Raw genomic sequence first — 115343 nt, forward strand, 5'->3', positions numbered from 1 at the left:
CGTGAGATCGCACGGTGGATCGGGCGGAGTCCGGCCACGATCTCGCGTGAGCTACGGCGCAACGCCGCAACCAGGAGCGGGAAGCTCGAGTATCGGGCGTTGGTGGCGCAGTGGAAAGCCCAGCAGGCCGCCAAGCGCCCGAAAACAGCGAAGCTCGTGGCCCACGTCGAGTTGCGGGAGTACGTACAGGACCGCCTGGCCGGCGTTGTCCGCCGTCCCGATGGCACGATCGCTGCGGGCCCCACGCCACCGCCATGGAAGGGGCTTAACAAACCGCACCGGGCCGACCGGCGGTGGTCGCTGGCGTGGAGTCCAGAGCAGATCTCCCAGCGTTTGAAGGTCGACTTCCCCGATGATGAATCCATGCGTATCAGTCACGAGGCGATCTACCAGTCCCTGTTCATCGAGGGCCGCGGCGCGCTCAAACGTGAGCTGGTCGCGTGCCTGCGCACCGGACGTGCACTGAGGGAGCCGCGGGCCCGCTCGCGCAACAAGCCGCAGGGTCACGTCACCTCCGATGTCGTGTTCAGTCAGCGCCCTGCCGAGGCCGAGGACCGTGCCGTCCCCGGGCACTGGGAGGGTGATCTGATTATCGGAACTGGGAGATCGGCGATCGGCACGATCGTTGAACGTCGTAGTCGTGCAACACTTCTGGTGCATCTGCCACGCCAGCAGGGCTGGGGTGAGCAGCCGCCTGTGAAGAACGGGCCCGCACTCGGTGGCTACGGTGCCATCGCGATGAATGCAGGACTGACAGCGTCGATCGCCGCGCTGCCGCAGCAGTTGCGCAAAACGTTGACGTGGGATCGCGGCAAGGAACTGTCCGCTCACGCCCAGTTCGCGATGGACACCGGAACGCAGGTGTTCTTCGCCGATCCGCACTCACCGTGGCAGCGACCATCCAACGAGAACACCAATGGTGTTCTGCGCCAATATTTTCCTAAGGGAACTGATCTGTCGCGGTGGTCAGCTGAGGACCTCGAGGCCATCGCCTACACCCTCAACAACCGTCCTAGAAAAGTCCTTGGATGGAAAACTCCCGCCGAAGTCTTTGGCGAACAACTACACTCGCTACAACAACCCAGTGTTGCATCGACCGATTGAACGCGCCCAGTACTCGCGAGTGGAGATCCCGTCCGTCGCCAACCTGTCGAGCAGGTCGGTACCCAGACCCATCAGCATCTCGACCTCGACAGACCCGACGGCGCCGACCGCCCCGAGGACGTGCGACAACAGCGTCTCGTCGTGCGTCGCAAGGGTGAGCGAGCCGCCGGCGTCGGCGATGCGGCGCGCCAGTCGTTCGTAGCGCTTCGGCAGCTCCGGGTCCTCCCGTGCCAGCGCGTCCGATTCGGCCTCCAGGAATGCACCTTTGACGAGCCTGATACGGCCGCCGGCAGCGAGCACTCTCTCCACGTCCTGCTCCGAGCGATGGAGCCTTGCCTGCAGGGTGATGCCGACGTTGTCGTGGCGGTGCGTCAGCCAGTCGTAGACGTCGAGAACCTGATCGGTCCGGTCCGACCCCTCGGCGGAGATCATGAACACGGAATCGACTGCGGCGCACGCCTCTGCCAGGCGGGCACTGTTGTCCCGCACCAGATCTTCGGAGACGAGAAGTCCGATGTGCGACAGATCGCCGGAGACCGTCGACGGCAGCCCGGTCCGACCGATGTGATCGGCGACGGAGACGAACACATCGGTGGCCGCACTGGCCTCGGCGGCGTCGCGGACGCTCTCACCCGTGAACTCGATGCTCACCCGATGTCCGCGCTCCACCGCGCGCCCTCCGGCGCGGATCGCGGATTCGACATCCTCTCCCGCCGTGTACCGATCGGCGACTCGTCGCGCACACTCGGCGAGCGCGGGATCGGCCATGACCCGGGACTTCAACTCTTCGTCGAGCGCCCACCGGCGGAGTGTGTCTGCCGCACTTGTTGTTTCCATGTCATACCGCCTCTGCTCACGCGCCTGCCGACCAGCACACACTACGCGGAACACGCCGAAAGTCGATGTACTGTACCGCCATGGAACGACACGCCTCGGAGGCGTTCGGATGCTCGAGCGATCCCGCCGATCGAGGAGAGGTGAGATGATCACCCTGCACGAGGACTTCACCGGCGACCGTTTCGACAGCCGGACGTGGATCGCCGACTACCTCCCGCACTGGACGAGACCGTCGAACTCCGCGGCTCGGTGGACCACGTCCGGGGGACGTTCGAGACTGTGCATCGACGACGACCAACCCGCATGGCGGCCGTCGGAGTCGACGATGCGCGTCTCGAGCCTGCAGACCGGACACCACGCCGGTGAGGTCGGCGGCGTGGTCGGTCAGCACGCGCACCGAGACGGGCTCACCGTGGCCACCCACCGTCCGTCGGAGATCCTGTTCGCGCAGCGGCACGGCCGCTTCGCAGTCACGATGAGTGCGATTCGCGACCCGGCGTCGATGGTGGCGTTCTGGCTCCTCGGAACGGAGCAGCGACCGGAGGAGTCGGGGGAGATCTGCGTCGCGGAGATCTTCGGCCCGGGGCCCGGCGAGCCCTGGAGGCTGGGTGTCGGCGTGCACCCGCACCGGGATACGCGCATCGTCGACGACTTCTCCGTCCTCGAGATGGCCGACGACCTCGCCGACCTCCACGAGTACGTCGTCGATTGGGGGCCCGACCGTCTCGTGTTCAGCATGGACGGACGCGTCGTCAAGGAGGTCCGGCAGTCCATCGACTACCCGATGCAGCTCATGCTGAGCATCTTCGACTTCCCCGACCGCGCGATCTCGGACTCTCCGCTCGCCTACCCCCGCATCCTGGATGCGGCGTATGTGCAGGTCAGCACACTCGACGGCGACTGAGTCCGGCCCCGCCGCCGGGTCTGCCGGCAGGCGAACCTTGCCGGACCCGCGTCCCTCGTTTTATTGTTTGTCATACAAACACTGTCGCAGGACATTGACGACGAGGATTCTCATGCCCACGACCGGACGCGCCACGAGAGAGGCCGGCAAGACCACGCGCAAGTCGCTGCTGCGCGCTGCCGCCGAGGTGTTCGCCGAGAACGGCGAGTCGGCGTCCGTGGCGCAGATCTGTCAGCGTGCCGACGCCTACCCGAACCAGGTCACGTACTACTTCGGCTCCAAGGAGCAGCTGTTCGTCGAAGTCGCCGGCGCCTGCGTGCTGCGTGCCGGGCGTCGCGCTGAGGAAGCCGCCGCCGGCGCCGAGACCGTCCGCGAGTACACGAACACCCTCGTCGGCACACTCCTCGGACCCTGCGCGCGGGACGTCGAACTCTTCGCGACGGCAATGCTTCTCGTAGCGCGTCGTACCGATCTGCGGCCACTCATCACGGAAACACTCACAGTGCTGCACGAGCGCGGTGAAGAAGCGTTGCTCTCCACGCTCGTCCGCACCGGCTGGCAGCTCCGCGCCGGGATCGACGTCGAGGCGCGGGCGTTCTGGTCGGCGATCTTCGGACTTGCGGTCCAGAAAGCCGCCACCGGAGCCGATTTCGGCTATCGACTCGAAGACGCGGTGGCCGTCGTCTTCACCAATCTCCAGATCCCCGACGAGGTGTTGGACAGTCCGCTCCGCCCGGTCGGCCCGCTCCGCCCGGTCGACACCGACACCGACACCGACACCGACACGCCATCACCCGCAGCACAGGAGGCATGATGACCCAGTCCGCGAGTTCCGTTCGACCGCAGCCGCATCTCACCCACGAGGTGTTCAACCAGTCGGCGCCGCGGGTCGACGTGAACGAGTACGAACTCGACACGGTGCTGCGGGAGTCCGTCAGCCGCCACGACGCGGGCTGGGGTGATGCCGAACTGCGCGAGATCGGCGCCCTCGTCGGCAGCGAATCCTTCAAGCACGACGCCCAACTGGCGAATACCGTCATCCCGACGCTGCGGACGTTCGACCGATGGGGCAATCGCATCGACGAGGTCGAGTACCACCCGGCCTATCACCGCATCATCTCCGCGTCGATCGCCCACGGGTCCCACACCCGGTGCTGGGCGGACCCGCAGCCCGGTTCTCATGTCGTGCGGGCCGCGGCGTTCATGCTCTTCGGCCAGATCGAGCCCGGTCACGCGTGTCCGGTGTCGATGACGCATGCGGTCATCCCGTCCCTCGAGCTGCAGCCCGACGTCGCGGCCCAGTGGGTACCGAAGGCACTGTCGCGCAACTACTCCCCCGACCTCTCCGCAGGCAAGGACTCGGCGATCTTCGGGATGTCGATGACCGAGAAGCAGGGCGGCTCCGACGTACGCGCCAACACAACGGTCGCGGTTCCCGCCGGCGCCGGCGGCCCGGGCGCGGAGTACCTGCTGACGGGGCACAAGTGGTTCTGCTCGGCCCCGATGTCGGATGCCTTCCTCGTCCTCGCACAGGCCCAGGGCGCCGGGGGCGAGGGGCTCTCGTGTTTCCTGCTCCCGCGCATCCTGCCCGACGGCACCCGCAACGTCTTCCGCATCCAGCGGCTGAAGGACAAGCTGGGCAACAAGTCCAACGCATCGAGTGAGATCGAACTCGACGGGACCGTGGCGATCATGGTGGGTGAACCCGGCCGCGGCGTGCGCACCATCATCGAGATGGTCGCGCAGACCCGCCTCGACTGCGTTCTCGGTTCAGCTGCGGGCATGCGTCAGGCCGTGGCGGAGGCGGTCTGGCACGCCCGGCACCGCAGCGCCTTCGGCGCGACCCTGGCCGACCAGCCCGCGATGACCGCCGTATTGGCCGACCTCGCACTGGAATCCGAAGCCGCGACCACCACCGCCATCCGACTCGCACGCGCGCACGACGAGGACGCCGGCCCGCAGGAGCGGGCCTTCCGCCGGCTCGCGACGGCGGTCTCGAAGTACTGGATCTGCAAACGCGGCCCCCACCACGCCTATGAGGCCCTGGAATGCCTGGGCGGAAACGGCTACACCGAGGACTTCCCGCTCGCCATGCGCTACCGGGAGCAACCGGTGATGGCGGTGTGGGAGGGCTCGGGCAATGTCATCGCACTCGACGTCCTACGGGCCATGACCCGCGAACCCGAGTCGATCGCCGCGTTCGACGCCGAGGTCTCACTCGCCCGCGGAACCAGTCGCACCCTGGACATCCACCTCGACCACCTGCGCGACCGGCTCGGCGAGCTGTCCCGGCTCGACGCCGCCGATGCCCAGCGGCGGGCGCGGTCGACCGTCGAGGCCATGGCCCTCGCCCTCCAGGCGTCGCTGCTCGTCCGGCACAGTCCCACCGCGGTGGCCGATGCGTTCATCGCCGCGCGACTCGGCCCCGACCGCAGCCTCGAGTACGGCGCACTCCCGGCCGGCGCCGATCTACGCGCGATCCTCGAGCGGCACTGAACAGCGAATCACGTCAGAGCGAGTTCTCGGCAGCGGCGAGGATCTGGCGTCGCAGGGTCGAGGACGTGTTGGGCAGCCACATGGCGCGGACGGGCGCGAACGGCGGGTCGGTGAACTCGACGATCCGGATGCGATTGACGTAGATCCAGCCGGGTTCGTTGGTGACGAAGGCACACGCATCGGGATGCGCGATGACGGCGGTGTGCGGGGGCGTGCCCAGCAGGGTCGACAGGATGATCCGCGGTTCGAAGCCGGCGCGCCGGCACATGCCGACCAGGATGTCGGTGTACTCGTACTCGTGCTCGGGGCCCCACACGACGATCTCGTAGCCGGCGAGGTCGGCCATGTCGACCCGGTCGTGCGCCGCGAGCGGATGGTCGGCGCGCACTGCCAGGCGCAACTCGTGCTGTGTCGCGATGGTCGTGGCCATGTCCGGTGGCGCCGCCACACCACGACCGAGGGCCATGTCGATGGCGCCGGACAGCAACTCGTCGCGGATGAGTTCCGCGAAGACCGGCCGCACGGTGATCGGCACCGACGGATCGGCGAGGACCACCGGTTCGATGATGCGGAACACCTCGGAGGAGGCCAGGTCGGGGGCGTGGCCGATGACGAACGGGGCCGGCGACCCGGCGTCGACGCGCCGTACCTGGGTCGCGAGTTGCTCGCCACCGGCCAGCAACGGCACCGCCCCGCGGTAGAGCGCTTCGCCCGCGGGGGTCGGCGTGAGGCTTCGGCGTGACCGCGAGAAGAGCTCGACACCGAGGTGGCGCTCCAATTCGCGGATGGCCGAGGAGAGCGCCTGCTGGCTGATGAACAGGTCATCCGCGGCGACCCGAAGGCTCGGTGCCTCCATCACGACAACGAACATTCGTAGCCGCCGTAGGTCGATATCGCGTAGTCCGGGGTCCCCAGGACCATTCATCAACCATCTCCTGTCAGTTATCCCGATTGATGTGATTGTAGGTTGACCATCGAGACCATATGCTGAATTCTGCGAGGCCGGGTTCGCGCCGGCCAGATCGCATTCGGACTACCTGCTGGGGTCCCTCCCGCGGAGGGGACGGGAGGACCCCAGCAGGAAGCGGCTGATCGGGCCCGATTGGCACGACCGTCTCAGCACGCATCAGATCGACGGCGATTCTGCCGATTCTTACATCTTTCGCTCCGTCGGGTCATATCGCCGAATTCGGGACGAAACGATCTTTAATCGTCCTCTAAACTCCGTAATGTGCGTTCGACGATTTTCGCCGCCGCATGCGGGTGCGTGTCGCGCATCACGAGCGAGAAAAGAGGGCGTCGCCATCGGGTACCTGGAACGCGAGGGCAACGAGGCGCGGCCGACCGCACGTTTCCGGGCGCTTCGCCACGGGCCGATGTCCGACGAGACCTCCGGCCACCGCGACCTCTACGACGACGCCGATCATGTCCTCGAACAAGTGCGTATGCGCGAGTGGCATGTCCGCTTCACGATCGCCGTGCTGGTCGCGGTGTGCGGGGTACTCGGAACGATTGCACTCTTCACACCGAGCGGCACGCAGGGTTCCGTTCCTCGCTCGATCGCGCTCGGGATCGTCGTCGCCTCGACCATCCCGATGGCCTTCGTCGTCAGCCGGGTTCACCTCGGCGTGATCTGGTGGACCAAACAATCCTCGGTCCGGGGATTCAACACCGCATTCGTCCTGTGGGCCGACGCCGTCCTGACCGTCGCTCTCGTCGCCATCACCGATATCGTGCTGGCCCAGTTCTGCGCTGTCATCTTCGCGGTGATCGGTTCTTACGTCGCCCATTTCGTACGCAGTGTGGTCGCATACGCGCACATGATCTACTCGAGCATCACCGTGTGCGCTCTGGGAATTGTCTCCTGGTCCGACGGAACCCCGTTCATGAATGTGCTGTTCACCTCGCTCGCACTATTGGTCGCGACCAATGGCACGACGGCTCTCCATCGCAGTTACACATCCGATTTCCAGCGATCGCTGAAACATCAGCTCATCATGGCCAACACCGATTCACTCACCGGGTTGTTGAACCGTCGTGGCTTCATCTACGCGGCCACCACGATGCTCCGCCGCAACCCCGCCGTTCCGTTCGCGCTGATCGCCGCGGATGTCGATCGTTTCAAGGGCATCAACGACGAACACGGGCATGCGACCGGTGACGACGTCCTGCAGCGGGTCGCGGAGATCCTGCAGGGCGCGAAGGCCGAACACGCAGTCGTCGCGCGGCTCGGCGGCGACGAGTTCGCGATCGCGACACTCGCGGACGAGGGCTCGGTGCGCGCTCTCGCCGAACGCATCCGCACCCAACGCATCACGACTCGCGGCGGTGCAACGGCCTCCATCAGCCTCGGCATCGCCGTCGGTGTCACCCCCGGCGGCCACATGTCCTCCGACGACGCCGACGCGTTCATCAGGGGCGAGTTCGACGTCGCCGACGAGGCGCTCTTCGACGCCAAGGCCGCAGGGCGCGGCACCTACGTGGTGGCGGGCCGGTCGACCTCCGGACCGCCTACAGGAGCACGCCCGGATTCAGCAGACCGTCGGGGTCGAGAGCCCGCTTGATCCGTGCCGTCAGTTCCATGACGTCGGCCCCGACCTGATCGGGCAGCCAGCCCTTCTTCAGACGTCCCACCCCGTGCTCACCGGTGATGGTGCCGCCCAAACGGATCGCGAGATCCATGATCTGACCGAAAGCGACCTGCGCGCGTTCCGCCTCGTCGGGGTCGGCGGGGTCGAAGACGATCAACGGATGGGTGTTGCCGTCGCCGGCGTGGGCGATCACCGAGATCATGACCCGATTGCCGGCCGCGATCTCGGCGACCCCGTCGATGAGCTCGGGCAGGGACGGCAGCGGAACACCGACGTCCTCGAGCAACAACGATCCCAGCTTCTCCACGGCCGGGATCGCCGCGCGGCGGGCCGCGGTGAACGCCTCCCCCTCGGTGGGGTCGTCCGTCGCGAAGACCTCCCCCGCCCCATTGCTCTCGAACGCCTTCTGGATGAACTCGACCTCGGCCGCACCGGCGGCCCCCGGAGCGTCGGACTGGGCGACGAGGAGCGCACCGGCCTCCCGGTCGAGGCCCATCCGCATCAGGTCCTCGACAGCGTTGATGGCCACCGAATCCATGAACTCGAGCATCGCCGGCCGGATCTCGGCGGTCACCGCCAGAACGGCCCGGCTGGCCTCGTGCACCGAACCGAACACTCCGACGACGGTGCTGGCCGGCCCCTGCGGCGGCAGAAGTCGCAGCGTCACCTCGGTGATGATCCCGAGGAGTCCCTCGCTGCCGACGAACAATTTGGTGAGCGGCAGGCCCGCGGAATCCTTGAGCTGCTTGCCACCGACCCGGACCGCGCGGCCGTCGGCGAGCACCACCTCCAGACCCAGGACGTAGTCCGTGGTGACGCCGTACTTGACGCAGCACAGTCCGCCGGCGTTGGTGGCGACGTTCCCGCCGATCGAGCAGATCTCGAACGACGACGGGTCCGGCGGATACCAGAGCCCGTGAGCCGAGGCCGCCGCCTTGACCTCCGCGTTGAACAGGCCGGGCTGCACGACGGCGGTCCGCGTCGCCGGATCGACCTCGATGTCGCGCATCTTCTCGGTGGAGAGCATGATCGCGCCGTCCACCGCCGTCGATCCCCCGGACAGGCTCGTACCGGCGCCCCGCGTGATGATCGGGACGCCGTTCGCCGCGCACCAGCGCACGGTGTTCTGCACCTGCTCGGTGGTCGTCGGCCGCACCAGCGCGAGCGGAGTGCCCGCCGTCGGGTCGGCGGCGCGGTCCTGCCGGTAGCCGGCGAGGATGTCGGCGTCGGTGACCACCATGCCGTCGGGGAGGGAAGCGGCCAGCGAACTCGGGTCGGCACTCATCCGTTCAGAGTATTCGCCACGCCGACGACCACGGTTTCAGTTTGATACATGGCCGGACGCGACCCCTGCCGGGACAATGAGCGTCGTGAACGATTTCAATGCGACCGTCATCAACGAGTTCCGATCCAACAACGGACATGTCGAGACCGCCGGCTTCGGCAAGAATCTCGTGCTGCTGCACACGCTGGGCGCCAAGTCCGCCGAGCCGCGGATCAGTCCCCTCTTCGCGCTTCCCGACGGCGGCAGCTGGCTGATCATCGGGTCCTTCGCAGGGTCACCGAAAGCCCCCGCCTGGGTGCACAATCTCCGTGCCCACCCCGATTCGGTCGCTGTGGAGGCACCGTCGGAGGACGGCGTCGAGCGCCTCGACACCGCGGTGAGCGAAGTCGAGGGCGACGACTGGGAACCGGCGTGGCAGAAGTTCATCGAGGCGTCCGAGCAGTTCCTGAAGTACACCGAGACCGCACAGGGTCGCCGATTCCCGATCTTCCGCCTGACCCCGACTCGCTGACACCGACTCGCTGACACCGGCTCGCTGACACCGGACTTCCCGTCGCACGAGGATCGGCACAACTACCCTGTCAGGGGTGTTCGAGGTTGGTGAGAACGTCGCCGGCTTCACCATCGACGACTTCCTCGGTGGCGGGGCGAGCGCGGATGTGTTCCGGGTTCGGGATCTGCAGGATCGGTGCGATGGGCCGATTGCCCTGAAGGTCCTGCACCCGAACGCGTCCGATCACGCACGAGTCCGTGAGCGCTTCGAACGCGAGTTCGGGATCGCATCACTGCTGGACCACGCGCACATCGTGCGCATGCTCGCGCACGGCGAGATCGCCTCACCGCGTGGGTCGCTCGGCCCACGACACCTGCCGTCGATGTGGCTGACCATGCAGTACATCGGCGGACCCGCCGCGACCGCACTCGTCCCGGAGCGTGGCGACGAACCGGACATGGGCACCATCCTGCGCGTGGCGACGCAGATCGCCGGGGCGCTCGACTACGCGCATGCCCAGGACATCCTGCACCGCGACGTCAAGCCCGCCAACATCCTGCTCTCCCGCGACCCCGACCCGCGATCGGGAGACGGCGCACCCCGCAGTGCCGATCCCCCCGATGCCTACCTCTCGGACTTCGGGATCGCCCAATTCCTCGACGACACGCGGCCGCTCGCCCGCAACGGACGCGTCCAGGGTTCGATCGGCTACGCCTCACCGGAACTCCTCCAGGCCCAGAAGCTCACGCCGGCAACCGATTTCTACGCGTTCGCCTGCACCCTCGTCGAACTCATCACCGGCACACCGCCGTATCCGCGCAACACCGCCTTCGCGATCACGTATGCGCACCTGAACGACGACCCGCCGAAACTCACCCGGCGCCGCCCCTGGTTGCCGTCGGCGACGAACTCGATCTTCGCCAAGGCGCTGGCGAAGAATCCCGAGGACCGGTACCCCTCGTGCACGGCGCTGGTGGAGATCCTGACCCGGCTCATGCGCGACGTGCCCGTACCGGAGCCGGCGCGGCGCTCGACGTGGTGGACTCGGACCCGCTGAGCGCTCAGCGCGTCGGACCGTCGATGGAATACACGCGGAACGCTGTGTCGCGGAAAACTTTTCGCAGGGCCTCCGAGCCCCACTGGGAGACGCAATCGACGAGCGCGCCCACGAGGACGTCGACCGCGGCGTTGGGCCGATCGATCGGGTAGTTGGACCCGAACATGATGCGGTCGGACCCGAAGTGGGTGATGACATGCTCGACGAAGGGACCGATCATCTCGGCGAGGGTGGCCTGGCCGCCGATGTTGCCCCAGCGTTCGTGACCGTAACCGAGGATCGGCATCGCCAGGCCGGACAGCTTGACCACCACGTTGCGATAGGTCGCCAGCGTCGTCATCCGCTCCCGCCACAACCGCCAGATGTCCGCGCGCGCAGCCGCTGTCGCACCGGTGCGCACCCCCACGGGACCGAAGACCCCGGCCGGTATGCCGAAGTGGTCGAGGATGATCGTCGTGTCCGGATACTCCCGGGCCAGCAGGATGACGTCGTAGAGCTGGTGTGAGTAGACCGACGCTTCGAAGACGAGATCGCGGCTCGCGAGTTCGGCGAACCCCTCCAGGAACGCCGTCGAGGACAGCAGGTTGTCGGTGTCCCCGCCGTCGCGCACGCGCGGATCGGGATGCCGCGATGCGACGATGCGGATGCCGCGGAACCGCGGGGACGCCGCGAACTGCTCGTCGAGCATGTCCGCGAACGTCCGGGTGCGCGGATCGCCGTGCGAGATGACGGCGCCGAGACGCGGCGTGCCGGCCTGACCGAACGGCAGACTCTCCAGATACCGCGTCTCCTCCACCGCGGTGCTGTCCACCGGGGGTTCGGTGGCGTCGGCGGCCTCGCGGCGCCAATGCGACTCGACGTGGACCACGGTGTCGATCGGCACCCCCACCACGGTCGGGACCAGCGCCGCGTCGGTGGCGTACTGCCGCGGCTCGTAGGCCCGGGCGACGGTGCGCGGGGTCAGGATGTACTCGCGGTCGGCGCGCGAGACCACCAGGGGGAACACCCGGTCGCCCAGGGTGGGGACGAATCCGTACAACCTCGACGCCCGCGTGGCCGCCCACGGGGTACGCCGCGGGTTCCAGTGCTGCACATGGGCATCAACGATGCCCGTGAGGACCCCTTCGAGGGACGTCATCCCCGTACCTTGCCACACCTCATCACTGCCCGACATGGGATGCCGGATCCTGAATTGTGCCGTGTCGAAGGACTAGTGTGGGTCTCTTGAACCGGGTGGGGACACGAGCCGCGACGGAGGTGTGATCTTTTCGATATGGCGACACATTCGCGCCATGCGCTGCATCAGCTGCGGACGGCTGTCAATCGGCACCCCGACCGGTTCGTCACCAACGTCTACACCCGGATGTTCGCGATCGACCCGGACCTGCGTGACCTGTTCGGTGTGTCGATGGCCGCCCAGCGGGTCGCCTTCCATCGCGTCATCGACCATGTCCTCGAAGCGATCCCGGCCGAGTCCGGGCATGCCGAACTCGTGGAGTTCCTCGCGCAACTCGGACGCGACCATCGCAAGTTCGGGGTGGAACCCGAGCACTACCACGTGATGTACGCGGCGCTGATGGGCGAGTTCGGCAGCCTCATGACCGGATACTGGGACGCCGAGACCGAGCAGACCATCTCGCAGGCGATGATGCTGGTGACCGGGGTGATGCGCGGCGCGGCCGAGAGTGCGACCCATCCCGCGCGCTGGACCGCCGAGGTCGTCGAGAAGTACCGGATCACCCGCGACCTGGCGGTCGTCCGGCTCCTCGCGCATTCGCCGCTGACCTTCAACGCGGGCCAATACCTCGAGGTGCACACCCCGCAGTGGCCGAAGCAGTGGCGCAATCTCTCGCCCGCCATCCCGCCCAACCCGGCGGGAGAGCTGGAGTTCCACGTCCGCGCGGTGCCCCGGGGAACGGTCAGCACCGCGATCGTGAGCGAGACCAGCATCGGCGACGTGTGGACGCTGGCCCAGGGCCACGGCACCTTGCATGTCGACCGCGACAGCAAGGTCCTGATGGTCGCCGGCGGCACCGGACTCGCGCCGCTGCGGGCACTGTTGATCGAGATGTCCTCGCGCGTGGATTCGCCGGAGACGCACATCTTCTACGGGATGCGCCACCCGGGCGAGCTGTACGACCTGACGGTGCTGCGACGCATCGCGTCGACCAATCCGTGGCTGCGCGTCACCGCCGTGTCCCAGGAGCGGACCGATCCGTGGTGGATCAACGCGGTGGCCACGCCCGCCGAACTCGGCGTCGACCACGAGATCGGCACACTGGCCGACGTGGTGGTCCGGGCAGGCAACTGGGAGAACCACCAGGTGCTGATCGCGGGGTCGCCACAGATGATCGAGAACACCCGGCGCACCCTCATCATCGCCGGTGTGCGGGCCAGCCGCATCCAGCACGACCCCGTGTTCTAGGACCGCTCAGGGGACCTCGAGGCTAGGCTCACCGGCGGCCGGGGACGTGACCGTCTCGGTTTCGGTCACGGTGTACGTCTCCGGAGCCGACTCGGTGACCGTCTCCGTCCGCGTGACGGGGCGGGGGGTGCGCGTGACGGTCGTCGTACGGACGCTGGTCTCGGTCTCGGTTTCGGTGACCGTCGCCTGCTCGGTCGAGGTGACCGCCGCGGGGGTCTCGGTCACCGTGACGGGGGCCGGTTCGGCGATGGTCGACTCGGCGGTGAGGATCAGCGTGATCCCGACGGCACCGAGGAAGACGGCGGCCCCGATCGCGGCACCGACGAACCACCATCGGCGACCGGTCGACGTCCGGGCGGCGACGGCAGTGGTTGCCGGCGCGATCACCGCGGCGTCGGCGGCGCCGAGTGCGGAGGCGAGCGACGGATTGTCCGCCACCGTCACCGGACGCTGTGACGCGTACTCGAACGCCGGCGCGATCCCGGGGAGCTGAGCACCGGGGCCGACCACGATCACCGAGGTGATGTCGCGACCGCGAGGCAGCCTGGTGACCGCCGTCGCGAGCTGTGACGCCGCCTCCGGGTCGGTCACCGAGGCGACCTGGCCCGGCGTGAAATCTGCGGTGCCGAGAACGGCGCCGGACGCGGAGTCGACGGTGGCGAGGGTGGTGCCGGCCGCGGGCGCGGCGTTGCGATCCAGATCGACGACGGCCACCACCCCGCCGCGGGTCGAGTGGGTACACGCGATCTCGGCGAGAGCGGCGGCGTATCCGGTGACGACGACCTTGCCCGACCAAGACGGCCCGGTGCCCGCGCCCGGCGCGAAGACGCGAGCCAGATGATCGCGAACGTCGGCGCGGGACGCCGAGATGCCGATCCGGTCGACCTCGACGGGCACGGAGTCGACGAGTTCGACGATCGCGGCTTCGGCACCGGCGGCCGACGCATCGGGGAGGTCGACCAGGTTGCTCGCCAGGATGTGCCCGTCGGCATCGCGGACCACCGAGCTGATCTGATCGTCGACGACGGAGATGCCCAGGACCACGAACCCCGGCATCGGACCGTTCCCCGGTACCTCGGACATGGTTCACCTCCCGTCGCCGACCTGCTGTGGCGTTCTGACCCGCAAGCCTAGCGGCTGGGGGCCGGACGCCGTGCACCCGGCTGTGCGAGGTGTACCGCTCAGATCGGCTCGGCGGGATGCTGGGTGTAGGCCGCGTCGCGGACCGCCTCGTCGGTTTCCAGGCCCGCGCCCAGCGCGCCGCCGACCGTCGCGAGTGAACAGGTCAGCCAGGCCACCTCCAGGTAGTCGGTGAAGCCGGCCGGGTGACCGAGCGTCGCACCGAAGACCTGCGGCACCACCAGGCAGAGTGCCCCGACCGCGGACAGCACGAACAACGCCGCGTAGAAGGCGGCGACGCCCAGCACCACCGTGATGACGGTGACGATGTTGAACAGCGCCACCTGTTCTCGCGTCTGACGCGAACTGCCGCGTTCCCAGAGGTCGGCACCGATGATGAGTGTCGCGGTGATGGCGATGATCGAGCCGAGTGCGACCCCGGTCAGCCGGATCGCGCCGAAAGTGTCTGCGAGCAACCAGATGTCGGCGGTCACCAGCGCGAAGACCCCGGCCGCGATGGCCCCGGTGAGCGCTCGGCTGAGACCGAGCGCGAGACGCCACGGACGATTGGCCCGCACCATGCCGGTGAGCAGGCGCAGGTTGCCCGTCAACACGCGTGCGGTGAACGCGGTGCCCTCGTCGTCGACGTCCGTACCGAGCTGACGCACACGGTGGCGCAGCGCCGACCGCGTCGGCGACTTCTGGTGCTCACGGAGGTCGTCGGCGTCGGCGCCGAGAAGTTGCCCGATCAGGCCGGCGATGATCCCGCGGGTCCGCTGCCGCACGCCGGTCGCGCCGAGCGCGGGCACCGAGAGGACCGCGACGCCGTGCACGGCGTTGGCATGCGCCACGACCGGGCGTTTGCCGACATGCAGCGGAAGGTCGGTCAGATAGACGACGAGATCCCATTCGCGTTCGATCAGAAGGTCTCTGGTGGCATCGACGATTTCGGCGTCGCCGGCCGGCGGCTGTACGAGACCGGCCTCGACCAGGTCGATCTGCCAACGCGCACCGGGGAACGTCGTCTCGACGTGTTCGGCCAGGCCGGCATCGACGAGCTTGCGCGCGAGACCGATGGCCTGCCCCGGCGCGGCGACGACGCCGAGGACGACGACGGGTTCATCCGGGGAATCCGGCCCGGGCGGCGGACAGGCGGAAGAGTCCATGGATGGTTCCGGATTCAGGCGAACCGGCCCGCGAGAGCGCGGAGGGTGCTCTCGATCCCCTTGCCGTTCTTCTTGTCGTAGCCCATGAGTTCGATGATCTTCGGCAGCCGGAGCGTCGAGTAGTCGAAGGTCTCGGTCACGGCGGTGGTGGTCGGTGAGGTGGACTCGAGCTCCCACCGCCAGCGGTGACCCATCGGATGCTGCCACTCGACGACCCGGCCGGGTTCGAAGTCGGTGACGGTGGAGGTGATCTTGTACGGCACGCCGTACTGCTTCATCCCGACGCTGAAACGCGCCCCGCGGGTCAGCGTCTCCGGCCCGCTCACGGGGGTGTCGCGCACCGTGCCCGAGCCGTCGAGCTCGGGATGCCTGTGCGGGTTGGACACGAGCGCGAACACATCGGCGGCCGGGGCGTTCACGACGACCCGACGCGAGACCTTGTGCGGCCCGGCGTCGACGGTGGTGACGGGTTCAGAAGCCATGCGGTCAACGTTACGCACCTCTGCGGGCCCGCGCCGAAACCGCGGCCGGGCACCAGGACGCCGGGCCCGGTGGGCGGTCAGTCGGTGGTGCGCTTGCGCCGCGGCTGCCACACGACGAGTGCGTTGGTGCGCGGTACGGGCACGAGTTCGCCACCACGCCGGGCCCGCGACGCCTGCACCTCGTCGGTGAGTTCGCGGACGCGGTGCTGGAGCGCCTCGACCTGATTGCTGAGGTCGATGATGCGCTTGATACCGGCGAGGTTGACGCCTTCCTCCTGCGAGAGACGCTGGATCTCTCGCAGGAGTTCGACATCGCGGGACGAGTAGCGGCGTCCGCCGCCACTCGTCCGCTGGGGGGTGACCAGACCCAGTCGGTCATAGGTGCGCAGGGTCTGCGCGTGCATACCGGCGAGTTCGGCGGCCACCGAGATCAGAAAGGTCGCGCCGTCGGCGTCGAAGTTCTTCTGGCCGGCCATCGCTCATCGCCCCCAGTCCGCCCGCGGATCGAAACCACTCGCCCGCTCGGCCTGGTCGTAGGCGCGCATCGCCTCGACCGCGGCCTCGTCCAGCTTGTTCGGGACCGCGACCTTCACGGTGACGAGCAGATCGCCTGCCCCGCCGGAGCGCTTGGGCACTCCGCGACCGCGCACGCGCAGCGTGCGTCCGTCGGTGGTGTTCGGCGGGATCTTCACCCCGACCGATCCCTCCAGGGTCGGCACCGAGACGGTCGCTCCGAGAACGAGTTCGGAGATCCGTACCGGCAGTTGCACCCGAAGGTCGTTGCCGCTGCGGGTGAACTGCTTGTGCGGGGTCACGTGCACGACGACGTAGAGGTCGCCCGATGGGGCGCCACGCCGGCCGGCCTCGCCCTGTCCGGCGAGCCGGATGCGTTGTCCGTCCTCGACGCCGGCGGGGATCCGCACGTTGATGGTGCGCGCGCGGACCTTCACCCCGCTGCCGTCGCAGTCGGTGCATGGATCGTCGATCCGCGAACCGGTGCCCTGGCAGTCCTGGCACGGCTCACTGAAACCGAATGCGCCCTGATTGCGGCTCACGAATCCGGAGCCGTTGCAGTTCGCGCACACCCGCGGACTCGTCCCGGGCTTGGCGCCCGAACCGTGGCAGGTGGTGCAGGGCGACGGGCTGGTCACCCTGAGTGGGACGGTCGTGCCGAGCGCGGCATCGGAGAACGAGAGCGTCGTCTCGGTCTCGAGATCCTTGCCGCGACGCGGGCGGCTCGCCGTCGAAGTACGTTGCGTTCCGCCGCCGCGGTTGAACAGTCCGTCGAAGATGTCGCCGAAACCGCCTCCGCCGCCACCGGTCTGCGCCCCGCCGAACAGGTCGCCGAGGTCGAAGTCGTTACCGCCGCCGGTGGTGTAGGTGTTTCCGCCGCCGGGGAAACCGCCCGGGAAGCCGTTGCCGCCGCCGCGGAATCGTCCGCCGGCGAACATGGCGCGCGTCTCGTCGTATTCCTTGCGCTTCTCGGCGTCGCCGAGCACGCTGTGGGCTTCGGACACCCGCTTGAAGCGCTCTTCGGCCGCGGTGTCACCCGGGTTGGCATCCGGGTGCAGCTCGCGCGCGAGCTTGCGATAGGCCTTCTTGATCTCTTCAGCCGAAGCGTCAGAAGCAACGCCCAGGTCCTTGTAGAAGTCGTGTTCTAACCACTCACGTTGTGGTGCCACCAGACGTCACCTCCTTTGAGTTCTGTTGTCTGGGTTGGTTTTTTCAGTTGGGGACACCCGCTCCCCGAGGTGCGAGCCGACCATCTGCTCCCTGAGGTGCGAGCGAAGCGAGCCACGAAGGGTTCGTCGCCCTTCGTGGCTCGTCGCTTGCGCTCCTCGCACCTCAGGGATCAGTGGTGAGTTCGCCCACTCAGGATCGAGCGACGGTCGCTCTATTGTGCACCGGGTGCGTCGCCCGCAGGGGCAGGATCGGTGACCGTCACCATCGCGGTGCGGATCACCTTCTCGCCCAGGCGGTAGCCGCATCGGTACACCGATCCGATCACCGGATGCGCCCCGGTGCCGTCGTGCTGCACGGCTTCGTGGAGTTCGGGGTCGAACTCGTCACCGGCCGCACCGAAGGCCACGAGACCTTCGGCGGCCAGCACCCCGGTCAGCTTGTCGGCGACGGAGCGCAGCGGACCGCTGTCGAGGTCGCCGTGCTCGCGGGCACGGTCGAGGTCGTCGATGATCGGGAGCAGCTTGTCGATCAGGATCTGCTTGCCGTAGGCGACCGAACCCTGCTTCTCCTCGGCGGCACGCCGCCGGAAGTTGGCGAATTGGGCTCGCTCGCGCTGCAGGTCGGCGGTCAGTTCGGCGACCCGGGCATCCGGTTCGCCCGCTGCCCCGTCCTCCTGCTGCTCGTCACTGGTCTGCTCGTCGACTACCGGTCCGGCGTCGGCCGGGCCGGGTCCGGCGGCCGGCTCGTCGCGCACCTCACCCGTTTCCGGGTCGATGCGACGACGGTCGGTCACCGTCACCGGCTCCTCGCCGGACCCATTCGCCGAATGGGCTCCTGCGGTCACTTGTTCTCCTTCGAGTCCGCGTCGTCGACGACCTCGGCGTCGACGACGTCCGGGTCACTGTCGGCCGCGGCGGCCTCACCGTTGGGGGACTCGGCAGCGGCGTTGGCGTAGATCGCCTGGCCGAGGGCCTGCGACTCCTCCGACAGCTTCTCGATCGCGGACTTGATCGCTGCGGTGTCGTTGCCCTTGAGCGCTTCCTGCGCTCCGGCGACGGCCGCTTCGACCTTCTCCTTCAGCTCCGCCGGGACCTTGTCCTCGTTCTCCTTGAGGAACTTCTCGGTCTGGTGGACCAGCGACTCCGCCTGGTTGCGGGTCTCGGCCTCCTCGCGGCGCTTGCGGTCCTCGTCGGCGTGAGCTTCCGCGTCCTTGATCATGCGGTCGATCTCGTCCTTGCTCAGGCCGGAACCGTCCTGGATGCGGATCGAGTTCTCCTTGCCGGTGCCCTTGTCCTTGGCGGTGACGTGCACGATGCCGTTGGCGTCGATGTCGAAGGTCACCTCGATCTGCGGGACACCCTGCGGTGCGGGGGCGATGCCACCGAGCTCGAAGCTGCCGAGCAGCTTGTTGTGCGACGCGATCTCGCGCTCACCCTGATAGACCTGGATCTGCACCGACGGCTGGTTGTCCTCGGCGGTCGTGTAGGTCTCCGACCGCTTGGTCGGGATGGTGGTGTTGCGCTCGATCAGCTTGTGCATCACGCCGCCCTTGGTCTCGATGCCGAGGGACAGCGGGGTGACGTCGAGCAGCAGCACGTCCTTGACCTCACCGCGGAGCACACCGGCCTGCAGTGCGGCGCCGACGGCGACGACCTCGTCCGGGTTGACGCCCTTGTTGGGCTCGCGGCCACCGGTCAGTTCCTTCACCAGATCGGTGACGGCCGGCATACGGGTCGAACCACCGACGAGCACGACGTGGTCGATGTCGCCGACGGAGATGCCCGCATCCTTGATGACGGCCTGGAACGGTGCGCGGGTGCGCTCCAGCAGATCAGAGGTGATCTTCTGGAACTCGCTGCGCGAGAGCTGCTCGTCGAGGAACAGCGGGTTCTTGTCGGCGTCGACGGTGATGTAGGGCAGGTTGATCGAGGTGCTCTGCGAGCTCGAGAGTTCGATCTTCGCCTTCTCGGCAGCCTCACGCAGACGCTGCAGGGCCATCTTGTCCTTGGTCAGGTCGATGCCCGAAGTGCTCTTGAACTTCTCGACGAGCCAGTCGACGACGCGCTGATCCCAGTCGTCACCACCGAGGTGGTTGTCACCGGAGGTCGCACGAACCTCGACCACGCCGTCGCCGATCTCGAGCAGCGAGACGTCGAAGGTACCGCCACCGAGGTCGAAGACCAGGATGGTCTGCTCCTTCTCGCCCTTGTCGAGGCCGTAGGCCAGGGCGGCCGCGGTCGGCTCGTTGACGATGCGGAGCACGTTGAGGCCGGCGATCTGACCGGCTTCCTTGGTGGCCTGACGCTGTGCGTCGTTGAAGTAGGCCGGGACGGTGATGACCGCGTCGGTCACGTCCTCACCCAGGTACGACTCGGCGTCGCGCTTGAGCTTCATGAGCGTGCGCGCGCTGATCTCCTGCGGGGTGTACTTCTTGTCGTCGATCTCGACGGTCCAGTCGCCTTCGCCCATGTGGCGCTTGACGGAGCGGATGGTGCGGTCGACGTTGGTGACCGCCTGGTTCTTTGCGGGCTGGCCGACCAGCACCTCGCCGTTACGCGCGAACGCGACCACCGACGGGGTGGTCCGTGCGCCTTCGGCGTTGGCGATGACGGCGGCTTCGCCGCCTTCGAGCACGGCCACCACCGAGTTGGTGGTACCGAGGTCGATTCCAACAGCACGAGACATGTTTGGCTTCCTCCTAGTTTGCGGGTGTGCACCCGAGTCCTTGTCCCGAGGTCTCGAGACCGCGGGGATGTCGTGGTGAAACTCTGCGGGACCGGACTTCAGTGCGTCCGACTCATGTCCTACTGAAAAAGCGGGTCCGAGTCAAACCTACTTGAGTCTGGATCACTCAGGTTTCTCGAAGTGTGTAACGGGCCCCCTCGCCGGATTGTTCCCGGATCGGCCAAAAAAGTTGAGCGGGGTTCGCTCACGTGCCTCGACCCTTGACACCCGGGGGTCGGCACGGCAGATTTCAACAGGAACCATGTGATTCAACTTGGAGCAGCCGTCAACGCGGCGCCCCACAAGACTCGAGGACGGCCGATGACGCCACGCCCGCCACTCCCCGACGCCGCTTCGCCCGAACGTCCTCTACGGATCGCCGTGTGGGGACCGGGTGAGGTCGGGGGCGCGATCATCCGCGCCGCCGTCGCCGATCCCGCCTTCGACATCGCGGGCGCACTCGTCCACAATCCGAAGAAGGACGGCCGCGACATCGGCGAGCTGGTGCGCATCGACCCCATCGGGGTTCCGGCCACCACCGACCGCGACGCGATCAAGGCACTCGACGTCGACTGTGTCGTGGTCACACCTGCGCCGGCCGCGGTGCTCAAGGGCCTCGACGACGACGTCGTCGACCTGCTCGCGTCGGGGAAGAACGTGGTCGCCACCGCGGCCTATCACAACGTGTCGATGCCGAACTGGATGAGCCCGTTCCGCAAGTCGCCGCAGCAGCTGCTCGAGGCATGCCAGAAGGGCGGTTCGACGCTGCACGGGACCGGCGTCCATCCCACGTTCATCGTCGAACGGCTGGCGATGACGATGGCCACGGCGATGTCGTCGGTCAGCCACGTCCGATCGGTGGAGGCGGTCGACTTCACCAGCGCGGGCTCGATGTGGGGCGGTCTCGGCGCACTGGGTTTCGGCGCCGACCTCGAGTCCCTGGGCCCGGATTCGCCGGTCGCCCGCGGGGGCGATCTCTACTACGGCGACCTCACCGGCAACGTCGCACATGCGCTCTACGGTTCGGACAGCTCCGAGGTCCGCGTCGAGACGTCGCTGCGGGCTCTTCCCGCCGCCGCCGACGCCCAGGTCGGCAAGACAACCATCAAGAAGGGAACCGCGGCTGCGCTGCACCTGACCCATCGCGGATACCTCGGCGATCACCACTTCTTCACCAACGAGGAATGCTGGTACCTTGCCGCCGCAGACGTCGTCTACCGCGGCGACGATCTCCCCTTCGGCGGGTTCACCAGTCCGATCGCCTATACGCTCGTCGTGAGCGGCGAGCCGGCCGAGATCCGCACCCAGATGGAGTTCGGTGTCGGTGCGGGCCACACGAATCCGATCACCACGGCATCCGTGCGAGCGGTGCTCGACTCGATTCCCGCGGTCGTGGCCGCCGAGCCGGGAGTGCTCATCGACGACATCGGCCCGCACTACAAGCACGACGACCGGGTCCGGCTCTCGTGAGCGACTCGACGCGACCCGAGGTCGAGGCGTGGAACGGTCTCGTCGATGCGCTCCGGACCGCGGGCGACAAGCTCGCCTCGGACACGGCCGGCCTCAGCCCGCTCGAACAGGCCGATGGTTATCGCGCCCTCATCCGCGGATTGTCGAATCAGTTGTCCCGCTTCGACGTCGACCGAGAACGGCCCGAACTGGTGTCGTTCAACGGGTGGCGTCACAAGTTCCTGATGGACAACCCGGATTTCCGCTACTGGGTCGCCGACGTGCGAAGCGATCGGTCATATCGCATCCGCGGGAATCGCGGCGACGCCGTCTACGTTTCGATCACCGCCTACCGACGCACCGGAGGTATCGGTTCGGGCGGCATCAGTTCGGAGTCGACCGCCCGGATCGACAGCGACACGATCGTCTTCGACGACGACGGGTCGTTCGAGATCCTCGTCGGCGGTGATGCCGGGATGGACTGCGGCGCAGACCATCTGGATCTGCCCGAGAAGTCCTCGGTGATCTGGGTGCGCTTCTTCCACGACGACGTCTCCCACGGCGAGGCGGGACGATGCAGCATCGAACCACTCGCCGATCCACCGACCCCGCCACCGCTCGACCCGACGAAGTTCTGCACTCAGTTGGGCACGCTCGGCACCATGACGTCGATGCTGCCGACGATCTTCGAGGTGTCCACCAAGGACGACCGCAACCCACCGAACACGATGCGGCACTGGTCGGAGATGTCGGGCGGCGCGGTGTTCACCGAACCGGGCATCCACTACCTCCGGGGCGGCTGGCAGCTCGAACCCGGGCAGGCGCTGGTGATCGATGGGGACGTGGTCGACTGCCGATACTGGAACATCCTCGCCTACAGTCGATTCCTGAACTCGCTCGACTTCCGCTACCGGCCTGTCTCCTACACGGGCGGCACCGCAACCGTCACCGACGGTCGGTACCGTTTCGTCGTCGCCGCCGAGAATCCACACCCCGAGGATCCGGGTTCCGCGGACTGGATCGACACGGAGGGCAGGGAATTCGGCATCGTCGTGATGCGATTTCTGCAGCCCGTCGACACCCCCACCCTTCCCTCAGCCCGGGTCGTCGGGCTCGATGAACTGCGAGATCCTCGATGACGCGCTGGGTGCCGCCGGAGCGCACCGAGACAGCACAGCACATCTACGCTGCGGCCGAGGCGGACCGCGCGGCCGATCCCGACCGTTACCGGCTCGGCGCCGAGATCGCGGACCGGCTCGTCGAACGAGCAACGGGTGAGCACGGCATCGAGGGGCTGGGCGATCCCTCTCAGTGGCGACCGGGCCTGGAGCGGTATCTCGAGTCGGCAGACGCGGACGGTCGACTGAACGCGGTCGGGATTCGCCACGCCCAGGACGCGGCTGTCGGGAAGCTGCGCGCCCGAGCGATCTTCGACAAGACGCTGCGGGCCGATCCCGCTGTGGCGCAACGGTCCCTCACCCCACCGATCGTGATCATCGGTGGGTGGCGCACCGGGACGACGTTCCTGTTCCGCCTCCTGGCCCGCGACCCACGGCTGCGGGCACCGCGTCCGCTGGAGCTGTACGCGCCCTGGCGGGCCGCCCGGATGACCTCGGAAGAGCTCGAGCGTTCCGTCGACGACCAAGCACGTCAACCGAATCCCCTGCACGTGCTCAACCCGTCGATGGCGGCGGTGCACGACTCCGGCCCGGCCCTCCCCGAGGAGTGCGTCCTCGGCATGGGAACGACCATGCGCAACTGGGGATTCGCCTCGACGATGCGCCTCGATGGTTACGCCACGTGGCTCGCGACCCAGGACTTCGCCGCCGAGTACGACGCCCATCGAACGATGTTGCAGATCCTCGACGACGGGTCGGCCCGTCGCTGGTTGCTCAAGGCGCCCGCGCACACTCCCGAACTCGCTCACCTCGCCTCGACGTATCCGGGTGTCTGCATCGTCCACCTGCACCGCGACATCGTGGAGACCGTGGCATCCGGGGCCAGCCTGTTCGCGACCTACCGGTCGACCTACAGCGACGAGGTGGACGGCCACGATGTCGGACGATTCCAGGTCGAGCAGTCCGAACGGTGGTTCCGGCGTGCACTCGACTTCCGGTCCTCGCCCGCGGCCGCGTCGGCGACCATCCTGGACCTCGACTACCGGGACCTGGTGGCGAGCCCCGCGACCACGGTCGGCCGGGTCTACGCCGCGGCCGGGATCGACCCGCCGGACGTCGCCACACTGCTCGCCGAACACGAAGCCGCGCAACCCCGCCACGGCAAGGGCCGACACCGGTACACACCCGAGGAGTTCGGCATCGACCCCGACGCACTCCGTGAACGGATGGCGTTCTACACCGATGCCCTGACCGTCCAGCGGTGACAACCCCAGAGGTTCAGCGTCGTCGGGTGAGCACCAACCGGGCACCCGCATCGAGGACGAAGCCGAGGATGCCGATCACCACGATCAGAGCGGCGACCTGGTCGTACGCGAGCTGATCGCGGGCGTTGAGGATCTGGTAGCCGAGACCCGAACGCACGCCGAGCATCTCGGCGGGTACCAGAACCACCCAGGCGATGCCGAGCGCCACGCGGATGCCGGTCTGCACGTTGCCGCGGATCGCCGGGATCACCACGGCCGTGAGGACTTCGGTTCGGGTGGCATGGAACGATCGCGCGACCTCGACGAAACCGGGGTCGATCGACTTCACGCCGGCCGCCGTGTTGATGACGATCGGCCAGATCGCCGCGATGGCGATCAGGAAGATGACCGGTTCGTTTCCGATCCCGAACACCATCACCGCGACCGGAGCCCACGACAGCGGCGAGATCATCCGCAGGAAGGCGACGATGGGGTTCGCGGCGCGCTCCGCGGTCAGGCTCAGCCCGATCAGCAGGCCCAGCGGGAACCCGAGCACGACGGCGATCAGCAGTCCGATCGACAACCGCCACAGGCTCAGTCCGATGTCGGGCAGCAACACCCCGCGATCGAGGAGTTCCAGCATCGCCGGGAACACCTGTTGCGGGGCGAACTGGCGGGCGAGGGAGTCCGCAGCGGGGACGACTGTGGTCGTCGCCCACCAGATCGCGACGAGCACCGCGATCGCGATCAGCGGTGGGGCGACGGAGGAGCCGGTTCGCCGGCGCGGGGCCGCCGCGGTCTCGTCCTGGGTCAGCAGCGTCATGGCGTCACCTGTTCGGTTCTCGTGAGATCGGCGGGTAGTCCGAGAGCGGCCGCACCACCGCGCGTTCCGATGGCGCTACGGATGAATCGGTCGTCGACGAGGTCGGCGTGGACGGTGGCCGGATCCAGGCGCCCGAGGAAGCGCCGATCACCGTCGACGAGGGTGTTGTCCATCTCGGTGACGAGCCGCTCGGTGAAACTCGCGAACGGGAAGGGTTGGAATCCGAGTCGCTGCGGCTGCCAATCGACATTGCTCACGGCGAAGTCGGCCGGGTCGTAGGTGAGCGCCTTGGCGATGGCCGGTTTCGGTTGCGGGAGATACCCGCCGGCGAGTTCCGCGGCGGCTCGGGGACGATCGAGGTCGATGTGGTGCTGTGCCGCAACCACGGAGTCAGCGAGGGATTGGACCGCCGCGGGGCGTTCGTCGATGGCCGCCTGGTGGACGAGGAGCGCGCAGCAGGCGTGCTGGCGCCACACGTCGCCGAGAAAGGTGTGGATACGGCCGATCTTGCGTACCTGGGCCATCGCGTTGAACGGATCGGCCACGACGTAGCCGCCGATCGATCCGTTCGCCAACGCCGGCACCATGTCCGAGGGGCTCATCACGATCAGTTCGACGGTCTTGTCACCTCGGGACGCCCCGGTACGGATGACCGGCCGCAGTCCGTGGGTCCGCAACATCCGCTGCAGGATGATGTTGTGGATCGACCACCACGCCGGGATGGCCACCTGGGCGCCGGCGAGTTGCTCGAGGTCGACGATGTCGGGCGCCACGGTCAGCGCCGATCCGTTGGTGTGATTCCAGCCCAACACCTGCACAGGGCTTTTCATCGCGTAGCGGAGTGCCACCGCCATCGGCATCAGCAGATGGACGACGTCGACCTTGCGCGTCACGAAGGCCTCTGCGAGCGAGGACCAGCTCCGGAACAGCACGGGTTTCGTCGAACTCACCGCCGCCGGGTCGTAGAGCCCCGCGGCGTGTGCGACGAGAAGCGGTGCCGCATCTGTGATCGGGAGGTAGCCGACCCGCAGCGCATCGGACGCACTCGGTGGCGCTGCCGTGGCGGCCCGGCCCAGACCGACGACGCCGCCGATGCCGCCCGCCACGGTGAGACCACCGACCCCGGCCAAAAGCAGTCGGCGTGAGATGGGCGCGTTCACACCTGCTGCCCCACCTGGTGACCGAAGTGCGTCAGGATCTCCGCGCGCCGGTCGGGATCGGCGCGGCCGAGACCGGCTTCGAGCCGCCATTCCCCACCGATCCGACCCGCCTCGGACAGCAGGACGATCCGGTCGGCGAGTTCGAGCGCCTCGTCGACGTCGTGCGTGACGAGGACGACGGTGATTCCCAGTTCGGCGGCCAATTCGGCCAGCCAACTGCGCAATTCGCCGCGCACGGCCGGATCGAGGGCGCTGAACGGTTCGTCGAGCAGGAGCAACCTGGGCCGGATCGCCGCCGCGCGGATGATCGCCACGCGTTGCGCCTGACCGCCCGACAGCTGATCGGGATAGCGGTCGGCGAGACCGTCGAGCCCGAAGCGGCGCAGCAGACCGAGTGCGTAGTCGTTCTCGAACGACGCACGGTGCGCGGCAAATCGTCGTCCGAACCGGATGTTCTCCGCCACGGTCAGCCACGGCATCAGCAGCGCTCGCTGGAAGACGACCCCCGTGTGAGGTCGCGCGCCGCCCGAGGTGTCCTGCCACTCCAGGCTGCCGGCATCGAGGGTCTCGAGACCGGCGAGCACACGCAAGAGCGTGGTCTTTCCGCTGCCGCTGCGGCCGAGGACGGCCACGAACTCCCCGTCCTCGACGGTGACGTCGATGCCCGTCAACACAGATGTGCCGCGAAAGGCTTTGCGGCCACCGACTATTCGAACTGCGCGAGTTCCCACCGCAGTTGTCCTTCCGAAGGTGATTGGATGGGGATGAAAGCTGTCTCCCGGAACCGCCGGTTGGTGGCGCTCGCGGTCGCATAACCCGCACCGCCGCGGACGGTCGCCTCGAGCCGGGAGGCCGCCACCGCGGTACGGGCGGCGTCGAGGCGCAATCGGATCAGATCGGCCGGCGACGGTGTCGTCGGATCGGCGGCGAAGGTCGCAAGACGTGCCCGTATCGACTCGAATTCGGCAGTCCGGTCGTCGAATTCGGCGCGGAAAACCTCGTTGACCCCGGCCAGCGACCCGACGGCACCGTCGAGGGCGGCACCGATGGCTCCGCTGCAGAATGCGGACTGCAGCAGCAGGAAGACCGGTCGTATCCCCCGGACGAACGCGGTCAAGTCATCGGAGATCACGCTTTCCGCGGCGATCGTCACGTCGACGAGCTCGAGGGACGTCGAGGCTGTGGATCCCAAACCGATCAGGTCCGGCGCGGAACGGATCTCGACACCGGGCGCGTCCGCGTCGACGACACCGACGAGGGTCGTGTCGCCGGTGCGCACCGGCAGGACGATCAGCGACTCGTCGTAGACGTTCGACGCCCAGCGGATGGGCCCCGTCGCCACCACGCCCGCCCGGCCGCGACGCCCCGTGATGGGTACCTCGCCGAGACCGGCCACCTGTTTCAGACCTGCCGCCATGGCCGTCACACCGATCCGCTCGCCACTGAGGAGTGACGCGAGGTGTCTCTCTCGCAACGGCTCCGGCGATCGGGCGACGTACTCGATCGCCATCCGCTGAGCCCACAGCGAGAATCCGGCCGACAGGCTCACCGCCGACACACGTTCGAGGACGTCGATCATCGACGCCAGCGACCCGTCGACCACGCCCCGGCCCAGGAGGCCGGCCGCACCGGCCGCGGCGATGTCGACCCGGGTGTCGGTGTGGCCGGCGTCGAGGTCGCGGGCACGATCGGCCACGGACGCGACGACCTCGCCGAGCTCATCGGTCAACGTCGGCGCCATACCGGTCAGCCCTGCAGACGGTGGAGGCGATCCACCGGGGTCGAGACGACCTCGCGAGCGTGACGGACGGCTGCCTCGTCCGGGGCGTCGTAGAAACACAGGCACTTGTCGGTGTCCTCGCGGACATAGGTCCGCAGGAAGCTGACCTCGGGGACGTCGGCGTACTTCGGCGAGTTCGCCTTCTTGCGGGCCAGGTAGGTCTCCATGTCGATGGCTTCGGGGATGTCCCACTCGACGAGATAGCCGGCGGTCGGGCGCGCCTTCTTCAGCTCGTCCAGGTCCGCGCCGACGAGCCGGACCTCGTCCGGACCGGCAGCGACGATCCCCCGGAGGGCCTCGACCTCGTCGAGGCCCACGGCCCGGCACCCCTCGAACTCCGCGATTGCGAACAACCTCGCGGCGCCTTCGGTCACCTGCGTCTCGATCAGTTCGCCGCCGGCGGTCCGGAGATGCGCGTCGAGTCCTTTGATGAGTTCCTCGACTGTGCCCGCATCACTGTCGGCAGGTTCGAGTTCGTAGAGGAAGAGCGCCATGGCTGAGCCTTTCTGCGTCGGTGTGCCCGCTGGTGACCGGACCGACCCTGGCATAGACAGACCGGTCTGTCTATGGGCTCTCGTGGTTTACGCTTGGCGATGTGAGCAAACCCGCACAGGCGAGCACCGGCCGCGCGACCGCTGCTGCCGGGCCCGGCAGCCCGGCCGACCGACTGCTCGCCACCGCGACCGAACTCTTTGCCGCACAGGGCATACGGTCGGTCGGCATCGATCTGCTGCTGCGTGCCTCCGGCGTGGCCAAGGCGAGTTTGTACAACGCCTACGGCTCGAAGGACGGGTTGGTCGTGGCCTATCTGGAACGTTTGGATCAGGCTGATCAAAACCGGTGGTTCGAGGCGACGAAGGCCATGAGCGATCCTCGCGAGCGCATCCTGGCCTTCTTCGACCTGGCCATCGCCGGGGCCCCGACTCGCAATTTCCGCGGCTGTCAGTACGCCAATGCCGCGACCGAGTTCCCCGACACCGATCTGCCTCCCATCACGGCGCATCGTGCGTGGCTGCTCGACACCCTCGGCGACAACCTGGGCACACTCGGCGACCCGGAGCCCGACACGACCGCGCGACAGATCCAGGTGGTCTACGACGGTGCGCTCTCGGGGTCGAAGATGGCACGCTCCACCGCTCCCATCGAGACCGGGAAGCAGTTGGTGGAGGCGTTGCTCGACCGCACCATCGGGTGAGCCCGGCGTTCCCCACCCTGGCGGGGGACATCAGGGCTACCGTCGATGCATCCCGTCGACGCGGAGGTGGTGATGAACGCAGCCACACCGAGCGATCCGCGATGGGTGCCGTGGCGGGTGGCTCCCGAGTCGGGGTTCGTCGTCGACGATCCGACCGGGCAGGGTGATGTCGACATCGTGCAGATCGATGAACGGCAGTTCTTCGTGCGCAATGCCTTTCGATACCACGAACCCGCCGTCGAGGAGTACCTCGTCGGACAACTGGTCGATCGGGGCACGACGAAGGCCGAGGCGCTCAGGGCCGTCGACACCGCCCGCACGTTCCTCCCCCGCGAGGACAACCCGACCGACCTCGCCTCGATCCCCCAGTTCCTGCGCTGGTTCGAGAACCCTTACGGTCTGCATTCCCTGGCGGCCCTGATTCACGACGAACTCATCACGGGCACCCCCAATTCCGGCGCGCTCGGTAGCGACACCCTGTCCGACCGCTTCTTCCGCGAGATGATGCGAACGTCCGGGGTTCCGTGGCTCAAGCGGTGGATCATGTGGTCGGCGGTGGCGCTCCGTACGCGGTGGGTCGCCGGCGGATGGCGACGCCTCAGTGTGGTCGTGTGGTTGTTGCTGAGTGTCGTCGGCATCGGCACGGCGGTCGGTTCGAGCGGGGCACTGCTCTCCGCTTGGTCATCGCCGACGTCGTCGCCGTCGATCTCGCTCGCGCTCGCTCTGCTGATGATCTTCGTCGCCGCGCCGCTGTGGGGACGGCAGTGGGCGGCGAGTCTCATTGCGGCCGTGGCCGCCCTGTGGGTTCTCCCCGCGGCGATCGTGGCGTACTTCGCCTATGCGCTGTATCTGTTGTCGGAGAATGTCGCTCGCACCGTCGGGCTTCGGTGACCGGCGCAGCCCCGATCGCGCCACATCAGCCCACGGAAGCCTCGTCGGGGTCGGCGAACCGACGAGCGACTCCGGCGAGGAAAACCGTCACCATCTCGACGAACAGACGTTCATCGGTCCAGCGGGCACCCTCCATCGAACCGGCCAGATCAGGATCGAACTGCTCCGGGTTCTCGAACGGGGCCATCGCCGGCCGCCCGGTGGCGACACACATCGCAGAGCCGATCGTCATCCGATGGACTGATTCCAGGATGAACATCTGCGAGTCGAGCGGCACGCCAGACAGTCCCAGGATTCGGCAATGTTCGGCATACAGCCGTTCCAGGAGCCCCCGGGGGAAGTATTCGACGACGATCGGCACCGCCCGCTGATGGGCGAGCAAGGCCTGACGGAACAGCACGCTCGCACTCACGAGCCACTGCTGCCAGTCCTCGCCGTCATCGGGGTCGGGCTGCCGCGGCGTCTCCGACACGACGAGGCGAGCGACAGCTGACAGGATCTCCGCCTTGTCGCTGAAGTGGTTGTACAGCGACGGCGAGCGGACGCCCAACCTCGCAGCCATCTTCTCCAGACTCAACGCCCCGGGCCCATCGGCGTCGATGATGTCCAGGGCGGCTCGAACAGCGTTCTCGCGCTGGATCATCGGCTTCCGGCCCATGGACTCCTACTTCCTTTGCCTCGACACCGAGAGTGTACGCGGACACCCTCTTGACGATTTATACTAACGGCACTAGTTTATTTAACGAGTGAGGCAGCTCACAGCCACCTTGAACCGTCCGTCGCGCCATCACCCGGAGCGACATCGCAATCACCTAGAAGAGGAGTGGGCAGTGGCAGTCGTCGATGCTCAACTACAGACGATCCAGGACCGGCGAACTCGTGCCCTACGGGCCCTGCTCGGCCATCTCGATGGAAAAGCAACCGATCAGGTCGCCGAGATCCAGCGTTTCGACGCGATCGATTATCACGATCCCGTGCGGGCCGAACTCGAACGCGATCGGATCTTCGGCGAGGTCCCGTTCATCGTCGCGCACTCGTCCGAGATTCCACGCCGCAACGATTTCCTCTCGATCGATCTGCCGCGCAACAAGATCGTCGTGGTACGTCAGCGCGACGGAGGCGTGAAGGCCTTCATCAACGCCTGCCGTCACCGAGGCGCCCAGTTGGTGACCGAGAAGTCGGGGACATGTCGCCTGTTCTCGTGTCCGTACCACCGGTGGTCGTACAGCCCGGACGGCACTCTTCGGACCGTCACATTGGACAGCACCTTCGGCGAATTCGACCGTTCGAAGTCGGGTTTGGTGGAGCTTCCGGTCGAAGAGCGGCATGGATTCGTCTGGGTGGTCGACAACGCGAACCGCGACATCGACGTCGCAGCCTGGCTCGGACCCGAGATGGATGCACTGATGTCCGAGTACCGAATCGCCGATCTCGTCAGTGTCGACCCGCATCCCTATGAGCGCCCGGTCAATTGGAAGATCATGCAAGACGGCTTCCTCGACAACTATCACGTGAAATACGCGCATCCCAATACCGCCGGAAAGATGCTGCACACCAACGCCGTCACCCTCGAGGACTTCGGACGGTCGTTCTGGTTCCTGACCGCACGCAAGACCATCGACCAGTTCATCGGCGCCGAGGTGGAATGGAGCCCGGCGATGGAAGCGCACACCATCGAGAGTTGCTTCCTGGCGCCGAACACGATGCTGCTCAAGCACGCCACCCACTTCGAGCTGTTGACATTCCGACCCGTCGGCGGGGATCCGAACCGCTCGATCATGGAGATGCGCATCCTGGCACCCAGCATCGAGGACAGCGGGCTCGAACCCGAACACTGGCAGCGTCGATGGGACAAGAACTGGGGCCTCCTCGTGTCCATCCTGCACGACGAGGACTTTCCCATCCTGGACAGTTCGCAAGCTGCGCTCTCGAGTCTCGATGCCGGGACCATGCTTCTGGGCCGCAATGAGATTGCGAGCCATCTGTTTCGACGTGAAGTGGACCGGTTGATCAGCGACACCGAGGACACCCGATGGCCGTCGACGTAGGCTGTCCCGACACCGACGTCTCCGATCTGGTGGAGCTGAACTGGCGTGACGGCCCTCCGGTCGAAGATGCGCGAGAGCTGCTGGACCGTGCGCGCCGCGTCGATGCGGAGATGAGCTTTGCCACGACCACCAGCGAGACACGACGACACCCGGTGTCATCCCGCACCGTCGAGGTCCGCACGCGGTTGCGCCGGTGGACAGCGCCGCGGACGGACCACGCCGCCCTCGCCGCCGTCCTCACCTTCACTCCGACCGCTGCCGGCGGTCCGATCGTCATGAGCGCCGTCGTCGACCCGGACTTCCGTTCCACCGGCGTCATCACTGCGGCTTTCGAGGCGCTGAGACACAGTCGCCACTGCACTTCGGGACTCGACGCCGATATCGTCGCCTGCGCCTTCGGGTCACATCCCGCCGCGCTGCGGGCCGCAGCCCGATTCGGCGCGAGGACTGTCGCCCAAAGAGATGTGCTGGTGCCCCACTCGCCGTTGAGGCCGCCGCCCGCAATCGGTGCCGATGGCATCCGCCCGGTCCCCTGCGGCACTGAGATCGGCGGTGGCGACACCCACTCGGTGTGGCAGCACTTCGACACCGGGCCGGCACCCGCCGTCTATGCGGCCACACGTGGTGCGGGCACGACCGCCGGATACTTCACTGTGGAACAGGGTTCCGAGACAACCCGTTTGACGATCCTCGGCGTACGCCCCGGTGCCGAACCTCTCGCCGCCACGCTCGACGACATCATCGGCGCAGCAGCTCCACTGGTACGCGACCGCGATCCCGCTCAGATCGAGGTCACCGCCGCGACCGATCACCGACCTCTGCTGGAAGCGCTCAGATACGCCGGCTTTCACCACGACCGCACCGATGTTGCGTTTGCTCTGCACATAGCACCCGACCTCGTCACACCCCACAAGTGAAGGACTCACCATGAACCACGACATCCTGCGCCCCCTGTCGGCCTGGGTCATCCGGCAACCCGACTCTCCGGTCATCGAATGCGACGGGTCGGCGCTCACCAGACGTGAACTGCACGATCGCTCCGAGCGAGTCGCGGAGTCCCTTGCCGCCCAGGGGATTCAGGCCGGGGATCGGGTCGCGATCATCGGTCGGCCCTCCGCCGACTGGGCGGTGGTCGCCGTGGGGATCATCAAGACCCGCGCGGTGTTGTGCCCGCTGAACGAGCGCAACGGTCCGGTCGAACTCTCCCAGGCCATCGCCGCACTGGAACCCAGTCTGATCGTGGCCGCGGAGGCTTTCCGGCCGGCAGTCGATGCGGTGGTCGCGGACCGCGACATCGCGACTCCGGTCACCGATCTCGAGGCGGTGGCCCTCGACACCGCACCGTCGACGCCGGTGACTCGGGAGAACCTGACGGTCGCCGGCGACGCCCCGGTTGCGATCTTGTCCACCTCCGGTTCCACCGGATCACCGAAAGGTGTCGTGTTCACCCATGATTCGCTGACGAACGCGTTCTTCGAATGGTGCCTCCAAGAGCCCGGATTCATGCGTGTCAGGTCGCTCAACGTGAGCTCGATGGCCTTCGGCGCCGGCCTGCTCAACGGATTCCTGGCCCCACTCGTGCTCGGTGGCAGCGCCGTCTTTCTCCCTGACTGGAATCCTCGGGTGGCCCTCTCGCTCATCCGCGACAGCGGTATCACCCACCTGGGCGCCACCACCATCTTCTACGAACAGATGGCGTCGGACCCGGAGTTCACCGATGCCGATCTGAGCTCGCTGACCGTGGCATTCACCGGCGGCAACCCGGTCACCACCGAACTGATCCGCGCGTGGGCAGCGAAGGGGATCGGACTCCGCCAGGTGTACGGCCTCACCGAGTCTCAATCGAACGCCACCGTGCCAACGGTCGAGATGGCGATCCATCACCCCGACAGCGTGGGACTCGGCGGTATCCTCAACACCTTCACAGTACGAACCGCTGATGGGAATGAGTGCGCCGCAGGCGAAGCCGGTGAGATCTGGATCTCCGGGCCCGGGCTCGCAGCCGGGTACTGGCGTGACGAGCAGCAGACGAGCGCCAACTTCGTCGACGGCTGGCTGCGCACCGGTGACGTCGCCGAACGAGACGAGGATGGTCTGCTGCGCATCGTCGGCCGCATCAAGGACGTGATCATCTCCGGCGGTATCAACATCTATGCGGCCGAACTCGAACGCGTCATCCTCGAACTCGACGGCGTCCTCGAGGTCGCGGTCATCGGCGTCGCCGACGCGCAGTTCGGGGAGGCCCCGGCGGTCTTGCTCCGCGCCGGCGGAGGGCTGTCAGCACAGGACGTCGTCACACATTGCCGATCCCGCCTCGCCCGGTTCAAGGCCCCCCGGTACGTCGAATTCGTCGCGGACCCGCTTCCGCGAACAGCCGGGATGAAGATCGACAAGGCGCCGCTCCGGAGCCGATACGCCGACCTGCCGTCGTGGGCCATCCCGGTCTCTGCGGACGCATTGCAGGGCAGCGCCTGATCGGTTCTTGTCGGTGGTCGGGTTTACCTTGGACTCATCAGTTGGGCCGGTCGTTTCGATCGGGTTGCAGCGTCTTGGGGGAGTCACTGTTGGGGCCATGGACCGATCTGCCGGGCGAGTTCCTCGCCGGGGTCGATCCTGCCCGCCCGGCCGATGCCGACACCGCCACCCACATGCAACGTTTGGGATCGATCCGTGCCGGGGAGTCGTATCTGGCGTGGTGCCGCTATCAGACCATCCTGGTGCTATGCGGCCGGTTGTTGAATTCGGTTGGCAACAGCTACATCTCTGATGGTTTCGGTGACATCGTGGCCCGGGTCTCGCGGGAGGCCGGGATCAGCCGCTACCGCGCCGGGGTGCTGGTCGACGAGGCGTTGTGTCTGCGTGACCGGTTGCCGCGGGTGTTGGAGACGTTGCGCGACGGCATCATCGGGCCGCACCAGATCCGCGAGATCATCGGCCGTACCCACCTGGTGGCCGATGACCACCTGCTCGACCCCGCCGACCCTGACAGTCGTCGGATCATCGAGGTGCTCGACGAATCGATCGCCGAGTTGCTGCGCTTTCGGTCCGGGTCGTGGTCGACGTCAGGTTTGCGCGACATGATCGACCGTCTGGTCTTCGGCCATGACGCCGACGCGGTCCGCGAACGGCGCCGCGAGGCGCTGGACAACCGTGGCGTGTGGACCGAGAACCACGGTGACGGGACCGGTGAGATCACCGCGGTGATGGCCGCCGAGAACATCCGCGCGTCCCAGGCGTCGGTGCGCGCGCTCGCGGCGTCGGTCTGTGACAGGGATGGACGCACCCTCGGGCAACGAAAGTCCGACGCCACATACGCGTTGCTCACCCGAACGGCGTTCGCGTGCGCGTGCGATCACTCCGACTGCACCGCACCACCGTTCAATCCTGCCGCCCCCGCCGGTGCGACAGCTGGTACCGAGGTCGTGATCCATGTCGTGACCGACGCCGCCACCCTGGCCGGCGGGTCCGGGCCCGGCTGGGTCGATGGGCACGGGGTGATCTGCGATGAGCATGTGCGCGATCTCGCCGCCCGGCCTGACGCGACGACCAGACCGGTCACCCCGGTGCGGACACCACCGTCGCATGTCGTCGCCGGCGGACCAGCCGGGAGCGGTGAGGGCGGATTCGACGACGACACCGGGCGAAGCGCGAACATCACCGCGCCACCGCAGGGTACCGAGGACACCGCCACCGGCCGTAGTGGCGATGCGTCGACACCCCCGGCTCCGGCCACACCGTCGACGTCGTCGGAGATCCTAATGGTCTATCCAGGTGCCCTGCCGGGTGACCCGTACCGGCCGACGAGTGCGTGTGCCGAGTTCGTGCGGGTACGGGACGGCTACTGCACCGAACCCGGGTGCACGCGTTCGGCGTTCACCGCCGACGTCGATCACGTCGCCGAGTACGACCACGCCCGGCCTGCCCGCGGCGGCGCGACCTCGAGTGAGAACCTCAACGCCAAATGCCGCGCCGGTCATCTGCACAAGACGCACGGGGATTGGACCGATGTGCAGTACCGCGACGACGAGGGCCGTCTGGTCACCGAATTCGTGACGCCGGAAGGTTTCGTGATCCCCGGCGTGGCCGAAACCCTCGAGGATCTCTTCCCGAACCTACGTCGCATCCGATTCGAGCAAGCCGCGAAAGCCCCACCGACACCGCGGATCATCGTGCCCGACCACCACGGCCGACCACCACGCACGATCACCGAACGAACCGCCGCGAAACACGCGAAGCGGCGAGAAGAGCGTGCCCGCAACAAGACACAGCGCGACAAGAATCGACGGGCCCGGACCGAAGCAGCCCACCATCAACCGCCAACAGGAGACGACGACCCGCCACCGTTCTGACAAGGCCGACACCCCGGCGGAACGTGGTGGTCCACGCACCCGCCGGGGTGTTGACTGATAGTGCCTGTGGTCAGGCCGCGCTGACCTGCTCGCCGACGGCCGGCTCCAGCGCCTGCGCCTGCGCAACGATCTCGGCGACGTCGGTCATCGGCCGCACGTCGAGAGCGTCGAGCACCTCGGCCGGCACATCGTCGAGGTCGGGCTCGTTGCGCTGCGGGATGAAGATGGTCTTCAGCCCGTTGCGTTGCGCGGCAAGCAGTTTCTGCTTGACCCCACCGATCGGCAGGACGCGCCCGTTGAGCGTGACCTCGCCGGTCATCCCGACATCGCTGCGCACCTGACGTCCCGTCGCCATCGACACCAGCGCGGTGACCATGGTGACGCCGGCACTCGGACCGTCCTTGGGCACCGCTCCGGCCGGAACGTGCACGTGGATGGTCTTGTCGAGCGCCTTCGGGTCGACGCCGAGTTGCTCGGCGTGTGCCCGCACGTACGACAGCGCGATCTGCGCCGACTCCTTCATCACGTCGCCGAGCTGGCCGGTCAGCTTCAGACCCGGCTCGCCCTCGGTCGCGTTGACCTCGATGAAGAGCACATCGCCGCCCATGCCCGTGACCGCGAGACCCGTTGCCACGCCGGGGACCGCAGTGCGTTCCGCCGACTCCGGGGTGAACCTGGGCCGGCCCAGGTAGTCGCGCAGGTCGGGCTCGTCGATGGTGACGGGTTCGCTCTCGCCCCCGTCCCCCGCTGCGACCGCGAGATTGGTCGCCGCCTTGCGGAGCGCCTTGGCCAGGAGCCGTTCGAACTGTCGCACACCGGGTTCACGGGTGTAGTTTGCCGCGATCTCACGTAGTGCCGCATCGGTGACGGTCACCTCGTCGGGGGTCAGCGCCGCGCGCTCGGCCTGCCGGGGCAGCAGGTAGTCGCGGGCGATGGCGACCTTGTCGTCCTCGGTGTACCCGTCGAGCGTGACCAGTTCCATGCGGTCGAGCAGGGCCGACGGGATGTTCTCGATGACGTTGGCGGTCGCGAGGAACAGCACGTCCGACAGGTCGAGGTCGAGATCGAGGTAGTGATCGCGGAAGGTGTGATTCTGCGCGGGGTCGAGGACCTCGAGCAGCGCGGCGGCCGGGTCGCCCCGGTAGTCCGAGCCCACCTTGTCGATCTCGTCCAGCAGCACAACGGGATTCATCGATCCCGCTTCGCCGATGGCCCGCACGATCCGGCCCGGCAGCGCGCCGACGTAGGTACGCCGGTGACCACGGATCTCCGACTCGTCGCGCACACCGCCCAGGGCGACGCGCACGAACTTGCGGCCCAGCGCCCGGGCGACGCTCTCACCGAGCGACGTCTTGCCGACGCCGGGAGGACCGGCGAGCACCATGACGGCACCCGACCCGCGTCCGCCGACGACCTGCAGGCCACGTTCGGCGCGACGGGCCCGCACCGCCAGGTATTCGACGATGCGGTCTTTCACGTCGTCGAGGCCGTGGTGGTCGGCGTCGAGGATCTCGCGCGCGCCCTTGACGTCCGTGGAGTCCTCGGTGCGAGTGTTCCACGGCAGGTCGAGGACGGTGTCGAGCCAGGTACGGATCCATCCGGTCTCCGGCGATTGGTCGCTGGCGCGTTCGAGCTTGCCCACCTCGCGGAGTGCGGCCTCGCGCACCTTCTCGGGCAGGTCGGCCTGTTCGACACGGCCGCGGTAGTCGTCGGCGCCCTCGGGCTCGTCCTCGCCGAGCTCCTTGCGGATTGCGGCGAGTTGCTGGCGCAGCAGGAATTCCTTCTGCTGCTTGTCCATCCCCGCGCGGACGTCCTCGGCGATCTTCTCGGTCACCTCGGACTCGGCGAGATGATCGCCCGTCCACTCGATGAGCAGGCGCAACCGCGCCGCGGTCACCGGCGTCTCGAGCAACTCGCGCTTCTGTTCGTCGGACAGCCACGACGCGTAGCCCGACGTGTCGGCGAGATCCGCCGGATCGGACATCTTGTTGACGGCATCGATGAGCTGCCAGGCCTCGCGGCGCTGCAGCATTGCCAGTACGAGCTTCTTGTACTCGCCGGCGAGTTCACGGTCTTCGTCGGTGACGTCGACGACGTCGACCTCGGTCACCTCGACCCACAGCGCCGCACCGTGACCAGGTGTCCCGGTCCCGATCTGCGCGCGCTGCTCACCCTTGACGACGGCTGCGATGCCGCCGCCCGGGATGCGGCCGACCTGAACGATCGACGCGATGACACCGTAGGTGGGATACCGGTCGTCCAGACGCGGCGCGACCAGCAGTTTCCCGGACTCGCTCGCCCGGGCGGCGTCGACCGTGGCCTGCGCGGCATCGTCGAGCGGGATGGGCACGACCATGCCGGGCAGCACGACGACGTCGGGAACGAAGAGAACCGGCAGTGAATATGTCTGCGACATGAAACCTCCAGAGTTAAGTCTGACCGACTCAACCCAGGTGGCAGGAATCTTGTTCCCGAGCGATTTATGCCAGGAGCGAACGGGTTGCAGCGACCCATTCGAACCCATCCGGATCGGTCAGCTCCCCGGCGTCGCCGCCGATCACCAGCCGATGGGAACCCGAACCGTCCGGCCGGACGCCCGCGTCCTTGGCCGCGGCCTTCCGCCCGTAGAGCGCCAGCTTGAGCGAGTTCTGCTCACTCTCGAACTCCACGTACTTCCGGCCGAAGCTCTTCGCCACGGTGAATCCGCGGCTCCCGTAGAACTCCTTCGTCGCCGCGACGTCGTCGACGCCGAGCAGCAGGACCAGATCGTCGACCTTGCGCTCGGGTGCGCCGCTCGGCTTCTTCGAGGAACTGGCGACCTTCCAGATCGTGCCGTCGGGCGCCTGAACCACGCCGCCGTACCCCCAGAAGGACTTCTTGGCGGGTTTGAGCACAGTGGCGCCGGCCTCGATCGCCGGTTGCAGGAAGGAGTCGGCGACCGTCGGGTCGGTGACCACCAGGGAGACCACGAAGCCGCGGAAGCCCGACGTCGGTGAGTCTCCGGTGCGGAAGCGCAGCCGGTCGCCGAGTCCGAAAGCTTTGTCGTAGAACGTCTGCGCCGTTGCAATGTCGGGAACTTCGAGTGTAAGTGCGTTGATGTTCGTCATGCTTCGACGCTAAGACGCCGACCCGCCCGGAGGCTTCTCGATTCCTGACCGGTCGCGAACCTCAGGTGAGATCGGCCGCGGCGCGGGTGGCGACCACGACGACCTGGGCGATCACCAGGACCGCGACGGCGACGAGAAATGCCGCAGTGGTCACGACGACTCCCGCAGCACCCTTGAGCGCGCCGGACACGGAGTCGACCCACGACGCGGAAAAGTGGTGTGACGGTGCGGTGTCGAGTGTCATGGCTGTCCCCTGCGTACTGAAGAGCAATCCCGGCCAAGTGGTCGGAGTCACAACACTCAATCACAAGTAAGTACTTCTGTGCCAGAAATCGACGCCAAGACTCACGCCGACGCGAACTCGGCGCCGTCGGCCGTCCGAAACCCGGCTCGCCACGAAGTGCGGTAGAACCGAGCCGACGCCCATCCGAGGAGCCTGCATGTCGATCCTGACCCCCACGACCACTCGCCAGCCGCTGGGCCGGGCCATCGCCCGCATCGCGCTCGGCGCCATCCTGGCGATCGCCGGTGTGGGTCATTTGACCGCACAGCGTGAGGAGTTCCAGGCGCAGGTCCCCGACTGGGTGCCGTTCAGCAAGGACTTCGTGGTGCTGGCCTCGGGCGGCGTCGAGATCGCCCTGGGCGCAGCCCTGATCGCGCTGCCCCGCCACCGCAAGGTGGTGTCGTGGATCGTCGCGGCATTCTTCGTCGCCATCTTCCCCGGCAACATCAACCAGTACGTCGAGCACATCGACGCCTTCGGCCTCGACACCGACCAGAAGCGCCTGACGCGACTGTTCTTTCAGCCGCTCCTCGTGATCTGGGCCATCGCGGCCGGCACCGGGGAACGCCGGACCTAACCCGCCCGGGTCGCCGCGTCCTGGCACGCGGCGTCCACGCCGGCACGTATCTGCGGCTGCACCTCGGTGCTCGAGCGGATCGTGCACGCCGCCACGATGCCGCCGACCGCGCAACACGCCGCGCAGATGTACATCGCTGCCCGAAAGCCGTCGCCGAGAGGATCGCCGGGACCCGCGTCGATCCCGGCCACGGCCGGCAGCACCGCCACCGCGAGCAGTCCCGCGAGACGCGCCACCGCGTTGTTCACGCCCGACGCCGTGCCGGCGAGCGCGTCGTCGACGGCGGCGAGCGCGGCCGAGGTGAGCGGCGCGACGGTCACCGTCATCCCCAGACCGAACAGCAGCACGCCCGGTAGTACGGCGTCGACATACCCCGAGTCGGGCTCCACCCGGGACATCAGCGCGAACCCGCCGGCCGCGATGAGCGGACCGACCGTCATCGGCAATCGCGGGCCGGTGCGCTGGGCCAGCGTGCCGACCAACGGCGACCCGAACAGCATGATGAACGTGCTCGGGAACATCGCCGCGCCGGCCTCGAACGCCGAGTACCCCAGACTCTGCTGCAGTTGCAGGGCCAGCAGGAACAGCGCACCGCCCAACGCCGCATAGACCAGCAGCGTCGTCAGGTTGGCGCCGGTGAACTGCGATGAGCGGAACAGTCTGAGCGGCAGCAGCGGCGCGGCCACCCGTGACTCGATCACCACGAAACCCGCGAGCGACACGACACCGACGATCCCGGCGGCGACCGTCTCGCCACTCCACCCGTTCGACGGCCCCTCGATCAGCGCGTAGATCACGCCCGCCAGCCCGACGGTCATCGCCAGCGCACCCGCCACATCCAACCGGGCGCTCGACGGCGTGCCGCGCGATTCGGGCACGTGCCGGATCACGATCCACAACGCGCCCAGCGCGAGCGGAACGCTCAGCAGGAACGTCCACCGCCACGACGCAGCGTCGACGAGCCAGCCGCCGAGGAACGGTCCGAGCGCGGTGGTCGCGCCGGACATGCCGGCCCACAGTCCGACCGCGGCACCTCGATCGGCGGGCTGGATCTCGGCGTTGATCAGCGCCAGACTGCCCGGCACCACCGCGGCCGCGGCGATCCCCTGCACGATCCGCGCGGCGACGAGGAGCTCGACGGTCGGCGCCAGCCCGCACGCGACGGTCGCCACCGCGAACACCGCCAGACCACCGGCGAACACCAGTCGACGCCCGTACCGATCGCCGGCGACGCCACCGATCAGCAACAGCGCACTCAAGGTGAGCAGGTACCCGTCGAGCACCCACTGCTGGCCGCGCAGACCCGTGTCGAGGTCGCGCGCGATCGCGGGTAACGCGACGTTGACCACGGTGCCGTCGATGAAGGCGACGCCCGAACCGAGAACCGCGGCGACGATCAGCCACCGGCCCGCCCGTGACGCGGCCGGCACCCCACGGGACTCGGCAGCGGCCGGGCTGGGGTCGGTCATCTGTTCTCGTCCATGTGGGCCTTCCGGACCGCGGGTCGTGTCCTACCCAGGGTCGGGGGCGGACCTTCCGCGCGCAAGCGCGCGCGCACCGAGGGCATCGGCGGCGATCAGCTCGGCGAGTCCGTCGAACTGGTGACCGCCGGTCGGGTGTCGATGCACCGTCGCCGACGGCAGGAGCGCCGTGTTCAGGTCCAGATGCTCGACGGGTACCACGTCATCGTCGACGCAGTGGTGGAGGGCAACGCCCTCAGGGAGCGGGGCATCGGCGTCTGTGTCGGTGAACGCGTACTGCGGGACGTCCCATCCGTCGGGACCCCAATTCGGCATCGCCAGCAGCACAGCAGGTCTGGGTGCGGGCACCGCGGCCTCGGCGAGGACGTGCACCAGCACCGTCGCCCCGAAGGAGTGCGCGACGACGAGGTCGTCGGCGCCCAGCCCGGCGAGGTGCTCTCGGACCGGCCGCGCCCACGCCTCGATCGACATGTCGTCGTCGGAGAACACCGGCATGACCAGGGTCGCGCCGAGCGACGCGGACAGCGCCTCGGCGAGCGGGCCGTCGTCGACGTAGCCGCCCGCACCGTGGACGAAGAAGAGTCGGCGCTGCGTCATGGGGTCTCCTCGAAGTCGCGTGTCGTCATCGAGGCTGACTTCGACGCGCGCCTGTTCTCATCGCCCCGCGTTCTCGAGTTCTGCAGGCGATGCACCGGAACCGATCAGCAGCAGACCGACCATCGCCCGGGCGTCGGCGTCGGTGTATCCGGGTCCGACGATGCACAAGTTGCCGATGGCGCGCAGGAAGGTCAGCGCGGTGATGTCTGCGCTGACCGCCCCCGTGGCCTGGGCCGGCTCGAGCAGCGAGGCGAACGCGGGCACGAGGGTGTCGAAGATGAGCGCGTGCAGGTCGACCAGGCTCGGATCGTCGGAGCTGAGCGCGTCGCTCAAGCCGTGTTTGGTGACGAGGAAGTCAATGAACGCCGACGTCCACCGGCACAGCGCCGCACGCGGCGGGACCTGTTGGGCCAGCAACTGTTCGGCCAGTGCAGCACACTCGTCGACCTGGTGCCGGTACACCGCGGTGACCAGATCCGCCCGGGTCGGGAAGTGCCGGTACACGGTGCCGACGCCGACCCCGGCGCGCGCGGCGATGTCGCGCACCGGAGCCTGCACGCCCGCGTCCACGAAGGCCGCGGCGGCCGCCTCGAGGAGGGCCGTGCGACTCCGTTCTGCCTGCACTTGACGTGCGGTTCTTCTCGCGGACACCGTCCACCCCTTGCTCGCGGAACATTGTTCCGCTAGTTTGGCGGAACATCGTTCCGCCACGATACCCCGTACCGACCTCCTGCCGAAGGAACCCTCATGTCCCCGGAATCGCCCACCCGTCAGATCGTCGCCGTCAAGCCCATTCCCGTCCCCACCTCGGACCGTCCGTTCCCGCTGACGGTGAAGGTCACCGCGCCGGTCACCGGCGGCCATCTCCCGGTCATCGTGTTCTCCCACGGCAACGCCTGGTCGATGGACGGTTACGCACCGCTCGTCGATCGGTGGGCCGCTTCGGGTTTCGTCGTCGCACAGCCGACGCACCTTGATTCCCGGCACTACGGGATCGGATTCGACGACCCGCGGTTCGCGTCGATCTGGCGCACGCGAGTGGACGACGCCCACGCGGTGATCGATCACCTCGACGAGATCCTCATCGCGGCCGGTGGGGACCTTCGCTCCCGCGTCGCCATAGATCTGCTCGCCGCGGCCGGCCACTCGTGGGGCGGTCAGACCGTCGGCACTCTCCTCGGCGCGCGTGTGATCGGGCCGGACGGGGCCGTCGGCCCGGATCTCGCACATCCCGCCGTACGAGCGGGCGCACTGATCGCGACGGCCGGGACCGGCGACAGCCTGAGCGAGTATGCGCGCGAACACCTGCCGTTCATGCGGCCGGACTTCTCGACGATGTCCACCCCGGCACTCGTCGTCGCCGGCGGCAAGGACGACTCGGCCCTGTCGACACGCGGCCCGGAGTGGCTGACCGACGCCTTTCACCTGTCCCCCGGCGCGACGGATCTGATGTGGATTCCGGACGGCGAGCACACTCTCGGCGGCATCGCCGGTGAGGCGGTACGCGAGACCACGGATGAGGATCCGGCCAGAGTCGCCCTGGTCGCCGACGCGGTCGCCGACTATCTGCTCGACGCACTCGGCGTCAGCTCGGCCGAGTGGGATGCCCTGGGGAGAGCGGACTCTGCGGAATACACGCTGACGCACAAGTGATGTTCGAGGTTCGGTGCGGCGGGCCTAGGCCGGACTGCCCGTCTCGAGCAGCGACTTCAGCTGTGCGAGATCCTTTTCCACCATCTGGGTGTCGCGATCGAATTCGTCGTCGGACATGGCCAGCTGCCGGATGGTGAAGACGACTTCGGCGCCTTCTGGATGCGGCAGGACCCGAAGTGGATTGAGCACGGTGTCACCGGTGGGGAGCACGACCTCGTGGTCGACGACGCCCAGTGGGTTGCGCGGGACGAACCGGACCGTGACGGTGCCCATCGGCGACTCCACGAGCAACTCGTCACCCCGCCGGACCACCTCCGACTTCGCCAGCCCCGCAGCCCAGCGCGGCAGGTTGTCGGGTTCGGCCGCGAAGTCGTAGACGTTTCCGGGTTCGGCGTTGATGACCACACTCACGTGTCGGCTGCGCATGTGGCCAACCTAGTCGCGGGCGGTGGCAGACGTGTCCACCGGCTCGATGTGGTGGCGGGCCAGGAACAGGCCGATGCCGAGGACGACGTAGACCAGGATCGGTGCGAACGCTCCGACGTAGCCCTTCTGGTCGACCAGGATCATCGTGCCGGAGATGATCGTGAAGTCGAACAGTCCGTGGATGACCGAGTTGAGGACGTTGCCTCCGGACACCCGGCGTATCAGATAGAAGAAGTACCCGGCCAGGCTCACCGCGATCGCCTGTGGGATCGCGGTGACCCCGTGGCTGATGGCGTTCGACAGATGAACGGCACCGAAGATGACGCTGGACCACAGCGCCACCTTGCCCTCGGAGAGACCGTGATCGCGCAGCGTGGTGACGCCGATACCGCGGAACATCGCCTCCTCACCCCAGCCGACGAACTGCGTCGCGATGAGCAGGGTCACGATGAAGAGGAGATCTTTCTGGGCCAGCGAGCTGTAGTCGATCCCGACCAGGATGGCCACGACGAAGACCGCGGGCACGATCCACACCCAGCGCCGGACGGGGCGATCATCGCGCAGCACCGGCTTCTGCCAGCCGAGCGCCACGACGACGAGGATCGTGAACAACAGCGCCGCGCCGAGCGGGATGATCATGCCGAACACGACACCGGCCGTGGTGACCGGCTCGGTCTCGTCCGCGAAGTGCGCGATCGCCAGGCCGCCGAGCTGGATGATGGCCAGGTACACAACGACGATCCCGGCGAAACCGGCATAGCCCAGACGGCGACGGGCCCGCGGCCCCAGCTGGTCGAGGTTCACCTCGAGAACCTACCAACCGCACGCGCGGGTGTGCCGGGTCAGGACATCGACTCGGTTCCCGCCTCGCCGGATTCGCTGAGCTCCCGCTCGATGAGCTGCTCGGCGACCTTGGCCAGCGGCGTGTTGGTGTCCTGGGACAGTCGTCGGAGCAGAGCGAAAGCGGCTACCGCATCAATGCGGAACCGGTACATGATCATGCCTTTGGCCTGGCCGATCACGTCTCGGCTCGCCAGGGCGCTCTGGAAGTGCTGCTGCTGACGGGCCGCTCGCAGCGCCAGCGCGGCGTGCGTCGCGAACAGCAGCCCGACCTCCACCGATTCCTCCCCGAACACGTCGGTCTCGTCGGCGAAGACGTTGAGCGCGCCGATGGTTCCCTTGTCGGTGAAGAGTTGGAACGACAGGCTCGACCGGAGCGGAGTCTCGTCGATGACGCGAGCGGAGAAGGCGGGGAACCGCTCGTCGCGCCGGATGTCGTTCATCAGCACAGTGTGGTGATCCCACGCGGCCTGCAGGCACGGACCCTCACCGGTCTCCTTCTGGAGCCGGTCGGCCTCGTTCATCAGCGGGTCGGTCGGCGCGAGGGTGTCGAAGTTCTTCTTCTGATCGACGAGCAGGACGCCGGCGTACTGAGCGCCGGGGACGTACTCGACGGCCCCGGCGGTGATCGAGTCCAGAACCTGACCGGTGGAGTCCTGGGTGCTCTCCGGCACCGCGTGCATCTGCCGCGCCAGCTCGGCGATCTTGAAATGAACATCTGTGTCCACCGGCACTCATCCTCAATCGGTACCGTCGGCGTGCCCGACGATTCTCGTGATCGTACTTCCGTATCAGCTCAACCTGGTTGTTCGTACCGGACCATCTCGCGGATGGCCCCGGATCGGCTCATTCTTTGGGACGATGAGCCCCTTAACTCAGCCGTACGTGATCTCTACCATGAGCCAGGTGATCAAACGGTTGAGTGTCTCCGTCCTCTGTGTCATCGCTGCGATCACGGGGGCGGTGGCCGTCGGCACACCGACCGCCCAGGCCGCGCCATCGTGCTCCGACGTCGAGGTGGTGTTCGCGCGCGGCACCGTCGAGACGGCGCCGCCGCTCGGTCTCACCGGCCTCTCCTTCGTCGAGGCCGTTCGTTCGCAGCTGCCGGGCAAGACCGTCAGCTCCTACGGTGTTCCGTATCCCGCGAGCGACCAGTTCAACAACCGCCTGAAGTTCGCCCAGACGGTGGCCGACGGTGTCCGGACCACCCAGAACCGCATCAAGTCCCTGGCCGCGAAGTGCCCGGGCACCAAGGTCATCCTCGGCGGATACTCCCAGGGCGCCGTCGTCGCGGCCTACTCCGTCCAGGCCGAACTGGATCTGCCGGCGCGATACGCGACTTACGACCGGTTCGTGCCGCCGCCGCTGCCGGCGAACATGGCGCGCAACGTCGCCGCGATCGTGCTCTACGGCGCGCCGTCGGATCGCTTCATCGACGACATCGGCGCTCCCCCGGTGAAGGTGGCCGCGCCCTACCGCAGCCGCACGGTTCGCTACTGCGTCCCCGGTGACACCATCTGCAACGGTTCTCCGGTCGGCGGTCCCAACGCCCTGCACGTGCTCTACTCGGTGAACGGCATGACCCTCGAGGGCGCCCGGTACGCGGCCCGGCGCGTCTGAACGGAGAAGCTCACACGGCTCAGAAGTCCGGCGCCGGCACGACCTTCGCGAAGGTCCGGCCGGCGTCGGACTTCGTCGCTTGGTAGACGAGAGCGAGTTCGGCGCGCTCGAAGTTGCGGAACCACTCGTCCCAACTGATGTGCTCGAGGCACTCGTCGGCCGTCCGGCCGGAGAAGTCGATGCGGAGCAGTCCCGTTCCGCCGACGCTTCGGATATCACGTACGCGCGCCGGAACACCCTGGTGGGTGGTCACCCACTCTCGGATCTCGTCGTGATCACGCGTCGTCTTGCAATGAGACCCCATCGGTCGTCTCCTTCGTGCCGCACCGAAACCCACCATTGGGCATCGCGGTCCGTGGACCGCCCTGTCCTGGTCTCGGCGTCCGGGGGTCCGACGTCAACCGCTGATCGGTTCGCTGTTCTTACCCACCACGCACTTTCGTCAATCCTGCGGAATTGAACGCACAGCGAAGCTCGACGACGACTGAAGGTTCCTGACCGCCGTGACCCCCGACGCTCAGCCCGCGAGAAGCGCGACGATGGCCCTGGCCAGGCCGCGGCGGGCGAGTTGCTGGTCCTGAAAGGTGCCGAGCTGTTTCTCCGACACCAGCCCGCGCATGGCCCCCGGGAGGAACGCCGCCACCTCGCGCACACGCTCCGGATCGACGTCGAGGTCGGCGAACGCGCGCTGGCATGAGTCGATCCAGGACGGTCCCCAGGAAGCGAATTCGGCCGCGGTCTTGGGGAACAGGCGACGCAGCTCGTCCGGATCCCGCGGCAGCGCGGCCCGCAGTGTCTCGATCGCCCGCGACTCGGGTGCGGTCAGTCCGTCGTACATGAGGTCGACGATGGCCGCGACCCGTTCCGCCAGTGGCGCTTCGGGTTTCACGCTCACCGGCAGGTCGCCGCGATGTTCCGCGGTCCGATGCAGCACTGCCGCCCATAGACCGTCGATGTCGTCGAACTGATACTTGATCGCGCCCCACGTCGCACCGATGTCCTTGGCGATCCGGTTGCCCGACACCGACGCGGGGTCACCGGTCGCCAGCGAGACGAGCGCGGCGTCGAGCATCGCGTCGCGCGTCGCCTGGCCGCGCTTGTTCGCCCGCCTCGGGACGTCGGCAGTACCGCTGTCGGGGATACCGGCGTCCGCGGACCGTGTGTCGGAGAAGCGGGAGTCACCGGAGACCATGGCTGCCGATCGTAGTCGGACCGTTCACGGCCACGACGCTCCACCGACGCCCTGACCGGCGAGATGTTTGGCGATCGTTCGCTCGGCTACCCGTCCGATCACCCGATGGCGACGAACTGTTGACGACCGATGGATGAGCCGGCGCTCGGCCGGTTCGACACAACCCGACATATGGCACAAACCGTGATTCCGAAACACTAGGAACACATCGCACGGATTTGTATCATCAAGGTCTCCTGTGACACCTGTCACGAGGCGGGGGCGAGGAGGACGACATGATTTCCACCGGTGTACTGGGTTCGGCCCGACACACCCTGGCCGGTTTCTCGCCGGCCGAGGCGCGTCGGCGACTGCGCAACCGTGAGTACGTGGACGCCCTCTTCAACAGCCGGGAACCCGAACGAACCTCATGGGCGGTCACTGACGACGGCGCACGGCTGCGTGTGGTTCACCACGGCCCCGCAGACGCACCCGTCCTGGTCCTCGTGCACGGCTGGTCATGTTGCGTGGAGTACTGGAATCCGCAGGTCAACGCCCTTGCCGAGCGCTACCACGTGATCGCCTACGATCAGCGCGGACACGGCGAGAGCACCTGGGGCAAACGGAAATTCGACGCCGACGTGCTGGCGGACGATCTGTCCACCGTGGTGTCCCAGACGATCCCCGACACTTCCAAGGCGGTCTTCGTCGGCCACAGCATGGGCGGCATCACCCTGCAGGCGTGGGCGCACCGACATCGCGGCCAGGCCGAGGCTCGAGCAGCGGCAATGATCCTCGCCAACACCACCTGGGGCGGCATCGCCACGGAGAGCCGCGTACTGCCGCTCGTGAACGGTCCGATCAAGGCGCCGCTGTGGCTCCTGCAGATGGCACTGTCTGTACCGATCCCGTTCCCCGGTGACCGGTTCACGAGGAGCGTGATCCGCCATCGCGTCCTCAACGGCCGGTCCGCGACCGTCGACCACGCCGCATTCGTCCTCGCGATGACCCGCTCGTGCACCCCGAGCTCGCGAGCCAAGGCCGCAGTGGCCCTCCTTCAATTGGCGATGGGACCCACCGGCGCGGAGGCGATCTCGGTGCCGACGACGGTGATCGGCGGGCGGCACGACCTCCTTCTCCCGCATGCGATGACCCAGCGCATCGCACACGCCCTGTCGATCCGCGGCCAGCTCGACCGCCTCGTGGTCCTCGACACCGGGCACGCGTCGAACATCGAGGCCGCCGAGGACTTCACGGCCGAGATCCACCGGGTCATGCATGCGGCGTCGTCGACTCCGGAGTTGGTCGAAACCGCCAGCTGACCAGGAGGGACAACTTTCACAGAACCCTCTTGCATTCTGCGTCGGCGGGACCTACCGTTGCCCCATGGCGAGAACGCCCCTGTCGATGACACCCACCGGCTGGTTCCAGGTCGCCTGGTGCTCGGAGATCGCCGTCGGGGCCGTACACACGATGAAGTACTTCGGCCGCGAGATGGTCGCCTGGCGGTCCCGCTCGGGCGCGGTCTCCGTCTTCGATGCCTATTGCGAACACCTCGGCGCCCATCTCGGTCACGGCGGCCACGTCGACGGCGAGAACCTGGTGTGCCCGTTCCACGGCTGGGAGTGGAATCGCGAGGGGCGCAACGTGTGCATCCCGTACGAGAAACACCCCAACCGGGGACGCCGCATCCGCAGCTATCCCGTCGTCGAACGCAACGAGGCTGTCTGGATCTGGCACGACATCGACGGCCGCCCACCACATTTCGACGTACCCGACATCTTCGGCGACTTCGGCGACGACCGCACCGCCACCGACTACTACCCGCCGGTCCCCGCGGCCACCCTGTTCCGGCCGGGACTCGAGATCCATCCGCAGTACATCATGGAGAACGGCGTCGACTTCGCCCACTTCAAGTTCGTCCACAAGACCCCGTTCATGCCGGAGTTCACCCGGCACGACTTCGCCGGTCCGGTGTCCCACGTCGACTTCACGATCGCATTCGAGGACGGCGCGACACTCGAGAACGCCACCAGTGGAGTCGAATCCATCAACGCCGGGCTCGGGTGTTCGGTGACCAAGAGCTGGGGCATGGTCGACAATCGCACCATGCCGGCGGTCACCCCGGTCGACGAGCACACCTCCGACGTCCGGTTCACCGTGTGGATCGGCCGCAAACCGGGCGAGGAGACCGGCGAGATCACCCGCTACGGCACCGTCATGGCCGACCTCGTCATCGAGCAGTTCGCCGCCGACATCGACATCTGGGCGCACCAGCGCTACTCCGACCCGCCCGCGTTGTCCCGCAGGGAGTTCGAGGGCTTCACCGCACTTCGGAAGTGGGCGCGTCAGTTCTACCCCGACGGCGGACCCGACACCGCCGACCCGTCCGCACCGAGCGGCGCGGTGCCCTCCTCGGAAGAGTTCGTCCGCGTCCGCCGATCCGAGCTCGACGCGCTGCGCGCCGCAGCGCAGCCCTGACCGGAACCGCTTCCGCCGAAAGGATCCGCCATGACCGCCTCCCCACGTATCCGGGTCTTCCAAGTCGCCACCGGCAATCTCGGCACCGAGATGATCGGACGCATCCAGTCGCATCCAGATCTCGAACTGGTTGGCCTGCACTGCTATACGCCCGACAAGATCGGTCGCGACGCCGGCGAGATCGTCGGCCTCGATCCGGTCGGTGTGACCGCGACCGGCACGGTCGAGGAGATCCTCGCCGCCCGTCCGGATGTGCTCACGTTCCACGGCGTCTTTCCCGACGAGGATCTCTACGTCGAGGTTCTCGAGGCCGGGATCGACGTCGTCACCACCGCGGACTGGATCACCGGGTTCCACCGCGACACCAACCACCCACACCATTCCGGGCGCAAGGTCAGCGAGGTCATCGCCGAGGCCTGCGAGCGCGGTGGAGCCACCTTCTACGGCACCGGCATGAATCCCGGCCTGGCACAGATCCTCGGGATCGTGCACACCGCCGACGTCGCCGACATCGAGAACGTCACGGTGATCGAATCCGTCGACGTCTCCTGCCACCATTCCGTCGACACCTGGAAGGCGGTCGGATACGGCCTGCCCGTCGACGACCCCAGCATCCCCGATTCGCTGTACAAGTACACCGCGGTGTTCGCGGACTCGGTCTACCTGATGGCCGACGCCTTCGATCTCGAACTCGACGAGGTGACCTTCTCCTACGAACTGGGCGCCTGCACCAAGGACGTCGACCTCGGCTGGTATCAGCTGCCGCAGGGTTCACTCGGTGGCAGTTACATCAAGTACCAGGGCATGGTCGACGGCGTGGCGCGCGTCGAATCGCATCTCGAATGGCAGATGACGCCGCACACCGACCCGTCCTGGAACATCCAGGCCTGCTACATCACCCAGGTGACCGGCGACCCGAACATCTACTCCAAGCACATGATCTTCCCGCGCAAGGGTTTCGACCTCTCCAACCCGGAGAACTTCGCGTCCATCGGCATGACCGTCACCGGACTCCCGGCCCTCAACTCGATCCGGTCCGTCGTGGCGGCACCGCCGGGAATCGTGACGAGTGCCGACCTCCCGCTGCGATCATTCGCCGGGCGGTTCGCGATCTGACGGAACATGTTGCGGCCCTTCGTGGCTCGTCGCCAACGCTCCTCGCACCTCAGGGAGCAATGGGGGTCGGTTCAAGCTCTGACGGGGCCCTTCGTGGCTCGTCGCTTGCGCTCCTCGCACCTCAGGGAGCGGGGGTCAACCGAGGTCGATGGTCACCCCGGTGAGTTCGGCACCGGTGTCCCACAGCCGTGCGGCGACGTCGCGGTCCTTGGCCTTCACCGACGGCTCGGCCAGTACGGGCGGACCGGCGAGCCCGAGACTGCCGACGGGACCGTAGTATTCGCCGCCCTGCGCCTTCGGATCGGTGGCCGCACGAAGGACGGGCAGGGCACCGTCGGGCGGGTCCATGATGAACCGGTCGGTCAGCCAGCGCAGCGACGGTGCGTGGTAGGCCCACTGGAGGAACCGGCTCTGCTCACGCATCACCCCGGTCCGGGTGCCACCGGGGTGGGCCGCCAGCGAGATCGCCGACACCTCGGCATCTCTCATCCGACGGTCGAGTTCCATCGCGAACAGCATCTGGGCGAGTTTCGCTCGCGAGTACGCACCCGCACTGCTGAAGGTCCGGTCCATCGGCAGATCGGAGAAGTCGATGGCGCCGGCGCGGTGGGCATGACTGCCCACGGTGACCACGCGTGCCGAGTCCGCGGCGAGCAGGCGATCGGCCAGGAGCCCGGTGAGTGCGTAGTGACCGAGATAATTTGTGCCGAAGTCCATCTCGAAACCGTCGGGCGTCAGTTCGCGCCGCGCCCGCATGACCCCGGCGTTGTTGACCAGCAGATCGATCCGTGGATGACGCCGCCGGATCTCGGCGGCGGCGTCATGGACGGAATCCAGACTCGCGAGGTCGAGATCGACGAGCTCCAGCTCTGCCCCGGGGACCTTGCCCACGATGTCGTCGCGGGCCTCCGCCGAGGTCTGGGGATTGCGGCACGCGAGCACGACACACGCGCCCAGCGTCGCCAGCCCGAGCGCGATCTCGCGTCCGATCCCCGAATTCGCGCCGGTCACCACCGCGACCCGACCGGTCTGCGGTGGCGCGTCGGCCAACGTCCACCCCGACTTCACATCTGCCCCCTCCGGCGTCGACTCGAACGACGATGTCGTTCGTATCACATCGACGCCGGAGGGCGGGCGTCAGGCGCTCACGGCCGCCGGGGTGGCGCTGCTGAACTGTCCGGCCGGCGCGAAGCGGGCGAGGACCTCCTCGTGCGGCTCTCCGGCCACCGCGGCGATGAAACCCTCCACGTCCTCGCGGGTCCGCAGACCGAGCAGCGGATTCGGTTCGGAGAGCAGACCGAACAACGCCGACGCGATGGCGGGACTGACGGCGGCAGCCGGAAACGACAACTCCAGGTGGGTCGCGTAGTCGGGGTCGCCCAGGTAGAGCCGGGTGACCTCGACCGCGGCCCGTCCGCGTCGCTCCCAGTGCTTCTCGAACTCCGCCGACAGCCACTCGGCGGTGAACTCACCCTCGTGATCCCGTGCGGCCTTGACGAGCTCGGCGACCTGGAACAGCGTGTTGGCTGCCCCCTGGCCCGCGACCGGGTCGACGGCGATCGCGGTGTCGCCGATCGCCGCCACCGGGTGTCCGCCCGCGGTGGTCGCGACGGCCTGCCGGACAGTCGGGGTGACCGCGCCCTTGAGCCACGACACCGGATCGGACTCGATGACCTCGAGCTGGTCGATGACCGGTGCGTCCTCCGGGAAGTACTCCGCGAAGATGCCGGAGATCGTCTGCCGGGCGGACACCGCGTCGTGGACGTCGTCGAGCCGGGCCGCCCACGCTCCGTCGGGCTTGGCGAAGACGATGAACGACCACGTCGGCCCGGCATCTTTGTGCAGGAACGGTCCGACGAAGATCTCTCCGTTCTGGGCATCGAGGTTGAACAGCGAGTGGTCGCCGCCCGCGCTGCTGCGGTAGGCGAAGGACTCGGGGCCGTGGTCGACGCCGGTCAGGGTGACCTGCAGCAGACGACGCTGCGGTTCGCGGTAGTGACTACGTGATTCGTCGACCGGGAAGAGCGTCGACAAACCGCCCTTGCCGGTCGCGACGAGGGTGATGTCGGCGTCGGCGGCGATCGCGTCGAGGCGGTCGAGCCCGATCTGCCCGACCTCGAATCGTCCACCGCGGTCCAGGAACCGGGCCAGGCGGTCGTCGGCACGCAGGCGCAGGTCGACAGCCTGTGCGACGTAGCCGTAGTCCGGATTGAACTCGAGGACCGCGGCGCGCTCGTCGCCCGTGCCCGAGTACAGACGAGCGCTGATACCCGTCGTGTTGCCGACCTCGTACAGGTCGTCGATGATCTCGGCGTCCCACTCGCGCGGCTTTCCGAAGAGCACCCCGACCCCGGTCGGCGGCACCTTGTCGCGCAGCGACTCGCGGTCTCGGTCGCTGTAGAGCGTGACGTCGAATCCGGCGTCGACGAATCCGAGTGCCGCGCTGGTCCCGGCCAGCCCGGCCCCGATGATCGCGACCGTTCGTCGTGCTGTCATGAGTGGATCTCCCCTGGTTGTCGGCGTGGAATGGCTGCTCGACAGGGTGCCGGGGCGAGTGCTGTGGCTGAAGGGTTAGACGCACCGAGAACGAATGGCGTGCGTCGTACCGGGAAAGCGGAGAGCCTACGTGTCGTCGCGCACGCGGAGGTAGCGCTCGTAGATCACCTGTCCGCCGTAGGTCCGGGTCTCGGCGAGCTCCAGTCGGACAGCGTCGGTGACCGGCGGGAGCAGCGGTGTACCGCCACCGACGATGACCGGGTACCGGAAGATGCGGAATTCGTCGACGAAGCCGAGTTCGATTGCCTGCCATGCCAAGTCGGCGCCACCGATCTCCACGTCGGCGTCCGTGGAATCCAGTACCGCGGTGAGCTCGTCGGCCAGGGACCCCTGCGCCAGGCGGGCGTTGCCCTCGACTGTCGTGAGGGTGCGGCTGAAGACCACCTTGGGCAGCGCCGACCAGATGTCGGCGAACGCGGCATCAGCCTCGTTCTCGCGCATCCGCGGGTCCGTCTCCCAGACCAGCATCGTCTCGTATAGCCGACGGCCGCACACGAAGGCACCGAGCTCGCCGACCCGCTCGGTGTGGAACGCGAACAGGTCGTCGGATGGAACCGACCAGTTGAAATTCCCGTCACGGTCGGAGATGAAGCCATCGACCGACACACCCATCGACAAGAGCAGCATGCGGGGGATGGTACGACGCCCTGCCGACCCAGGCACCGACTCCGAGCGGATCGGCGAACCGAAGAGTCTGCTGTGAGGTCCGGCGACACCCCGCTCGTGCCAGGCTGCGCTCAGGTGCGGCCAAGTACCATCGCCCTCTGTGCGTACGCCCCTGACCGATGCGACACCTGTCGCGACCCCGAACGAGGACGCCGCGACCGGCAACACCTCCGGGTACCGGCTGGACCTCGACGGGCTACGCGGTATCGCGATCGCGCTCGTGGCGATCTTCCACGTCTGGTTCGGCAGGGTGTCCGGCGGCGTCGACGTCTTTCTCACCCTGTCGGGCTACTTCTTCGTCGCCTCCCTGCTCAAGCACGTCCTCGCGACGCAGCCCGCGACGAGTTCCTGGGGCGCGGCGATCAATCCGTGGCCACGGTTCTCTCGACTGCTCCGCCGGCTGCTGCCCGCACTGCTGCTGGTGCTCGCGGTCACCGCCGGACTGATCGCGCTGATCATGCCGACGACGCGCTGGGGACCGCTCGGCGCCGAACTGCAGGCCAGCGCGCTGTACTACCAGAACTGGCACCTCGCGTTCTTGTCGCAGGACTACGCGGCCGCCGACTCCGCGAACAGCCCGATGCAGCATCTCTGGTCGATGTCGATGCAGGGCCAGTTCTTCGTCCTCACCCTCGTGTGCGCGCTGGCGCTGGGCGCGGTGCTGCGTGCCCTGGGCCGACGGTCCGCGTTCTTCGCCGATCCCAAGGTGGTCCGCGGGGTCGTCGGGATCGCGCTCGGCGTCGTCGCCCTGGGTTCGTTCGCATGGGCCAATTACCGCCACGGGATCAACCAGCCGTTCACCTACTACGACACCGTCGCCCGTCTGTGGGAACCGCTCGTGGGTGGCCTCCTCGCGGTGTGGATGCCGCGGATCGCACTGTCGCAACGGGTGCGCGACCTGCTCGGCGTGGTCGCCCTCGGCCTCATCATCACGTGCGGCTGGTGGATCGCCGGCGTCCAGGAGTACCCCGCGGCCTGGGCCCTCGTCCCGGTCGGTGCGACGCTGCTCCTCATCTGGGTCGGCTCGTCGCAGACCGCCCCCATCGATCAGACGACGGGGAAGAGCCAGACCTCGATCCGTTCCGGGGTCAGCCGCGGCCTCGCGCATCCGCGACTCGTGTGGCTGGGCTCGATCGCGTACGCGCTGTACCTGTGGCACTGGCCGCTGCTCATCTTCTACCTGGCGTGGCGCTATCAGGACGACGTGTCGTGGTTCGAGGGCACCGCCATCCTGGCCGTGTCGGTCCTGCTGGCCTGGCTGACGACGAAGTACGTCGAGGCGCCGCTGCGTGCGGGATCGCCGAAGCGGACGAAGTCCCCGGTACCGCCCGAAGCCGATGGCCCGGTCGCGCGGTCGCCGTTCGAGAAGACCAGAGGCTACCGTCGCTCGCTCGTCGCGGTCCTCGTCGTCATCAGCGTCGCGGCCGGTGCCGCGGCGGTGACCTGGCAGCGCGACGCCGCCAACGCCACTCTGGACACGCAGAATCTCGACCCGCGGCTCTACCCCGGAGCGCGCGCGTTCCTCGACGGCGCGCCCGTCCCCAACGTCACGGCGCAGCCGAGCCCGAACGTCGTCGACATGGACTGGCCGATCACCTCCTATGACTCGATCATCAGCGGGTGGAAGGACCCGTCGATCAAGGTCGGGTACTACGGGGATGTCGACGCCACCCGGACCGTCGCCCTCGTCGGCGGATCGCATGCCGAGCAATGGATCACCGCGCTCAACGACATCGGCAAGCGCCACCATTTCCGCGTGACCACCTACCTCAAGGTCGGTTGCGCCCTCACCACCGAGCACGTCTTCACCTGGTTCGGCCAGAAGTACTACCAATGCAACGACTGGTCGCGTCGCGTCATGGAGCGGCTGGCCGTCGACAAACCCGACGTGGTGTTCACCAACAGCACGCGCCCGGTCGAGTCGGGCGACGGCGATTACGTCCCCAAGGACTACGAGGAGATCTTCGCCCAGTTCCGCGACCGCGGGCAGCGGGTCGTCGCGGTCCGCGACAACCCCTGGGCCACGGGCCAACTCAAGCCGCCGGAGTGTCTCGCGAGCGGCCGCAAACCCGAGGTGTGCGGCGTCCCGCGCGATCAGGCGATGGCACCGACCGACCCCGCCGCCGCGCTTGCCGGCGAGTTCCCCAACATGAGTTTCCTCGACTACACCGACGCCATGTGCGACGACCGGTACTGCCCCGCGGTGGTCGGGAACATCCTGGTGTGGCACGACTTCCACCACCTCTCGGCGACCTTCGTGCGCAGCCTCATCCCCGCCGTCGAAGCCGATCTCCAGCGGTCGCTGCGCTGGTGGTGACCCTTCGAGGCTCGCTTCGCTCGCACCTCAGGGAGCAGGGGGACGCTCGCAAGCTCGCTCCTCAGGGAGCGAGAGATGTGACCGCGGTCAGCAGCGCACGCGGCCCGGCGAAGACCGTCTCGCGGACGTGATTGCGAACGAGAGTCAAGGCGGGGCAGTCACATCGGGCCGCGACACCGCGGGCATCGACACCCTGATCCCGACACAACGCGATGGCGCGGCGTAGGTGGAAGCCCTGCGTCACGATCACCACGTCGTCGACGCCGAACACCTCCCGCGCGCGACGGCAACTCGCCGCCGTGTCGAGACCGGCCGGGTCGTCGGTGATCACCCGCGACGCCACCCCGCGCTCCTCGAGATAGCGCCGCATCACCGCCGGTTCGTTTCCGGCCTCCTCGGAACCGTTGCCCGAGTTGATGATCCGATCGACCCCGCCGGCCCGGTACAGCTCCAGCGCAGTGTCGAGGCGGCCGCGCACGTAGTCACCGGGCGACCCGTCGTCGTAGACGAGCGAACCCAGCACCAGCAGCGTCGACCGGGACGCGGGAGCCATCGCATCGTCGATCCTGCCCACCGACGCGACGTACATCCAGGTGGCCGCCAGCGTGATCCAGAGTTCGATCGACACCAGCAGTACGGGCAGCACCAGACGAACACCTGATCTCACCCCTACAACGTAGGGCGCCCGGCGGTGAACATGCCCATTCCAGCCCGGGCCCGGCGGTCACCCCGCGATACTTGGAGGACTCGGTCGCGTTCAGCCTGTGCGCACCACTCCGCGGTGTGAAAGTGATGGTGCGAATGCCGTACATGCCGGTCACCTCGTCGATGTTCCTGCTGGCGGAGACGCGCGAGCAACCCATGCATGTCGGGGGACTCCAGCTGTTCGTCCCACGTGCGGGCCAGTCGTCGAGTGAGCTCGCCGAGGAGATCATCGAGGCGTTCTGCGGGTGTACCGATGTCCATCCACTCTTCCGCAAGCGGCCGGCCTCGCCGGTCACGCTGCTGGGCAACGTGGCCTGGTCCTACGACGACGACATCGACTTCGACTACCACGTCCGGCGCGCGGTCCTGCCCCGCCCGGGACGCATTCGTGAACTGCTGCGATACGTTTCCCTCAACCACGGGGCCCTGATGGACCGGTTCCGACCGATGTGGGAGGTACACGTCATCGAGGGCCTCGACGACGATCGGGTCGCGCTGTACACCAAGATCCACCATTCCCTGGTCGACGGCGTCTCCGCGCTGCGGTTGCTCGAACGCACGCTGTCCACCGATCCCGACGACCGGTCGGGCACCGCACCCTGGGACCCGGCACTGGCCGAGCGGCGCCGGCCGCGCCCCGCGCCGAGCCTGCGCAGCCGGGTGTCCGGGCTCGCCAATGTGGCGGGTCAGGTCGCGGGTATGGGGCCGGCGGCGGCGAAGGTCGCGGTCTCCGGGGTGCGGGATCCCGAATTCGTGGCGCCGCTCGGCCGCGCACCGCGGACCATTCTCGACGTCGCGATCGGGAGCGCCCGCCGGTTCGCCTCGCAGCAGTGGGAACTGACTCGTCTCCGGGCGGTGGCCGACGCCCGCAGCATCACCCTCAACGACGTCATCGTCGCCATGTGTTCGGGAGCCCTGCGGTCATACCTCATCGATCAGGACGCGCTCCCCGACGCGCCGCTGATAGCCGCGGTGCCGGTGTCGATGCACACAGACGGGGACGACGACGGCAACGCGGTCACCGCCATACTGGTCAGCCTGGCGACCGACGAGCCGGATCCCGAACGTCGCCTGGACAAGCTCGTGGAGTCGGCCCGGCACAGCAAGTCGGTGGTCCGCGGACTGCGCCCGCTGCAGGCCCTCGCGCTGGGCGCGGCCAACTTCGCACCGCTGGCGTTCGCCACCGTCCCCGGCTTCGTGCAGTACGTCCCGCCGCAGTTCAACATCATCATCAGCAACGTGCCCGGGCCGTCCAAGCACCTCTACTGGAACGGCGCCCGCCTCGACGGCGTGTATCCCGTCTCCATCCCGACGCAGGGCCTGGCCCTCAACATCACGGTGACCAGCACCGCCGAGCACATCAATTTCGGCCTGATCGGCGCGCGGGCCCAGCTCCCGAGCCTGCAACGCCTGCTCACGCACCTCGACACGGCCCTCGAAGAGCTCGAGAAGGTCGCGCGCACGCGGTGACACCGTCGAGCACCCCGTCGCCGGAGGTGGCGTCGAGCACCCTGACTCGACAGTAAGTTACTCGCGAGTATCATCACTCATGAGGTAGACCAGCGTAATTAGGCCAGCCTTGGCAGCGCTTCGGTGGCGCAACGAATTACGGTTACCTGTAGTACACCGCCCCGTGGTACCCAGCCTCGCGTTCCGCGACCCGGCGGCGGACGACCTAGACGAAAGGCCGGTACGAGCCCGTGACAGCCACGACGATTGCCCTCGGCACCACCGCTGCCGTGGTCAGCCTGTTCTGCTGGTACCTGTTCCTCGGCGGCGTGGTGCGGATCTACCGCACCATCAAGCTCGGGCACAAGGTGGACAGCGCCCGCTTCTGGCCCATCCTGCCGCGGTTCCTGACGATGATGAAGGAATTCATCGTCCACACGCGCATGGTGAAGTTCCGCACCGTCGGCTGGGCACACTGGCTCGTGATGGTCGGCTTCCTCGGCGGCTTCCTGCTGTGGTTCGAGGCCTACGGCCAGTCCATCAACCCCGAGTTCCACTGGCCGGTCTTCGGTGACACGTTCGCCTGGCACCTGTGGGACGAGCTCCTCGGCATCGCGACCGTGGTCGGCATCATCGTGCTGATCGTGATCCGTCAGCTCAACCACCCGCGCGTCCCCGAGCGGCTGTCCCGATTCGGCGGATCACGCTTCGCCCCGGCGTACTTCGTCGAGGCCGTCGTGCTCCTCGAGGGCCTGGGCATGATCCTGGTGAAGGCCTCGAAGATCGCGACCTACGGTCACGCGAACGCCTACTCCGACTTCTTCACCATGCAGGTCGCGAAGATCCTCCCCGCGTCGCCGACCCTGGTGTCGATCTTCGCCGTCATCAAGCTGATGAGCGGCATGGTCTGGCTGGCCATGGTCGGCATGAACATCAGCTGGGGCGTTGCCTGGCACCGCTTCTCGGCCTTCTTCAACATCTACTTCAAGCGCGAGCAGGACGGCGGCGTCGCCCTCGGTGCCGCGAAGCCGATGATGAGCCAGGGCAAGGTCCTCGACATGGAGACCGCCGACCCCGATGTCGATGCGTTCGGCGCAGGCAAGATCGAGGACTTCTCGTGGAAGGGCTGGCTGGACTTCACCACCTGCACCGAGTGCGGTCGCTGCCAGTCGCAGTGTCCCGCATGGAACACCGGCAAGCCGCTGAGCCCCAAGCTGCTCATCATGTCGCTGCGCGATCACGGCAACGCCAAGGCGCCCTATCTGCTGGCCGGTGGCCGCAAGGACATGGGCGGTGACGAGGTCGGACTGGTCGACGCCGACGGCAACGTGCTCGAGGACAAGCTCAACGCTATCCCCGAGGCGGCGCGCGCCGAAGCGGCACGCAAGCTCGTCGGCGAGTCGAAGGGCGACCTCGGTGGCGGACTGGGTGTCGAGTCGGTGGACGGCGAGTTCGACCCCGAGGCACTCGGTGCGGTCATCGACACCGAGACCCTGTGGAGCTGCACCACCTGCGGCGCGTGCGTCGAGCAGTGCCCGGTCGACATCGAGCACGTCGACCACATCCTCGACATGCGTCGCTACCAGGTCCTGATCGAGTCGGACTTCCCGACCGAGCTGGCCGGCATGTTCAAGAACCTCGAGAACAAGGGCAACCCGTGGGGCCAGAACGCCTTCGCGCGCACCGCCTGGATCGACGAGATGGACATCGAGATCCCGGTCTTCGGCAAGGACGTCGAGTCGTTCGAGGGCTTCGAGTACCTGTTCTGGGTCGGCTGTGCCGGTGCTTACGAGGACCGCGCGAAGAAGACCACCAAGGCCGTCGCCGAACTGCTCGACATGGCCGCGGTGAACTTCATGGTTCTCGGCGAGGGCGAGACCTGTACCGGTGACTCGGCACGACGCGCCGGCAACGAGTTCCTCTTCCAGATGCTCGCGCAGCAGAACATCGAGATGCTCGGCGAGGTCTTCGCGACCGCACCCGAGCAGCGCAAGAAGGTCGTCGTCACCTGTGCACACTGCTTCAACGCACTGGGCAACGAGTACCCGCAGCTGGGAGCGAAGTACGAAGTCGTCCACCACACGCAGCTGCTGAACCGCCTCGTGCGCGAGAAGCGGCTCGTCCCCGTCGCCCCCATCAGCGAGGACGTCACCTACCACGACCCGTGCTACCTGGGCCGCCACAACAAGGTCTACGACGCACCGCGTGAACTCATGGGCGCCGCCGGTTCGACGCTCACCGAGATGCCGCGTCACGGCGAGCGGTCCATGTGCTGTGGTGCCGGTGGCGCGCGCATGTGGATGGAAGAGCAGATCGGCAAGCGGATCAACATCGACCGGGTCGACGAGGCGCTGAACACCCTCGGCGACACGACCGGCGATCAGGTCAAGAAGGTCGCGACCGGCTGCCCGTTCTGCCGCGTCATGCTCACCGACGGTGTCACGGCCCGGACCAGCGGCACCGAGTCCGAGGGCAAGGTCGAGGTCGTCGACGTCGCGCAGCTGCTGCTCGACTCGGTCAAGCGCGGCGGCCCCACCGAGGTGAAGCTCGGCGGCCGGTTCCTCGGACCGCGTCCGAGCGCTGCCGAGCCGGAGCCCGAACCCGAGCCCGAGAAGGTCCCCGCCGCGGCGGCAGCATCCGCGTCGGCGACGACCGAGGCGGCCCCGAAGCCGAAGGTCGGCCTGGGCATGAAGGGCGGCAAGAAGCCGGGTGCGGCGGCCAAGACCGCAGCGCCGGAGGCACCCGCCGAGACGGCGCCCGCCGAGAAGAAGCCGGCGTCCAAGGGCTTCGGCATGAAGGGCGGCAAGAAGCCCGGTGCCGCGGCATCCGCCGCCGCTCCGGCCACGGATTCCGCACCCGCCGAGGCCCCCGCCCAGGCACCGGCCGAGAAGAAGCCCGCCGCCAAGGGATTCGGCATGAAGGGCGGCGCCAAGCGTCCCGGTGCGGCAGGCAAGCCCGCCGGGGGGACCGCCGAACCGGTGCCCGCCGAGACCGAGTCGTCGGACGCGGTCAAGGAGGAGGTCGCCGAGGCCGCCACCGAGACCGCCGAGAAGAAGCCCGCGTCGAAGGGCTTCGGCATGGGCAAGGCGAAGCGGCCGGGTCAGAAGGCGACCAACGCAGCCGCACCCGACGCCGGAGTGACCGCCCCCGCCGAGAGCAAGGTCGACGAGAGCGAATCGGCACCGGACGCCGCGCCCACCGTCGACACGGAATCGTCGGCGACTGCGGAAGCACCGGACACATCTGTCGCTGCCGCAACGGACACACCTGTCGCTGCCGCAACGGAAGAAAAGCCGGGCAAGGCCAAGGGCTTCGGGATGTCCGCGGGCAAGAAGCGGCCGGGCGGGATCGGCAAGGCCGCGGCCAAGCCGGCCGCCGCACCGGCTGAGAGTGCACCCGAACCGGAGGCGGCACAACCCGAGGCCGAGCCCACGCAGTCGGAGACCGCCGAGGCCCCGGCAGCAGCCGAGGCCCCTTCATCGGAGGCGACGGCGAGCGACGGTGGCTCGGCCGCCGCGCTGACCGAGGAGAAGCCGGCCAAGGCCAAGGGCTTCGGCATGGCCGCGGGCAAGAAGCGGCCGGGTGGCGCGAGCAAGGCTGCTCCGGCGGCCGCTGTGCCGGAACCGGAATCGGACCCCGAGCCGGAGACCGCTCTCGAAGCCGAGGCGCCGGAACCCGAGGCACCTGAAGCCGAGGCACCGGTCGATGAGACACCGACAGATGAAGCCCCGGCAGCCGAGGCACCGGCCGATGAAGCCCCGGCAGCCGAGGCACCGTCCGATGAAGCCCCGGCCGACGAGGCACCCGCGGCGTCGAGCAACGGCTCGTCCGCGGCTCGTACCGTCGCCGAGACCGGGGCGTCGAAGGCCAAGGGCTTCGGCATCGCGGCCGGCAAGAAGCGGCCCGGCCACAAGTAGATCGCTCAGCAAAGCAGACAGATGTCGTCTTTCGTGGCGCCCACCGCCACGAAAGACGACATCTGTCGTTTGGGGTGACCTCCGCTTCGACACGCGCCAGAAACGCATTTGCCATCGGCTGCGACAATGTACCCGTGAGTAGGCCCCATGTTTCGCACCTGAACCAGAACCTCAAGCCGCTGGAGCAGTCGCTCAAGCTGCAGAACGTGTGCTACGAGATCCGTGGTCCCGTCCACGCGCACGCGCAGCGGCTCGAGGCGGAGGGCCACCGAATCCTCAAGCTGAACATCGGCAACCCGGCGCTGTTCGGTTTCGAGGCCCCCGACGTGATCATGCGCGACATGATCCACGCGCTCCCCTACGCGCAGGGCTACTCCGAGTCCGCCGGCGTCCTGTCCGCGCGGCGTGCCGTGGTGACCCGCTACGAGCTCATCCCCGACTTCCCGTACTTCGACGTCGACGACGTCATCCTGGGCAACGGCGTCTCCGAGCTCATCACCATGACGATGCAGGCGCTGTTGAACGACGGCGACGAGGTCCTGATCCCGGCGCCCGACTACCCGCTGTGGACCGCGATGACCTCGCTGTCCGGCGGGCAGCCCGTGCACTACCGCTGCGACGAGGAGAACGGGTGGAACCCCGACGTCGCCGACATCGCCGCGAAGATCACCGACCGCACCAAGGCGATCGTCATCATCAACCCCAACAATCCGACGGGCGCGGTCTACTCACGCGAGGTCCTCGAGCAGCTCGTCGAACTGGCCCGCGAGCACTCGCTGCTGATCCTCGCCGACGAGATCTACGACAAGATCATCTACGACGAGGCCGAGCACGTGAACGTGGCGTCGCTGGCGCCGGATCTGTTGTGCCTCACCTTCAACGGCCTGTCGAAGGCCTACCGCGTCTGCGGTTATCGCGCCGGGTGGGTCGTGATGACCGGACCGAAGGATCACGCCCGCGGCTTCATCGAGGGCATGGGCATCCTGGCGTCGACGCGTCTGTGCGCGAATGTGCCGGGCCAGCACGCGATCCAGGTGGCGCTGGGCGGCTACCAATCCATCGAGGCCCTCGTCTCCCCCGGCGGCCGGCTGTACGAACAGCGCAACGTCACCTGGGAGAAGCTCAACGAGATCCCCGGGGTCAGCTGTGTGAAGCCCAAGGGCGCGCTGTACGCCTTCCCCCGTCTCGACCCCGAGGTGTACGAGATCCACAACGACGAGCTGTTCGTCCAGGACCTGCTGCTGCAGGAGAAGATCCTGGTCGTGCAGGGCACCGGATTCAATCTCGACGACCACAACCACTTCCGCATCGTCACCCTGCCGTGGTCGCGCGATCTGAAAGAGGCCGTGGAGCGTATCGGTAACTTCTTGTCGTCGTACCGGCAGTGACTTCGTAGACTCCTGCGGATAGCCCCTGGTGAGGGCCCGGTCTTCGGACCGGGCCCGCACTGTTTTCCAGGGGTCTGGACATTTGTGTAACCGTTGGTAACGTGTACCTCCATCGGCGCGGCAACACAACGAGGTGACACACATGTCCGAGACGGCAGTACACCACCAGCCGGACTGGCGACGGGGAACCGTCACCAACAGCGGGATTCGGCTGGCCACCTATGAACTGGGCGATACGTTGAATCCGACGGTGCTGCTGGTGCACGGCTGGCCGGACACCCACCATCTGTGGACCCACATCGCCCCGCGCCTGGCGGAGAAGTATCACGTGGTCGCTTATGACTGCCGCGGCTTCGGCGCGAGTGACCGCCCCCGGCGGGTCGCCGCCTACCGACTCGACGAGCTCGCCGACGACCTGTACGCGGTCGCCGAGTCGGTGAGTCCGGACGACGCCGTCCACGTCGTCGCCCACGACTGGGGGTCGGTGCAGACATGGGAGGCCGTGAGTCGCCCGCGCGCGAACGCCCGCATCGCCTCGTTCGTCTCGGTCTCCGGCCCGAACCTCGACCACCTCGGCCAGTTCGTGCGCGATCAGGTCGCCAGCCCCACGCCTCGTCATCTGCGAAATGTTCTCGCGCAGTCGATGTCCTCGGCCTACACCGGGCTCTTCCAGCTCCCGGTGCTCCCTGGCGTGCTGTTGCGCGCACTGGGCAACCCGACGGTGTGGAAGCAGTTCCTGCGTGCGGTCGAGGGCACACCACCGGAGAACGTCGACGTCGCCGACTCGTTGCGTCGCGACATGGTGACCGGCCTCGCCCTGTACCGCGCGAACATCCGCGCGAAACTCCTGCGGCCCGATCCGCGGCCCACCACGGTGCCGGTGCTCCAGGTGGTCAACGAACGCGACATCGCGCTGCGGCCCGCCATCTACGACAACACGCCGACCTACGCCGCGAAACTCTGGCGACGCGACACCCCGACCGGCCATTGGCTGCCGTACACCCACCCCGACTATCTGACCGGGCTCGTCCTGGATTTCCTTGCGCTGCAAACCAACAGCGGAGAGCCGGCACCGGCGATCGAGCGCGCGCGGTTGTTCACCGAACCGAAGCCGCTGGCGGGCAAACTCGTCGTGATCACCGGTGCGGGCAGCGGTATCGGACGTGAGACGGCCCTCGCCCTGGCCGAACGCGGTTGCGAACTCGTGCTGGCCGACCTCGACCTCACGTCCGCCGACGAGACCGCCCGGGCCTGCAAGGTCGCGGGGTCGGCGGCGCATGCGTACCTCCTCGACGTGTCGGACACCGCGGATTTCGTCGCCTTCGCCGCACGCATCCGAGATGTCCACGGGGTTCCCGACATCGTGGTCAACAATGCGGGAATCGGTTTGGCCGGTGGGGTGTTGGCCGCCACCGACGAGCAGGTGGACCGGCTGCTGGACGTCAACCTCCGCGGCGTCGTCACCGGCAGTCGCGAATTCGGCCGCCAGATGGTCGAGCGCGGCGTGGGCGGGCACATCGTCAACATCGCGTCGGCCGCGGCGTTCACGCCGTCGCGCAGCCTCGGTCTGTACTCGGCGTCGAAGGCGGGGGTGCTGCTGTTCTCCGAGTCGCTGCGCGCCGAGCTCGCCGAGCACCGTATCGGTGTGAGCGCGATCTGCCCCGGACTCGTCGACACCAACATCGTCTCCTCGACGCCGATCGCCGGGCTCGACGCCGAAACCGAGCACTCACAACGAGATCGGCTGGATCGGTTCTACCGGCGCCGGGGATTCACCCCCGACCGGGTGGCGAGCGAGATCGTCGCGGCCATCGAGCACGACAAGGCGGTGGTGCCGGTGACCGTGGAAGCCAAGGTGGGATACCGGATCTACCGCTTCGCGCCCTGGCTCTCGCGAATCGGGGCCCGCCAGAAAGTCGCGGGGTGAACGGATATGACGCACATCGACACTCCCGCGCACCGGGACGATGCATCGGCCGATCCGGGGCCCGTCGAGCTGCACGCCCGCAATGTGGCGTTCGACTGGGACGACGTCCCGCTCCACTGGATTCCGGGTCACCCGGTCGCGTCGAACTTCGTCAGCGTGCTCAACCTCCTTCTGCCCGAGGGTGAGCGCTGGTTCGTGCAGACCTACAACGAGGCCCTGCCCCTGGTCGCCGACGACGAACTCGCCGCCCGGATGCGAGGGTTCATCGGTCAGGAGGCGATGCACGCCGAGGCGCACGATCATGTCCTGTGGGAGTTCCTCGATCACCACGGCATCGACCCACGGCCCTATCAGTTACAGATGGAGTGGATCTTCCGCAAGGTCCTCGGGCCGTTGGAGGGTGGCACCCAGGAAGCCCGGGACAAACACCTCGTCGAACGCCTGTGGCTCATCGCGGCCCTGGAGCACTACACCGCGATCCTCGGCGACTTCGCGCTGAACAACACCTGGACCCGGCTCGGGGCGCACCCCACGATGGCCGACCTGTTCATGTGGCACGGGGCCGAAGAGGTGGAGCATCGGGCGGTGGCGCACGATGTCGCCGCGTACTTCGGCGACGGGTATCTCCGCCGCGGCCGTGCCATGTTCGTGGTGCTGCCGATCCTGCTGATCCTCATCCAGCGGGGTTACCGCTTCATCATGAGCCAGGACACGTCACTGTCCTACAACTACTTCCAGAAGACGTGGCATTACCACCGCGGGGTACGTGCCGGTGTGCTGCCGAAGATGCGGACGATCGTGTTCGCCACCTTCAGCTACTTCCGGCCCGGATTCCGACCCGAGGACATCGGCAGCACCGCGCAGGCCGTCGCCTACCTCGCGAGCTCTCCGGCCGCGCGCAACGCGGCGTGATCGGGGGCGAGGGGGCACTGTCATGAACCAACGCGCACATCCACATTCGACGACGCTGACCCAGCCCCCGCCGCACCTGCACGGCCGGTGGCGACACGATCCTCTGCTCACGGTCGGGACGATGGTGGCCCGGGCGTGGTGGCCGGTCTGGCGACCGCTGTCACCGTTGCAACCCGGTGCGGTGAGCGACGGGACCACCAAGGTCCGGATCGTCGGCCGCGAGGTGGTCGCGCGGGACGAGAACGTCATCGCACTCACCCTCGCCGCCGCCGACGGTGGCATGCTGCCGACATGGCGTGCCGGCGCGCACATCGATCTGCTGCTGCCCTCCGGACGCATGCGGGAGTACTCCCTGTGCGGCGACACCGCTGACCGCAACCACTATCGGATCGCGGTGCGCCGAATTCCCGACGGCGGTGGCGGTTCGGTCGAGGTCCACGACTCGCTGCGGGTCGGTGACGTGTTCTCGATCAAGGGACCGCGCAACGCTTTTCCGTTCGCCGTTCCCGGTCACGGGTCGTCCGCCCGCCGCCTCCGGTTCGTCGCGGCGGGAATCGGCATCACCCCGATCCTGCCGATGCTCGCCACCGCCGAACGATTCGGGCTGGACTGGTCGATGATATACACCGGCCGTACCGCCGAGTCCATCCCGTTCCTCGACGAGGTGGCCGCCTTCGGCGACCGCGTCACGATCCGTACCGATGACGTACACGGTCTGCCGAGCATGGCCGAACTCGTCGGTCCCGTGGACGATCCGGCCGACCTCGCCGTCTACTGCTGCGGGCCGGTTCCGATGCTGGAGGGGCTCAGGCGCCGGCTCGCGGCCCGGTCCGACATCGAGTTGCACTACGAGCGTTTCAGCCCTCCCCCGGTGGAGAACGGGACCGACTTCACCGTGACCCTGGCCTCGACCGGCCGGCAGATCCCGGTCGCCGCAGACGAATCCGCGCTCGCCGCGATCCGCCGGGTGGTGCCGTCGGTTCCGTACTCGTGCCAGCAGGGATTCTGCGGCACCTGCAAGGTCAGGACGCTGTCGGGCGAGATCGACCACCGCGACAACATCCTGACCGAGCCCGAACGCGAGGCCGGGACCATGCTCACCTGCGTCTCACGCAGTCCCGGCGGGAACCTCACCCTCGACCTCTGAGCCCTTCTGCTCATCAATCCCAAGGATGTGACCCCCTTCTGCTCCCTGAGGTGCGAGGAGCGTTAGCGACGAGCCACGAAGGGCCCCGTCGCCGACCTCGTCGACAGCAGCCTGCAACCCGGTCCCACTGCCGCGCAACAGGAATGCTGCCGCGATGCCTGCCGTCGCGGTGATGGCGACCGCCGCCCAGACCGCGTTGTGTAAGCCGTCCATGAAGACCTGTTGAACCGCGACCTGAACCGCATCGCCCATCGCGCCCGGCAGGCGGTCCGCCACCTCGACACCGGCCATCACGGACTGCTTCGCCGCGTCGACCGCTTCGGCCGGCACGCCGCCACCCGACAGTCGTTCCCCGACACCGGCTACGTAGGCCGACGTCAGGATCGAACCGAGAACGGCCACACCGAGCGTTCCGCCGATCTCCCGCGTCGTGTCGTTGACCGCACTGCCCGCGCCGGCCTGCTCCGGACGCAGCGCGTCCATGATGAGCTGGGTGCACGGACCGGAGATGAACGCGAGACCCGCCGCCATCAGTGCCATCGACCACACGATGAGTTCCCAGTAACCGGAAGCGCGCGAAGAGATCTCGACGAGTGCGAATCCACCCGACATCAGGAACGCACCGATCACCGAGACGACCCTCGGCCCGAAACGTTGCGACAGCGCCATCGCGACCGGCGACAGCGCCGCCATCACGATCGCGAACGGCAGGGTACGGATCCCGGCGGCCAGCGGCCCGTAACCCTTCACCGCCTGGAAGAACTGGGTGATCAGGAAGATGAAGCCGAACAGCGCGAAGAACGCCACGCTGATCATCCCGGCCGCGGTCGCGAAACGCCGGTTGGCGAAGAGTCGCACATCGAGGATCGGATGCGCGATCCGGAGCTGCGTCGTGACGAACACGGCGAGGATCGCCAGCGCGACAACGACTCCGAGGACCGTGCGCACTTCGACCCAGCCGACATGCGGTGCCTCGATCAGAGTGAAGGTGAGCAGGCCCAGTCCGGCGACAGACAGCACGACGCCGACGGCGTCGAAGCGTGGCACCGCCAGCGGACGGGTGCCGGGAACGACGGCTAGGATCAGCACCAGGGCCAGCACACCGAACGGAATGTTCACCCAGAACACCGAAGTCCACGAGAAGTGTTCGAGCAGCCATCCGCCGAGGACCGGCCCGATGGCCACCGCCACCCCGGACACGGCCGCCCAGATCCCCACCGCCATCGCGCGTTCCCGGGCGTCGACGAAAATGGTGGTGATGATCGCGAGCGTGGCCGGGAAGACCAGCGCCGCAAAGACTCCGAGCCCGGCTCGGCTCGCGATGAGCTGCCCGATGTCCTGCGACGACGCCGCCAGCACCGACACCCCCATGAACCCCACGATGCCGGCGAGGAGCATCCGTCGGTGCCCGAACCGGTCACCGAGGTAGCCTCCGGTCAGCAGCAGACCTGCGAAGACGAGGGTGTAGGCGTCGACGATCCACTGCAGGCCCGAGATCCCGGCGCCGAGGTCGCGGGCGAGCGTCGGGAGGGCCACGTTGACGATCGTGTTGTCGATCATGACGAGTAGTTCGGCGAAGCTGAGGGCGCCGAGCGCCCACCAGCGGATGTGTGCGCGTTCTGTTCGCATCGGATTCTCCTGATCAGGGCCACTCGGGCGATCGTGCTGTCAGCCGGACGAGATCGTTTAGAACATTGTTCCATTGTTGTAGGACACTGTTCTAATCAAGAAGAACACTGTTCTAGTAGGTTGTCAACATGTCCCCCGCGAAGCCCCGCACCCGCACCTCGGCCGCCGAGGTCCGTTCCGCCCTGCTCCGGGCCGGACGAACAATCCTCGAGCGGGACGGCGAGGCCGGGCTGACGGTCCGTGCCGTCGCGGCCGAGGCACAGGTGGCCCCGATGGGGGTCTACAACCACTTCGACGGCCGCGACGGCCTACTCGACGCGCTGGTCACCGACGGGTTCGTCGAGTTCGGCCGGGCCATCGCAGCGACCGACGACGACCCCGTCGCCCGCCTCATCAACTCCGGTCGCTCCTACCGGGCGTTCGCGATCGCCAATCCGGTGATCTACCGGTTGATGTTCTCCGCACAGTGCGCGCCGGAACCGGACGTCGCGCTGGACGCGTTCGCCGTCCTCGTCGACGTCATCCGATACGGCCAGGTGGCCGGGGTGATCATGGCCGGGGACCCGGCCGACCTGGCGATGCTGGCCTGGTCGGCCGTGCACGGCGCGGTGGGACTCGAACTCGCGAGCACCCACCCGCCCCAGATCGACGCGACGGCGGGTTACGAGAAGGTCCTGACCTTCGTGGCGCGCGGGCTGTCCCCGCACCCGGGCTGACGTCAGGGCAGGACGATCGGCGGCAGACCGGGGATCGGGATCGTCACACCGCCTGGCGCACGCGGGGTCCGCGACCGGGGACGAGGTCGGGGCGCCGACTCTGAGGAGGGCGTCGTCGTCTCGGGCGGCGGAGGTGTCGTGTACCGACGCGCGGGTTGCCGGGCCTCGGCAAGGATTGCGGGGTCGGCGAATTCGGGTTCGGGGGTCACGATCGTGCGCTGGGGAAGCGGCGCGGCGACGGCCGGGGCCGGCTCATCGTGTGCGACCGCCAATGCCGTGGCCACACCCACGACGGCCACCGCGCACAGCAGAGCGATCCCCGCGAGCACACGCTTGCCCCCACGCCTCCGCCCGGCACCGACAGCTTGCGGGCCCGTCGTGGGAACGTCGACGAGTTGAAGCGGCCCGGTCGGCGCCGAATCGTCCGGCGGCGAACCCGATGCGGGAACGGTATCGACATCCCGTCCGATGGAAGGCGCAGCCACCGAAGGCGAGCGGGTCGCCGACGATGATTCCGACGCGGTGTCCGTCCCGTCGTGTGACGCGCCCCCGCCGTACGCCGGACCGCCATTCGGCGGGTCCTCGCGAATCGGTTGTCCGACTGCACCATACGTCGCCAGCGCCCCGAACGCCGTGGCCATCGGCGGCGGCGCGCGCTTCACCGCCTCGAAGATCGGGGGGTCGTGGGGTGGATCGTCGCCCTTGTCCGGGCGAACCGTTTCGCCCGGCGACGGGTTCGGCGTATGCGAGTCGGTCGCGTGCTCGGACGTGATGGTCGGTGCAGGCCAGACGTGGACATCGTCGCCGGCGACCTCGTCGGGTTCGGCTGCGTGCCCGCCGGTCGCCACGGGCCGGATCGCGCTCCCCGCGGGTTCGGCGTCGACAACGGGCACCGGGACCGCTCGCGCAACGGCGTCCCGCAGTCCCGGCCAGGCACTCACGCGACCGGTGATGACGACTGCGGGGGCAGCCGCGCCGGCCACGGCCGCGCGGGCGAGTTCTTCGGCCCGCGCGGTGAGTGGGGCGCCGGCTTCGGCGACGTCGCGACGCGCCATCCGGAACAGCCTGATGTGGTCACGGCCCATCAGGAACGTGCCGTCGGACTCGCGGAGCCGTTCGCGACCGCGCGTGACGAGGTCGAGGACCTCCTCGTGCCAGTCGCGCGAGGTCGGCGCGGCCACGCGCCCGACGCGGATGAGGTGCTCGGCGATCACGTGATCGAGGGCGTCCAGGGTGAGACCGGAATCGGAGTAGGAATCGGCGACGGTCCCGCGGGCCGGGTCCATGCGTCCCACCGAGACACCTGCGCACGGATCGAGATCGAACAGGACGATCTCGGCTGTGTCGGGGATTCCGCGGTCAGCCAGCTGGGCGCGCACGGAGTCGGCGACGACAGCGCTGACCGTGACCTCTGCCTGGGCAGACGTCGGTGTCACGGCCGGGTCGGCCACCGTGTCGGTCATCTGGTCAGTTCCTGCACCTCACGTGCACCTCGCCTCAAGCCCCCACCGGCGAGAAGGTGCCCCCTGGACAGTCGCGAGACTCAACCTAGCACGACTCAGCGGATCGAGGCCCCCGGCGCGAATCCGTTCACCTGCTCGGACGGGCTGTTTCGCGGTGCGGGGCGGGTGGGTGCCGGACCGCCCAGCGCGCGGTAGTCCCAGCCGGCGTCGCGCCACATCTGCGGGTCGAGGCAGCGCCGGCCGTCGACGATTCGTCTGGCGCGGACCACGCCATCGAGTTCCTCGGGCGCCATGTGGACGAACTCCGCCCATTCGGTGGCGATGACGACGACGTCGGCCCGGTCGCATGCGTCGCGCGCGGTGGCGGCGTACTGGAGACTCGGCTGCATGCGTCGGCAATTGTCCATCGCCTTGGGATCGAAGACGGTGACCGACGCGCCTTCGAGAGCCAGCCTGCTCGCGACGGCGAGGGCCGGCGAATCCCGGACGTCGTCGCTCTCGGGTTTGAACGCGGCACCGAGGACGGCGACGTTGCGGCCCAACACCTCGCCGCCCAACGCCTCGTAGACCAATTCGACGGCCGCGCCCCGGCGACGCATGTTGATGGCGTCGACCTCGCGCAGGAACCCCACGGCGCGTGGCGCACCCATGTCGTCGGCGCGGGCGGTCAGCGCGCGGATGTCCTTGGGCAGGCATCCCCCGCCGAAACCGAGTCCGGCGTTGAGGAATCGGCGTCCGATACGGGGGTCATACCCGATCGCGTCGGCGAGCGTGTTGATGTCGGCGCCGGCGATCTCGGCCAGTTCGCTGATCGCGTTGATGAACGAGATCTTGGTGGCGAGGAACGCGTTTGCCGAGACCTTGACGAGTTCGGCCGTGGCCCAATCGGTTTCGATGAGCGGAACGCCGGTTTCGAGGATCTCACGGTAGATCTCGCGGATGACCTCGCCCGCCGACGATTCGGCGGCGGGGTCGTAGGACGGATCGTCGAGCGACCCCAGACCCAGCACCAGGCGGTCCGGTTCGAGGGTGTCCTCGACGGCGAACCCCTCCCGCAGGAATTCCGGACTCCATGACAGCTCGATGTCGGCACCGGAGTGCGTCAAGACCGAGATACGCTGCGACAGTTCGGCACACGTGCCGACGGGTACGGTGGACTTCCCGATGATCAGGTGCTTGCCGCGCAGTGTGGGCACGAGTGAGTCGACGGCGGCGTACACATGCGACAGGTCGGCGCGATGCCCGCGCGGCTCCTGCGGGGTACCCACCCCGAGAAAGTGGACCGAGGCGTGGTCGGCGGCGGCGAGATGGTCGGTGGTGAAGCGCAGCCGTCCGGCGTCGATGTTCCGCCGGAGGATGTCGGAGAGACCGGGTTCGAAGAACGGGACCTCACCGGCCTGGAGACGCTCGATCTTGAGCGCGTCGACGTCGATGCCGACGACGTCGTGCCCGAGTTCGGCCATGCAGGCCGCGTGTGTGGCACCGAGGTAGCCGCATCCGATCACCGTGAGCTTCATGAAGGCTACGGTTACCCACGCGGTGCGGCCGGTAACCATCTCCGCCGTGGCGGAGGGTGATCCGGTAGGTGAACTTCCGGTCGGCCCTAGTCGTTCTTCTGGAAGTTGAGGTACGCCTTCGACGGTGTCGGACCGCGTTGCCCCTGGTATTTCGAACCCACCGACGCACTGCCGTACGGCTCCTCGGCCGGGCTGCTGAGGCGGATGAGGCAGAGCTGGCCGATCTTCATCCCGGGCCAGAGCGTGATCGGCAGGTTGGCCACATTGGAGAGTTCGAGGGTGATGTGGCCGGAGAAGCCGGGGTCGATGAAGCCCGCCGTCGAATGCGTGAGCAAGCCGAGCCGGCCGAGCGACGACTTGCCTTCCAGCCGGCCGGCGAGGTCGTCGGGCAGTGAGCACACCTCGAGGGTCGACCCCAGCACGAATTCGCCCGGGTGCAGCACAAAGGGCTCGCCGTCGGCCGGTTCGACCAGCGAGGTGAGTTCGTCTTGGCGCTGCGCGGGGTCGATGTGGGTGTAGCGGGTGTTGTTGAACACCCGGAACAGACCGTCGAGCCGGACGTCGACGCTGGAGGGCTGGACGAGGGCGGGATCGAACGGATCGATGGCGAGGCGCCCGTCAGCGATCTCGGCGCGGATGTCGCGGTCGGAGAGCAGCACGGTGTCGAGGTTATCGAATGGTCAGGGAGGGTCTGCGCCGGTGTCGGTCGGCGCCGATGATCCCCGGTCGTCGGGTGCGGCCGTCCGGCGCTGGCGGACGTCGGCGCGCATCCGGTCGAGGATCGCGTTGGTGCGATGGGCATGGTTGGTCCGCGGCGTCAACGACGGATGCGAGCGGGGCGGGTGCCAGACGGCGCGGCCGGCGTCGACCCCTTCGGTGGCGATGGTGGTGGCCCACTGATCCACCCCGGTGCCGACCACTCGGTTGTGTGGTGGGCAGGCGGTCGCGAGGGTGTCGAGGTCGGTGGAGCCGTGGTGGGCGTCCCACTCGACTACATGATGGATCTCGCAGTCGAACGACGGCCGCGTGCATCCCGGGAAGGTGCAGCCGCCGTCGCGGGCGACCGCGGCGATTCGTTGTGCGCGTGAGGCCAATCGTCTGGACCGTCCGAGATAGAGCACCTCACTGGAGTGGTCCCGGAACACCGCGAGATGATGCTGCGCGTCGGCGGCAAGGTTGATGGCGTCCTTGACGGGTAGGAGGGTTCCGGTCGCGGTCCGTGCCGGGTCGCCGGCCGCGTCGCGCAGCGCCGATTCGGTGATGGAGACGACAAGGTGTGGCGGCAGCCCGTGGTGCGAACCCCCGAGGGCGCCGGCGTCGAGCACGAAACGCAGCATGGCGCGGAACGCGTCATGGTTGCGCTTCTCGGCCGAACGCTCGTCGCGTCCGGCCGCTGCGGCGAGGGCATCGGGGTGCGCGGCTTCGGGGCTCCCCGTGGGCGATTCGGGGTCGGCGGGGTTGTTCATCCCGGGCGCCGCCCACACCGCCAGGACGACGTCGAGCATCGCACGCGTCGTCGGGTCGAGGGTGGCGGTCAGGCGGGACATGAGTTGGGCGTCCTGCGGCCCGAGCTTGAGCCCACGGTTGCGCGCACGATCTCGGTCGTCGGTGATGGTTCCGTCCGGGTCGAGATGGGCCAGGATGCGGGCACCGAGGTCGCGGAGCGCCGACGGGTCGTAGTCGCGGGCGTAGTGCGCGAGAGTCGCTTCGGCAGCGTCCTTCTCGGCGGGGTCGACGTCGGCGGGGATCTTGCGCATCACCTCGATGACGACGTCGACGTGCCGACCCGAGATCTCGCCGTCGGCAACACCTTTCGCTGTCTCGAGGAAACGTGGCTCGAGCGGGACGCCCTGCATGTCGGGGAACTTGCCCAGTGCCCACACGCGGTTCATCAGGCGGGTCGCCTCGCCGCGCCGGTTCAACGCGTGGCACAGGAAATTGGAGACTGTCTGACAGCCCATCTTCCGGTAGGCCGACCGCTCGTCGATGTCGACGATGTGGTCGGTGAACGCCGACAGCATGCGCCGTTCGGCGCGCTCGTGCTGGATCGCGACCTGGAGTAGCTCGGTCTCCGAGCAGTCCGTGGACGTCGTCTCGGCGATCTCGTCCAGCAGCGCATGCAGGCGCTCGTACTGGTCGAGCAGAAGTGGTTGTGGTGCAGATGGCTCGGTTGAAGCCATGATTTCATCCCCCATCATCATGGCTTAACTCGAAACTGTGTTCGAGCCTACCGGGCGGCCGCCGGTAGCGCAACCCTTGTTCATGAGTTGTTCTGCGTCGCAACCGAATCGCATCGGGTCAGTCCGTCCCATCGCCGGCCAGATGTAGCACTTCGTAGCGCCCAGCGCGACGATCCGCGACATCTGCGCGTCCCGACGACCGTCCCGGCCACCGGTTTGCTAGGCTGTCGATCGCGAGTCCAGCACTCGCACGCCGATGTAGTTCAATGGCAGAACATCAGCTTCCCAAGCTGAATACGCGGGTTCGATTCCCGTCATCGGCTCCACCATTCTCGGACGCGATCCACAACCGAGCGGCCACGTGCAATCATCAGACGAACCGGGCCGGCGCCACTGTCGGCCCTCGTCATCCCAGGACGCACACATGCATCTGCCCGCGGTGAGAATTCCGATTCTGGTGCTGTGCATCGGCCTGCTCGTGAGCTGGATGATGCCTCCGCCCGCACAGGCGGCTCCCAACCGGGTGAAGGCCACGTCGACCGGATTAACCCTCGACGGACGCCAGTGGTGGCCATCCGGGTTCGACGCGTACCAGCTGGCCACCGACTGGTCGGTGAACGCCGGGTGCGGAGCGATGGTGGATCTCGACGACTATTTCGCTGTCCTACCCCCGCATTCGCTCACCCGCTTCAATCTGTTCGCTCGACTGGCGGTGAACAAGTACACCCAGCAGTTGGATTTCGGGCCGATGGACGCCGTCTTCGACGCCGCGGCGCGGCACGATCAGATGGTCCTACCGGTCCTGGCCGCCGCCGACGGCGCCTGCGAGAGCGGAGTTTTCAAGGAACGCGACTGGTACCGATCGGGCTGGCGAACGGCCGCCGGAGCGGGCGGACTCACGTTCGAGGAATGGGCGCGGACGGCAGTGAGACGCTGGAAGGCCAGCCCGGCGCTGGCGGGATGGGAATTGGTGGGTGAACCCGAGCCGTCCGTCTGTGGCGATCAGACGTGTGCCTGGCAACAGCGGTCGTGCCCGGTCGACGCCGCGCGCGTACTGCGGTCCTTTTTCGGCAGTGCAGGTGCCATGGTCACCCGACTGCACGGCGGGGCGGTGATCTGGTCCGGCTTCACCGGCGGTGGCCAGTGCGGCACCGCCGGACCCGACTATCAGTACGTCGCGGGCTCCCCGTATCTGGATGTCCTGGACTACCACGACTACGGTGCGGACGGAGTCGCGCTCCCCGGGGATCAGTGGAACGGGCTGGCCGAACGTCTACGACAGGCGCGCGCAGTCGGAAAACCTCTCGCCGTGAACGAGATCGGCCAGTTCGCCGGTTCGTGCGGTTCGAGGTCCGGGCGCGTCAACGACTTCCGGACCAAGGTCGCCGGTCAGCGGGCGGCCGGGACGGCAACCGCACTGTTCTGGGCGTTCGTCCCGGACCCGCGGGACGACCAGTGCACTTACGACATCGGTCCCGGCGACCCGGTGCACGACCTGGTCGCCGAACTGACCCGTCTCGATTGAGGCCCGGCACCCAGGCAACAGCGCAACGCCCGGCCGACGGGCCGACCGGCCGTTAGACTCTGCCGGTGTCCAGTCCCCTGGGGATCACCCCCGACGAGTCTCTGCGCAAGGGACTTCAGAGTCGCCACATCAGCATGCTCGCGCTCGGCGGCGCCATCGGCACCGGCTTGTTCGTCGCGTCGGGCGCCACCATCTCCGACGCGGGCCCGGGTGGCGCCATCCTGGCGTATCTGCTGATGGGCTGCATGGTCTTCTTCCTCATGCAGAGCCTCGGCGAGATGTCGGCATACATCCCGTGCAGCAACCCATTCGAGGAGTACGGCAAACGCTTCGTGAGCAAGTCCTTCGGTTTCGCCGCCGGGTGGAACTACTGGCTCAACTGGTCGGTCACCCTGGCCGCCGAGTTGGTGGCCGCCGGGCTGATCATGAAGTACTGGGCCCCTGACGTGCCGTCGTGGATCTGGTCGATCGTCTTCCTGGCGGGTCTGCTGGCCCTGAACCTGTTCGCGGTCAAGGCGTTCGGCGAGGCCGAGTTCTGGTTCGCGGCGATCAAGGTCATCGCGGTGGTCGTCTTCCTCATCGTCGGCGTGCTGCTGATCCTCGGGGTCGTCGGCGACCGCCCGTCGCCGGGGTTCAGCAATTGGACGATCGACGACGCTCCGTTCGTGGACTTCCCGCTCGGCATGTTGTCGGTCTTCCTCATCGCCGGCTTCGCATTCCAGGGCACCGAGATGATCGCGGTCGCCGCCGGCGAGGCAGTCGAACCGAAGACCGCGATTCCTCGTGCGGTGCGCACCGTTTTCGTGCGCATCCTGCTGTTCTACATCGGCACCCTCACCATCATCGCGTTCCTGATCCCCTACACCGACCCCAATCTGCTGAATGCCTCCGAGGAGAACATCGCGGTCGCCCCGTTCACCCTCGTGTTCTCCGAAGCGGGGATCGCGGTGGCGGCATCGATCATGAACGCCGTGATCCTGATCGCGATCCTGTCGGCGGGCAATGCGAGCCTGTTCGCGGCAACCCGCGCGTTGTACGGCCTGTCGGTTCAGGGCAACGCGCCGCGTGTGTTCTCGTGGGTCACGCGATCAGGTGTGCCACTCCTCGCCGTGGCCGCGACGACGGCCATCGGTGCCCTCTGCTTCCTGGCGAGTCGGGTGGGCGACGGTCGCGCCTACGTCTGGCTCGTCACCGCCTCGTCGGTGGCCGGTTTCATCACGTGGATGGGTATCGCCTGGGCCCACTATCGGTTCCGGCGGGCGTGGCACGCGCAAGGTCTGGACCTCGGCAGACTCCCCTACAAGGCCTGGCTCTATCCGGCCGGACCGATCATCGCGTTGCTCATGTGCGTTGCAGTCATCGCCGGCCAGAATCTCCCGGCGATCCGCGACGGCTCCGCGGGAAATCTCGAACTGTGGCTCACCGCCTACGGTGCGCTGTTCGTGTTCCTCGCGCTGTGGTGGGGCCACAAGGTGATCACGCGCAGCCCGAGCGTGGACCTGCTCACCGCCGATCTGTCACCCACGTCGGCTGCGTCGGCGCACCGCGACCCGGATCCGGACCTCGTCGGCTGACCCGCTCGTCGGGCACTAGCCAAGTGGGGCTTCGGGTCTCGCCCAGTCAGCTCGCGCCGCCGCGAATGGGCAGTAGGCTCGGTCCATGCAGATCGTTCCCGAGATCGTCGACGTCGACCCGGTCGAACTCGCGGTGGTACGAAAGACCGTGGCCATGGACGAGATAGAGGCCTTCTACGACTCGGCGTTCCCGCTTCTGGTGTCGAGCATCGAGCAGTCGGGGCGCACGATCGCCGGACCGGCGTACGGCTTGACCTTCTCCATGCCGTCGGAGACTCCCGACGGCATGGTCATGGACATGGGGGCCGCGTTCCCCGTCGATGCGCCGTTCCCCGACACAGATCAGGTGTTCGGGATGCGGACTCCGGGCGGGCAGATCGCCCGCCATCTACACCAGGGCAGCTACGACCTGCTGCCCGAGTTGTATGCGGCGGTCTTCTCGTGGATAGACGAACAGGGCCTCACGCCTGGCGAGTTCGCGTGGGAGGTTTACGTGACCCCGCCGACTCCCGACGCCGACCCGGACAGCCTGCTCACCGAGATCGTCGTGCCATTGTCCGTCGCGCACATGTAGGCCGCCTCGAGGCCGGGCCGATCAGCCGACGAGCTCGGCGATGTGGTTCAACGAGTTACGCAGATGGTCGTCGGCGAACGGCGGGAACTCGATGTACTCGCGGATGTAGGTGGGTACGGCCGACCAGTCGTAGGTCAAGGTGAGCTCGGTGCACGACTCCCCAACCGGCGCCAGGTCGTACCGCCAGGTCCAGCCGCCGAACTCGAGCTCCCCCGAGTCGTTGCGCTGTCCTGGTTGCCACGCTATCGCCGACACCGGTTCGATCACCTCGACCCGGTTCTCCATCAGGTAGTCACCGTCCGGATGGTTCGAGTGGTACATGTTCATCCGGAAGAGCTGACCCACCTCCCGCAGCGGTGTCGTGTCGACTGCGTCCCGAACCCAGCCGGTGCCGTCGATGGCCTGGTGGGTGCGCGGGTCGGCGAGCGTCGCGAACACCTGGTCGGGTGTGGCGGAGATCGTGAGGCTGACGGCAACGCTGTCGTGAGTCATGCTGCTGACCCTTTCTGGTCGGGTTCCCCGGATCGGGGCGTGGACACAGGGGTTGACCCGAACCGGCATCGACACTCATCGGTGACTCGAGCCTCATCTCTCCGCGACGTTCCGGACGTCTCCGTAGCCCGGCTCGACACCCGAACGCATGTCATCCTCGTGAGATGGACCTGCGCCTGACTCGCGAACGTTTCGCCGCCGCGCGGTCGGTCACGCTCGCCACGGTGTCGCCCTCCGACACACCGCACCTGGTCCCCGTCGTATGCGCAATCGATGACGACGTCATCTACACGTGCGTGGATCACAAGCCGAAACGCACCACCGCACTCCGTCGTCTCGCCAACATCGCGAACAATCCCGCGGTGTCGCTCTTGGCTGACCAGTACTCCGACAACTGGGATGAACTCTGGTGGGTGCGGGTCGACGGCCGGGCACACGTCGTCGACGCCGGTGACCCCGTCGGCAGTCACGGCATCGACACGCTGGCCGCGAAGTACCCGCAGTATCGACAACGACGGCCCGAGGGACCGGTGATCGTCGTGGAGTCCCTGACATGGCACAGCTGGTCGGCGACCTCGTAGGCGGCGGGACCGAGGAGGCGATCGTCACCCTTCGCCGCGCCTGGGAATGACCCGGCACGAGCCCTCGTTGCGCGAATGGTCATCAAGATCGTCGAACAATGAGGTGCAGTTGTGAAGATCGGGATCATCGGTGCGGGATTCATCGGCGGGACGCTCACGCGTCGTCTGACATCGCTGGGACACGAGGTGCGGGTGGCGAACTCGCGCGACCCGGAGACGCTGGCCGAACTGGCGTCCGAGACGGGTGCCACGGCGGTGTGGGCGGCCGACGCCGCGCAGGACGCCGATTTGGTGATCGTCAGCATCCCGCAGAAGAACACCCCCGACCTCGCGCCGGGCATCCTCGACGCCCGCAAGGCCGACGCGCCGGTCATCGAGACCAACAACTACTACCCGCAGCAGCGCGACGGGAAGATCGAGGCGATCGAGAACGGCACACCCGAGAGCGTCTGGGTGTCGGAACTGCTCGGCGTGCCGGTGTACAAGGTGTTCAATGGCATCTACTGGAAGCACCTGCTGAACAAGGGCGTACCGGCGGGCACAGAGGGCCGTATCGCGCTGCCGATCGCCGGCGACGACCCCGCCGGCAAGGAGATCGTGTTCCGCGTCGTCGACGAACTCGGGTTCGACCCGGTCGATGCCGGTCCGCTCGCCGAGTCGTGGCGTCAGCAGCCGGGGACTCCGGTGTACGGCAAGGACTTCGGTGTCGACGACACGATCAAGGCTCTCGCCGAGGCATCGCCCGAACGCACCGCGGAATGGCGCGCCTGACGCACCCTCGCCAAGGGGGCGGCACGTCACGGCGTGAGATCACCGACGCTTCGGACGTCCCGACCCGCGCCGCGCACTCTTGCCGGGGACCTTCCCGGCCGCCTCGCGTGCCGCCCTCTTCGCCGCCGCTTTCTCCTTGGCCGATCGCTTCGGCGCCTCGCCGGTGCGTCCGCGCGAGGACGTCGGCTTGCGGCCACGCACGATGCCGATGAACTCGTCCGCCGATTCTGTTGTGGGAGCAGGCCACAGGAGCCCCACGGCACTCGTCGGCGCGTCGATCACCGGACGGTAGACGAGGTCCTTGCGGTGATGCAGACGCGCCAGCGACTGCGGTACGAGCAGCACACCGACGCCGGCTGCGACGAGTTCGACTGCGTCACCGGCGGTCTCGGGCCGGTGCTCCACCGCCGCACCCGGGCGGTCCGGCACCGTCAACGGCTCGTCCAGCGGCCAGAGGAGCTGTTCGTCGGCGAGATCGGCCAGCGTCATCTCCTCACCCGCCGTCAGGACATGGTCTTTCGGCACGACGACGACGGTGCTCTCCTCGTACAGCTCGATGGTGTGGTGCTGCCGTGCATCGCCGTACCGGAGGGCCTCCGGCAACCGCGTGATCGCCATGTCCACACGCCCCTCCGCGACCGCCTCCGCGCAGTCCGCGACATCGAGCGCGACGAGTTCCAACGGCACATCGGGACGACGCTCCGCCCAGATCCCGACCCATTTGCTCGGTGTGACGCCCGGGACGTACGCCAGCCGGAACGCGGGGGCCTCGCCGGCAGCGTGAACGTCGGGTGTGGTCACGTCCACAGGCTACCGCCCGATACCCTCGACGAATGAGCTCGCAGTCGATGAAGCCGGCCACCGCCGCCAAGAAACTGGACGTGTACCTGCCGGCCACTCCTGCGGAATTCCAGCAGGGCCCGATCACCCGGGCCGAACTCGCCGCCCTCCAGGCCGACCCGCCGGAGTGGCTCCGCACGCTTCGTGCCAACGGGCCCCATCCGAAGAACCTCGTCGCCGCCAGGCTGGGGATCTCCAATTCGGGCCTCGTCCGCGGCGGCATCACCGAGGCCCTCACGACGGCCCAGATCGACGACCTCCTCAGCGAGATGCCGGATTGGCTGGCCGCCGAACGCGCCACCCAGATCGAAGTCCGGCGCGAGGAGCGGCGCGTCAAGTCCCTCCACGCCGACACGCGGCGTGCTCGCGACGAGGCCGACGCCGACCCCGAGGGCTGACCGACCCTGCACAACGACTCCTGATACCGGCGAGATCTGGGTATACTACGTCCGATTCGCCGGTTTGCGGCCTGCCCGCACCTTCCGCTAGGAGTTCGTGTGCAGCACCGCATCCCGGGCCGATGGGTTCGATTCACACTGGCGGCCGTCGCGTGTGTGGCCGCATCGTCGGCGGTCACAGGGGTCCAGACAGCCTCTGCTGCACCATCGCCCACACCTGTCGCCGGGTCGGTCAGCGCCGCGGGCCCTGCCCGTGCATGGGACGTCCAGGCGTGGGTGTCCGGCATCGACGGGGCTCCCGCACGAAAGGCGGGCTCCGCGCGCACGGACCGCGCGGGCAATTTCCGACTCGAGCCGACGTCTCACCCCGACGCACGCCAGGCCTTTTACCTGACGGCCGCACCGGTCGGACGTAGAGACGCGTTCACGATGCTCGCCACCGTGTCCCCCACCGTTCCCACCCGGGTCGTCATCAACGAACCGACAACGGTCGCAGCGGGTTACGCGCTGGCGCAGTTCGTCAACAGCGCCGGCGTCAACAGCACCGACGTCAGCGGCGCGGCGCCCGGCGTGCGCAACGCGGCGTCGATGGCGGCCAACCTCGCCGACCCGTCCACCGGCCGGCTCGGCGCCACTCTGCGGAGCGCACCCAACGGCTCGCAGACGTCGACGATGGCCGCGTTCACATCGCTGTCGAACGCCGTGTCGGCATGCACCGCGTCCGCCGACGGATGCGCGGCCCTTCGTTCGACGACCACCACCCCACTCGACGGCCGCCCCTCGACGCTGCTCGACGCCATGGCCAACATGGCCAAGAGCCCCTCCATCAACCCCGCCGGCCTGTTCGCGGTGTCGCTGCGCGACCAGGTACGTCCCGGCGGGCTTCCGCTGCCGCCGCCGGCATGGACCCTCGCCCTCCGCTTCGACGGCGGCGGCGGACTCCTCGCGGGCCCCGGCAACTTCGCGATCGGCGAGGGCGGCGACGTCTGGGTGAATGCCAACTACCAATTCGCTCCCGACCCCCGAACCCCGGTCTGCGACGGCAAATACCTGTTCCGCTTCGCGCCGAACGGCACACTGGTCGGCGGCCGACCCCTCACGGGCGGCGGGCTCAGCGGAGCGGGCTACGGCATCACCCGCGACCACGACGGCGACATCTGGGTCAGCAACTTCGGTTTCGCGGCACCGGCCCCGGGCTGCCCCACCGACCGTCAGCCGCCGCACAATTCGATGTCGGAGTTCAGCGCCGACGGCCGGGCGCTCTCGCCCGCGACCGGCTACACCGAGGGCGCGATCAGCTGGCCGCAGGGCATGGCCACCGACCGCAACGGGTCCATCTGGACCGCGAACTGCGCCACGGACTCCCTCACCGTCTACCCCGCCGGAGATCCGCGGCGCGCACGGAACATCGACCCGGGCGTCCAGCAGCCCTTCGACATCGTCGACAACGGTCGCGCCCTGTTCGTCAGCGGTCTGCAGAGCAGCTCGATCGCCGTGCTCGACCGCAACGGACGCGCACTGCGCGCTCCGATCACCGGCCCACAGGTCGACAATCCCCTCGGCCTGGCAACCGACGCCAGGGGCACTGTGTGGGTGGCCAATTCGGGCGTGATCACCCTGCCGTGCCCGGACCGCCCCACCCAGACGCCGTCCTACGGTTCCGTCACGGCCTTCGCACCCGATGGGCGCACCCTTGCCGGACCGCTCCGCGGCGGCGGGATCACCATCCCCTGGGGCATCACCACCGACGGCGACGGGAACGTCTGGGTGGCCAACTTCGCCGGCAAGCGCGTGTCGAAGTTCTGTGGCGCCGACGCCTCGACCTGCCCGCCCGGCAAGCGCACCGGTGACGCGATCTCGCCGGACGTGACCGGCTACTTCTTCGACGGCCTCACCCGCAGCACGGCGGTCATCGTCGACCCGTCGGGCAATCTCTGGGCGACGAACAACTGGAAAGAGGTTCCGCTGCAGACGAACCCCGGCGGATTACATGTCATCGCCTTCGTCGGCGCCGCGGCACCCGTGCCGCTGAGCTGACGAGCCGCGCTCAGGACTCGACGCGCAACCCCGCCAGATGGTCCCGGAGTACGCGTCGAGCCCGGTCCGGCGATTCGGTGCCGGCGAGGAGCAGGTGCATCGCCAGGCCGTCGACGAGAGCGTGCAACGCCATCGCCTGCGAGTCGAGATCGAGGTCCGCGCTGACCATCTCGTGCTCGTCGAGGACCGTCAGCACCGTGCGGCAGAGCGAGCGCAGGCCGTCGTGGGCCTCACGCGCCGCAGCCGCGAGCCCCGGATGGGCCACCGACTCGGTCACCATCGCGATGTTCACGTGCATCTCGACGCGCCGGTCGTCGTCGAGCGGCAGGACCTCCGACAACACGGCCTCGGCCCAGCGCAGCGGATTGCGGATCCGGTCGTGGCGTCGTAGTCGAACGGCGACGCGCTCGTAGATCAGCCGCATCGAGAACTCGAGCAACTCCTCTTTGTCGGCGAAGACGTGCCGGAGCGAACCCACCGAGATCCCCGCCTCGGCCGCCACCTCGCGGACCGACACTCCGGACGCACCGTCACGCAACACGATCCGCCACAGGGCCTCGGCTATCTCGGCACGTCGCCCGTCCCGGTCGATCAACTTGGGCATTGACTCATGGTAGTACACCCGTGCTACGTTGACCCGAGTTTTGATAGCACGGTTGTGTCAACAAAGAACGGAGACACGATGGCGACCCGACACGCGGCACTCGACGTCCTGCGCGGCATCGCGATCCTGGGCACCCTCGCCACCAACATCTGGATCTTCACCAACCCAGAGGGGTTGGTGGGATACATCCAGGGCGCGAATCACGCGACCGGCTCCTGGTCGATGGTCGAGGACCTCCTGCAGCAACTCGCCCAGGGAAAGTTCTTGGGCCTGCTGACGATCATGTTCGGAATCGGACTGGCCATCCAGCAGCGGTCGGCCGTTCGACGAGGCCGACCCTGGCCCGGTAGCTACTACTGGCGAGCCGCCTTGCTGTTCGTCGACGGCGTGATCAACTACTTCCTGTTCACCGAGTTCGACGTCCTCATGGGATACGCGGTCACCGGACTCATCGTCGCCTACCTGTTGTCGATGCGCCTCCGGCGCCAGTACGTCGCCATCGCGGTCGCGGCCTCGACACATGTCGCCCTGCTGGGCCTGGTGACGTGGGCCCTCCTCGCCGCCCCGGCCGGGTCGGGCGCCCGCACCGAACTGTCCCCGAATCCCTATGCGGACGGCAGTTTCGTCGACCTCATCGCCTTCCGCGCCGAGAATCTGCTGATGTTCCGTGCCGAGGTCGTCTTCATCCTGCCGATGTCGATCGCGCTGTTCCTCGTCGGCGCCGCCCTGCTACGCGCCGGCGTCCTGGAACCGCACGGCGCCCGGCTCCGGCGACGCCTGATGGCCGCCGGGCTGGGGGTCGCGCTTCCCCTCGACCTCGCCGTCGGGCTTGCCGGTGGCGACGCCGGACTCGTCGTCGGACGGTACGGGCTGGCGCCGGTCGTCGCACTGGGGCTGCTCGCCTGGGTGGCCGGGTACTACGCCGACGGTCACGCGCCCGGGCGGTTCGGCCGTGCGTTGACACCTGTCGGACGAATGGCGTTGTCCTGCTACGTTCTCCAGAACGCGATCGCGGGTGCGGTCTGTTATGGCTGGGGAGTGGGCCTCGCGCAGCACCTCGACGGCACGACGCTGGTCCCGGCCACCGTCGCCCTCTACCTCGCGATCGCCGCGATGCTCATGCTGTTCTCCCGCGTCTGGCTCAGCCGATTCGAGCGAGGTCCCCTCGAATGGTTGTGGCACCGCGGCTATGACCGCATCACCGGTTCCACCGACCGGCGGGTCGCACAGCCGAGCGTCGACGCACCGCGGTGACGGGCCCTCCCCCGCAGGTCGGACCACCATCCGAGGTGGGTTAGGCATCCGCACCACGGGGTACCCGATGTGCACCATCGTCCGATCGAGGAGTGAGTCGTGGACACCGCCATCTGGATCATCATCGCCGTCGTCGTCGTGATCATCATCCTTGCGCTCGTGCTGTTGCTGATACGTCAGCAGAAGGCGCGCCGCCGGGTACAGGCCGAGGAGATCAGGCAGAACGCCGCCCAGCAGGTCTCGTCGGTTCGCCATCGTGAGGCCGTCGCCGAGGAGGCCGACGCCCGGGCCCGCCAGGCCAAGGCCGAGGCGGATGCGAAAGCAGCCGAAGCCAAGCGCCTCCAAGAGCAGGCGCGCCACCACCAGGGGCATGCCGCGGAGTCGCGGCAGGAGGTCGAGAGCGAGTTCGCTCGCGCGGACCGACTCGACCCGGACGTTCGACGAAACGCCGACGGACGGAACGCCGACGGACGGAACACTGACGGACCGAACACCTACGGACGGAATTCCGACGCACGGGACGACTCGACCAGCGCAGGTCGTCACTCCGGCCAGCCGTCGAACAACCCGATCGATCCGCGCCACCGCCCCGGCGCAGACCCCCGCGGAGACCAGACCCCACCGAACGCTCGCTGACGAGTCCCTTCGACATGCGCGTGACGTGCGACCTGGCTCACGTCGACATGGAAGTGTGACCGAGCTCTTCAGAAAAGTGGTACTCAGTACCGAGTGTGAGTGGCTACCATTTTGTTGATCACTCGCCGCGCCCGTCGGGGGCCGGTTCCACGAAGACCGGAAGGTTCCCACGCCATGGCGTCGTTTCTGTTCAAGCTCGGGAGCTTCTGCTTCCGCCACAAATGGTCGGTGATCGCAGCCTGGCTGGCCGCGCTCATCGCGGTCGCCGGCCTGGTCGGCGCACTCCAGCCCAAGTTCGCGCAGGACTTCAGCCTCCCCGGCACCGACTCGGGAATTGCCACCGAACAGGTGGAGCAATACTTCCCGCAGGTCATGGCCCAGCAGGAACAGGCGTCCACGAGCATCCTCGTCGCCGCCGAGGACGGGCTGCAGAACCACACCGCGCAGCTGAACGAACTCGCCGCGGCCCTCCGCGGACTCCCCGACGTGATCGAGCCGCAGACCGTCGTCAACCCGCTGACCGTTGCGGCCGCTGATCCAGCACTGGCTGCGCAGGTCGTCGGCGACAACGGTCGCGTCGGCCTCATCCAGGTTCGCCAGGACATCCCGATCCTCGACCTGACCGTCGAGAACAAGGACGAACTGGTCTCGATCGTGGACGAGTTCTCCGTCGACGGCCTCCAGGTGGCGGCAACCGGGTCGCTGATGCAGGTGATGGAAGCAGGCGGCACGGCCGAACTGCTCGGTTTCGCCGTCGCCTTCGTCGTGATGATCGTGGCGTTCGGAGCTCTCATCGCCGCCTTCATACCTCTCGTCACCGCCATCGTCAGTGTCGGCATCACCATCCTGCTGCTCACGCTGTCGGCCGAGGCGCTGTCGATCAACGAGTCCGCCACCGCCATCGTCACGATGCTCGGCATCGCCGTCTCCATCGACTACGCCCTGTTCATCGTGTCCCGGTACCGCGCGGAACTCCTCCGCGGCGGCGCGCCGTCAGATGCCATCGGCCGAGCCGTCGGCACCGCCGGGTCGGCGGTGGTGTTCGCCGGCCTGACCGTGATCGTCGCGGTGGTGGCCCTCATGGTGATCGGCATCCCGATCATCACCCAGATGGGCGCGGGCGCCGGCGTCGCCGTGTTCATCGCGGTTCTGGCTGCTCTCACCCTCATTCCGGCCATTCTCGGTGCGTTCGGGCGGTTCGCCTTCCTACCTCGAATCCCCTGGATCAAGCACGAAGTGGAATCCGAGGACGACACCCTGGGTGTCAAGGTCGGGCGCACTGTCGTCAAGTGGCCCATCCCGTTCATCGTGATCGGCCTGCTGGCGCTCGCGGGCGCGGCCATCCCGGCCACCAAGCTGGAGCTCGGTCTGTCGCTGTCCAGCGAAGCCGAGGCACCCGCGCAGGAACTGCTGAGCCGAGGGTTCGGTGAGGGCATCAACGGCCCCTTGCTCGTCGTCGTGCACGACGAGGACGGCGCGATCAACGCCGCGGCCGAGGACACCGTCCGGCACATCGCGACACTGGGTGATGTCGCCAACCCCGAGGGGCTCACCTGGACGGGCAATCGGGCCGGCGACACCGCGCTCATCATGGTCACTCCGGAGAGCGCGCCGTCGTCAGCCGCCACACACGACCTGATGGAGCAGATCCGCGCCTTCGCACCGACGGTCGAGAATCGTGGCGCCGAACTGCATGTCGGCGGTCAGACAGCCATCATGTCCGATCTCTCCCAGAAGCTCGACGATGCACTCATCCCGTACCTGGTCGTGGTCGTCGGTCTCGCCTTCCTGATCATGATCGGCGTCTTCCGGTCGCTCTGGGTCCCACTCATCGGCACCCTCGGATTCGTCTTCTCGGTCCTGGCGACCTTCGGCGTCACCGTGGCGATCTTCCAGGAGGGCTGGCTGGGACTGATCACCCACACGCAGCCGATCATCTCCTTCCTGCCGATCTTCCTCATCGGTGTGGTGTTCGGGCTCGCGATGGACTATCAGGTGTTCCTGGTGACACGAATGCGTGAGGAGTTCATGCACGGCTTGTCGGCCAAGGAGGCGATCGTGGCCGGTTACCGGCACGGCGCACGAGTGGTGACCTCGGCGGCGATCATCATGATCAGCGTCTTCGCCGCATTCATGCTCTCCCCGGAGACGACCGCCAAGATGATGGGTTTCGCCTTGGCCGCAGCAGTGTTCTTCGACGCCTTCGTGATTCGCATGCTGGTCGTACCCGCGGTCATCGCACTTCTCGGTGACCGCGCATGGGGACTGCCGCGCTGGCTCGACCGTTTCGTCATCAACTTCGACATCGAAGGCGAAGCCGTCCGCCACCGCGGGCTCGAGGAACCGGACGACACCAAGACCCCGGTCCCCGCGAACTGAGCAGCTGCACAACCCTTTTGATGAAGAGTGAGCACACATGGGCGACCGCCTGACGGTGCACGCCACCTCCGACGCCCCGGGACCGATCCCGGGGCGTCGGATCGGCCTGCGCGAGAAGAACAAAATGCGCACCCGCAACGCGATCCGGCAGGCCGCGATCACGCTGATCGCCGAGCAGGGATATGCGAAGACGACCGTCGAGCAGATCGCCGAGGCGGCCGGGGTGTCGCACACGACGTTCTTCCGCTATTTCCCGTCGAAGGAACAGGTGGTCATCGGTGACGAGCATCTGCACGCCGAGGCGCACGCGATCGTCGAAGCGATGCCGCCCGGGCTCAGCCACTTCGACCTCATCCGGCGACTGATGACCGAACTGCACCGCCTCACCGTCGACGACCCCTGGGTGGGCAATCCCCTACGCATGCAGCTCATCCGCACCGAACCGTTGCTGCAGAAGACCTTTCAGGTCGAGGCCGAACGGATGATCTCCGACATGACGCAGCTGATCGCCGACTACCTCGGGGTCGCACCCGACGACTTCCGGTTGAAGGTCTTCCTCGACGCCGTGGCCGGGGTGACCTTTCATCTCGCCACCGAACTCGACGACAACCGCGAGGTGCCACAGCTCGAGACCACCCTGCGCGCCATCGACCTGCTCGAGCAGGGGTTGCCGGTCGGGTCGACGGACCCGTCTGACCGTTCGCCCGGCGAACATTCCGACTAGGATCTGGACCGTGATCTCGGACAGCGCCGCCCGACCTGGAACGACCGGCCGTCGACTCGGCTCCGCAGCAGGGGAGAGGTCCCGCCGGTCACGGTTGGCCACGTCTCTGGTCGGTACCGCAGCGGCACTCGCGGCCACCGTCTCGCTCGCGGCGCCGGCCCAGGCCGCGCCCGCCCGACCGACGCCGACCCCGTTCCCGGTCACCGACATCGCACGGCTGTATGCGTCGGACATCTCGTCGTATCCGGGCGGCGTCTACCTCCAGCCCGTCGAGACCTTCACCGCGTTGCGGCGGGACCACCCCGAGGTGATGACCCGCAATCTCGAGACCGCGGTCGCGATCAACCAGTCCGCGGTCGACAACCCGGGCCTGCAGCGTCGCGCGCTCGCCGATGCCCATGACGATCCGCTCCAGACGATGTCCGACGCCTTCGGCGCCCGCCTCGGACGCCACTTCCGCGACGCCCTCGCCGCCGGCCGGCTACCGAAGACCACAGCTCTGTTCAGCGACTACCTCGCCCGCGCGGGCGGACTCGCGAACGCGACGCTCGTCGAGAAGTACGTGTTCGGCTACGAGCGGCCGTTCATCGTGGCGCCGGAGCGGATCCGCAAGTACATGCGCGCCGGCGCGAGCGAGTACGACGCGCTGGGCAGCAATCCGTCGTTCCCCTCCGGTCACACCAGCCTGTTCTTCTGGCGGGGCACGTTGTTCGCCTCGATGCTGCCCGAGCTCGCGCCGCAGTTCCTCGCCCGCGCCTCCGAGGGCGGATTCCACCGCATCGTGCTGGGTGTGCACTACCCGCTCGACGTGATCGGTGGTGCGATGGTCGGCCAGGCCGCCGCCGCCGACCGCTGGAACGACCCCGAGTTCCGGCGGCTCCTGACCGCGTCCGCCACCGAGATCCGCAAGGAACTCGAATGGCGCTGCGGCGCAGCCCTCTCGGTGTGCATCGCGCGTGATACGCCCTATGCCACCGACGCCGAAGCCCAGGCGATCTACGCGCAACGCATGACCTACGGGTTCGGTCGCGTCGCATCGTCGACCCACCCGATGACGGTGCCGCCGCAAGCCGTCGACCTGATCGCCTCGGCGTATCCGCGGCTCACCGACGAGCAGCGACGCCAGGTACTGGCCCAGACCTCGGCCCCCGCCGGATATCCGCTCGACGATCAGCGCCCCGGACGCTCCTCCTGGCAGCGCCTCGACCTCGTGCGGGCTTACACCGCCGACGTCAGCGTCGGCCCCGACGGCCGCGTGACCGTTCGCCAGGACCCGCCGACCCGGCGGTAACCTAATCGTTTGTCCCACTGCCCGTTGCGAACTCATCGCGACGGGCAGTGTCGTCACCATCTGATCCAGAGTGTGTCCAGTTTGCGTCAACAGCTTGACACCGAAGTAAGGATGTGGCTACTTTTCGAGTGGCCCACATCACATCCGACGTGGACTCACCGCCGTGACCTGCGCGGACGGTGCCGGAATCGCGGACCCAGATACAGCGCTGGGTCGATGAACTCATTCCTTCTAAGCCCCGCCGGGGCGATGTCGCCATGCCCCTTTCCGGGGCGGTTCCGTCGTGCCCGGAGATCATCGGGAAAGGCAGTCGAAACATGCGTTGGTCGAATTCACGCAGGAGAGCCGGACGGTTGGCGGCAGTGGCCGTCGCCGCGGCGTGCATCTTCTCGGTCGTGTCGTGCAGCAGCGACGACGGCGGATCGTCGGACGGCTCAGCCGCGGATGCCAGTGGCACCAAGGCGTCGGGCGAGACGATCAAGGTGGGGTTGTTCAACCCCACCAAGGGACCCGCCACCCAGGGTGGCGTGACCACCGGCAAGGACGCCGCCCTGGACTACATCAACAACCAGATCGGCGGCATCGGCGGCCGGCCCGTCGAGATCGTCGACTGCGGGATCGACCAGACCGCACCGGAATCGACGGTGTCGTGCGCCAACCAGTTCGTCGAGGCAGGCGTGGTCGCCGCCATCGACGGGTACAACGCCGAATCCGCCTCCGCTGTACCCATTCTCACCTCGGCCGGCATCCCACTGGTCGGTCAGATCCCGTTCAACACCTCCACCGGCGCCTCGGCGGAGAACCGCGTGTACTTCGGTCCGCCACCCGCCGCCTTCCTCGTCGGCTTCATGCAGCAGCTCAAGGCCGCGAACAAGAACTCGCTGACGCTGGCGAATGCCGACCTCCCACAAGCACATCAGGTGTTCGACGGCTTGATGAAGCCGCTCGGCGCCCAGCTCGGCATCGACGTCAAGTCGGTCTACTACCCGCCGACCGGCCCGAATTTCACCTCGTTGGCCACCACCCTGGCCGAGGGCAATCCCGCCGCGGCCGGTCTGATGACCTCCCAGAACGACAACGTGTGCACCAAGCTCGCCCAGTCGTTGCGCTCGGTGAACTACGAGGGCACCATGTTCATGGCGGCCTGCACCGACTTCATCGACACCATGGGTGCGCAAGCCGTTGGCGCACAGACGTACTCACCGATCTGGCAACCCCCGGCCATCGACTCCGCACCGGAGCCGGCCAAGGCGAACCTCGAGATCGCCCAGAAGTTCATCGACGAGCAGGGCGGCACCGGGGGCTTCTACGCCTACGGCACGTTCGCGACCCTCGCCGACTTCGCGATCACGCTCAACAACGCCAAGGTGACCGATTACACCGGACCCAACGTGCTCGGTGCGTTGAAGGCAGTCACGGACTACCAGTCCTTCATCGGCCCGAAGCTCAACTGCGGTAAGCCGACCACGCCGAACTGCACCACCGAGATGCTGCTGTTCGACGTCGTCGCCGAGAAGAAGACCGAACCCGCCACCGGCGGTTTCATCACCCCGCTCCCGGCTGCGCTGCAACGCATCCCGGGCGCCTACTGAGACAGGTCGTGACGTGGCGGGGTGGACACCCACCCCGCCACACCCGGCTCTGCCCCCCGTCCTGAAGCCTCGACCCCCCGAATCCCGCACCCCTCACGCGCGTGAGATCCGTCCGCGCCGAACGAATGAGTACGCCACATGGGCCAGTTCCTCCAGTTCGTCTTCCTCGGACTATCCGCCGGTGCCATCTACTCGGTGCTCGCGTCGTCCCTCGTGGGCATCTATGCCGCCACCGGCATCATCAACTTCGCGCAGGGCGCCATCGGCCTGTACTCGGTCTACCTCGTCGCGGCGCTACGCACCGACGGCAGCCTCGTCCTGCCAATCGGCACCCTGCAACTCGGCAGTGAATCCGAGCCCACGTCAATGGAACTCGCGCTGGTGCTCGGTGTACTCAGCGCGGTGGTCTGGGCGCTGCTCGCGCATGTGCTCATCTTCCGGCCGCTACGCTCGGCTCCGGTGCTCGCACAGGTGGTCGCCTCCGTGGGCCTCATGCTCTTCATCCAGGCCCTGGTGCATCTACGTTTCGAGACCGAGAACCTCTTCGCGGAGGCGATCCTGCCGGAGAACACCATCGACATCGCCGGTGCGGTCGTGAACGTCTCGGATCTGATCCTGGCCGGTGTCGCCATCGTGATCTCCCTCGTCCTCTGGGCCTACTTCCGCCTCACCACCCTGGGCGTCGCGACTCGCGCCGGGTCCGAAGACGAACTGGCGGCGCGACTCTCGGGCTACTCCCCCGACCGCCTCGCGGGCATCGTGTGGGCATTGACGGGAGCGGCCACCGGACTCATCGTCGTGCTCGCGTCGTACACGATCGGACTCACCGAGACCAGCTACACCTTCTTCGTCATCCCGGCGCTGGCAGTCGCGCTCGTCGGCCGGCTCACCTCCTTCGGAATCGCCTGCGCCGCAGGCCTCGTGCTGGGCGCTTTCCAGTCGGTGATCACCTGGCTCACCACCAAGGACTGGTGGCCCGAATGGGCGCAGGCCGGCCTCGGCGACGCCCTCCCGTTCATCATCGTCGTCGTCGCCCTCTTCCTCCTCGGCGGTCGTATCCCCTCCCGCGGTTCGCTCGGCGAGGTGCGGATGCCCGCGGTCCGCATCCCACGCATCCGGGTGATCCCGACGGTCGTCTGCATCGCCGTCGTCGTCGCGGCCATCCTGGTCACCTCCGGCAGCTGGCGTTTCGGCGTCGTCACCTCGGTGATCCTCAGCCTCATCGCCCTGTCCCTGGTGCTGCTCACCGGTTATCTCGGCCAGATCTCGCTGGCCAGCATGGCGTTTGCCGGTGCGGCCGGTTTCGCGCTCTCGAAGCTGACCACCAACTGGGATGTGCCCTTTCCGTTCAGCATGATCTTCGCGGCGCTGATCGCGACCGGTCTCGGCGTACTGGTGGGCGTACCCGCACTGCGGATCCGAGGCGCCCAGCTCGCCGTCGTGACATTGGCGGCAGCACTGGCGATCCAGAGCTTCGTCTTCAACAACCCGGCCATCACCTCCTTCGAGGGCAACCTCATCGCGGACCCGACGATCTTCGGCATCGACCTCGGTGTCCGCGACGGCACCAACCTCGTCACGATCCGGTTCTCGCTGATGGTCCTCATCGTCGTCGCGATCGCGACCCTGGTGGTGCTGCGCTTCATGGGTGGCTCCACCGGCCGTGCCTTCCTGGCCGTACGGTCCAACGAGCGCGCGGCGTCGTCGGTCGGGATCAATGTGGCCGCGACCAAGTTGCTCGGTTTCGCGCTGTCGGCGTTCCTCGCCGGCATCGGTGGCTGTCTCATCGGTTACAGCCGGGGCCAGCTGTCGGCCGGCTCGTTCACGGTCATGATCGGGCTCACCCTGCTCGCGATGACCTACGTCGGTGGCATCACCTCGTTCGCCGGCGCGGTTCTCGCCGGCATCATCGGACCGCTGGGCGTGGGCTACGTGTTCCTCAACCAAACCCTCAGTCTCGGTGAGTACTACGAGCTCTTCGCGGCCGGCAGCCTGCTGCTGATGGCCGTGCTGAACCCGGTCGGCGTCGCCGGTGCGATGTCGGAGTTCGGCGAGCGGATACGCGCACACCGCCACCGACCGCCGCCCCATCCGGAAGCCCCGGGGGCGGCCCAGAACGCACCGGAGGGCGCACATGTCTGAGTCGACACTCGACAAGCCGGCCACGGCGCCGACACTTCTCGAGACCGGTGGACTGTCGGTCCGGTACGGCGGCGTCAGCGCCAATTCCGACATCGACATCTCGGTCGCAGCAGGCGAGATCGTCGGGCTGATCGGCCCCAACGGCGCAGGCAAGACCACGTTCGTCGACGCGGTCACCGGGTTCACGAAGGCCACCGGCACGGTGTCACTGCGCGGGGAGCGACTCGACAAGGCGAGCCCGCATCGCCGACGCCGGGCGGGTATGGCCCGGACATGGCAGGCAGGCGAACTGTTCACCGATCTGACCGTCGCCCAGAACCTTGCCGTGGCAGTACAACCCGTCGGCCTGCGGGCCATGCTCGCCGACGTCGTCAACGGGTCCCGACCCCCGGCCGACGTCATCTCCTCGGCGCTCGAACTCGTCGGCCTGGCCGATGCCGCCGATCAACTCCCCGGCGAGCTGACCCTCGGGCAGCAGAAACTCGTGGGCGTGGCCCGCGCGCTGGTCGGCGGGACCCAGCTCGTCCTGCTCGACGAACCGGCCGCCGGGCTCGACACCCACGAGAGCCGCGACTTCGGCATCGAACTCCGTCGGATCGCCGCGACCGGCATCGGCATCCTGCTCATCGACCACGACATGTCGCTGGTGCTCGACGTCTGCGACCGTCTGTACGTGCTCGACTTCGGTCGTGTCATCGCCAGCGGACCACCGGCCGCCATCCAGGACGATCCCGCGGTGATCTCGGCCTACCTCGGCAGCCCCGAGGTGGACCCGGATGCGGTCGTCGATCCACCTGTTCCGCCGGCCGGCCCGTCCGGTGGGGGCATCGACACCGAACGACCGTCAGACATCGGCCCGACCGGGCACGCCCCGAAGGAGACGCCATGAGCACGCACGCCGAGTCGTCGTCCACGCCGAACGGACCGGGATCGACGACACCCGACCCGGCCGCACCGGTGCTGGAGATCGACCAGATCACCGTCGGCTACGGCGGGGTCCCTGCCGTCCGCGGTCTCAGCGCGTCCGTCCGGCCGGGCGAGATCCTGGCTCTGCTCGGCCCGAACGGGGCCGGCAAGACGACGAGCCTCCTCGCCGCGGTCGGTGCGCTCGGCCTGATGTCGGGCACGGTCACCGCCCTGGGCGATCCGATCGACCGCCGGATCGAACGCAATGCGCGTCGCGGGGTGACTCTGGTACCCGACACGCGCGGGGTGTTCCACCGGCTGTCGGTGTCGGACAACCTCCGTCTCGCCAGACGTCGCAACGGACCCGACCTCGACACCGCCTACCAGTACTTTCCCAAACTCAAGACGATGCGGGGGCGGCGCTGCGGCAATCTGTCCGGTGGCGAACAGCAGATGCTGGCGCTCGCCAAGGCGCTGCTCGCGAATCCGAGAGTGCTGCTCATCGACGAACTGAGCCTCGGTCTGTCCCCGGTCGCGGTCCAGGACCTGCTGCCCCGCTTGCGGTCGATCGCCGACGAACACCAGATGGCGGTCGTCCTCGTCGAGCAGCACATCGACCTGGCGCTCGGCATCGCCGACGCCGCGATCGTGCTCCACCACGGTCGTGTCGCACTCTCGGCGCCCGCAGGCGAACTCCGCAGTCGCCGAGACATGGTCGAGGCGGCCTACTTCGGCCGCACCGTCGACGATCTCGCCTCCTAGGCCGCACGACGAGCAGAGGCGCAGGACGAGACGAACGGGGACCGGACGACGTGGCCGTCGGAGACGAGAACGATCCGGTGCGGACGGATGCCGACACCGCACGACCCCCACGGAACACACGCAACCGGCCCACCGACGACGAATTGCTCGACGCCGCGTGCGCGGTCATCGCCGAGGTCGGTGCCGAACGCGCCACGATGACCGCCATCGCCGAACGCGGCGGCACCACCCGGGTGACCCTGTACGCGCACTTCGACTCCCGCGACGAGCTGGTCAATCGCGTGATGACCCGCGAACTCGACACCTTCACCTCGTTCATGTTCGAGGTGTACGACGCGAGTGAGAACATGCCCTACGGGGCCCGTGCCCGCCATTCGGTGCTCGCCTTGTTCGACTACGCCCGACGCCACCCGGAAGGCCTGCGCGTCCTCATCGGTCATCGGGAGGGCGGCAGCGACCGCCGGCTCTATGCCGCGCTCGAACCCCGGATCGCCGCACGCCTGCGTGACAACTACGCCGAACGCGGGGCGCGGATCGCCGCCAGTGCGGACACCCTCGCCTCGCTCCTGCTGGGCATGAGCCTCGACGTCGCGCACCGCGCGCTCATCGTCGACGGCGCCGGCGTCGACGAGGCCTGCGACCTCGCGATCACCGCGACCCTCGCCGTCCTCCGCGACGTGCGCCCGGAACAGCTGCGGGCGCTCGACGAGTCACTCGGCGGGCGCTGACGACCGGATCGATCACCCCAGCCATCGTCCCGCCCGGCGGCTGTGCGCCGCCTTCGTGCCCGACGGCAGCCGATCGTAGGCCCGCGCGAGGAAGTTGGAGCGCGCGTTGGCCTCGAAGACGTCCCGGTGGTCGCGCACGAACGTCCAGTAGAGCCCGTCCCAGTCCTCGGTCCAGTCCCCGGCCGGGATGTCCGACATCTTCTTCAGGTAGTTGCTACCCGAGACGTAGGGCTTGGTGGTGATCGCCTCGCCCGCCGCGAACTGACTCATCGCGTACACGTTCGGGACCATCACCCAGTCGTAGGCGTCGACGAACATCTCCATGAACCACTCGTAGATCTCCTCGGGGTCGATACGGAGCAGGCACATCGCATTGCCGAGGACCATCAATCTCTCGGTGTGGTGGGCATACCCGTGTTCGAGGACCCGCCGGATCACGAGATCCACCGGTTCGAGGCCGGTCTCCGCGGTCCACCACCCGTCCGGCAGCCGGCGATCGTGACCGAGGTGGTTCCGGCTGCGGAGGCCACGTCCGCGGATCTCATACGAGGCCCGCATGTACTCCCGCCAGCCGATCAGCTGCCGCACGAAACCCTCGAGGCCGGCCAGCGGGACGCGGTTTCGAGCGCCGACCTCCAGCGCCCTGGTCAGCACCGTGCGCGGACTCAACAGCCCGATGTTGAGGCCGGGCGTCAGCAGCGAATGGAAGACGAAGGGGTGCTCGGCGCTGATCGCATCCTCGTACGGACCGAACTCCGCGAACCGGTCGGCGAGGAACTGTTCGAGCATCGCCCGCGCCTCGTCGTGAGCCGTCGGCCACCCGAAGGCGTCCGCGTCGCCCGGGTTGTCGGGGAACGCATCCGACACCCAGGCGATCGCGGCGTCGACCTCCGGATGTCGCGCGGGCGGTGTCGGTTGCGGAACCTCGTGGCCCTTCGGCAGCTTCTTCCGGTTCTCGGAGTCGTAGCTCCACCGGCCGCCCTCCGGCTTGCCGTCGTCGTCGACGAGGATGCCGAGCCGCCGGCGCTGCCAGGTGTAGAACTGCTGCATCCGCGGCCGGCTGCCGCCGAAGAACTCCCGGAGCTGGCGACGGGTGGTCAGGAAGTTCGGGCTCTCGGCGATGTCGTCGGCCGCGAGCGGGCACCCGGCATGGTCGAAGGCCGCCAGCAGATCCCCGGACAGCCAGTCGTCGACGACGTCATAGAGGTGGATGGACGACGGCTTCCGACGCGACAGGTGGGCGACGAGTTTGTCGTGACTGGACTGCTGGGCGTCGGTCTCCAGGATGTCGACGTCGAAGCCCCGGTCCCGCAACCGATCGGCGAACCTGCGCATACTCGCCCGGTGCAGGACGAGCTTCTGTACGTGGAACCGGTACTGCCGGAACATGAGATCGTGTTCGACGAGAACGAAGCGGGTGCCGGGCTCCGCGTCGAGGTGTGATTCGAACAACTGATGCGGGAGCACCACCCGGACCACACCGCCGGACGGAACGGACATCGGCTCTCCTCTCTGCCTCCGCTGGTCGAGCGCCCCCAGCTGGTTGAGCTTGTCGAAACCACTCCGACGCACCCTCCACTCCCGACTTGGACGCGCCCCTCAAGGACCGGACAAGTCGACCCCAAGTTCGCACCAAGCGCCTGGCGACATCCTGTTGTCCATCACCCGATCACCACGATGAGCAGCCGAGACCGGGCATCCGCCCACTCCAGACGATAGGAACGACGATGTCGCGCAGCATCCCCAGCTATTCGCAAGCCTCCGCCGATCGGATTGCCGGACCCGGCGACGACGTGCCGCCCGTGGCCAGGCCCTTCTGGCAGTTGGGTCGGCGTGCCGCGGTGATCGCGGCCTGCGTGGGCTTCTCGGCGCTGGCGGCCTGCAGTGTCAGCGTCGGCACGCAGTCGATCGAGGAGGCCTCCGACATCGACGTGGGCGAGTGCCTGCAGATCGGCTCGGAGGCCGGCGAGGGCAAGGTCGAGGCGACGAAGGCCGACTGCGAAGGAACCGAGGGGCTGACCTTCTACGCCGCCGACAAGGTCAACACCTCGGCGGAGTGCGGCACCCCCAACACCTCTGCGCTCACGTTCGGTGAGGGCGACCAGAAGCTCTGCCTCACACCCAACTTCGCGGTCGACGCGTGCTACCAGATCCCGGTCAACGGCGGCAAGCTCGCCGACTACCGCGAGGTCGAGTGCAGCGCCTCCCCCGCGGACAGCACCATCCTCGCCAAGACCGTCAGCCGGGGCGGGGATTCCCTCACCTGCACCGAGGACGAGACGAAATGGTCGTTCGCGCAGCCTGTCTCGGTCGGCTACTGCCTGACCGAGGACGTCACCGCCGCCAGCCGCTTCGAGGGCTGATCGGCGCTCTGGGGTCCGAGCGCGGCGTCGACCAGGTCGTGGGTGACGCGGTAGTCCGTGCGCATCCGCGCCATCGCGACGTCCCGTGCGCGATAGGCTTTCTCGAGCCGAGTCCGCGCGCGTCGGGCTCCCCCGACCCGCTGCACCGACCCGGCCGCCGCGAGGACCGGCCCGACCCGGCTCAGGACATGCTTGAGCCGGCCGTCGGGAATCCGGAGCGCATCCGCGTCGGCGTCGCCGATGAAGACCCGCTGCAGGCCGTGCATCGTCGTCGCCGCAAGCCGGTGTCGGAGCGCCGCCGGTCCGGGGAAGACCGCGGCCAATTCCGGTACCAGGTAGTCGTCGGTCAGCGCGACGACGAAGTCCCGGTCATCGGGGCCCGGCCCCGGTGAGGTCAACCGGTAGAGGTCTTCGATGCGGACGTGGTCGGCCTCGCACACCGGGTTGAGCTCGGGACTCATGCCGACGACGTGCCCGACGTATCGCCACAGGTGGTAGATGTCGTCGAGTTCGCGGTCGGTGAACCGCACCCCGAGCTTGTGCATCGCGTCGATCGCGATGTGCCCGAACTCGGCGATCGTGAACGCCATGTACGGCTGCGGGATCGGCACGCCCCAGGCCTTCTCGTCCCAGTCCCCGCGTGTGAGCAGCATGTGGCGGACGTGCGCGTGGATCATCCGGACCCGTACCGTGTACGCGAAACCGGCTCCGTCACGACGCATCCCGCCGGGCGTGAGCACCTGACCCAGCCATTCACCGACCTCGACCGAGCGCACCGCCGGCTGTGACACATACCGTCCGGTGACCGCGAGCGGCTTGCCCGCGATCGTGTTGCCCGCCCCGCGGACCAGCGAGGCCGCGCCGAGCACGATGCCCAATGGAGCGGTGTTGACGACCAGCGCATCAGCCGCGCGGCTCATCCGGTCGTGATCGACCCAGTCGGGCTCGTCGTCGAGGAACCCGAACAATGCGCGCAGCGAGTCGGTGGCGTCGTCGACCGAGTCGATGCCGCTCTCCAGCGCCGCCCGCAGCACGGTCGTCGTGGGGCCGCCGGGCTGCCGGTCGGCGGCCACGGCGTCGGCGAGTGGGTCCGCGAGCCACATCTGGTCGAGCCAGTCACGGCCGGCCGTCCCGAACCGCTGTACGGCGAGGTCGGTGTTCACGAGGTCGGCGGGCGCGGTCCGTTCCATCAATCCATGAGAACACGAGCAATCCTCACTTACCATTCACTTTTGATGGCATCGTCGACGAACTCGAAAAGTACAGCACTGCAACGACGCAGTGCGCCGAAACAGCAACGCAGCCGGGAGATGCGCCAGCGGCTGCTCACATCCACCCTCACTCTTTTGGAGCGTCGCCCCGGCCGCCGGCCGACGACCGCCGAACTCGCCGGCCACGCGCACGTGAGCATCGGGACGGTGTACCGCTACTTCGCCGACATGGACGCGATCGTCGAGGAGCTGCGCCTCGCCGCCGTCCACGACATCACCGCGACCCTCGCGAGCGGTATCGGCCGGGCGATGGACCAGCAACCGGACATCGCGATGGTCACGGTGGTCGAGACCCTGGTGTCGTCGTTCGAGTCGCACGCGCCGGTACTGCGTGCCTCACTCGAGATCGGCGAGCACGGCTTCGGCGACGCCTGGGCGGAGGTCGAGGGACCCCTCCTCCCGCTCGCGCGGATTCTGCCGTCGCGTCTGCGGCCCGACCTCGACGACCGGGCCATCGACGAACTGGTGTTCCTCACCATGGGCGCGACCGCCAGCCTGTGCCTGCGCATCGCGTTGCAGCGGCCGCGGGACGCCGACCGGGCGTCGCTCGTCGCGATGGCGGCGCGAATGCTGCTGGCGGCTTTCGATTCGCCACCGGCCGATGCTGCCGGTTGAGGTCCGGGTCTCAGAGGCTGCGCTGTTTTGCGTACTCCGCCATAGCCGTTCGCTCCGCCTCGTGTTTGGGGTAGAAGAAGAACACCACGGCCGCACCGAGCAGGACGATGCCGGCCGCCGCGCCGTAGGCGTTCTTGTCACCCTGGACGAACGCGTCGCGGGCCGCACCGATGATCTGATCGGCATACTGCGGGTAACGCTCGGCCATGACCTCGGCACTCGAGAACGACTTCGTGAGCGCGGCTTCGGTCTGTTCGGTCACCTGGTCGGCCTGCGGTGAATCGGAGATGCTCTGCTGCAACTGGTTTGCGTAACCCGCCGTCAGGATCGCGCCGAGGGTGGACTGCAGGATCGCGCCGCCGAGGTCGCGTTGCAGATCGGACATGCTCGACGCCATCCCGGCGCGCTGCACCGGCACCGAGCCGGTCAGCGACTGCGACGCCGGGGTGCCGGCGAGACCGACGCCCACCCCGACGAGGACGTAGACCAGGCCCACATGCCAGAAGTGGGCGTGCTCGTCCCAGGTGAGCATCGCGAGCACCAGGCCGACGACGATGAACGCGTAGCCCGACAGCAAGGTGAAGCGCGAACCCATGTTCTGCACCAGCTTTGCCGACCGTGGTGCCACGACGATCATGGCGGCCGCCGCGGGGAGGATCGTGGCGCCGGCCGCGAGGGTGGAGTATCCGAGCACGTTCTGCATGTACTGCTGCCCGATGAACATCGCTCCCATGAGCGTGCCGAACACGATCAGCCCGCCCACCGCCGCGACCCAGAAGGTCCGTCGGGACGCGATGCGGAGGTCGAACAACGGAACCCGCACCCGCAGCTGCCGCCAGACGAAGCCCGCGCCGGTGAGCAACGCGATCGCGGCCAGGATGTAGACCTGGAGTCGCTGATCGGAGTTGGGGGCGAAGTTGATCGCGAGCACGAGCGACCCCACCATCACGATGGACACGACGCCGCCCAGGTTGTCGACGACCGCGGCCTCGTCACCGTTGTCGGCGGGCACCAGCCGCCATGCGGCGAGCAGCGCGACGACGGCCAGCGGCAGGGTCACGAGGAACACCGAGTGCCACGACAGGACCTCGAGCAGAGCCCCGGACAGCACGGGCCCCAACGCCGAGATCGCACCGCCGAACGCCGACCACGCGGCGATCGCGCGGACGCGTTTCGGTCCCGACCACAGGGCGGTGATCACCGCGAGGGTGGTCGGGAAGGCCAGGCCCGCCGCGATGCCACCGACCAGGCGGGCGCCGAACAGGACCTCGACGTTGGGCGCGAACCCGGCGACGAGCGACGCCGGGATCGACAGGCACATACCGATGACGAGCATTCGCTTGCGGCCGTGCCGGTCTCCCAGCGCGCCGAAGTAGAGCACCGACGCCGCGAGGCCGAGCGAGTAGCCGACCGCGACCAGGTTCAGCTGCGTCGAACTCGCGTCGAGCGCCTTCCCGATGTCGGGCAGCGCGACATTCGCCACCGCGAGATTGATGTTGGCCACCCCGGCCACCAGGATCAGCGCGACCAGGATCGCTTTCGCCCGCTTCGGGGCCGTACCCGCCTCGACCACGGCCGTTGTCGACGTCATCGGGGAATCGTACGTGCGCGAGGACCATTGGGCCCGGGATCTCAGCGGACCGGGCACAAACCGGTCACGCGATCACGTTGCTGTTCGTCCCGGAGGCCGGGACGAACAGCAATGGGATCTCAGTGAGTCCGATCAGAGACAGACGCTGATGGTGACCGGCCCGATCGGGATGCCGAAGCAGATCGCGACCGAACCGACAGCCTGGACGGGCTGCACCGGTTGCACTGCCGGCGCGGCCGAGGCCGTCGGCGCGGTGGCCAGACCGATCGCGCAGGCGGCACCGGCGGCGGCCACCCCGACAGACGTACGACGCATGATCCTGGACATGCTCATGAGCAGCTCCCCTCGAGCTCGAGTCCCCCCGGACAACCCTGCGGATGGGGTCAACACGCAGGTGATGGTGACTGCAGAGTCTACGCCTCGGCGCCCGCGTCGTACCCGTCCCGGAGGTCGAATCCCAGGACGGGTCACAGGCTGATGCGGAGACCGTCCCACTCGTGGTCGTGCATGAAACCCTCGGCGAGTCCGACGCGGTACTTGAGGCAGCTGCGGAGGATTCCGGCATACGCGAACGGGAGCATCAACGCCGGCTTCTGGTCGCCGGGAGACGTGACCACGTCGGACGCGCCGCGAAAGTCACGGACGAAGTCGCGCAGGGTCCGGTCCTTGCGCGACGAGGAGCGCCACCCGTAGAGCAGCATGCCCAGCCCGATCATCTTGTCGACGCCCGAGCCGGGGGTGATCGGCCCGTCGTCGGGGTCCCAGGTCCCGAGGAACGCGCGGTCGACTCCGTCCTCGGGCGTGAACATCATGATCCCGCTCGTCGCGCGCGGGTTGCATTCGATGCAGAACAGATCGGCGGCGTCCCCCGAACCGTTCCGGTCCTCGATGAAGTCGAATCCGATCTGGCCGGTGAAGTTCACCCGGCGGACGAAGTCACGGACCCAGCCGGCGATCTGCGGATGGTCCACCGATCGGAAGTTGAGGCACGAGCTGCCGTCGATGGCGTAGTCGACGGGGTAGGTGGCGTGCGCGTAGACGCGGCCCTCGTGGCAGACCGAATAGGTGCAGTAGTTGTTCCCCGACGCCCACTCCTGCGCGATCCACGGGTTCTGCTCGTCGTGCTCCAGCCACGTGAGCGGATCGCCGGGGGTCACCTTGTGGACCTTCTGCGACCCGCGCGAATAACAGCGCTTGAGCGCGAACGGCTGGGAGAAGTCGAGCGCTCCGACGTCTTCGGGACCGGTGACCCGCGCGAATTTGCGCGTCGGGATGCCCAGTTCGACGAGGAGTTCTTGGAAATCGTATTTGTTGTGCAGCCGGTTCTCGGTGGTGAAATCGGAGAGGAACAGGCGGCATTCGGGTGGGAACAGATCGGCGAGCATCGCGATGATGTCGGTCTCCTCGTGCACCGGGATCACCATGTCGACGTCGTTCTCGCTCACGATCCGCGCGAGCGCGTGGCAGTACGCGAGCGGCTCGAACTTCGGTGGCGGCACCCGGTGAAAGTCGCTCACCGCGTTGGAGAACCGGCCGATCCCGACCGGGATGGAATCGACGATGCTGACACGGTGCCCGGCCGCGGCCATGAGCCGCGCGAGTTCCAGGGTCAGGAACGACCTGCCGAATGTGATCAGTACATGGGCTTTTCCGGCGCTGTTCACCCGAGCGAGTCTAGTGCCGCCGGCGCGCGACGTACGGGCGGCCGATCGTCGAGGGGATCCCGCCCACAATTCTGTGCGCGAGGGAATATTCGATACCGTCCTGTCGGTTCGTGCTGTTAGTTTCTCCACGATCGGCCGGCACGTCGCACCTGCGGTATCGCGACCAGCACCAGCGCGGAGCCGGTGTCACCTCGGCCGATCGCGTGAGTTCGTAGTCGGGGTGGTCGGCGGTCCGGGCTTCACCAGAGGCTCATCCAGGCCGAGTTGGAGGAGGCATGCAGCTGTTCGTCATCGGCGTGATCGCCGCCTGTCTCGCCGCAGTCGCCTACGGGATGTCGACGGTCCTGCGCGCGCTCGGTGCGCGCCGCGTCGCCGAAGCCGCCGCCGACGAGGGCGAGGGCATCACCAACGAGAACGGCGCACCGACCCTCTCGTCGACCATGTCGACGCTGGTCGATCCCGCATTCATCCTCGGCACGACGCTGGTCGTCCTCGGGTTCGCCGGTGGTGCGCTCGCCGCCCGGTTCCTGCCCCTGTTCCTCTCCCAGACCATCGTGTCGGCGAACCTCGTCATCACCGCACTGCTCGGCACGATCATCCTCAACATCGCGCTGCACACCCGCGAATGGGTCGCCATCTGGCTGGTCGTGATGTCGCTCTGCCTGCTCGGCGTGGCGTCGTCCCACCACACCGGCGGTGGCGAGGAGGTCGGATTCCACTGGGGCCTGTTCGTCGCGACCCTCGCCCTGTGCGCCCTGGCCCTGGTGGGCGTCTACAACCTCGGCCCGGCCGGTGCGATCGTCGGCGGGGCGTCGGCCGGCTTGCTGTTCGGAATCATCGCCATCGCGGTCCGCATCCTCGACGGAGTGCAACCGTTCGACCCCGTCGCCCTGCTGAGCGATCCGGCCGCATGGACCATCGCCGCGGCGGGCGCGGTCGGCTTCTACGTCCAGACGGTCGCACTGCAACTCGGCGCGGTGAACGGGGTGACCGCTGTCCTCGTGGTCGGCGAGACGGCCGGTCCGAGTCTCGTGGGGGTCGTGTTCCTCGAGGACACGGCCAAACCCGGACTCGGCTGGCTGGCGATCCTCGGCTTCGTCGGCGCGGTCATCGGCGCCGTGCTGGTCGCGTGGTACGGCTCGGTCGACCCGGACCACCTTGGCGAGGCGCCGCCGATGAAGGGCGGCTGGCGCCGTGGCCGCGAGGAGCCCGAATCCGACGAGGCGTCCGCCGACACACCTGCGGGGACCGACGGGGCGGCGCTGACCGACGGGTTCCGCGCGCCGGACGACGACCCGCCCCCGAGCGACCCGTCACCCGATCCCGGCTTCTGGTCGGTCGACGACGACTCCGTCTACGGCGGCCGGGACTCCCGCCGTAACTGACCGCTGCGCCTGCTCCGCAGATGGTTGACACCCGCCCCGCAGATGGAGAGGGTGGGTTGATGACATCGACCAGCACGGGCTCCGCGGCCCGGCTCGCCTACGAGACCCTCGAGCCCTTCCATATCCTGGCCTACTTCAACCCCGGACTGAAAGGCGCACAGGAAGACACCGGGCTCGATCCGTACGCCTTCTACGTCGGTGCGCGGGGTGCGCCGTTCGGCCCGTGCACGGCCTCGGTCGTCGCCTCCGCCTTCTACAACTTCAACCCCGAACTGATCGCGAAGAGTTGGACGGCCGCCATCGACGCCGGGCTCGAGCGGGTCCACGACCGGCGCAACCAGATGCTCGACGATTCGCTGCGCGACATCCTCGACGACTCCATCGACGATGCAGAGCTCGATGAACTCGCTTCTGCCTATTACGATCTCGCGGCCGGCCTGCCGCTCGGCGGTCGCCCGCTGGCCGCCGCGTGGTCGACGGCTCCGACGCCCGACACCGCACGACTGCGCCTGTGGCACGCCATCGCGGTACTCCGAGAATGGCGCGGCGACAACCACATCGCCGCCCTCGCGCTCCATGGACTCAACGGATTCGACGCGGCCGTCTTCCACGAGGCACAGCTGCCCGACCCCACCGTCCGACGGCGCACACTCGGCAAACGCATCGTGCTGATGACCCGCGGGTGGTCCGAGCAGGACTGGGAGGACAGCGTCGATCGTCTCGCCGTCGCCGGGCTGGCCGAACGCGTCGACGACGGGCACCGACTCACCGCCTCCGGTGCGGCGACCTACGACGACATCGAGGCCACCACCGATGCTGCGGGAGAGTCCATCTGGGCCGGCACCGACGATCTGCTGGCGCGGACCAGGCCGGTCGTGAAGGCCGTCATCGACGCGGGCATCCTGCCGGGAACGAGGACGAAGTGAGTGCATCCGACGGTCGACTCGAGGACCTCCGGGCGATCGAAAACCTCAAATACCGGTATCTGAGGTCACTCGACACCAAGGACTGGGTGACGTTCGCATCGACCCTCACCGACGACGTCACCGGCAATTACGGTGAGGGACTGAGCTTCTCCGACCGGGACGAGTTGGTCGGGTACATGCAGACGAACGTCGGACCCGCGGTGATCACCGAACACCGTGTCGCGCACCCGGAGATCGAGATCGACGGCGACACCGCACACGGTCGCTGGTACCTCCAGGACCGGGTCATCGTCGCCGAGTTCTCGTTCATGCTCATCGGCGCCGCGTTCTACGACGACACCTACCGTCGCACCGCGGACGGTTGGCGCATCAGCAGCACGGGCTACGACCGCACCTACGAGGCGACCATCGGTCTCGCGGACCTGCCGAGCTTTGCACTGAAGGTCGGTCCCGCAGTGCGGGTCTGAGGCCGGACGATGGGCCCGCGCACCTTCGCCGACCGCCGCGAGGCGGGCCGCGTGCTGGGTGCGCGGGTCGTCACGGTGGCGAACATCCTCGCGCCACCCGTTGTCCTCGGCCTCGCCCGCGGTGGGGTCCCCGTGGCGCGGGAGGTGGCCGACGCGATCGCAGGGACGGCGGGAGCCTGCGACCTGGATGTCCTGGTGGTCCGCAAGATCGGGGCGCCGGGTCACGAGGAGTTCGCGATGGGCGCGGTCACCGCGCGCCATCTGGTGGTCAACGACGACATGCCCCGTCACCTCGGGGTGTCCCGCGCCGAGTTCGAGGAGGCCGCCGACCGGCAACGCCGTCTTCTGCACGATCGCGAACGACGCTATCGCGGCGACCGCCCGGAAGCCGAACTCCTCGGCCGGACAGTCGTTCTCGTCGACGACGGACTCGCCACCGGATCGACCATGGCCGTGGCGGTCGACTCCGTCCGGGCCGTCGGGGCCGCCCGCGTGGTGGTGGCCGTACCGACCGCACCGTCGGATTCGGTTCACCGCCTACGGGACCGCGGAGTCGACGAGGTGATCGTTCTCGTGACGCCGGAACCGTTTCGCGCCGTCGGCCTGTCCTACGAGGATTTCGCCCAGGTCGACGACGACGAGGTGATCACCGCCCTTCGCCGGCCGGGCGACTGAGCCGCCGGCGCACCCCCTGAAAACAACCCGTCAGGGCGACACCGCCGACATGCCGTCGACTGTCTTTTTCTACGGGTGGATGTCAGCGCGGTTGCGGCCGAGCGTCTTTGAGCAGGAGCTCGGCCAGTTCGGCGCGGTCGCCCACATCGAGCTTGGTGTACGCGCGGAACAGGTGCCCCTCGACGGTGCGGACCGACACGGTGAGCCGTTCGGCGATGTCCTTGTTGGACAGGCCCGCTGCCGCGAGGTTGGCGATCTCGCGCTCGCGGGAGGTCAGCGGCAACGGCTGCGCGGCCGAGATCAGCGCCGGTGTCCGCAGGCCTCCGCACGCCGACGCCAGCCGGTTCGCCACCGCGGCCGACGCCACGGTCGCCGACCGCTTGTCCGCCGCGTCGTGCAAGACGCTGGCCTGCGCCGACGCATCGGCGGCGGACAGACACACCCCGGCGTCCTCGAACGCCGCCGAACACAGATCGAGTTCGACCGCGTCGCCGTCACGCAGCGCCGCTGCGTGACGCGCGTACAGGTCCGACAGCGGACCGTCGACGCGCTCCGCCAGTTCGGCGAGCCGATCGGCGACGCCCCCGTCACCGAAGCGTGCCGCGGTGTGCAATGCCTCGGCCTCCACCGCGAACTGACCCGCGGCGCGCGCGGACGCCGCCGCGGAATGGGCGAGTTGGACGGCGGGCGTGACGGTTTCGGCCGCGGCCGCCTGCCAGGCCGCCGCGATGGCGAGCATCGGCCCGAACACCGCCACGTGCGTGCCGGACTTCTCCCGCGCCTTGGCCAGCGCGGCGCCGGCACGGTCTGCCTGCCCCAGTGCGCTGAGGGCCTGCACCAGGAAGATGTGGGCGGGGAAGTTCCAGGACTCGGAGAACCGGCCGCTGTCGAGAATCGCGAGTGTCTGCTCCATCCGACGGGTCACCGACGCACACGATCCGCGCGCGAGTTCGACTGCCGCGACCAGGATTCCCGACATCGCCCAGCCCAGGTACTGCGCGGTCTGAGCGGCGGACACGAAGCGTCCCGCCGCGACGTCCGCGTCGCCGAGCCGGCCGGTGAGGGTCAGCGCGAGGGTCTCGCCGAAGCCGGTGGGGAACCGGAGCAACCCGTCGACCTCGACCTCCCGTGAGTGCTCGGCCAGCGCCCGGACCTCCGCTCCCCGGCCGGCCACCGCGCGGGCGAGGCTGCCGCCGAACACCGCCCATTCCACCGCCCAGGGAAGCACCTTGGACTCGGCCAGGACGGAGTCGGACAGCGAGATCGCCTCGTCGATCCGATTCTCGAAAAGCGCACATGCCGAGGCGATTCCGGTGACGATCGGCGTGAGTGCGGGGTGGGTGACGCGCTCGGTCAGCAGCTGCAGTATCTCGTCGGCCCGCTCGGCATCACCGAGCGCCCAGAATGTGTTGCCGATGATCGAGTTGCCCCACAGCACCAGCCGGCCCTCGTCGAGGTCATCCGGTGAGAACCGCGCCAGGATGTCCCGCGCCTCATCCGGATGCCCCTGCCACATGACCGCCCGCGCGAGCAGCTCGGCCTCCTCGAGTCCCCCGCCCTCGTCGAGTGCCGCGCGCGCAAAGCGTTCGCCGAGTGGTGTCTGCGCGAGATTCAGTGCGTCGCGGGCTGCTGTCCGCACCAACGACAGATCGATCTCCACGTCGCTCTCGATCGCGAGGTCGGCGAGACGAATGCGTTCGGCCGGAGTGTTCGTGGGACGCGACCGCAGCGCCTCGACGAGTCGGCCGCGTAGCCGTCGCGACGAGACCAGACCCAGCCGGCGTCGGATGACCTCCCCGAACAGCGGGTGGTGGAACGCGACATCGAGGCGCCGCCCGTCGCGGGTGATGCGCACCAAGCCGGCGATCTCGGCCTCCTCGACGGCCTCTTCACCGGCGAGTTCGGCGAGGACGTCGATGTCGAGCGGCTCGCACAGGCTCAAGTACTTCAGCGCGCCCAGGACCGAACCGTCCAGTTGCTCGATCCGGCCCTCGAGCAGCGACGCGAGCTCCGAGGTGATGGCGGCACGCCCGCGGAGTTGCCACACACCGTTGACCTGCCGCAGGGTGTCGGCCTGCCGGGCGCCGTCGACGAGATGCCGGACAAACAGTGCGTTCCCACCGGAGGCCTCCCACATGAGATTCGCGGAGTGCTCCTCGAGCTGGCCGCCGAGCACGGACTCGATGAGCTCGACACTCTGTTCTTTGGTGAACGGCGACAACGTGATCCGTGTGAGATGGTTGTCCTTCCACAGCGAGGTCACCGCATCCGGGACGGTCTCGCCGCTGCGCACGGTCGCCACGATGTGCACCGCACGGTCGATCGCGAGTTGATGCAGGAGCGTTGCCGACAGTTCGTCCAGGAGGTGGGCGTCGTCGACACCGATGACGACATCGCCGTCGGCGAGCAGTGATTCACGCGCTGCCGCAAGGTAGGTGACCGGATCGCTCGACGTCGCGGGGCCGACGAGATGAGCGAAGACGCCCAGCGGGATCGACCGCGCGGACTCGGTACCCGCGACCCACCGCACCCCCGTGGGCAACTCGGCGGTGACATGCCGCGCAAGGGTGGTCTTGCCGACGCCGGAGTCGCCCGTCAGGACCACGCCACAACCGGTCGTCTCACCCCTGAGTGCCGCCTGGATCGTGCGGAACTCCCGATCGCGCTCGACAAGCGGCCAATTCGTGGACATAACCGCGAATTTTAGTCTGCCGGTGCCTACAATGGGCCGCGCCGAAGCACCAATGTGGTCCAACCGGATGGCAGTGGCCAGCACTCAGCGAATCCCGGATTCGACATCAGCGGATCGAAGTACGCGAACTACGCATCCCGGGCGTTCGTGACCGCCACCGCCGCCGCCAGGAGCACGAGAGTGAACGCCGCGAAGTACAGCAACGATCCGTAGGCGTTCCAGTGGAAGGTGTCGCTGCCACCCGCGAGGAAGTTCCAGCCGTTGAGGAACGGCAGGAATGACACGATGTGCTCACCCACACGCGGGAGCACCGACACGATGCGCTCGAGGGCCAGCATCCAGACGAGCATGATCGCCACCGCGCCCGCCGAATGCCGCACGAGCGCCCCCACCGCGAGGCCGATCAGCGCGCACAGCATCGCGAAAACCGGCGTGCCCCAGAGATGTCGGACGGTCTCGGACCCGGTCAGTGAGACCCCGACACCGGACAGCATCTGCGCGACCACGACCGCGACGACGCACAGGATCGCGACCACTGCGAACGAGAGTCCGCCGAACACGACCGCCTTCGCGATGAGGATCCGTGGGCGGCGCGGAATCGCGGCGAAGGTCGGGCGGATGGTGCCGAAACGATACTCGGTGGTGACACCCAGGATGGCCATGATCGCCAGGACCGCGACCCCGAACTGGTCGACGCCGATCAGGAAGTCGCCGGTGAGTGTGTCGGCCTCGCCGGGACTTCCGTACGAGGTTCCGGCGACGGCACCGAGCAGCACCGCAATACCCAGACCCAGCACGACGACGACACCGAGGCACCAGTACGGCGACCGCGTGCTGGCGAGCTTGATCCGTTCGGCGTTGATCGCGGCGATCACCGGCTCACTCCCCCCTGGTTGTCGGTGGCGGTGTAGTCGACAGCGTGGGCCGTCATCGACATGAACACCTCTTCGAGCGACGCCGACTCGGCGGAGAGCTCGTGCAACGTGATGCCCGCGGCGGCGGCGAGATCGCCGACGTGATCGGTCGTGGTGTCCGGTATGCGCATCACCGGACGCCCGCGATCATCCGGGTCTCCCGGTGCGGGGTTCAGCCCCGCCGCGGCGAGCGCGGCATGCAACTGCTCCAGCTGCGGGCCGCGCACCCGCACGGACTGCCGAGCCCGTCCGGTGAACTCACCCACCGAGCAGTCGGCGATCAGCCGCCCCCGCCCGATGACGACGAGATGATCTGCGGTGAGCGACATCTCGGTGAGCAGGTGGCTCGACACCAGCACCGTTCGACCCTCGGCGGCGAGCTTGCGCATGAACCCACGGATCCACACGATCCCCTCCGGATCGAGGCCGTTGACCGGCTCGTCGAACAACAGCGTGTGCGGGTCGCCGATGAGGGCGCCCGCCAGCCCGAGTCGCTGCGACATGCCGAGCGAGAAGCCGCCCGCGCGTTTCTTGGCCACCGACGTGAGCCCGACCGTCTCGAGCACCTCGTCCACCCGGGCGACCGGGATCTGGTTGCTTGCCGCCAGCCATCGCAGATGGGAACGCGCACTGCGGTTCGGGTGCACCCACCGGGCGTCGAGCAGCGCGCCGACCTGACGCAGCGGATGGTCGAGGTCGCGGTAGCGCTGACCGTTGATCGTGGCCGTACCCGAGGTCGGGCGATCGAGACCGAGCATCATGCGCATCGTGGTCGACTTGCCCGCACCGTTGGGCCCCAGGAAGCCGGTCACCCGTCCCGGCCCGACTTCGAAGGTGAGGTCGTCGACCGCGCGTTGACCGCCGAAGTCCTTCGTCAGATTCGCTACCCGCAACACGCCTCGACCATAGCCGTCCAACCCGGAGCGGCCCGGTCCGTCATTCGGACGGCCTGTCGCGGGCGACCGTCAGCTCTGCTCCCGGCCGGGCGAGGACGCGTGGGCCCAGAAGCGCTTGGGGATCCGGCCCGCCCGCGCGGCGAGCCGGCCCGCGATCACCGCATGCCGCATCGCCGTCGCCATCTGTTCGGGGTTCTCCGCGCGGGTCACCGCGGTGGCCAGAAGCACTCCGTCGCAACCGAGTTCCATCGCCAGGGCCGCGTCGCTCGCGGTACCGATGCCGGCGTCGAGGATGACCGGCAGCGGGTCGTCGAAGCGGGTGCGGCAGTCGTCGACGATCATCTCGATGTTGTGCGGGTTGAGGATTCCGAGGCCGGTCCCGATGGGCGAGCCGAGGGGCATCACCGCGGCCACGCCGAGATCGGCGAGTCGTGCGGCCAGGACCGGGTCGTCATTCGTGTAGGCCAGGACGACGAATCCGTCCGCGACCAGGGCGGCCGCCGCGTCGACGAGCTCGATGGCGTCGGGCATCAGGGTGCGCTCGTCGGCGACCACCTCGAGCTTGACCCAGTCGGTCTCGAACGCCTCGCGCGCCAACTGCGCGGTCAGCACCGCCTCGGCGGTGGTGTGGCACCCCGCCGTGTTCGGCAGGACCGCGATGTCGAGCCTCCGCAGCAGGTCGAAGACCCCGGTGCCCGAGGCGGCGTCGACGCGGCGGACCGCGACGGTGGTGAGTTCGGTGCCCGACGCGACGAGTGCGCGTTCCAGGGTCGCGAGATTCGACGCGCCCCCGGTGCCGGTGATGAGCCGAGACGAGAACTCGCGGCCGCCGATCCGCAACGGGTCGGGTGTCAACTGGTCAGCCACCCTGCACCGCCGTGACGATCTCGACGACGGCGCCGTCGGTCATGGTGTGCCGGTCCCAGCGGCCGCGCGGGACGACCGCGCCGTCCACCGCGACTGCGATCCCGCGATCCGGCAACCCGAGTCCGGCGACCACATCGCGCACCGAGGCGTCGGCATCGACGTCCACTGTCTCGCCGTTCACCGTGATACTCATTCCTCGACTCCTTCCAGGATCGACAGGACCCGCTCCGCGGTACCGGGAGCGAGGACGATCCCATTGCGTCCGTGCCCGGTCGCCACGACCGTGCGGGCGTCCACGCGGGTGACGAGCGGTAACCCGTCGGCGGTGCACGGCCGCAGGCCGGCCGCCGCTTCGGTCAGCTCATACGTCCGCAGCCCGGGCATCACCTCGATCGCGTCGGCCAGCAGGTCGGCGACCCCGCCGGCCTGGGGCGTCCGGTCGGCCATCCCCTCCGCCTCGTACTGGGTGGCCCCGACGACGACCCCGTCCTCGCGCGGGACCACGTACACGGCGCGGCCGTGCAGGCGAGCCCGGACGACGTGGTCGGGCGGGGGCACCGACCACCGCGTGCGACGAAGCCGCAGGATCTCCCCCTTGGCCGGGTGCAGGTCGACGTCCGGCCACAGTGCCGCGGTGCCGAGTCCGGCGGCGAGCAGGACCTGCGCGTCAGGGCGCAGGTCGTCGACATCGGACAGGGACTCGAGGCGAGCGGAGACGAGCTCCACGCCGGCACCGGTGGCCGCGGCGCGCAGCGCCTCGAGCAGTCGGCGGTTGTCCACCGACCATTCGCCGATCGCGCGGTAGCCACCGACGAGTCGAGAACTCAGTGACGGTTCCAGTGTTCGGATGTCGCGGCCGGTCACCGGCTGTAGCGCGGCATCGGTGCCGGGCTGACCGGACCAGACGAAGTCGGCGAGGTGTCGCAGATACTCGAGGTCGGTG

104 protein-coding genes, 1 tRNA gene and 1 pseudogene (1 of these 106 running past the window's edge) are annotated in these 115343 nt (G+C 68.0%); 55 read left to right on the forward strand and 51 right to left on the reverse strand.

Translation table 11 applies throughout. The features are described from left to right. On the forward strand, positions 1 to 1104 hold a 1104-nt coding region (locus ABIC25_RS12530), incomplete at its 5' end, for an IS30 family transposase (RefSeq protein ID WP_354561686.1). Here the strand turns inward: ABIC25_RS12530 and ABIC25_RS12535 are convergent. Continuing rightward, positions 1072 to 1941: a proline dehydrogenase family protein gene (locus tag ABIC25_RS12535; RefSeq protein ID WP_354561687.1), complete on the reverse strand. Its 870-nt coding sequence runs from the start codon at positions 1939 to 1941 to the stop codon at positions 1072 to 1074. The genes ABIC25_RS12530 and ABIC25_RS12535 overlap by 33 nt on opposite strands. 145 nt (positions 1942 to 2086) lie before the next feature. Here ABIC25_RS12535 and ABIC25_RS12540 point away from each other — a divergent pair, with 145 nt between their 5' ends. The 3 genes from ABIC25_RS12540 to ABIC25_RS12550 all read left to right on the forward strand — a co-directional run bounded on the left by ABIC25_RS12540 (position 2087) and on the right by ABIC25_RS12550 (position 5341). Then, positions 2087 to 2845, forward strand: a complete 759-nt coding sequence (locus tag ABIC25_RS12540; protein ID WP_354561688.1) for a glycoside hydrolase family 16 protein — start codon at positions 2087 to 2089, stop codon at positions 2843 to 2845. 112 nt (positions 2846 to 2957) lie between these two features. Then, entirely contained in the window at positions 2958 to 3659 is a 702-nt protein-coding gene (locus ABIC25_RS12545; RefSeq protein WP_354561689.1) for a TetR/AcrR family transcriptional regulator C-terminal domain-containing protein, read from the forward strand. Next, complete coding sequence (locus ABIC25_RS12550; protein ID WP_354561691.1) at positions 3659 to 5341, forward strand: acyl-CoA dehydrogenase family protein; 1683 nt, start codon at positions 3659 to 3661, stop codon at positions 5339 to 5341. The genes ABIC25_RS12545 and ABIC25_RS12550 overlap by 1 nt, the downstream gene beginning before the upstream one ends. A 13-nt stretch (positions 5342 to 5354) precedes the next feature. On the opposite strand, the gene ABIC25_RS12555 is transcribed toward ABIC25_RS12550, so the two are convergent. Next, positions 5355 to 6266 (reverse strand): LysR family transcriptional regulator, encoded by a 912-nt coding sequence (locus tag ABIC25_RS12555; protein WP_004022360.1) that lies wholly within the window; start codon positions 6264 to 6266, stop codon positions 5355 to 5357. 451 nt (positions 6267 to 6717) lie between these two features. On the opposite strand from ABIC25_RS12555, the gene ABIC25_RS12560 reads away from it, so the two are divergent. Continuing rightward, entirely contained in the window at positions 6718 to 7905 is a 1188-nt protein-coding gene (locus ABIC25_RS12560) for a GGDEF domain-containing protein (RefSeq protein WP_354561692.1), read from the forward strand. Here the strand turns inward: ABIC25_RS12560 and ABIC25_RS12565 are convergent. After that, the gene (locus tag ABIC25_RS12565) at positions 7853 to 9217 is read right to left on the reverse strand and encodes an FAD-binding oxidoreductase (protein WP_354561693.1); all 1365 of its coding nucleotides are present in this window, start codon (positions 9215 to 9217) and stop codon (positions 7853 to 7855) included. The genes ABIC25_RS12560 and ABIC25_RS12565 overlap by 53 nt on opposite strands. An 85-nt stretch (positions 9218 to 9302) precedes the next feature. On the opposite strand from ABIC25_RS12565, the gene ABIC25_RS12570 reads away from it, so the two are divergent. Next, positions 9303 to 9728: a nitroreductase/quinone reductase family protein gene (locus ABIC25_RS12570; protein WP_064570426.1), complete on the forward strand. Its 426-nt coding sequence runs from the start codon at positions 9303 to 9305 to the stop codon at positions 9726 to 9728. A gap of 76 nt (positions 9729 to 9804) precedes the next feature. Then, positions 9805 to 10767, forward strand: a complete 963-nt coding sequence (locus ABIC25_RS12575) for a serine/threonine-protein kinase (protein ID WP_354561695.1) — start codon at positions 9805 to 9807, stop codon at positions 10765 to 10767. Between the two features lie 4 nt (positions 10768 to 10771). Here the strand turns inward: ABIC25_RS12575 and ABIC25_RS12580 are convergent, their stop codons facing one another. Beyond that, a complete protein-coding gene (locus ABIC25_RS12580; protein ID WP_354561696.1) occupies positions 10772 to 11905 on the reverse strand; it encodes an amidohydrolase family protein in 1134 nt (377 codons plus the stop codon). Between the two features lie 126 nt (positions 11906 to 12031). Between ABIC25_RS12580 and ABIC25_RS12585 the strand changes: the two are divergent. After that, positions 12032 to 13192 (forward strand): annotated as a pseudogene (locus ABIC25_RS12585) (FAD-binding oxidoreductase); the annotation flags it as partial. A 6-nt stretch (positions 13193 to 13198) separates the two neighbouring features. Here the strand turns inward: ABIC25_RS12585 and ABIC25_RS12590 are convergent. From ABIC25_RS12590 to dnaK, 7 genes are all read right to left on the reverse strand, one after another. Further along, a complete protein-coding gene (locus tag ABIC25_RS12590; protein ID WP_354561698.1) occupies positions 13199 to 14275 on the reverse strand; it encodes a hypothetical protein in 1077 nt (358 codons plus the stop codon). Positions 14276 to 14373: 98 nt separating this feature from the next. Further along, positions 14374 to 15477, reverse strand: a complete 1104-nt coding sequence (locus tag ABIC25_RS12595) for a hypothetical protein (RefSeq protein ID WP_354561699.1) — start codon at positions 15475 to 15477, stop codon at positions 14374 to 14376. 14 nt (positions 15478 to 15491) lie between these two features. After that, positions 15492 to 15959, reverse strand: a complete 468-nt coding sequence (locus ABIC25_RS12600; RefSeq protein ID WP_248643790.1) for an SRPBCC family protein — start codon at positions 15957 to 15959, stop codon at positions 15492 to 15494. A 77-nt stretch (positions 15960 to 16036) separates the two neighbouring features. After that, positions 16037 to 16435, reverse strand: a complete 399-nt coding sequence (locus tag ABIC25_RS12605; protein ID WP_004022370.1) for a heat shock protein transcriptional repressor HspR — start codon at positions 16433 to 16435, stop codon at positions 16037 to 16039. A 3-nt stretch (positions 16436 to 16438) separates the two neighbouring features. Beyond that, a complete protein-coding gene (dnaJ, locus tag ABIC25_RS12610) occupies positions 16439 to 17641 on the reverse strand; it encodes a molecular chaperone DnaJ (protein ID WP_004022371.1) in 1203 nt (400 codons plus the stop codon). 212 nt (positions 17642 to 17853) lie between these two features. Then, a complete protein-coding gene (grpE, locus tag ABIC25_RS12615) occupies positions 17854 to 18486 on the reverse strand; it encodes a nucleotide exchange factor GrpE (RefSeq protein WP_354561701.1) in 633 nt (210 codons plus the stop codon). After that, entirely contained in the window at positions 18483 to 20327 is a 1845-nt protein-coding gene (dnaK, locus tag ABIC25_RS12620) for a molecular chaperone DnaK (protein ID WP_004022373.1), read from the reverse strand. The genes grpE and dnaK overlap by 4 nt, the downstream gene beginning before the upstream one ends. A gap of 360 nt (positions 20328 to 20687) precedes the next feature. Between dnaK and ABIC25_RS12625 the strand changes: the two genes are divergently transcribed. From ABIC25_RS12625 to ABIC25_RS12635, 3 genes are read left to right on the forward strand one after another with little or no spacing between them, the layout of a single operon-like run. Next, positions 20688 to 21836, forward strand: coding sequence for a hypothetical protein (locus ABIC25_RS12625; RefSeq protein WP_354561703.1), 1149 nt, complete (start codon positions 20688 to 20690; stop codon positions 21834 to 21836). Continuing rightward, entirely contained in the window at positions 21833 to 22954 is a 1122-nt protein-coding gene (locus ABIC25_RS12630; RefSeq protein WP_354561705.1) for a DUF1214 domain-containing protein, read from the forward strand. The genes ABIC25_RS12625 and ABIC25_RS12630 overlap by 4 nt, the downstream gene beginning before the upstream one ends. Continuing rightward, a complete protein-coding gene (locus ABIC25_RS12635; RefSeq protein WP_354561706.1) occupies positions 22951 to 24198 on the forward strand; it encodes a sulfotransferase family protein in 1248 nt (415 codons plus the stop codon). The genes ABIC25_RS12630 and ABIC25_RS12635 overlap by 4 nt, the downstream gene beginning before the upstream one ends. Before the next feature lie 13 nt (positions 24199 to 24211). Here the strand turns inward: ABIC25_RS12635 and ABIC25_RS12640 are convergent, their stop codons facing one another. Genes ABIC25_RS12640 through ABIC25_RS12660 form a run of 5 tightly spaced genes read right to left on the reverse strand, consistent with a single transcriptional unit; the run spans position 24212 to position 28434 of the window. Then, entirely contained in the window at positions 24212 to 25000 is a 789-nt protein-coding gene (locus tag ABIC25_RS12640) for an ABC transporter permease (RefSeq protein WP_354561708.1), read from the reverse strand. Then, positions 24997 to 26160: an ABC transporter substrate-binding protein gene (locus ABIC25_RS12645; RefSeq protein ID WP_248643795.1), complete on the reverse strand. Its 1164-nt coding sequence runs from the start codon at positions 26158 to 26160 to the stop codon at positions 24997 to 24999. The genes ABIC25_RS12640 and ABIC25_RS12645 overlap by 4 nt, the downstream gene beginning before the upstream one ends. After that, the gene (locus tag ABIC25_RS12650; RefSeq protein ID WP_420871498.1) at positions 26157 to 26891 is read right to left on the reverse strand and encodes an ABC transporter ATP-binding protein; all 735 of its coding nucleotides are present in this window, start codon (positions 26889 to 26891) and stop codon (positions 26157 to 26159) included. The genes ABIC25_RS12645 and ABIC25_RS12650 overlap by 4 nt, the downstream gene beginning before the upstream one ends. Next, positions 26867 to 27901: an acyl-CoA dehydrogenase family protein gene (locus tag ABIC25_RS12655; protein ID WP_248643796.1), complete on the reverse strand. Its 1035-nt coding sequence runs from the start codon at positions 27899 to 27901 to the stop codon at positions 26867 to 26869. The genes ABIC25_RS12650 and ABIC25_RS12655 overlap by 25 nt, the downstream gene beginning before the upstream one ends. A 5-nt stretch (positions 27902 to 27906) precedes the next feature. Continuing rightward, positions 27907 to 28434: a DUF4242 domain-containing protein gene (locus tag ABIC25_RS12660; RefSeq protein ID WP_248643797.1), complete on the reverse strand. Its 528-nt coding sequence runs from the start codon at positions 28432 to 28434 to the stop codon at positions 27907 to 27909. Positions 28435 to 28535: 101 nt separating this feature from the next. Here ABIC25_RS12660 and ABIC25_RS12665 point away from each other — a divergent pair, with 101 nt between their 5' ends. Continuing rightward, entirely contained in the window at positions 28536 to 29135 is a 600-nt protein-coding gene (locus ABIC25_RS12665) for a TetR/AcrR family transcriptional regulator (protein ID WP_248643798.1), read from the forward strand. A 72-nt stretch (positions 29136 to 29207) separates the two neighbouring features. Beyond that, positions 29208 to 30026, forward strand: a complete 819-nt coding sequence (locus ABIC25_RS12670; RefSeq protein WP_248643799.1) for a DUF1353 domain-containing protein — start codon at positions 29208 to 29210, stop codon at positions 30024 to 30026. A 25-nt stretch (positions 30027 to 30051) separates the two neighbouring features. On the opposite strand, the gene ABIC25_RS12675 is transcribed toward ABIC25_RS12670, so the two are convergent. After that, on the reverse strand, positions 30052 to 30684 hold the full coding sequence (locus ABIC25_RS12675; RefSeq protein WP_064570343.1) for a TetR family transcriptional regulator: 633 nt from the start codon (positions 30682 to 30684) through the stop codon (positions 30052 to 30054). Positions 30685 to 30856: 172 nt separating this feature from the next. Here ABIC25_RS12675 and ABIC25_RS12680 point away from each other — a divergent pair, with 172 nt between their 5' ends. The 4 genes from ABIC25_RS12680 (at position 30857) to ABIC25_RS12695 (ending at position 36423) form a co-directional block, all read left to right on the forward strand. Then, on the forward strand, positions 30857 to 32074 hold the full coding sequence (locus ABIC25_RS12680; protein ID WP_435529083.1) for an aromatic ring-hydroxylating oxygenase subunit alpha: 1218 nt from the start codon (positions 30857 to 30859) through the stop codon (positions 32072 to 32074). Continuing rightward, entirely contained in the window at positions 32059 to 32991 is a 933-nt protein-coding gene (locus ABIC25_RS12685) for a hypothetical protein (protein WP_354561713.1), read from the forward strand. The genes ABIC25_RS12680 and ABIC25_RS12685 overlap by 16 nt, the downstream gene beginning before the upstream one ends. A 10-nt stretch (positions 32992 to 33001) precedes the next feature. Then, positions 33002 to 34549, forward strand: coding sequence for a class I adenylate-forming enzyme family protein (locus tag ABIC25_RS12690; protein WP_354561714.1), 1548 nt, complete (start codon positions 33002 to 33004; stop codon positions 34547 to 34549). A gap of 89 nt (positions 34550 to 34638) precedes the next feature. After that, positions 34639 to 36423 (forward strand): HNH endonuclease signature motif containing protein, encoded by a 1785-nt coding sequence (locus ABIC25_RS12695; protein WP_354561716.1) that lies wholly within the window; start codon positions 34639 to 34641, stop codon positions 36421 to 36423. A gap of 70 nt (positions 36424 to 36493) precedes the next feature. Here ABIC25_RS12695 and lon read toward each other — a convergent pair whose 3' ends face one another. From lon to ABIC25_RS12710, 3 genes are all read right to left on the reverse strand, one after another. Continuing rightward, positions 36494 to 38839: an endopeptidase La gene (gene lon / locus ABIC25_RS12700; RefSeq protein WP_354561718.1), complete on the reverse strand. Its 2346-nt coding sequence runs from the start codon at positions 38837 to 38839 to the stop codon at positions 36494 to 36496. 64 nt (positions 38840 to 38903) lie between these two features. Next, positions 38904 to 39530 (reverse strand): VOC family protein, encoded by a 627-nt coding sequence (locus ABIC25_RS12705; RefSeq protein WP_354561720.1) that lies wholly within the window; start codon positions 39528 to 39530, stop codon positions 38904 to 38906. 61 nt (positions 39531 to 39591) lie between these two features. Next, a complete protein-coding gene (locus tag ABIC25_RS12710) occupies positions 39592 to 39774 on the reverse strand; it encodes a hypothetical protein (RefSeq protein ID WP_101821200.1) in 183 nt (60 codons plus the stop codon). 196 nt (positions 39775 to 39970) lie between these two features. Between ABIC25_RS12710 and ABIC25_RS12715 the strand changes: the two genes are divergently transcribed. Next, positions 39971 to 40390, forward strand: a complete 420-nt coding sequence (locus tag ABIC25_RS12715; protein ID WP_004022390.1) for a DoxX family protein — start codon at positions 39971 to 39973, stop codon at positions 40388 to 40390. Here ABIC25_RS12715 and ABIC25_RS12720 read toward each other — a convergent pair. The 3 genes from ABIC25_RS12720 to ABIC25_RS12730 are packed head-to-tail and all read right to left on the reverse strand — an operon-like array spanning position 40387 to position 43092. Continuing rightward, positions 40387 to 41859, reverse strand: coding sequence for a DHA2 family efflux MFS transporter permease subunit (locus tag ABIC25_RS12720; protein ID WP_354561722.1), 1473 nt, complete (start codon positions 41857 to 41859; stop codon positions 40387 to 40389). The genes ABIC25_RS12715 and ABIC25_RS12720 overlap by 4 nt on opposite strands. A 42-nt stretch (positions 41860 to 41901) precedes the next feature. Further along, on the reverse strand, positions 41902 to 42468 hold the full coding sequence (locus ABIC25_RS12725; RefSeq protein WP_354561723.1) for an alpha/beta fold hydrolase: 567 nt from the start codon (positions 42466 to 42468) through the stop codon (positions 41902 to 41904). Between the two features lie 57 nt (positions 42469 to 42525). Continuing rightward, positions 42526 to 43092: a TetR/AcrR family transcriptional regulator gene (locus tag ABIC25_RS12730; RefSeq protein WP_354561725.1), complete on the reverse strand. Its 567-nt coding sequence runs from the start codon at positions 43090 to 43092 to the stop codon at positions 42526 to 42528. 123 nt (positions 43093 to 43215) lie between these two features. Here ABIC25_RS12730 and ABIC25_RS12735 point away from each other — a divergent pair, with 123 nt between their 5' ends. After that, complete coding sequence (locus ABIC25_RS12735; RefSeq protein WP_354561727.1) at positions 43216 to 44121, forward strand: alpha/beta hydrolase family protein; 906 nt, start codon at positions 43216 to 43218, stop codon at positions 44119 to 44121. A gap of 24 nt (positions 44122 to 44145) precedes the next feature. Here ABIC25_RS12735 and ABIC25_RS12740 read toward each other — a convergent pair whose 3' ends face one another. Genes ABIC25_RS12740 through ABIC25_RS12750 form a run of 3 tightly spaced genes read right to left on the reverse strand, consistent with a single transcriptional unit; the run spans position 44146 to position 46115 of the window. Beyond that, positions 44146 to 44547: an SRPBCC family protein gene (locus ABIC25_RS12740; protein WP_197505597.1), complete on the reverse strand. Its 402-nt coding sequence runs from the start codon at positions 44545 to 44547 to the stop codon at positions 44146 to 44148. 9 nt (positions 44548 to 44556) lie between these two features. Then, positions 44557 to 45351: a CPBP family intramembrane glutamic endopeptidase gene (locus ABIC25_RS12745; protein WP_354561729.1), complete on the reverse strand. Its 795-nt coding sequence runs from the start codon at positions 45349 to 45351 to the stop codon at positions 44557 to 44559. Positions 45352 to 45389: 38 nt separating this feature from the next. Continuing rightward, positions 45390 to 46115, reverse strand: a complete 726-nt coding sequence (locus ABIC25_RS12750; protein WP_354561731.1) for a GAF and ANTAR domain-containing protein — start codon at positions 46113 to 46115, stop codon at positions 45390 to 45392. Positions 46116 to 46284: 169 nt separating this feature from the next. Between ABIC25_RS12750 and ABIC25_RS12755 the strand changes: the two genes are divergently transcribed. After that, positions 46285 to 47007, forward strand: coding sequence for a cutinase family protein (locus ABIC25_RS12755; protein WP_004022398.1), 723 nt, complete (start codon positions 46285 to 46287; stop codon positions 47005 to 47007). A 19-nt stretch (positions 47008 to 47026) separates the two neighbouring features. Here the strand turns inward: ABIC25_RS12755 and ABIC25_RS12760 are convergent, their stop codons facing one another. After that, entirely contained in the window at positions 47027 to 47311 is a 285-nt protein-coding gene (locus ABIC25_RS12760) for a hypothetical protein (protein ID WP_354561732.1), read from the reverse strand. Between the two features lie 213 nt (positions 47312 to 47524). Further along, positions 47525 to 48199 carry a TetR/AcrR family transcriptional regulator gene (locus tag ABIC25_RS12765; RefSeq protein WP_354561733.1) on the reverse strand — a complete coding sequence of 225 codons (675 nt, stop codon included), beginning with the start codon at positions 48197 to 48199 and terminating at the stop codon, positions 47525 to 47527. A gap of 275 nt (positions 48200 to 48474) precedes the next feature. On the opposite strand from ABIC25_RS12765, the gene ABIC25_RS12770 reads away from it, so the two are divergent. From ABIC25_RS12770 to ABIC25_RS12780, 3 genes are all read left to right on the forward strand, one after another. Further along, complete coding sequence (locus tag ABIC25_RS12770) at positions 48475 to 49500, forward strand: alpha/beta fold hydrolase (protein ID WP_004022401.1); 1026 nt, start codon at positions 48475 to 48477, stop codon at positions 49498 to 49500. Positions 49501 to 49564: 64 nt separating this feature from the next. Then, positions 49565 to 50659 carry a Rieske 2Fe-2S domain-containing protein gene (locus ABIC25_RS12775; protein WP_248643808.1) on the forward strand — a complete coding sequence of 365 codons (1095 nt, stop codon included), beginning with the start codon at positions 49565 to 49567 and terminating at the stop codon, positions 50657 to 50659. 30 nt (positions 50660 to 50689) lie between these two features. Beyond that, positions 50690 to 51775: an NAD(P)H-dependent amine dehydrogenase family protein gene (locus ABIC25_RS12780; RefSeq protein WP_354561735.1), complete on the forward strand. Its 1086-nt coding sequence runs from the start codon at positions 50690 to 50692 to the stop codon at positions 51773 to 51775. Positions 51776 to 51910: 135 nt separating this feature from the next. Here ABIC25_RS12780 and ABIC25_RS12785 read toward each other — a convergent pair whose 3' ends face one another. The 3 genes from ABIC25_RS12785 to ABIC25_RS12795 all read right to left on the reverse strand — a co-directional run bounded on the left by ABIC25_RS12785 (position 51911) and on the right by ABIC25_RS12795 (position 54958). Beyond that, complete coding sequence (locus tag ABIC25_RS12785; protein ID WP_354561736.1) at positions 51911 to 52843, reverse strand: oxidoreductase; 933 nt, start codon at positions 52841 to 52843, stop codon at positions 51911 to 51913. Between the two features lie 69 nt (positions 52844 to 52912). Then, positions 52913 to 54271, reverse strand: coding sequence for a styrene monooxygenase/indole monooxygenase family protein (locus ABIC25_RS12790; protein ID WP_064570328.1), 1359 nt, complete (start codon positions 54269 to 54271; stop codon positions 52913 to 52915). Between the two features lie 126 nt (positions 54272 to 54397). Next, complete coding sequence (locus tag ABIC25_RS12795; protein WP_354561737.1) at positions 54398 to 54958, reverse strand: dihydrofolate reductase family protein; 561 nt, start codon at positions 54956 to 54958, stop codon at positions 54398 to 54400. A 139-nt stretch (positions 54959 to 55097) separates the two neighbouring features. Here ABIC25_RS12795 and ABIC25_RS12800 point away from each other — a divergent pair, with 139 nt between their 5' ends. Beyond that, positions 55098 to 57314, forward strand: a complete 2217-nt coding sequence (locus ABIC25_RS12800) for an acyltransferase family protein (protein WP_354561739.1) — start codon at positions 55098 to 55100, stop codon at positions 57312 to 57314. Between the two features lie 61 nt (positions 57315 to 57375). Here ABIC25_RS12800 and ABIC25_RS12805 read toward each other — a convergent pair whose 3' ends face one another. Further along, positions 57376 to 57903 (reverse strand): SanA/YdcF family protein, encoded by a 528-nt coding sequence (locus tag ABIC25_RS12805; RefSeq protein ID WP_354562027.1) that lies wholly within the window; start codon positions 57901 to 57903, stop codon positions 57376 to 57378. A gap of 212 nt (positions 57904 to 58115) precedes the next feature. Here ABIC25_RS12805 and ABIC25_RS12810 point away from each other — a divergent pair, with 212 nt between their 5' ends. The 6 genes from ABIC25_RS12810 (at position 58116) to ABIC25_RS12835 (ending at position 68759) form a co-directional block, all read left to right on the forward strand. After that, positions 58116 to 59489 carry a WS/DGAT/MGAT family O-acyltransferase gene (locus tag ABIC25_RS12810; protein WP_239401757.1) on the forward strand — a complete coding sequence of 458 codons (1374 nt, stop codon included), beginning with the start codon at positions 58116 to 58118 and terminating at the stop codon, positions 59487 to 59489. A 230-nt stretch (positions 59490 to 59719) separates the two neighbouring features. Then, on the forward strand, positions 59720 to 63385 hold the full coding sequence (locus tag ABIC25_RS12815; protein WP_354561740.1) for a (Fe-S)-binding protein: 3666 nt from the start codon (positions 59720 to 59722) through the stop codon (positions 63383 to 63385). A 134-nt stretch (positions 63386 to 63519) separates the two neighbouring features. Beyond that, positions 63520 to 64773 (forward strand): pyridoxal phosphate-dependent aminotransferase, encoded by a 1254-nt coding sequence (locus ABIC25_RS12820; protein ID WP_064570324.1) that lies wholly within the window; start codon positions 63520 to 63522, stop codon positions 64771 to 64773. A 142-nt stretch (positions 64774 to 64915) separates the two neighbouring features. After that, a complete protein-coding gene (locus tag ABIC25_RS12825) occupies positions 64916 to 66700 on the forward strand; it encodes an SDR family oxidoreductase (protein WP_354561741.1) in 1785 nt (594 codons plus the stop codon). A gap of 6 nt (positions 66701 to 66706) precedes the next feature. Then, a complete protein-coding gene (locus tag ABIC25_RS12830; RefSeq protein ID WP_354561742.1) occupies positions 66707 to 67612 on the forward strand; it encodes a metal-dependent hydrolase in 906 nt (301 codons plus the stop codon). A gap of 22 nt (positions 67613 to 67634) precedes the next feature. Next, the gene (locus tag ABIC25_RS12835) at positions 67635 to 68759 is read left to right on the forward strand and encodes a PDR/VanB family oxidoreductase (RefSeq protein ID WP_354561743.1); all 1125 of its coding nucleotides are present in this window, start codon (positions 67635 to 67637) and stop codon (positions 68757 to 68759) included. Here the strand turns inward: ABIC25_RS12835 and ABIC25_RS12840 are convergent. Next, entirely contained in the window at positions 68721 to 70388 is a 1668-nt protein-coding gene (locus tag ABIC25_RS12840; protein ID WP_354561744.1) for a DHA2 family efflux MFS transporter permease subunit, read from the reverse strand. The genes ABIC25_RS12835 and ABIC25_RS12840 overlap by 39 nt on opposite strands. A 128-nt stretch (positions 70389 to 70516) precedes the next feature. On the opposite strand from ABIC25_RS12840, the gene ABIC25_RS12845 reads away from it, so the two are divergent. Next, positions 70517 to 71104 carry a TetR/AcrR family transcriptional regulator gene (locus ABIC25_RS12845; RefSeq protein ID WP_239401269.1) on the forward strand — a complete coding sequence of 196 codons (588 nt, stop codon included), beginning with the start codon at positions 70517 to 70519 and terminating at the stop codon, positions 71102 to 71104. 2 nt (positions 71105 to 71106) lie between these two features. Here the strand turns inward: ABIC25_RS12845 and ABIC25_RS12850 are convergent, their stop codons facing one another. The 4 genes from ABIC25_RS12850 to ABIC25_RS12865 form a co-directional block, all read right to left on the reverse strand. Next, a complete protein-coding gene (locus ABIC25_RS12850) occupies positions 71107 to 72567 on the reverse strand; it encodes a hypothetical protein (protein ID WP_354561745.1) in 1461 nt (486 codons plus the stop codon). Positions 72568 to 72662: 95 nt separating this feature from the next. After that, positions 72663 to 74084, reverse strand: coding sequence for a UDP-glucose dehydrogenase family protein (locus ABIC25_RS12855; RefSeq protein WP_248643817.1), 1422 nt, complete (start codon positions 74082 to 74084; stop codon positions 72663 to 72665). 86 nt (positions 74085 to 74170) lie between these two features. Continuing rightward, entirely contained in the window at positions 74171 to 74743 is a 573-nt protein-coding gene (dcd, locus tag ABIC25_RS12860) for a dCTP deaminase (RefSeq protein ID WP_004022432.1), read from the reverse strand. 21 nt (positions 74744 to 74764) lie between these two features. Beyond that, a complete protein-coding gene (locus ABIC25_RS12865) occupies positions 74765 to 76264 on the reverse strand; it encodes an HNH endonuclease signature motif containing protein (protein WP_354561747.1) in 1500 nt (499 codons plus the stop codon). Positions 76265 to 76516: 252 nt separating this feature from the next. Here ABIC25_RS12865 and ABIC25_RS12870 point away from each other — a divergent pair. From ABIC25_RS12870 to ABIC25_RS12885, 4 genes are all read left to right on the forward strand, one after another. Next, positions 76517 to 76590: transfer RNA gene (locus ABIC25_RS12870), tRNA-Gly, on the forward strand. Positions 76591 to 76688: 98 nt separating this feature from the next. Then, the gene (locus ABIC25_RS12875; protein ID WP_354561749.1) at positions 76689 to 77789 is read left to right on the forward strand and encodes a beta-mannosidase; all 1101 of its coding nucleotides are present in this window, start codon (positions 76689 to 76691) and stop codon (positions 77787 to 77789) included. A gap of 65 nt (positions 77790 to 77854) precedes the next feature. Next, a complete protein-coding gene (locus ABIC25_RS12880) occupies positions 77855 to 79363 on the forward strand; it encodes an amino acid permease (protein ID WP_064570314.1) in 1509 nt (502 codons plus the stop codon). 85 nt (positions 79364 to 79448) lie between these two features. Next, entirely contained in the window at positions 79449 to 79937 is a 489-nt protein-coding gene (locus tag ABIC25_RS12885) for a GyrI-like domain-containing protein (RefSeq protein WP_354561751.1), read from the forward strand. Between the two features lie 21 nt (positions 79938 to 79958). Here the strand turns inward: ABIC25_RS12885 and ABIC25_RS12890 are convergent, their stop codons facing one another. After that, complete coding sequence (locus ABIC25_RS12890) at positions 79959 to 80429, reverse strand: SRPBCC family protein (protein ID WP_354561752.1); 471 nt, start codon at positions 80427 to 80429, stop codon at positions 79959 to 79961. A 164-nt stretch (positions 80430 to 80593) separates the two neighbouring features. Between ABIC25_RS12890 and ABIC25_RS12895 the strand changes: the two genes are divergently transcribed. Together ABIC25_RS12895 and ABIC25_RS12900 are read left to right on the forward strand one after the other, a co-directional pair. After that, positions 80594 to 81010, forward strand: coding sequence for a TIGR03668 family PPOX class F420-dependent oxidoreductase (locus ABIC25_RS12895; RefSeq protein ID WP_354561754.1), 417 nt, complete (start codon positions 80594 to 80596; stop codon positions 81008 to 81010). Between the two features lie 111 nt (positions 81011 to 81121). Beyond that, on the forward strand, positions 81122 to 81781 hold the full coding sequence (locus ABIC25_RS12900) for an NADPH-dependent F420 reductase (RefSeq protein WP_239401249.1): 660 nt from the start codon (positions 81122 to 81124) through the stop codon (positions 81779 to 81781). Positions 81782 to 81820: 39 nt separating this feature from the next. Here the strand turns inward: ABIC25_RS12900 and ABIC25_RS12905 are convergent, their stop codons facing one another. Continuing rightward, a complete protein-coding gene (locus ABIC25_RS12905) occupies positions 81821 to 82588 on the reverse strand; it encodes a LysR family transcriptional regulator substrate-binding protein (RefSeq protein WP_435529082.1) in 768 nt (255 codons plus the stop codon). Between the two features lie 41 nt (positions 82589 to 82629). Between ABIC25_RS12905 and ABIC25_RS12910 the strand changes: the two genes are divergently transcribed. Beyond that, positions 82630 to 83019, forward strand: a complete 390-nt coding sequence (locus tag ABIC25_RS12910; RefSeq protein ID WP_354562028.1) for a DUF5997 family protein — start codon at positions 82630 to 82632, stop codon at positions 83017 to 83019. A gap of 441 nt (positions 83020 to 83460) precedes the next feature. Further along, on the forward strand, positions 83461 to 85056 hold the full coding sequence (locus ABIC25_RS12915; RefSeq protein WP_354561757.1) for an NHL repeat-containing protein: 1596 nt from the start codon (positions 83461 to 83463) through the stop codon (positions 85054 to 85056). A 10-nt stretch (positions 85057 to 85066) separates the two neighbouring features. On the opposite strand, the gene ABIC25_RS12920 is transcribed toward ABIC25_RS12915, so the two are convergent. Next, positions 85067 to 85660 (reverse strand): TetR/AcrR family transcriptional regulator, encoded by a 594-nt coding sequence (locus ABIC25_RS12920; RefSeq protein WP_239401243.1) that lies wholly within the window; start codon positions 85658 to 85660, stop codon positions 85067 to 85069. A gap of 78 nt (positions 85661 to 85738) precedes the next feature. Between ABIC25_RS12920 and ABIC25_RS12925 the strand changes: the two genes are divergently transcribed. The 10 genes from ABIC25_RS12925 to ABIC25_RS12970 all read left to right on the forward strand — a co-directional run bounded on the left by ABIC25_RS12925 (position 85739) and on the right by ABIC25_RS12970 (position 98074). Further along, on the forward strand, positions 85739 to 86914 hold the full coding sequence (locus tag ABIC25_RS12925; protein ID WP_354561758.1) for a DUF418 domain-containing protein: 1176 nt from the start codon (positions 85739 to 85741) through the stop codon (positions 86912 to 86914). 99 nt (positions 86915 to 87013) lie between these two features. Beyond that, positions 87014 to 87550: a hypothetical protein gene (locus ABIC25_RS12930; protein WP_354561760.1), complete on the forward strand. Its 537-nt coding sequence runs from the start codon at positions 87014 to 87016 to the stop codon at positions 87548 to 87550. Positions 87551 to 87724: 174 nt separating this feature from the next. Beyond that, positions 87725 to 89929 carry an MMPL family transporter gene (locus ABIC25_RS12935; RefSeq protein WP_354561762.1) on the forward strand — a complete coding sequence of 735 codons (2205 nt, stop codon included), beginning with the start codon at positions 87725 to 87727 and terminating at the stop codon, positions 89927 to 89929. A gap of 37 nt (positions 89930 to 89966) precedes the next feature. Next, positions 89967 to 90653 (forward strand): TetR family transcriptional regulator, encoded by a 687-nt coding sequence (locus ABIC25_RS12940; protein ID WP_239401235.1) that lies wholly within the window; start codon positions 89967 to 89969, stop codon positions 90651 to 90653. Between the two features lie 106 nt (positions 90654 to 90759). Next, on the forward strand, positions 90760 to 91944 hold the full coding sequence (locus tag ABIC25_RS12945; protein ID WP_354562029.1) for a phosphatase PAP2 family protein: 1185 nt from the start codon (positions 90760 to 90762) through the stop codon (positions 91942 to 91944). Positions 91945 to 92261: 317 nt separating this feature from the next. Next, entirely contained in the window at positions 92262 to 93536 is a 1275-nt protein-coding gene (locus ABIC25_RS12950) for an ABC transporter substrate-binding protein (protein WP_172622070.1), read from the forward strand. Between the two features lie 138 nt (positions 93537 to 93674). After that, complete coding sequence (locus ABIC25_RS12955; RefSeq protein WP_354561763.1) at positions 93675 to 95678, forward strand: ABC transporter permease; 2004 nt, start codon at positions 93675 to 93677, stop codon at positions 95676 to 95678. Next, complete coding sequence (locus ABIC25_RS12960) at positions 95671 to 96567, forward strand: ABC transporter ATP-binding protein (protein WP_354561765.1); 897 nt, start codon at positions 95671 to 95673, stop codon at positions 96565 to 96567. The genes ABIC25_RS12955 and ABIC25_RS12960 overlap by 8 nt, the downstream gene beginning before the upstream one ends. Then, on the forward strand, positions 96564 to 97346 hold the full coding sequence (locus ABIC25_RS12965; RefSeq protein ID WP_239403989.1) for an ABC transporter ATP-binding protein: 783 nt from the start codon (positions 96564 to 96566) through the stop codon (positions 97344 to 97346). The genes ABIC25_RS12960 and ABIC25_RS12965 overlap by 4 nt, the downstream gene beginning before the upstream one ends. 50 nt (positions 97347 to 97396) lie before the next feature. Next, positions 97397 to 98074 (forward strand): TetR/AcrR family transcriptional regulator, encoded by a 678-nt coding sequence (locus ABIC25_RS12970; RefSeq protein WP_064571199.1) that lies wholly within the window; start codon positions 97397 to 97399, stop codon positions 98072 to 98074. A gap of 12 nt (positions 98075 to 98086) precedes the next feature. Here the strand turns inward: ABIC25_RS12970 and ABIC25_RS12975 are convergent, their stop codons facing one another. Next, complete coding sequence (locus ABIC25_RS12975) at positions 98087 to 99574, reverse strand: cryptochrome/photolyase family protein (RefSeq protein WP_354561766.1); 1488 nt, start codon at positions 99572 to 99574, stop codon at positions 98087 to 98089. 227 nt (positions 99575 to 99801) lie between these two features. Between ABIC25_RS12975 and ABIC25_RS12980 the strand changes: the two genes are divergently transcribed. Further along, positions 99802 to 100437 (forward strand): hypothetical protein, encoded by a 636-nt coding sequence (locus tag ABIC25_RS12980; RefSeq protein ID WP_064571197.1) that lies wholly within the window; start codon positions 99802 to 99804, stop codon positions 100435 to 100437. Here ABIC25_RS12980 and ABIC25_RS12985 read toward each other — a convergent pair. Continuing rightward, positions 100389 to 101627, reverse strand: coding sequence for an oxygenase MpaB family protein (locus ABIC25_RS12985; protein WP_354561767.1), 1239 nt, complete (start codon positions 101625 to 101627; stop codon positions 100389 to 100391). The two genes, ABIC25_RS12980 and ABIC25_RS12985, sit on opposite strands and share 49 nt — an antisense overlap. Before the next feature lie 120 nt (positions 101628 to 101747). On the opposite strand from ABIC25_RS12985, the gene ABIC25_RS12990 reads away from it, so the two are divergent. Next, positions 101748 to 102323: a TetR/AcrR family transcriptional regulator gene (locus tag ABIC25_RS12990; RefSeq protein ID WP_004022469.1), complete on the forward strand. Its 576-nt coding sequence runs from the start codon at positions 101748 to 101750 to the stop codon at positions 102321 to 102323. 10 nt (positions 102324 to 102333) lie between these two features. Here the strand turns inward: ABIC25_RS12990 and ABIC25_RS12995 are convergent, their stop codons facing one another. The 3 genes from ABIC25_RS12995 to ABIC25_RS13005 all read right to left on the reverse strand — a co-directional run bounded on the left by ABIC25_RS12995 (position 102334) and on the right by ABIC25_RS13005 (position 105578). Next, on the reverse strand, positions 102334 to 103914 hold the full coding sequence (locus ABIC25_RS12995; protein ID WP_354561768.1) for an MFS transporter: 1581 nt from the start codon (positions 103912 to 103914) through the stop codon (positions 102334 to 102336). Positions 103915 to 104046: 132 nt separating this feature from the next. After that, positions 104047 to 104247, reverse strand: coding sequence for a hypothetical protein (locus ABIC25_RS13000; protein WP_033205197.1), 201 nt, complete (start codon positions 104245 to 104247; stop codon positions 104047 to 104049). A 134-nt stretch (positions 104248 to 104381) separates the two neighbouring features. Then, a complete protein-coding gene (locus ABIC25_RS13005) occupies positions 104382 to 105578 on the reverse strand; it encodes an ATP-grasp domain-containing protein (RefSeq protein WP_004022472.1) in 1197 nt (398 codons plus the stop codon). 275 nt (positions 105579 to 105853) lie between these two features. On the opposite strand from ABIC25_RS13005, the gene ABIC25_RS13010 reads away from it, so the two are divergent. Genes ABIC25_RS13010 through ABIC25_RS13025 form a run of 4 tightly spaced genes read left to right on the forward strand, consistent with a single transcriptional unit; the run spans position 105854 to position 109031 of the window. Next, the gene (locus tag ABIC25_RS13010) at positions 105854 to 106963 is read left to right on the forward strand and encodes a hypothetical protein (RefSeq protein WP_004022473.1); all 1110 of its coding nucleotides are present in this window, start codon (positions 105854 to 105856) and stop codon (positions 106961 to 106963) included. A 59-nt stretch (positions 106964 to 107022) separates the two neighbouring features. Continuing rightward, complete coding sequence (locus tag ABIC25_RS13015) at positions 107023 to 107889, forward strand: SCO6745 family protein (protein WP_354561769.1); 867 nt, start codon at positions 107023 to 107025, stop codon at positions 107887 to 107889. Then, a complete protein-coding gene (locus ABIC25_RS13020; protein ID WP_354561770.1) occupies positions 107886 to 108356 on the forward strand; it encodes a nuclear transport factor 2 family protein in 471 nt (156 codons plus the stop codon). The genes ABIC25_RS13015 and ABIC25_RS13020 overlap by 4 nt, the downstream gene beginning before the upstream one ends. Positions 108357 to 108365: 9 nt before the next feature. Then, entirely contained in the window at positions 108366 to 109031 is a 666-nt protein-coding gene (locus ABIC25_RS13025; RefSeq protein ID WP_354561772.1) for a phosphoribosyltransferase, read from the forward strand. A gap of 82 nt (positions 109032 to 109113) precedes the next feature. On the opposite strand, the gene ABIC25_RS13030 is transcribed toward ABIC25_RS13025, so the two are convergent. The 6 genes from ABIC25_RS13030 to thiO all read right to left on the reverse strand — a co-directional run. Beyond that, complete coding sequence (locus tag ABIC25_RS13030; RefSeq protein WP_354561773.1) at positions 109114 to 111723, reverse strand: LuxR C-terminal-related transcriptional regulator; 2610 nt, start codon at positions 111721 to 111723, stop codon at positions 109114 to 109116. Positions 111724 to 111851: 128 nt separating this feature from the next. Further along, a complete protein-coding gene (locus ABIC25_RS13035; RefSeq protein WP_248643856.1) occupies positions 111852 to 112598 on the reverse strand; it encodes an ABC transporter permease in 747 nt (248 codons plus the stop codon). Continuing rightward, positions 112595 to 113533 (reverse strand): ABC transporter ATP-binding protein, encoded by a 939-nt coding sequence (locus ABIC25_RS13040; RefSeq protein ID WP_239403979.1) that lies wholly within the window; start codon positions 113531 to 113533, stop codon positions 112595 to 112597. Before ABIC25_RS13040 ends, ABIC25_RS13035 begins: the two co-directional genes overlap by 4 nt. A gap of 69 nt (positions 113534 to 113602) precedes the next feature. Continuing rightward, positions 113603 to 114400: a thiazole synthase gene (locus tag ABIC25_RS13045; RefSeq protein WP_239403978.1), complete on the reverse strand. Its 798-nt coding sequence runs from the start codon at positions 114398 to 114400 to the stop codon at positions 113603 to 113605. Beyond that, complete coding sequence (thiS, locus tag ABIC25_RS13050; protein WP_101820805.1) at positions 114393 to 114593, reverse strand: sulfur carrier protein ThiS; 201 nt, start codon at positions 114591 to 114593, stop codon at positions 114393 to 114395. The genes ABIC25_RS13045 and thiS overlap by 8 nt, the downstream gene beginning before the upstream one ends. Then, a protein-coding gene (gene thiO, locus ABIC25_RS13055; RefSeq protein ID WP_354561774.1) for a glycine oxidase ThiO crosses the window boundary here: on the reverse strand, positions 114590 to 115343 show its 3' portion. It continues 311 nt past the right edge of the window; the window shows 754 of its 1065 coding nt (coding positions 312–1065); the start codon falls outside the window, past its right edge; the stop codon is at positions 114590 to 114592. Before thiO ends, thiS begins: the two co-directional genes overlap by 4 nt.

The organism is Gordonia sp. PvP123, from assembly GCF_040547295.1.
Lineage (GTDB): Bacteria > Actinomycetota > Actinomycetes > Mycobacteriales > Mycobacteriaceae > Gordonia > Gordonia terrae.

What these genes read in the sequence shown, in the direction of transcription:
- ABIC25_RS12685 (WP_354561713.1), top strand. Translation starts at nt 32,059, where the DNA reads ATGGCCGTCGACGTAGGCTGTCCCGACACCGACGTCTCCGATCTGGTG.
- ABIC25_RS12595 (WP_354561699.1), bottom strand. Translation starts at nt 15,477, where the DNA reads ATGGACTCTTCCGCCTGTCCGCCGCCCGGGCCGGATTCCCCGGATGAA.
- ABIC25_RS12735 (WP_354561727.1), top strand. Translation starts at nt 43,216, where the DNA reads ATGTCCCCGGAATCGCCCACCCGTCAGATCGTCGCCGTCAAGCCCATT.
- ABIC25_RS12830 (WP_354561742.1), top strand. Translation starts at nt 66,707, where the DNA reads ATGACGCACATCGACACTCCCGCGCACCGGGACGATGCATCGGCCGAT.
- ABIC25_RS12975 (WP_354561766.1), bottom strand. Translation starts at nt 99,574, where the DNA reads ATGTCCGTTCCGTCCGGCGGTGTGGTCCGGGTGGTGCTCCCGCATCAG.
- ABIC25_RS12935 (WP_354561762.1), top strand. Translation starts at nt 87,725, where the DNA reads ATGGCGTCGTTTCTGTTCAAGCTCGGGAGCTTCTGCTTCCGCCACAAA.
- ABIC25_RS13015 (WP_354561769.1), top strand. Translation starts at nt 107,023, where the DNA reads ATGACATCGACCAGCACGGGCTCCGCGGCCCGGCTCGCCTACGAGACC.
- ABIC25_RS12655 (WP_248643796.1), bottom strand. Translation starts at nt 27,901, where the DNA reads ATGGCGCCGACGTTGACCGATGAGCTCGGCGAGGTCGTCGCGTCCGTG.
- thiS (WP_101820805.1), bottom strand. Translation starts at nt 114,593, where the DNA reads ATGAGTATCACGGTGAACGGCGAGACAGTGGACGTCGATGCCGACGCC.
- ABIC25_RS12600 (WP_248643790.1), bottom strand. Translation starts at nt 15,959, where the DNA reads ATGGCTTCTGAACCCGTCACCACCGTCGACGCCGGGCCGCACAAGGTC.
- ABIC25_RS12960 (WP_354561765.1), top strand. Translation starts at nt 95,671, where the DNA reads ATGTCTGAGTCGACACTCGACAAGCCGGCCACGGCGCCGACACTTCTC.
- ABIC25_RS12705 (WP_354561720.1), bottom strand. Translation starts at nt 39,530, where the DNA reads ATGACGAACATCAACGCACTTACACTCGAAGTTCCCGACATTGCAACG.
- ABIC25_RS12810 (WP_239401757.1), top strand. Translation starts at nt 58,116, where the DNA reads ATGCCGTACATGCCGGTCACCTCGTCGATGTTCCTGCTGGCGGAGACG.
- ABIC25_RS13000 (WP_033205197.1), bottom strand. Translation starts at nt 104,247, where the DNA reads ATGAGCATGTCCAGGATCATGCGTCGTACGTCTGTCGGGGTGGCCGCC.
- ABIC25_RS12835 (WP_354561743.1), top strand. Translation starts at nt 67,635, where the DNA reads ATGAACCAACGCGCACATCCACATTCGACGACGCTGACCCAGCCCCCG.
- ABIC25_RS12790 (WP_064570328.1), bottom strand. Translation starts at nt 54,271, where the DNA reads ATGACAGCACGACGAACGGTCGCGATCATCGGGGCCGGGCTGGCCGGG.
- ABIC25_RS12910 (WP_354562028.1), top strand. Translation starts at nt 82,630, where the DNA reads ATGAAGCCGGCCACCGCCGCCAAGAAACTGGACGTGTACCTGCCGGCC.
- ABIC25_RS12825 (WP_354561741.1), top strand. Translation starts at nt 64,916, where the DNA reads ATGTCCGAGACGGCAGTACACCACCAGCCGGACTGGCGACGGGGAACC.
- ABIC25_RS12955 (WP_354561763.1), top strand. Translation starts at nt 93,675, where the DNA reads ATGGGCCAGTTCCTCCAGTTCGTCTTCCTCGGACTATCCGCCGGTGCC.
- ABIC25_RS12590 (WP_354561698.1), bottom strand. Translation starts at nt 14,275, where the DNA reads ATGTCCGAGGTACCGGGGAACGGTCCGATGCCGGGGTTCGTGGTCCTG.
- ABIC25_RS12895 (WP_354561754.1), top strand. Translation starts at nt 80,594, where the DNA reads ATGGACCTGCGCCTGACTCGCGAACGTTTCGCCGCCGCGCGGTCGGTC.
- ABIC25_RS12535 (WP_354561687.1), bottom strand. Translation starts at nt 1,941, where the DNA reads ATGGAAACAACAAGTGCGGCAGACACACTCCGCCGGTGGGCGCTCGAC.
- ABIC25_RS12920 (WP_239401243.1), bottom strand. Translation starts at nt 85,660, where the DNA reads ATGCCCAAGTTGATCGACCGGGACGGGCGACGTGCCGAGATAGCCGAG.
- ABIC25_RS12715 (WP_004022390.1), top strand. Translation starts at nt 39,971, where the DNA reads ATGTCGATCCTGACCCCCACGACCACTCGCCAGCCGCTGGGCCGGGCC.
- ABIC25_RS12550 (WP_354561691.1), top strand. Translation starts at nt 3,659, where the DNA reads ATGACCCAGTCCGCGAGTTCCGTTCGACCGCAGCCGCATCTCACCCAC.
- ABIC25_RS12690 (WP_354561714.1), top strand. Translation starts at nt 33,002, where the DNA reads ATGAACCACGACATCCTGCGCCCCCTGTCGGCCTGGGTCATCCGGCAA.
- ABIC25_RS12890 (WP_354561752.1), bottom strand. Translation starts at nt 80,429, where the DNA reads ATGACTCACGACAGCGTTGCCGTCAGCCTCACGATCTCCGCCACACCC.
- ABIC25_RS12540 (WP_354561688.1), top strand. Translation starts at nt 2,087, where the DNA reads ATGATCACCCTGCACGAGGACTTCACCGGCGACCGTTTCGACAGCCGG.
- ABIC25_RS12635 (WP_354561706.1), top strand. Translation starts at nt 22,951, where the DNA reads ATGACGCGCTGGGTGCCGCCGGAGCGCACCGAGACAGCACAGCACATC.
- ABIC25_RS12855 (WP_248643817.1), bottom strand. Translation starts at nt 74,084, where the DNA reads ATGAAGCTCACGGTGATCGGATGCGGCTACCTCGGTGCCACACACGCG.
- ABIC25_RS12770 (WP_004022401.1), top strand. Translation starts at nt 48,475, where the DNA reads ATGATTTCCACCGGTGTACTGGGTTCGGCCCGACACACCCTGGCCGGT.
- ABIC25_RS12555 (WP_004022360.1), bottom strand. Translation starts at nt 6,266, where the DNA reads ATGAATGGTCCTGGGGACCCCGGACTACGCGATATCGACCTACGGCGG.
- lon (WP_354561718.1), bottom strand. Translation starts at nt 38,839, where the DNA reads ATGTCGCAGACATATTCACTGCCGGTTCTCTTCGTTCCCGACGTCGTC.
- ABIC25_RS12980 (WP_064571197.1), top strand. Translation starts at nt 99,802, where the DNA reads ATGTCGCGCAGCATCCCCAGCTATTCGCAAGCCTCCGCCGATCGGATT.
- ABIC25_RS12755 (WP_004022398.1), top strand. Translation starts at nt 46,285, where the DNA reads ATGAGCCAGGTGATCAAACGGTTGAGTGTCTCCGTCCTCTGTGTCATC.
- ABIC25_RS12670 (WP_248643799.1), top strand. Translation starts at nt 29,208, where the DNA reads ATGAACGCAGCCACACCGAGCGATCCGCGATGGGTGCCGTGGCGGGTG.
- ABIC25_RS12780 (WP_354561735.1), top strand. Translation starts at nt 50,690, where the DNA reads ATGACCGCCTCCCCACGTATCCGGGTCTTCCAAGTCGCCACCGGCAAT.
- ABIC25_RS13025 (WP_354561772.1), top strand. Translation starts at nt 108,366, where the DNA reads ATGGGCCCGCGCACCTTCGCCGACCGCCGCGAGGCGGGCCGCGTGCTG.
- ABIC25_RS12940 (WP_239401235.1), top strand. Translation starts at nt 89,967, where the DNA reads ATGGGCGACCGCCTGACGGTGCACGCCACCTCCGACGCCCCGGGACCG.
- ABIC25_RS12580 (WP_354561696.1), bottom strand. Translation starts at nt 11,905, where the DNA reads ATGACGTCCCTCGAAGGGGTCCTCACGGGCATCGTTGATGCCCATGTG.
- ABIC25_RS12795 (WP_354561737.1), bottom strand. Translation starts at nt 54,958, where the DNA reads ATGCTGCTCTTGTCGATGGGTGTGTCGGTCGATGGCTTCATCTCCGAC.
- ABIC25_RS12845 (WP_239401269.1), top strand. Translation starts at nt 70,517, where the DNA reads ATGTCCCCCGCGAAGCCCCGCACCCGCACCTCGGCCGCCGAGGTCCGT.
- ABIC25_RS12545 (WP_354561689.1), top strand. Translation starts at nt 2,958, where the DNA reads ATGCCCACGACCGGACGCGCCACGAGAGAGGCCGGCAAGACCACGCGC.
- ABIC25_RS12765 (WP_354561733.1), bottom strand. Translation starts at nt 48,199, where the DNA reads ATGGTCTCCGGTGACTCCCGCTTCTCCGACACACGGTCCGCGGACGCC.
- ABIC25_RS12950 (WP_172622070.1), top strand. Translation starts at nt 92,262, where the DNA reads ATGCGTTGGTCGAATTCACGCAGGAGAGCCGGACGGTTGGCGGCAGTG.
- ABIC25_RS12605 (WP_004022370.1), bottom strand. Translation starts at nt 16,435, where the DNA reads ATGGCCGGCCAGAAGAACTTCGACGCCGACGGCGCGACCTTTCTGATC.
- ABIC25_RS12660 (WP_248643797.1), bottom strand. Translation starts at nt 28,434, where the DNA reads ATGGCGCTCTTCCTCTACGAACTCGAACCTGCCGACAGTGATGCGGGC.
- ABIC25_RS12995 (WP_354561768.1), bottom strand. Translation starts at nt 103,914, where the DNA reads ATGACGTCGACAACGGCCGTGGTCGAGGCGGGTACGGCCCCGAAGCGG.
- ABIC25_RS12925 (WP_354561758.1), top strand. Translation starts at nt 85,739, where the DNA reads ATGGCGACCCGACACGCGGCACTCGACGTCCTGCGCGGCATCGCGATC.
- ABIC25_RS12720 (WP_354561722.1), bottom strand. Translation starts at nt 41,859, where the DNA reads ATGACCGACCCCAGCCCGGCCGCTGCCGAGTCCCGTGGGGTGCCGGCC.
- ABIC25_RS12675 (WP_064570343.1), bottom strand. Translation starts at nt 30,684, where the DNA reads ATGGGCCGGAAGCCGATGATCCAGCGCGAGAACGCTGTTCGAGCCGCC.
- ABIC25_RS12760 (WP_354561732.1), bottom strand. Translation starts at nt 47,311, where the DNA reads ATGGGGTCTCATTGCAAGACGACGCGTGATCACGACGAGATCCGAGAG.
- ABIC25_RS13030 (WP_354561773.1), bottom strand. Translation starts at nt 111,723, where the DNA reads ATGTCCACGAATTGGCCGCTTGTCGAGCGCGATCGGGAGTTCCGCACG.
- dnaK (WP_004022373.1), bottom strand. Translation starts at nt 20,327, where the DNA reads ATGTCTCGTGCTGTTGGAATCGACCTCGGTACCACCAACTCGGTGGTG.
- ABIC25_RS12565 (WP_354561693.1), bottom strand. Translation starts at nt 9,217, where the DNA reads ATGAGTGCCGACCCGAGTTCGCTGGCCGCTTCCCTCCCCGACGGCATG.
- ABIC25_RS12875 (WP_354561749.1), top strand. Translation starts at nt 76,689, where the DNA reads ATGCATCTGCCCGCGGTGAGAATTCCGATTCTGGTGCTGTGCATCGGC.
- ABIC25_RS12625 (WP_354561703.1), top strand. Translation starts at nt 20,688, where the DNA reads ATGACGCCACGCCCGCCACTCCCCGACGCCGCTTCGCCCGAACGTCCT.
- ABIC25_RS12640 (WP_354561708.1), bottom strand. Translation starts at nt 25,000, where the DNA reads ATGACGCTGCTGACCCAGGACGAGACCGCGGCGGCCCCGCGCCGGCGA.
- ABIC25_RS12985 (WP_354561767.1), bottom strand. Translation starts at nt 101,627, where the DNA reads ATGGAACGGACCGCGCCCGCCGACCTCGTGAACACCGACCTCGCCGTA.
- ABIC25_RS12805 (WP_354562027.1), bottom strand. Translation starts at nt 57,903, where the DNA reads ATGTACGTCGCGTCGGTGGGCAGGATCGACGATGCGATGGCTCCCGCG.
- ABIC25_RS12710 (WP_101821200.1), bottom strand. Translation starts at nt 39,774, where the DNA reads ATGACACTCGACACCGCACCGTCACACCACTTTTCCGCGTCGTGGGTC.
- ABIC25_RS12725 (WP_354561723.1), bottom strand. Translation starts at nt 42,468, where the DNA reads ATGACGCAGCGCCGACTCTTCTTCGTCCACGGTGCGGGCGGCTACGTC.
- ABIC25_RS12965 (WP_239403989.1), top strand. Translation starts at nt 96,564, where the DNA reads ATGAGCACGCACGCCGAGTCGTCGTCCACGCCGAACGGACCGGGATCG.
- ABIC25_RS12560 (WP_354561692.1), top strand. Translation starts at nt 6,718, where the DNA reads ATGTCCGACGAGACCTCCGGCCACCGCGACCTCTACGACGACGCCGAT.
- ABIC25_RS12990 (WP_004022469.1), top strand. Translation starts at nt 101,748, where the DNA reads ATGCGCCAGCGGCTGCTCACATCCACCCTCACTCTTTTGGAGCGTCGC.
- ABIC25_RS12885 (WP_354561751.1), top strand. Translation starts at nt 79,449, where the DNA reads ATGCAGATCGTTCCCGAGATCGTCGACGTCGACCCGGTCGAACTCGCG.
- ABIC25_RS13010 (WP_004022473.1), top strand. Translation starts at nt 105,854, where the DNA reads ATGCAGCTGTTCGTCATCGGCGTGATCGCCGCCTGTCTCGCCGCAGTC.
- ABIC25_RS12840 (WP_354561744.1), bottom strand. Translation starts at nt 70,388, where the DNA reads ATGCGAACAGAACGCGCACACATCCGCTGGTGGGCGCTCGGCGCCCTC.
- ABIC25_RS12740 (WP_197505597.1), bottom strand. Translation starts at nt 44,547, where the DNA reads ATGCGCAGCCGACACGTGAGTGTGGTCATCAACGCCGAACCCGGAAAC.
- ABIC25_RS12865 (WP_354561747.1), bottom strand. Translation starts at nt 76,264, where the DNA reads ATGGCTTCAACCGAGCCATCTGCACCACAACCACTTCTGCTCGACCAG.
- ABIC25_RS12775 (WP_248643808.1), top strand. Translation starts at nt 49,565, where the DNA reads ATGGCGAGAACGCCCCTGTCGATGACACCCACCGGCTGGTTCCAGGTC.
- ABIC25_RS12850 (WP_354561745.1), bottom strand. Translation starts at nt 72,567, where the DNA reads ATGACCGACACGGTGGCCGACCCGGCCGTGACACCGACGTCTGCCCAG.